The 115,343-nt window shown below is 40.5% G+C and carries 107 protein-coding genes and 1 pseudogene (1 of these 108 only partly in view); 58 read left to right on the forward strand and 50 right to left on the reverse strand.

Annotated features, from left to right (window positions below; genetic code table 11):
- Window positions 1-112 precede the first annotated feature (112 nt).
- Together ACOFKR_RS02790 and ACOFKR_RS02795 are read right to left on the reverse strand one after the other, a co-directional pair.
- On the reverse strand, window positions 113-469 hold the full coding sequence (locus ACOFKR_RS02790) for a hypothetical protein (RefSeq protein ID WP_419802512.1): 357 nt from the start codon (window positions 467-469) through the stop codon (window positions 113-115).
- A gap of 3 nt (window positions 470-472) precedes the next feature.
- Window positions 473-1,180, reverse strand: a complete 708-nt coding sequence (locus tag ACOFKR_RS02795) for a hypothetical protein (RefSeq protein ID WP_419802513.1) — start codon at window positions 1,178-1,180, stop codon at window positions 473-475.
- Window positions 1,181-1,288: 108 nt separating this feature from the next.
- On the opposite strand from ACOFKR_RS02795, the gene ACOFKR_RS02800 reads away from it, so the two are divergent.
- The gene (locus tag ACOFKR_RS02800) at window positions 1,289-1,621 is read left to right on the forward strand and encodes a hypothetical protein (RefSeq protein ID WP_419802514.1); all 333 of its coding nucleotides are present in this window, start codon (window positions 1,289-1,291) and stop codon (window positions 1,619-1,621) included.
- A 208-nt stretch (window positions 1,622-1,829) separates the two neighbouring features.
- Here the strand turns inward: ACOFKR_RS02800 and ACOFKR_RS02805 are convergent, their stop codons facing one another.
- Both ACOFKR_RS02805 and ACOFKR_RS02810 read right to left on the reverse strand, forming a co-directional pair.
- Window positions 1,830-2,993: a hypothetical protein gene (locus ACOFKR_RS02805; protein WP_419802515.1), complete on the reverse strand. Its 1,164-nt coding sequence runs from the start codon at window positions 2,991-2,993 to the stop codon at window positions 1,830-1,832.
- A gap of 339 nt (window positions 2,994-3,332) precedes the next feature.
- Window positions 3,333-3,617, reverse strand: coding sequence for a hypothetical protein (locus tag ACOFKR_RS02810; protein ID WP_419802516.1), 285 nt, complete (start codon window positions 3,615-3,617; stop codon window positions 3,333-3,335).
- Window positions 3,618-3,811: 194 nt separating this feature from the next.
- Between ACOFKR_RS02810 and ACOFKR_RS02815 the strand changes: the two genes are divergently transcribed.
- From ACOFKR_RS02815 to ACOFKR_RS02835, 5 genes are all read left to right on the forward strand, one after another.
- Complete coding sequence (locus ACOFKR_RS02815; RefSeq protein ID WP_419802517.1) at window positions 3,812-5,704, forward strand: glycosyltransferase; 1,893 nt, start codon at window positions 3,812-3,814, stop codon at window positions 5,702-5,704.
- A 21-nt stretch (window positions 5,705-5,725) separates the two neighbouring features.
- Entirely contained in the window at window positions 5,726-6,181 is a 456-nt protein-coding gene (locus tag ACOFKR_RS02820) for a YbhB/YbcL family Raf kinase inhibitor-like protein (RefSeq protein WP_419802518.1), read from the forward strand.
- Window positions 6,182-6,202: 21 nt separating this feature from the next.
- Window positions 6,203-7,330 (forward strand): glycosyltransferase family 9 protein, encoded by a 1,128-nt coding sequence (locus ACOFKR_RS02825; protein ID WP_419802519.1) that lies wholly within the window; start codon window positions 6,203-6,205, stop codon window positions 7,328-7,330.
- Between the two features lie 214 nt (window positions 7,331-7,544).
- On the forward strand, window positions 7,545-8,300 hold the full coding sequence (locus ACOFKR_RS02830; protein ID WP_419802520.1) for a helix-turn-helix domain-containing protein: 756 nt from the start codon (window positions 7,545-7,547) through the stop codon (window positions 8,298-8,300).
- A 29-nt stretch (window positions 8,301-8,329) separates the two neighbouring features.
- Window positions 8,330-9,490 (forward strand): FAD-dependent oxidoreductase, encoded by a 1,161-nt coding sequence (locus ACOFKR_RS02835; protein ID WP_419802521.1) that lies wholly within the window; start codon window positions 8,330-8,332, stop codon window positions 9,488-9,490.
- Window positions 9,491-9,514: 24 nt separating this feature from the next.
- Here ACOFKR_RS02835 and rfaE2 read toward each other — a convergent pair whose 3' ends face one another.
- The 4 genes from rfaE2 to ACOFKR_RS02855 all read right to left on the reverse strand — a co-directional run bounded on the left by rfaE2 (window position 9,515) and on the right by ACOFKR_RS02855 (window position 13,472).
- A complete protein-coding gene (rfaE2, locus tag ACOFKR_RS02840; protein ID WP_419802522.1) occupies window positions 9,515-11,011 on the reverse strand; it encodes a D-glycero-beta-D-manno-heptose 1-phosphate adenylyltransferase in 1,497 nt (498 codons plus the stop codon).
- Window positions 11,012-11,062: 51 nt separating this feature from the next.
- Window positions 11,063-11,788, reverse strand: coding sequence for an SDR family oxidoreductase (locus ACOFKR_RS02845; RefSeq protein WP_419802523.1), 726 nt, complete (start codon window positions 11,786-11,788; stop codon window positions 11,063-11,065).
- A 55-nt stretch (window positions 11,789-11,843) separates the two neighbouring features.
- Window positions 11,844-12,833: a glycosyltransferase gene (locus ACOFKR_RS02850; RefSeq protein ID WP_419802524.1), complete on the reverse strand. Its 990-nt coding sequence runs from the start codon at window positions 12,831-12,833 to the stop codon at window positions 11,844-11,846.
- A gap of 183 nt (window positions 12,834-13,016) precedes the next feature.
- Window positions 13,017-13,472 carry a ferritin-like domain-containing protein gene (locus ACOFKR_RS02855; RefSeq protein ID WP_419802525.1) on the reverse strand — a complete coding sequence of 152 codons (456 nt, stop codon included), beginning with the start codon at window positions 13,470-13,472 and terminating at the stop codon, window positions 13,017-13,019.
- A 262-nt stretch (window positions 13,473-13,734) separates the two neighbouring features.
- Between ACOFKR_RS02855 and ACOFKR_RS02860 the strand changes: the two genes are divergently transcribed.
- Complete coding sequence (locus ACOFKR_RS02860; protein WP_419802526.1) at window positions 13,735-14,775, forward strand: SDR family oxidoreductase; 1,041 nt, start codon at window positions 13,735-13,737, stop codon at window positions 14,773-14,775.
- 41 nt (window positions 14,776-14,816) lie between these two features.
- Here the strand turns inward: ACOFKR_RS02860 and ACOFKR_RS02865 are convergent, their stop codons facing one another.
- Both ACOFKR_RS02865 and pgi read right to left on the reverse strand, forming a co-directional pair.
- Window positions 14,817-14,996, reverse strand: a complete 180-nt coding sequence (locus tag ACOFKR_RS02865; RefSeq protein WP_419802527.1) for a hypothetical protein — start codon at window positions 14,994-14,996, stop codon at window positions 14,817-14,819.
- A gap of 226 nt (window positions 14,997-15,222) precedes the next feature.
- Window positions 15,223-16,869 carry a glucose-6-phosphate isomerase gene (pgi, locus tag ACOFKR_RS02870; RefSeq protein ID WP_419802528.1) on the reverse strand — a complete coding sequence of 549 codons (1,647 nt, stop codon included), beginning with the start codon at window positions 16,867-16,869 and terminating at the stop codon, window positions 15,223-15,225.
- Between the two features lie 233 nt (window positions 16,870-17,102).
- On the opposite strand from pgi, the gene prfB reads away from it, so the two are divergent.
- Window positions 17,103-18,192, forward strand: a protein-coding gene (gene prfB / locus ACOFKR_RS02875) for a peptide chain release factor 2 (protein WP_419802529.1) whose coding sequence is annotated in 2 segments (ribosomal slippage) — window positions 17,103-17,162 and window positions 17,164-18,192 — 1,089 coding nt in all. Because the reading frame shifts where the segments join, the coding sequence is not laid out codon by codon here.
- A gap of 64 nt (window positions 18,193-18,256) precedes the next feature.
- Here the strand turns inward: prfB and ACOFKR_RS02880 are convergent.
- On the reverse strand, window positions 18,257-19,132 hold the full coding sequence (locus ACOFKR_RS02880) for a transglutaminase-like domain-containing protein (protein WP_419802530.1): 876 nt from the start codon (window positions 19,130-19,132) through the stop codon (window positions 18,257-18,259).
- A 53-nt stretch (window positions 19,133-19,185) separates the two neighbouring features.
- Here ACOFKR_RS02880 and ACOFKR_RS02885 point away from each other — a divergent pair, with 53 nt between their 5' ends.
- Entirely contained in the window at window positions 19,186-19,971 is a 786-nt protein-coding gene (locus ACOFKR_RS02885) for an O-methyltransferase (RefSeq protein ID WP_419802531.1), read from the forward strand.
- 58 nt (window positions 19,972-20,029) lie between these two features.
- Here ACOFKR_RS02885 and ACOFKR_RS02890 read toward each other — a convergent pair whose 3' ends face one another.
- Entirely contained in the window at window positions 20,030-21,148 is a 1,119-nt protein-coding gene (locus ACOFKR_RS02890) for a polymerase (protein WP_419802532.1), read from the reverse strand.
- A 118-nt stretch (window positions 21,149-21,266) separates the two neighbouring features.
- On the opposite strand from ACOFKR_RS02890, the gene ACOFKR_RS02895 reads away from it, so the two are divergent.
- From ACOFKR_RS02895 to ACOFKR_RS02980, 18 genes are all read left to right on the forward strand, one after another.
- Complete coding sequence (locus ACOFKR_RS02895; protein ID WP_419802533.1) at window positions 21,267-22,244, forward strand: deoxyhypusine synthase family protein; 978 nt, start codon at window positions 21,267-21,269, stop codon at window positions 22,242-22,244.
- Between the two features lie 249 nt (window positions 22,245-22,493).
- Window positions 22,494-23,774 (forward strand): cytochrome c3 family protein, encoded by a 1,281-nt coding sequence (locus ACOFKR_RS02900; RefSeq protein ID WP_419802534.1) that lies wholly within the window; start codon window positions 22,494-22,496, stop codon window positions 23,772-23,774.
- 44 nt (window positions 23,775-23,818) lie between these two features.
- Window positions 23,819-26,863: a TAT-variant-translocated molybdopterin oxidoreductase gene (locus ACOFKR_RS02905; RefSeq protein WP_419802535.1), complete on the forward strand. Its 3,045-nt coding sequence runs from the start codon at window positions 23,819-23,821 to the stop codon at window positions 26,861-26,863.
- A gap of 22 nt (window positions 26,864-26,885) precedes the next feature.
- On the forward strand, window positions 26,886-28,352 hold the full coding sequence (nrfD, locus tag ACOFKR_RS02910) for an NrfD/PsrC family molybdoenzyme membrane anchor subunit (protein ID WP_419802536.1): 1,467 nt from the start codon (window positions 26,886-26,888) through the stop codon (window positions 28,350-28,352).
- 2 nt (window positions 28,353-28,354) lie between these two features.
- Window positions 28,355-28,891, forward strand: a complete 537-nt coding sequence (locus tag ACOFKR_RS02915; RefSeq protein ID WP_419802537.1) for a DUF3341 domain-containing protein — start codon at window positions 28,355-28,357, stop codon at window positions 28,889-28,891.
- The gene (locus tag ACOFKR_RS02920) at window positions 28,884-29,462 is read left to right on the forward strand and encodes a c-type cytochrome (protein WP_419802538.1); all 579 of its coding nucleotides are present in this window, start codon (window positions 28,884-28,886) and stop codon (window positions 29,460-29,462) included. The genes ACOFKR_RS02915 and ACOFKR_RS02920 overlap by 8 nt, the downstream gene beginning before the upstream one ends.
- A gap of 14 nt (window positions 29,463-29,476) precedes the next feature.
- Window positions 29,477-30,727, forward strand: coding sequence for a quinol:cytochrome C oxidoreductase (locus ACOFKR_RS02925; protein ID WP_419802539.1), 1,251 nt, complete (start codon window positions 29,477-29,479; stop codon window positions 30,725-30,727).
- Between the two features lie 24 nt (window positions 30,728-30,751).
- Entirely contained in the window at window positions 30,752-31,957 is a 1,206-nt protein-coding gene (locus tag ACOFKR_RS02930; RefSeq protein WP_419802540.1) for a cytochrome c oxidase subunit II, read from the forward strand.
- 7 nt (window positions 31,958-31,964) lie between these two features.
- Window positions 31,965-33,854 (forward strand): cytochrome c oxidase subunit I, encoded by a 1,890-nt coding sequence (locus ACOFKR_RS02935; protein ID WP_419802541.1) that lies wholly within the window; start codon window positions 31,965-31,967, stop codon window positions 33,852-33,854.
- 85 nt (window positions 33,855-33,939) lie between these two features.
- Window positions 33,940-35,019, forward strand: a complete 1,080-nt coding sequence (locus ACOFKR_RS02940) for a COX15/CtaA family protein (RefSeq protein WP_419802542.1) — start codon at window positions 33,940-33,942, stop codon at window positions 35,017-35,019.
- On the forward strand, window positions 35,009-35,863 hold the full coding sequence (gene cyoE / locus ACOFKR_RS02945) for a heme o synthase (protein WP_419802543.1): 855 nt from the start codon (window positions 35,009-35,011) through the stop codon (window positions 35,861-35,863). The genes ACOFKR_RS02940 and cyoE overlap by 11 nt, the downstream gene beginning before the upstream one ends.
- A 60-nt stretch (window positions 35,864-35,923) precedes the next feature.
- Entirely contained in the window at window positions 35,924-36,448 is a 525-nt protein-coding gene (locus tag ACOFKR_RS02950) for a cytochrome c oxidase subunit 3 (protein ID WP_419802544.1), read from the forward strand.
- 16 nt (window positions 36,449-36,464) lie between these two features.
- The gene (locus ACOFKR_RS02955) at window positions 36,465-37,151 is read left to right on the forward strand and encodes a cytochrome c oxidase subunit 3 (protein WP_419802545.1); all 687 of its coding nucleotides are present in this window, start codon (window positions 36,465-36,467) and stop codon (window positions 37,149-37,151) included.
- Window positions 37,152-37,167: 16 nt separating this feature from the next.
- Window positions 37,168-37,512 (forward strand): cytochrome C oxidase subunit IV family protein, encoded by a 345-nt coding sequence (locus ACOFKR_RS02960; protein WP_419802546.1) that lies wholly within the window; start codon window positions 37,168-37,170, stop codon window positions 37,510-37,512.
- Window positions 37,512-38,219 (forward strand): SCO family protein, encoded by a 708-nt coding sequence (locus tag ACOFKR_RS02965; RefSeq protein WP_419802547.1) that lies wholly within the window; start codon window positions 37,512-37,514, stop codon window positions 38,217-38,219. Before ACOFKR_RS02960 ends, ACOFKR_RS02965 begins: the two co-directional genes overlap by 1 nt.
- A gap of 154 nt (window positions 38,220-38,373) precedes the next feature.
- Window positions 38,374-38,817, forward strand: coding sequence for a DUF420 domain-containing protein (locus ACOFKR_RS02970; RefSeq protein ID WP_419803608.1), 444 nt, complete (start codon window positions 38,374-38,376; stop codon window positions 38,815-38,817).
- A 68-nt stretch (window positions 38,818-38,885) separates the two neighbouring features.
- The gene (locus tag ACOFKR_RS02975) at window positions 38,886-39,161 is read left to right on the forward strand and encodes a hypothetical protein (RefSeq protein WP_419802548.1); all 276 of its coding nucleotides are present in this window, start codon (window positions 38,886-38,888) and stop codon (window positions 39,159-39,161) included.
- A gap of 70 nt (window positions 39,162-39,231) precedes the next feature.
- Window positions 39,232-39,891 (forward strand): DUF2461 domain-containing protein, encoded by a 660-nt coding sequence (locus tag ACOFKR_RS02980; protein WP_419802549.1) that lies wholly within the window; start codon window positions 39,232-39,234, stop codon window positions 39,889-39,891.
- A gap of 97 nt (window positions 39,892-39,988) precedes the next feature.
- On the opposite strand, the gene rfbC is transcribed toward ACOFKR_RS02980, so the two are convergent.
- The 3 genes from rfbC to ACOFKR_RS02995 are packed head-to-tail and all read right to left on the reverse strand — an operon-like array spanning window position 39,989 to window position 42,646.
- Window positions 39,989-40,537 carry a dTDP-4-dehydrorhamnose 3,5-epimerase gene (gene rfbC, locus ACOFKR_RS02985; protein WP_419802550.1) on the reverse strand — a complete coding sequence of 183 codons (549 nt, stop codon included), beginning with the start codon at window positions 40,535-40,537 and terminating at the stop codon, window positions 39,989-39,991.
- Complete coding sequence (locus ACOFKR_RS02990; RefSeq protein WP_419802551.1) at window positions 40,534-40,842, reverse strand: DUF4286 family protein; 309 nt, start codon at window positions 40,840-40,842, stop codon at window positions 40,534-40,536. Before ACOFKR_RS02990 ends, rfbC begins: the two co-directional genes overlap by 4 nt.
- A gap of 37 nt (window positions 40,843-40,879) precedes the next feature.
- On the reverse strand, window positions 40,880-42,646 hold the full coding sequence (locus ACOFKR_RS02995) for a tetratricopeptide repeat protein (protein WP_419802552.1): 1,767 nt from the start codon (window positions 42,644-42,646) through the stop codon (window positions 40,880-40,882).
- A 176-nt stretch (window positions 42,647-42,822) separates the two neighbouring features.
- On the opposite strand from ACOFKR_RS02995, the gene ACOFKR_RS03000 reads away from it, so the two are divergent.
- From ACOFKR_RS03000 to ACOFKR_RS03010, 3 genes are read left to right on the forward strand one after another with little or no spacing between them, the layout of a single operon-like run.
- On the forward strand, window positions 42,823-44,715 hold the full coding sequence (locus ACOFKR_RS03000; RefSeq protein WP_419802553.1) for a prolyl oligopeptidase family serine peptidase: 1,893 nt from the start codon (window positions 42,823-42,825) through the stop codon (window positions 44,713-44,715).
- A 6-nt stretch (window positions 44,716-44,721) separates the two neighbouring features.
- Window positions 44,722-46,374 carry a sensor histidine kinase gene (locus ACOFKR_RS03005; RefSeq protein ID WP_419802554.1) on the forward strand — a complete coding sequence of 551 codons (1,653 nt, stop codon included), beginning with the start codon at window positions 44,722-44,724 and terminating at the stop codon, window positions 46,372-46,374.
- Window positions 46,374-47,063 (forward strand): response regulator transcription factor, encoded by a 690-nt coding sequence (locus tag ACOFKR_RS03010; RefSeq protein WP_419802555.1) that lies wholly within the window; start codon window positions 46,374-46,376, stop codon window positions 47,061-47,063. Before ACOFKR_RS03005 ends, ACOFKR_RS03010 begins: the two co-directional genes overlap by 1 nt.
- Here the strand turns inward: ACOFKR_RS03010 and ACOFKR_RS03015 are convergent.
- From ACOFKR_RS03015 to ACOFKR_RS03050, 8 genes are all read right to left on the reverse strand, one after another.
- Complete coding sequence (locus tag ACOFKR_RS03015; RefSeq protein ID WP_419802556.1) at window positions 47,042-47,380, reverse strand: nucleotidyltransferase domain-containing protein; 339 nt, start codon at window positions 47,378-47,380, stop codon at window positions 47,042-47,044. The genes ACOFKR_RS03010 and ACOFKR_RS03015 overlap by 22 nt on opposite strands.
- Window positions 47,377-47,835 (reverse strand): nucleotidyltransferase substrate binding protein, encoded by a 459-nt coding sequence (locus tag ACOFKR_RS03020; RefSeq protein ID WP_419802557.1) that lies wholly within the window; start codon window positions 47,833-47,835, stop codon window positions 47,377-47,379. Before ACOFKR_RS03020 ends, ACOFKR_RS03015 begins: the two co-directional genes overlap by 4 nt.
- Window positions 47,836-48,714 (reverse strand): UbiA family prenyltransferase, encoded by an 879-nt coding sequence (locus ACOFKR_RS03025; RefSeq protein ID WP_419802558.1) that lies wholly within the window; start codon window positions 48,712-48,714, stop codon window positions 47,836-47,838.
- A 33-nt stretch (window positions 48,715-48,747) separates the two neighbouring features.
- Window positions 48,748-50,028, reverse strand: a complete 1,281-nt coding sequence (locus ACOFKR_RS03030) for a metallophosphoesterase (RefSeq protein ID WP_419802559.1) — start codon at window positions 50,026-50,028, stop codon at window positions 48,748-48,750.
- A gap of 25 nt (window positions 50,029-50,053) precedes the next feature.
- On the reverse strand, window positions 50,054-51,544 hold the full coding sequence (locus ACOFKR_RS03035; RefSeq protein WP_419802560.1) for a sigma 54-interacting transcriptional regulator: 1,491 nt from the start codon (window positions 51,542-51,544) through the stop codon (window positions 50,054-50,056).
- Between the two features lie 107 nt (window positions 51,545-51,651).
- A complete protein-coding gene (locus ACOFKR_RS03040) occupies window positions 51,652-52,749 on the reverse strand; it encodes a vWA domain-containing protein (RefSeq protein WP_419802561.1) in 1,098 nt (365 codons plus the stop codon).
- Window positions 52,750-53,001: 252 nt separating this feature from the next.
- Window positions 53,002-53,889, reverse strand: a complete 888-nt coding sequence (locus ACOFKR_RS03045; protein ID WP_419802562.1) for a WG repeat-containing protein — start codon at window positions 53,887-53,889, stop codon at window positions 53,002-53,004.
- A gap of 82 nt (window positions 53,890-53,971) precedes the next feature.
- Entirely contained in the window at window positions 53,972-54,859 is an 888-nt protein-coding gene (locus ACOFKR_RS03050) for a carbohydrate kinase family protein (protein ID WP_419802563.1), read from the reverse strand.
- A gap of 59 nt (window positions 54,860-54,918) precedes the next feature.
- Between ACOFKR_RS03050 and ACOFKR_RS03055 the strand changes: the two genes are divergently transcribed.
- Both ACOFKR_RS03055 and ACOFKR_RS03060 read left to right on the forward strand, forming a co-directional pair.
- Window positions 54,919-55,338, forward strand: a complete 420-nt coding sequence (locus ACOFKR_RS03055) for a YybH family protein (RefSeq protein ID WP_419802564.1) — start codon at window positions 54,919-54,921, stop codon at window positions 55,336-55,338.
- 37 nt (window positions 55,339-55,375) lie between these two features.
- Window positions 55,376-56,038: an endonuclease III domain-containing protein gene (locus ACOFKR_RS03060; protein WP_419802565.1), complete on the forward strand. Its 663-nt coding sequence runs from the start codon at window positions 55,376-55,378 to the stop codon at window positions 56,036-56,038.
- A 145-nt stretch (window positions 56,039-56,183) separates the two neighbouring features.
- Here the strand turns inward: ACOFKR_RS03060 and ACOFKR_RS03065 are convergent, their stop codons facing one another.
- The 4 genes from ACOFKR_RS03065 to hemW all read right to left on the reverse strand — a co-directional run bounded on the left by ACOFKR_RS03065 (window position 56,184) and on the right by hemW (window position 60,121).
- A complete protein-coding gene (locus ACOFKR_RS03065) occupies window positions 56,184-57,065 on the reverse strand; it encodes a cupin-like domain-containing protein (RefSeq protein WP_419802566.1) in 882 nt (293 codons plus the stop codon).
- Window positions 57,066-57,320: 255 nt separating this feature from the next.
- Window positions 57,321-58,202 carry a cupin-like domain-containing protein gene (locus tag ACOFKR_RS03070; RefSeq protein ID WP_419802567.1) on the reverse strand — a complete coding sequence of 294 codons (882 nt, stop codon included), beginning with the start codon at window positions 58,200-58,202 and terminating at the stop codon, window positions 57,321-57,323.
- Between the two features lie 145 nt (window positions 58,203-58,347).
- Window positions 58,348-58,899, reverse strand: coding sequence for a fasciclin domain-containing protein (locus ACOFKR_RS03075; protein ID WP_419802568.1), 552 nt, complete (start codon window positions 58,897-58,899; stop codon window positions 58,348-58,350).
- 97 nt (window positions 58,900-58,996) lie between these two features.
- Window positions 58,997-60,121 (reverse strand): radical SAM family heme chaperone HemW, encoded by a 1,125-nt coding sequence (hemW, locus tag ACOFKR_RS03080; RefSeq protein ID WP_419802569.1) that lies wholly within the window; start codon window positions 60,119-60,121, stop codon window positions 58,997-58,999.
- A gap of 86 nt (window positions 60,122-60,207) precedes the next feature.
- Here hemW and ACOFKR_RS03085 point away from each other — a divergent pair, with 86 nt between their 5' ends.
- From ACOFKR_RS03085 to gldN, 11 genes and pseudogenes are all read left to right on the forward strand, one after another.
- Window positions 60,208-60,537: an ArsR/SmtB family transcription factor gene (locus tag ACOFKR_RS03085; RefSeq protein WP_419802570.1), complete on the forward strand. Its 330-nt coding sequence runs from the start codon at window positions 60,208-60,210 to the stop codon at window positions 60,535-60,537.
- A gap of 109 nt (window positions 60,538-60,646) precedes the next feature.
- Window positions 60,647-61,144: pseudogene (locus tag ACOFKR_RS03090) on the forward strand (DUF6428 family protein).
- A gap of 24 nt (window positions 61,145-61,168) precedes the next feature.
- The gene (locus tag ACOFKR_RS03095; RefSeq protein WP_419802571.1) at window positions 61,169-61,588 is read left to right on the forward strand and encodes an arsenate reductase ArsC; all 420 of its coding nucleotides are present in this window, start codon (window positions 61,169-61,171) and stop codon (window positions 61,586-61,588) included.
- A 1-nt stretch (window position 61,589) separates the two neighbouring features.
- Window positions 61,590-62,672 carry an ACR3 family arsenite efflux transporter gene (gene arsB, locus ACOFKR_RS03100; RefSeq protein WP_419802572.1) on the forward strand — a complete coding sequence of 361 codons (1,083 nt, stop codon included), beginning with the start codon at window positions 61,590-61,592 and terminating at the stop codon, window positions 62,670-62,672.
- Between the two features lie 88 nt (window positions 62,673-62,760).
- Window positions 62,761-64,263, forward strand: coding sequence for a gluconokinase (locus ACOFKR_RS03105; RefSeq protein ID WP_419802573.1), 1,503 nt, complete (start codon window positions 62,761-62,763; stop codon window positions 64,261-64,263).
- A 60-nt stretch (window positions 64,264-64,323) separates the two neighbouring features.
- Entirely contained in the window at window positions 64,324-65,259 is a 936-nt protein-coding gene (locus ACOFKR_RS03110; RefSeq protein ID WP_419802574.1) for a DUF4271 domain-containing protein, read from the forward strand.
- Window positions 65,260-65,274: 15 nt separating this feature from the next.
- Window positions 65,275-66,042, forward strand: coding sequence for a uroporphyrinogen-III synthase (locus ACOFKR_RS03115; protein ID WP_419802575.1), 768 nt, complete (start codon window positions 65,275-65,277; stop codon window positions 66,040-66,042).
- A gap of 423 nt (window positions 66,043-66,465) precedes the next feature.
- Complete coding sequence (locus ACOFKR_RS03120) at window positions 66,466-67,782, forward strand: SUMF1/EgtB/PvdO family nonheme iron enzyme (protein WP_419802576.1); 1,317 nt, start codon at window positions 66,466-66,468, stop codon at window positions 67,780-67,782.
- A gap of 49 nt (window positions 67,783-67,831) precedes the next feature.
- Window positions 67,832-68,650: a gliding motility protein GldL gene (gene gldL / locus ACOFKR_RS03125; protein WP_419802577.1), complete on the forward strand. Its 819-nt coding sequence runs from the start codon at window positions 67,832-67,834 to the stop codon at window positions 68,648-68,650.
- Window positions 68,651-68,687: 37 nt separating this feature from the next.
- Window positions 68,688-70,223, forward strand: a complete 1,536-nt coding sequence (gldM, locus tag ACOFKR_RS03130; protein ID WP_419802578.1) for a gliding motility protein GldM — start codon at window positions 68,688-68,690, stop codon at window positions 70,221-70,223.
- 6 nt (window positions 70,224-70,229) lie between these two features.
- Window positions 70,230-71,186, forward strand: a complete 957-nt coding sequence (gene gldN / locus ACOFKR_RS03135; RefSeq protein WP_419802579.1) for a gliding motility protein GldN — start codon at window positions 70,230-70,232, stop codon at window positions 71,184-71,186.
- A 35-nt stretch (window positions 71,187-71,221) separates the two neighbouring features.
- Here the strand turns inward: gldN and uvrC are convergent, their stop codons facing one another.
- The 3 genes from uvrC to ACOFKR_RS03150 form a co-directional block, all read right to left on the reverse strand.
- Window positions 71,222-73,042, reverse strand: a complete 1,821-nt coding sequence (uvrC, locus tag ACOFKR_RS03140) for an excinuclease ABC subunit UvrC (protein WP_419802580.1) — start codon at window positions 73,040-73,042, stop codon at window positions 71,222-71,224.
- A gap of 61 nt (window positions 73,043-73,103) precedes the next feature.
- Complete coding sequence (locus ACOFKR_RS03145) at window positions 73,104-75,380, reverse strand: transglycosylase domain-containing protein (protein WP_419802581.1); 2,277 nt, start codon at window positions 75,378-75,380, stop codon at window positions 73,104-73,106.
- Window positions 75,380-78,160: a hypothetical protein gene (locus ACOFKR_RS03150; protein ID WP_419802582.1), complete on the reverse strand. Its 2,781-nt coding sequence runs from the start codon at window positions 78,158-78,160 to the stop codon at window positions 75,380-75,382. Before ACOFKR_RS03150 ends, ACOFKR_RS03145 begins: the two co-directional genes overlap by 1 nt.
- 126 nt (window positions 78,161-78,286) lie before the next feature.
- Between ACOFKR_RS03150 and ACOFKR_RS03155 the strand changes: the two genes are divergently transcribed.
- The 8 genes from ACOFKR_RS03155 to ACOFKR_RS03190 all read left to right on the forward strand — a co-directional run bounded on the left by ACOFKR_RS03155 (window position 78,287) and on the right by ACOFKR_RS03190 (window position 84,523).
- On the forward strand, window positions 78,287-78,472 hold the full coding sequence (locus tag ACOFKR_RS03155; RefSeq protein WP_419802583.1) for an AtpZ/AtpI family protein: 186 nt from the start codon (window positions 78,287-78,289) through the stop codon (window positions 78,470-78,472).
- 394 nt (window positions 78,473-78,866) lie between these two features.
- The gene (atpB, locus tag ACOFKR_RS03160) at window positions 78,867-79,943 is read left to right on the forward strand and encodes a F0F1 ATP synthase subunit A (RefSeq protein ID WP_419803609.1); all 1,077 of its coding nucleotides are present in this window, start codon (window positions 78,867-78,869) and stop codon (window positions 79,941-79,943) included.
- A gap of 48 nt (window positions 79,944-79,991) precedes the next feature.
- The gene (atpE, locus tag ACOFKR_RS03165; RefSeq protein WP_299291421.1) at window positions 79,992-80,207 is read left to right on the forward strand and encodes an ATP synthase F0 subunit C; all 216 of its coding nucleotides are present in this window, start codon (window positions 79,992-79,994) and stop codon (window positions 80,205-80,207) included.
- A gap of 75 nt (window positions 80,208-80,282) precedes the next feature.
- Window positions 80,283-80,777 carry a F0F1 ATP synthase subunit B gene (locus ACOFKR_RS03170; protein WP_419802584.1) on the forward strand — a complete coding sequence of 165 codons (495 nt, stop codon included), beginning with the start codon at window positions 80,283-80,285 and terminating at the stop codon, window positions 80,775-80,777.
- A gap of 25 nt (window positions 80,778-80,802) precedes the next feature.
- Entirely contained in the window at window positions 80,803-81,360 is a 558-nt protein-coding gene (gene atpH, locus ACOFKR_RS03175) for an ATP synthase F1 subunit delta (protein ID WP_419802585.1), read from the forward strand.
- A gap of 106 nt (window positions 81,361-81,466) precedes the next feature.
- Window positions 81,467-83,041, forward strand: coding sequence for a F0F1 ATP synthase subunit alpha (gene atpA, locus ACOFKR_RS03180; protein WP_419802586.1), 1,575 nt, complete (start codon window positions 81,467-81,469; stop codon window positions 83,039-83,041).
- A gap of 73 nt (window positions 83,042-83,114) precedes the next feature.
- On the forward strand, window positions 83,115-83,996 hold the full coding sequence (gene atpG / locus ACOFKR_RS03185) for an ATP synthase F1 subunit gamma (RefSeq protein ID WP_419802587.1): 882 nt from the start codon (window positions 83,115-83,117) through the stop codon (window positions 83,994-83,996).
- A 338-nt stretch (window positions 83,997-84,334) separates the two neighbouring features.
- Window positions 84,335-84,523 carry a hypothetical protein gene (locus tag ACOFKR_RS03190; RefSeq protein WP_419802588.1) on the forward strand — a complete coding sequence of 63 codons (189 nt, stop codon included), beginning with the start codon at window positions 84,335-84,337 and terminating at the stop codon, window positions 84,521-84,523.
- Between the two features lie 27 nt (window positions 84,524-84,550).
- Here ACOFKR_RS03190 and gldB read toward each other — a convergent pair whose 3' ends face one another.
- On the reverse strand, window positions 84,551-85,597 hold the full coding sequence (gene gldB / locus ACOFKR_RS03195; protein ID WP_419802589.1) for a gliding motility lipoprotein GldB: 1,047 nt from the start codon (window positions 85,595-85,597) through the stop codon (window positions 84,551-84,553).
- 69 nt (window positions 85,598-85,666) lie between these two features.
- On the opposite strand from gldB, the gene ACOFKR_RS03200 reads away from it, so the two are divergent.
- Complete coding sequence (locus ACOFKR_RS03200; RefSeq protein WP_419802590.1) at window positions 85,667-87,328, forward strand: NAD+ synthase; 1,662 nt, start codon at window positions 85,667-85,669, stop codon at window positions 87,326-87,328.
- A 195-nt stretch (window positions 87,329-87,523) separates the two neighbouring features.
- Here the strand turns inward: ACOFKR_RS03200 and ACOFKR_RS03205 are convergent, their stop codons facing one another.
- A complete protein-coding gene (locus ACOFKR_RS03205) occupies window positions 87,524-87,979 on the reverse strand; it encodes a DinB family protein (RefSeq protein WP_419802591.1) in 456 nt (151 codons plus the stop codon).
- A 40-nt stretch (window positions 87,980-88,019) separates the two neighbouring features.
- Entirely contained in the window at window positions 88,020-88,460 is a 441-nt protein-coding gene (locus tag ACOFKR_RS03210) for a hypothetical protein (protein WP_419802592.1), read from the reverse strand.
- Between the two features lie 76 nt (window positions 88,461-88,536).
- Here ACOFKR_RS03210 and ACOFKR_RS03215 point away from each other — a divergent pair, with 76 nt between their 5' ends.
- The gene (locus ACOFKR_RS03215) at window positions 88,537-92,268 is read left to right on the forward strand and encodes a S8 family serine peptidase (RefSeq protein WP_419802593.1); all 3,732 of its coding nucleotides are present in this window, start codon (window positions 88,537-88,539) and stop codon (window positions 92,266-92,268) included.
- 120 nt (window positions 92,269-92,388) lie between these two features.
- On the opposite strand, the gene ACOFKR_RS03220 is transcribed toward ACOFKR_RS03215, so the two are convergent.
- A complete protein-coding gene (locus tag ACOFKR_RS03220) occupies window positions 92,389-93,249 on the reverse strand; it encodes a glycoside hydrolase family 16 protein (RefSeq protein WP_419802594.1) in 861 nt (286 codons plus the stop codon).
- Between the two features lie 136 nt (window positions 93,250-93,385).
- Entirely contained in the window at window positions 93,386-93,880 is a 495-nt protein-coding gene (locus ACOFKR_RS03225) for a hypothetical protein (protein WP_419802595.1), read from the reverse strand.
- A 163-nt stretch (window positions 93,881-94,043) separates the two neighbouring features.
- On the opposite strand from ACOFKR_RS03225, the gene ggt reads away from it, so the two are divergent.
- From ggt to ACOFKR_RS03240, 3 genes are all read left to right on the forward strand, one after another.
- Window positions 94,044-95,759, forward strand: coding sequence for a gamma-glutamyltransferase (ggt, locus tag ACOFKR_RS03230; RefSeq protein WP_419802596.1), 1,716 nt, complete (start codon window positions 94,044-94,046; stop codon window positions 95,757-95,759).
- Between the two features lie 107 nt (window positions 95,760-95,866).
- Entirely contained in the window at window positions 95,867-96,358 is a 492-nt protein-coding gene (locus tag ACOFKR_RS03235; protein WP_419802597.1) for an FKBP-type peptidyl-prolyl cis-trans isomerase, read from the forward strand.
- Between the two features lie 10 nt (window positions 96,359-96,368).
- On the forward strand, window positions 96,369-97,274 hold the full coding sequence (locus tag ACOFKR_RS03240; protein WP_419802598.1) for an FKBP-type peptidyl-prolyl cis-trans isomerase: 906 nt from the start codon (window positions 96,369-96,371) through the stop codon (window positions 97,272-97,274).
- Window positions 97,275-97,302: 28 nt separating this feature from the next.
- On the opposite strand, the gene ACOFKR_RS03245 is transcribed toward ACOFKR_RS03240, so the two are convergent.
- The 4 genes from ACOFKR_RS03245 to ACOFKR_RS03260 all read right to left on the reverse strand — a co-directional run bounded on the left by ACOFKR_RS03245 (window position 97,303) and on the right by ACOFKR_RS03260 (window position 100,461).
- Window positions 97,303-98,613 (reverse strand): cryptochrome/photolyase family protein, encoded by a 1,311-nt coding sequence (locus ACOFKR_RS03245; RefSeq protein WP_419802599.1) that lies wholly within the window; start codon window positions 98,611-98,613, stop codon window positions 97,303-97,305.
- A complete protein-coding gene (locus tag ACOFKR_RS03250) occupies window positions 98,606-99,508 on the reverse strand; it encodes a TIGR01777 family oxidoreductase (protein WP_419802600.1) in 903 nt (300 codons plus the stop codon). Before ACOFKR_RS03250 ends, ACOFKR_RS03245 begins: the two co-directional genes overlap by 8 nt.
- Window positions 99,509-99,691: 183 nt before the next feature.
- Window positions 99,692-100,120, reverse strand: a complete 429-nt coding sequence (locus ACOFKR_RS03255) for a CBS domain-containing protein (RefSeq protein WP_419802601.1) — start codon at window positions 100,118-100,120, stop codon at window positions 99,692-99,694.
- Window positions 100,121-100,272: 152 nt separating this feature from the next.
- Entirely contained in the window at window positions 100,273-100,461 is a 189-nt protein-coding gene (locus tag ACOFKR_RS03260) for a hypothetical protein (protein WP_419802602.1), read from the reverse strand.
- Between the two features lie 133 nt (window positions 100,462-100,594).
- Here ACOFKR_RS03260 and ACOFKR_RS03265 point away from each other — a divergent pair, with 133 nt between their 5' ends.
- Window positions 100,595-101,032 carry a nucleoside deaminase gene (locus ACOFKR_RS03265; protein ID WP_419802603.1) on the forward strand — a complete coding sequence of 146 codons (438 nt, stop codon included), beginning with the start codon at window positions 100,595-100,597 and terminating at the stop codon, window positions 101,030-101,032.
- Between the two features lie 96 nt (window positions 101,033-101,128).
- Here ACOFKR_RS03265 and ACOFKR_RS03270 read toward each other — a convergent pair whose 3' ends face one another.
- Entirely contained in the window at window positions 101,129-101,596 is a 468-nt protein-coding gene (locus ACOFKR_RS03270; protein WP_419802604.1) for a PA2169 family four-helix-bundle protein, read from the reverse strand.
- A 218-nt stretch (window positions 101,597-101,814) separates the two neighbouring features.
- Here ACOFKR_RS03270 and ACOFKR_RS03275 point away from each other — a divergent pair, with 218 nt between their 5' ends.
- Window positions 101,815-103,992: a catalase gene (locus ACOFKR_RS03275; protein ID WP_419802605.1), complete on the forward strand. Its 2,178-nt coding sequence runs from the start codon at window positions 101,815-101,817 to the stop codon at window positions 103,990-103,992.
- Between the two features lie 186 nt (window positions 103,993-104,178).
- Here ACOFKR_RS03275 and ACOFKR_RS03280 read toward each other — a convergent pair whose 3' ends face one another.
- From ACOFKR_RS03280 to ACOFKR_RS03325, 10 genes are all read right to left on the reverse strand, one after another.
- The gene (locus tag ACOFKR_RS03280; protein WP_419802606.1) at window positions 104,179-107,607 is read right to left on the reverse strand and encodes an efflux RND transporter permease subunit; all 3,429 of its coding nucleotides are present in this window, start codon (window positions 107,605-107,607) and stop codon (window positions 104,179-104,181) included.
- A 25-nt stretch (window positions 107,608-107,632) separates the two neighbouring features.
- A complete protein-coding gene (locus ACOFKR_RS03285) occupies window positions 107,633-108,736 on the reverse strand; it encodes an efflux RND transporter periplasmic adaptor subunit (protein ID WP_419802607.1) in 1,104 nt (367 codons plus the stop codon).
- Between the two features lie 25 nt (window positions 108,737-108,761).
- The gene (locus ACOFKR_RS03290; protein ID WP_419802608.1) at window positions 108,762-110,108 is read right to left on the reverse strand and encodes a TolC family protein; all 1,347 of its coding nucleotides are present in this window, start codon (window positions 110,106-110,108) and stop codon (window positions 108,762-108,764) included.
- Between the two features lie 42 nt (window positions 110,109-110,150).
- A complete protein-coding gene (locus tag ACOFKR_RS03295) occupies window positions 110,151-110,777 on the reverse strand; it encodes a TetR/AcrR family transcriptional regulator (protein ID WP_419802609.1) in 627 nt (208 codons plus the stop codon).
- Between the two features lie 433 nt (window positions 110,778-111,210).
- Window positions 111,211-112,533: an ABC1 kinase family protein gene (locus ACOFKR_RS03300; protein WP_419802610.1), complete on the reverse strand. Its 1,323-nt coding sequence runs from the start codon at window positions 112,531-112,533 to the stop codon at window positions 111,211-111,213.
- Window positions 112,534-112,796: 263 nt separating this feature from the next.
- Window positions 112,797-112,982: a hypothetical protein gene (locus ACOFKR_RS03305; RefSeq protein ID WP_419802611.1), complete on the reverse strand. Its 186-nt coding sequence runs from the start codon at window positions 112,980-112,982 to the stop codon at window positions 112,797-112,799.
- Window positions 112,972-113,430 carry a PIN domain protein gene (locus ACOFKR_RS03310; protein ID WP_419802612.1) on the reverse strand — a complete coding sequence of 153 codons (459 nt, stop codon included), beginning with the start codon at window positions 113,428-113,430 and terminating at the stop codon, window positions 112,972-112,974. Before ACOFKR_RS03310 ends, ACOFKR_RS03305 begins: the two co-directional genes overlap by 11 nt.
- Window positions 113,430-114,083: a TetR family transcriptional regulator C-terminal domain-containing protein gene (locus ACOFKR_RS03315; RefSeq protein WP_419802613.1), complete on the reverse strand. Its 654-nt coding sequence runs from the start codon at window positions 114,081-114,083 to the stop codon at window positions 113,430-113,432. The genes ACOFKR_RS03310 and ACOFKR_RS03315 overlap by 1 nt, the downstream gene beginning before the upstream one ends.
- A gap of 149 nt (window positions 114,084-114,232) precedes the next feature.
- A complete protein-coding gene (locus ACOFKR_RS03320; RefSeq protein ID WP_419802614.1) occupies window positions 114,233-114,871 on the reverse strand; it encodes a flavin reductase family protein in 639 nt (212 codons plus the stop codon).
- A gap of 2 nt (window positions 114,872-114,873) precedes the next feature.
- On the reverse strand, window positions 114,874-115,343 hold the 3' portion of the coding sequence (locus tag ACOFKR_RS03325; protein ID WP_419802615.1) for an SDR family NAD(P)-dependent oxidoreductase. 247 nt of this gene lie beyond the right edge of the window; 470 of the gene's 717 nt are visible here — the last part of the coding sequence; its start codon lies off the right edge, out of view; its stop codon occupies window positions 114,874-114,876.

Genomic DNA, 115,343 nt, shown 5'->3' on the forward strand with positions numbered 1-115,343 from the left:
TTTACTCCAGTTACGTCCGGTTGTATGATTCCTGTTTTCAGGCTATTTAAAAAAAAGTTTAGCTTGATAAATTTGTTTTGATAGGATTATCGGTACAAAATTTACCAGTAACTTAACTTTTGGGGAAAGGCATGTCAGATGATTTCATTTTTTCCAGCCGTTTGTAGTTATAAACGCCCAAATAGGCAAAACCGATGCCCAGCAATGATAAAATGGCTGCCACGCCCCACTTTCCGCCAACTTTGTACAGTGCCCACTCGATGGTTGTAACGGATATATAACTTCCCATTATCTCGGCCATATTGAGTTCATGCCAGCGATACCAGGCCAGGTAACACAGGCCGGCACCAAAAATCAAACAAAAAACCAGTGAAGGCCAGGTACGCCTGGAGTGTTTGCCATAATATTCGTAATCAGCGTAAGGGTTGCCAAACTGCGGTTTCGCCTTATTGTATCCTTCAAATGCCATAATTTAATATTTTTTGTAAAGATGCCCGTTTCGGTATAAACTCCATACCATCCCGTATTGTACTGGCTGGCTAACGTAAGTGAACATATCTGCCGCTTGTGCCTGGCTGATGGAAAACCCGATTTGCCCCTGCTCATAAGCATCATTGTTTAAAGGCACCTCGTCCCATTCTTTCATTTTTTTTATATCGGTGATATGTACTTTGGATGGGTTGAAATAAATACTGTCGCCACGGCTGCCCGCTACCCTGAAATAAGTATAATAAGTATGTGTGCCATCGGTGTGCGTAATTTGAAATATGTCTCCTTTGCGAGGGTTTGAGATGGCCTCTTTGATCAAAACCTGGTTGTTTTCCTGCTTTTGCTGACCGGTTTTTATAAAAAGAAAGGCAATGCCAACAATTAAAGCTATCAAAAGCGGGAATACCAGCAGCCCGCGATACAAGCGGCCGGGTGTTTTAAGGTCTTGCTTTAAAGTGCGGAAACTGCTGTCCATTTCATCCGTCCATTTTACTTTCGGTACGTATTGGTTACAGTGCCCGCAAAAAGCCACTGCGTATTTAGACGAAGGCGCAACCGGCCCCAGCGTCCACATATATTTTTGCATAATACTTATTTGCAAGTGGCCTCCTGTGTTACAAACTGGGCAAATAATTTGAGGAACAGCTTCGGTTTTATAATGATGCGTACGTACCTGATAGTAAAGAAACATGTATCGGAATTTTAAAAAACTTCTGCCGATTTAACTGTTATGCTTATTTTTTGTTTAGGGTTGAAGTAAGAAATAAGTTATTTTAATATTTACCATAAAACAATTGATATGTTTATTATTTGGAGAGGTTACGGTTTTTTAGTCCCCATCATTACTATTGTAGTGGGTGGCTTGGTTAGCGGTGTTACCAGTGTCATCTTTAATCGTGTGCCGCTGTTAGGGATGTGTTTAGGCACTTTAGCTTCGGCCGCTGTTATTTGGTTTGTTGGCAACAAGTTAAATAATCCTGCAAAAGCAAGGGTCATGATTGATAAGCAAACCGGCCAGGAGTTCTTACTCAAGCAAAACCACTCCCTGTTTTTTATCAAAATGCAATACTGGGCATATCCGATTGCTTTGATCGGCATTATTTTGCTTGTTACGATGGTGATATCCAGGTAATAAACAACTGCGGCATAAAAACAAAAATGTAATAGGCGTTAATCTGGTTCAACCTCTTTTAAAACAACAGTGCAGATACTTCTTTTACCACCTAAAATTTGGTGGTTTTCAGCAGGTTTTCATCGGCCATAAAAGCTAAATATAAAAGCAAAATTTACCGGTATAAAAGAAGCATTGTAAACTTGTCAACCGTAATTTAAACAAGCCCTTATTTACCATGCTTAAAACTTGCGGCAATTTCTGCAAGGGTTTTATTTCTTACGGTATATTTCTTATCTATTACTATTTTCCCCTGCTGAAGTACATCCATACTGTAAGTTCCCGGCAGGGTTCCCTTTTTGTAAATCGGGCCATAAGCTTTGCCTTCATAATAAACATATTGTCCAAAATAGTCTGGCATCCCACCGGGTTTATCGGTTAGCAAACTCATAAAAAAACGCTTGTCAAGTGGTCGTTTGGTGTAAAGGTTACCGGCAATCTTGTTCATGTAAGCACTGCTTTCGTTATCCTGGGCCCGGCTGTCTTCCCGAACGAGTTGCCGGTTATCTTTTACCTGTTCAATATACAACTGATCGTCCTTTTTTATATAAATAAACGACCGCTTATGATCGGCCTGGGCTATATCCTCCAAATTGTAAAGCTGATAGTTTATAACATCTTCTACTTTACCGTTTGTATTGATGATTTCGGCTTTCCTTCCGTTTTTGTTGTAACTGAGCCGAACCTGATAACGGCTTTGCGAGCTTTGGACCAGATAACCTTGTTCAGTAGGCGTTACCTTAATAAATTCTCCATAATTTACTGCAAACAAACCAAGCGTAAAGTAAACCGTCTGGCCGCCTTTAATGGCATGGACAAGTTCTGCACTGCCGCCTTCGCCCTTCATCTCAATTGGGCTGACGGTTATGCCGCTTGTTAAAATGCCGTTGGTAAACGTGTTTTTTGAATCTAAAGTAGTCCAGGCCTCCTGGGTATCTTCCCGGCTTGCAACCGTATTGTACTGATCGTTATAAATTTGCCCTAACCGCACGCCAGCCTGATAAAAGCTATAGATCATCCAATCCAGCTGCGCACCGTCCTCCTTAAAAAAACCGCTGTACCGCTTTCCATCTTTGTAATCGCCGATCAGGTAATCACCATTTTTTGGGTCATGGAAAATAAAGCTTTTATCAGCCTCTGTTTTTAAAGAATCCGGAACATGCAAGTTAAGGTTGAGTTCTTTTACCAGCTTGTTTTGCGCGTTGAAGCAATTGTAGCATAGCGCATAACCTTTAGACAGTCCATAATCTTTACGGCACCGGTAATTGCTTTTTTGACCGGAGATAATATTATGATCGTTTAAATAAAGTTCTTCATTTTGCGCGTACATCATGGCAGGAATAAATAATAACAGTACAGTAAATTTTAGCATAACTGATTAAATGATCCTCTATTACAAGCTAACGCTGCTTATGTTTAACCAAACCCAAAACCCAAATTCAACCTAAAACCAGCGTTTGCTTTTTTGAAGGTGCGTTGTTTTTTGCGTCAGAAAGATAAACTTTTTACAATAACAACATTGGTAAAACAACTGCCGGCAATGCTGCTTCAAGCGCAATTAGCAACCGTGTAGGCACGAAGGGAAGCGGAAACAAGCGGCCATAATTTGATTTACACTAAAATTTACCTGCTAAAAATAGCATTCAGCTACAATGCGGGCGGTGCTTTTTGTTCAGGCAATTTTATAGCGGTCCAAAATGCGGTCGCCCAGGCTGGTTTCCATAAATTGCAGCGTAATGTTCATGGCGTCCAGTTTTTCGGTAATCTGGCCGATCAAATCTTCCAACTGGTTGTTCAAACCGTAATTCACCATCAAAGCGGTGTAAATTATGCCGCGGTTTGGGTCAAAACAAGTGTTCATCGAAACCACTTTATAGCCGTCAACCGCTTTTTCGTCCAGCTGTAGCTCCAGGTCACCGGCCGAACTACAATCTAAAATGATGTAATCAATTTCCATACTTGCTAAAATAATTGTGCGGTTTGTTACGGTAATGGCTTGGTTTTGTTATCGTTTTGAAAAGAATTTTTAAGCCGGACGTGATGCTTCTTTTAGCAGGTAAAATTTAGGCCGATAAAAGAAGCATCCTGCAGCCTGAAACATAAGCCTAGTTTTGCCCAAACAATTAAACAGAAAGCCGGGTTTAGCAAGTCATGACTGAAAATGACCTTAAACCGTACATTTCTATTTTGATGCCGGTTTATAACCAGGCCGGATTTATCAACCGCGCCATTCAAAGTTTGCTCATTCAAAGTTATCAAAACTGGGAACTGATCATCATCAACGATGGTTCTGCGGATGACTTGGAAAGCGTGATTTCCGATTATGTTGATCATCCGCAGATCAGTTACTTCGCGAACAAAAAAAACAAAGGTTTGGGTGCCGCGCTTAATCAGGGTTTGCAAAAAGCGCAGCATCATTTAATTGCTTATTTGCCTGCGGATGATGTTTTTTACAACGATCACTTGCAATCTTTGGTTGATAAACTAAATGAAACCCCGGAAAACATATTGGCTTTTTCCAGCATCCGCCATCATTATAACCGTTATACCGATGGAAAACTGGAAGGTTTTTGGCTGCAATTGGTGCAATGCATCCACAAAAAAACCAACGATCTTTGGGTGGAACGTGCAGAACTGGTCACCGATGATCTCGACCGCATGTTCTGGGATAAAATAGCCCTAAAAGGAGCATTTGCCGCAACCGGAAAAATCAGTTGCGAATGGGTCGATCATCCGCAGCAGCGATACAAAATTATCCGGGAACCGCTTGGCGGCATCAATCCGTACAAATTATATTATGGTGTAAACCAGCCGCTACATTACCACACCACGATGGGGAATTTGATCGATGAAATTGGTTTTTACCAGCCTTTCCGGCATCAGCATAAACCAGATCCGCAAGGGTTGAAAATTGTAATTGTAGGCGAATTGGCTTACAATGCCGAGCGGATTGTGGCTTTTGAGGAAGCTGGCCATCAGCTTTACGGCTTGTGGATGCGCGACCCGTACTGGTACAACACGGTTGGCCCGCTGCCTTTCGGAAACGTAGAAGATATTCCTTACGGAAACTGGCAGCAGCGTATTGCGGAGATCAAACCCGACATTATTTATGCTTTGCTGAATTGGCAGGCCGTGCCTTTTGCGCGCGAAATTATGCTGGCCGATACCGGAATCCCGTTTGTATGGCATTTTAAAGAAGGCCCGCTGATTTGCATGGAACACGGTTTATGGTCGGAATTGATTGATTTGCACACACTTTCTGATGCGCAAATTTATTCGAGCCTGGAAATGCGCGATTGGTTCCGGCAATTTTTACCTGATAAAAACAGCATGACCATGATTTTGGATGGCGATTTGCCGAAGAAAGAATGGTTTACGTCGGAACGAACGCCGCTTTTGTCGGAAAAAGACGGCGAATGGCATACGGTAGTTCCTGGTCGCCCAATTGGTTTGCATCCGCAGAACGTGGTTGATTTGGCAGAACAAAAAATCCATTTGCATTTTTATGGTGATTTTACGCACGGCCAATGGAAGGAATGGATCGTCAAAACGCAAAAAATGGCACCCGGATTTTTGCATATCCACCCAAATGTAACGCAGGAAAACTGGGTGAAAGAATTTTCACAATATGATGCAGGCTGGCTGCATTTTTTTGAAAGCAAAAACCACGGCGAATTGATGCGCGCCAATTGGGACGACCTAAACTATCCGGCGCGCATTGCCACGCTGGCGATGGCCGGTTTGCCGATGTTGCAGCGCGATAACGCCGGACAAATTGTGGCCATGCAATCGCTGGTGAAAGAGTTTGGTTTGGGTTTGTTTTTTGCAGATACTAAAGAGCTTGGCGTTCAACTCGGCAATAAAGAAAAAATGCAGCAAATCCGCCAAAATGTTTGGGAAAAACGGCTGTTGTTCTGTTTTGATGAACACGTGCCGGAACTGATTTCTTTTTTCAGAAAAGTGATGGCCGCCAAAAACCCATCCGTAAAAATCACCCAAAAAACTGCCGTAAAAACAGCATTGAATAAAATAACCAAGTTTTAAATTCAACCTAAAACAATTATTATGATCTTAAAAAGCCTGTTCGGGCAAAACCAGGAAATCCCGACTTTATTTACCTGCATGAGCGAAAATATCAATCCGCCGTTGTTTTTTGAAGACGTTCCGGAAGGCACAAAAAGCCTTATTTTATCTTTGGAAGACACTGATGCCACGCCAACGCCCTGGATACATTGGCTGCTGTTCAACATTCCGCCAACGGTAAAAACGGTTAACCAAAATCAAATTCCGGAAGGCGCAACGGAAGGTTTGGCCAACAACAAAAGCTTTGGGTACGAAGGCCCTTGTCCGAAATATTTTTCCGGTACACATCATTATTTGTTCACGCTTGTGGCATTGAACATCGTTTTGGATATCCCGAAGGAAAGCGATAAAACGGTTGTGTTTGAGAAAATGCAAGGTCATATTTTAGAAACCGCGCAACTGGTCGGTTTATGCAATGCGGATAAATTTAGCCTGTAAAAACAGTATCAGCCATCAGCAATGATTAAAAAAATAGCCATTCTGCGGGCCAATGCGCTGGGCGATTTTATCTTTATATTGCCTGCACTGCAAGCTTTGAAAGATAGTTTTTCTGGTGTGGAAATTGTGCTGCTGGGGAAACCATGGCATGAAGAATACCTGACTAATCGCCCTTGCAATGTTGATCGCGTAGTAGTCGTGCCGCCATATCCCGGCGTTGGCGCGGCTTATGATCATCAGGTTGACGAAGCTGAACTGAACCGTTTTTTTGCAGCAATGCAGGGCGAAAATTTCGATCTGGCCTTTCAGTTTCATGGCGGAGGCAAAAATTCCAACCCGTTTATGCTTCGTTTAGGGGCGAAAAAAGTGATCGGTTTAAAATCGCCCGTTGCGCCGGAAGTCGATATTTCCGTGCCCTATGTTTTGTACCACAGCGAACCGATGCGCTATCTGGAAATGGTAGCTCTGGCCGGTGCAAAAACGCTGGATATTGAACCTTGTTGGGAAACGGTTCCTGAAGATCTGGAAGAATTAAACAAAGTTTTGCCGGATCATAAAAACCAGAAAATCATCGTTTTGCATCCTGGTGCCACGGATATGCGCCGCCGCTGGCCAGCCAAAAAGTTTGCCGCAATTGCTAATGACCTGATCAAAATTGGTTTTACCATTGCCATCACCGGAACAGATTTTGAAAAAGAGGTGGTAAAAGAAGTGTGGGAAAACATCAACGCAAAATACAGTGCCCTTAATTTATGCGGCAAACTTTCGCTGGCCGGGATGACGGGTTTGCTGGCCGTTTCCAAACTGGTAATTGCCAACGATACCGGGCCAATCCATCTTGCACGTGCATTAAAAACACCTACCGTTGGTATCTTTTGGTGCAGCAATGCCATTACCGGTGCCACTTTTAGCGTAATGCAGCACCGAACGCTGATTTCGTTTATGGTTGATTGCCCTTTATGCGGACAACGGGTAATTTCGCCAACGCAAATTTTTCCGCCAAAAGGAAATTGCCGGCACCAAACCTGTTTTGTAGATGAAATTACGGAAAAACAAGTGCTGGATTCGGCACAAAACCTATTGGTTCAAACTGGAAACTGGCCGGAAAACAAATCGTTGAAGCCACTTGATTTTGTAAATTTTTATTGAGGTCCGGGCTTTAACATATTGACCGAAAAGGAATATTTTCTTTCAAACACCCTAAATTTATACCCGTAAAAACAGTATTGATTTTTGGTGAAATCTTTTGATCAGCTCAAAATAACAAATACCTCTTTTTAGACTTCAACTTTAAAAATCAACACGCACAAAAACAAAAGGTCAACGCTATTTGAAGTAAAGCATTAGTGATGAACCGGCAGCAATGGACGATAATTATTATTACAAATTCATCGAACCAGATCGATCGCTTGCCGGTTTTGTAGAGAGCTTAGGCATGTTTCATAATCAATCTGATCAGGCAAAAGAAGTTGTTGTATTGCCTGACGGAAGGATTGATTTGTTTTTTGTACAAACTGCATCAGAGGCTTTTCAGGTTATATTGATTGGATTGGAAACTGCGCCTGAACAAAGAAGCATTCCGCCAAAAACACGTGCTTTTACAATTGGGTTTAAACCGCTTGCCGCTGAGTGTATTTTACATACTTCTATCGCTGATTTGCTGAACAGTGCAAAATATCTTTCGGATGGTTTTTGGGATTTCAATCCTGATGATTTGAATGATTTTGATGCGTTTTATCAGAAAGCCTCACAAAAAATCACCTCACTTTTACCTGCAGTAATTGATGAAAGAAAACGCAAACTTTTTGAGTTGATTTATTCATCAAACGGCGAAATGAGCGTAGAAGAGCTTTCGGAAAAGGTGTTTTGGAGCAGTCGGCAAATCAATCGATATTTTAACAAGCAATTCGGGCTTTCTTTAAAAGTATTCTGTAGTATTTTACGTTTTAGGGCTTCGCTGGGGCACATTGCACAAGGTAAATTTTTTCCTGAATTAGATTTTGCCGATCAAACTCATTTTATCAAAGAAATCAAAAAGTTTTCAGGCGTTGTGCCGAAAGAATTATCCAAAAATAAAAACGACCGATTTGTACTATTATCGATTTTAAAACAACAATAATTTTGTGCGGCTAAATAAAATTTTGCTTTATGAAATTAGAAAACAAACAAATTGCTATTGTTGGCGGCGGCCCCGGCGGATTAATACTGGCAAGACTTTTACAGCTTAAAGGTGCCCATGTAAAAGTTTACGAAAGGGATTTTAATAAAAATGCCCGTTTAATTGGTTCGCCGCTGGATATGCACGAAGGATCCGGGTTGGCCGCTTTACGTAAAGCAAATTTAATAGAGGCGTTTAAAAAGAGTTTTCGTCCCGGGGCGGATAAAACGGTTATCGTAAATGAACATGCAGAAATATTTTTTAGCGACCACGAATCCAACCAAAACGAAGATTTCGGCCGTGAGAAATTTCGACCTGAAATAGATCGCGGCCCATTAAGAAACCTGTTGCTGGAATCTTTAAAACCGGAAACCGTTGTATGGAACAGCCATTTTATTTCGATGGAAGCACAAGGCGAAGGCTGGTTGTTAGCTTTTAAAAACGGGTCAGCTGCTTACGCCGATCTGGTGATTGCTGCTGATGGGGCCAATTCTAAAATCCGTCCATACATTACCAACATTAAAGCTTTTTATTCAGGCGTTACCATGCTTGATGTGAATATTCATGATGCAAAAAAAGCAGCACCACATTTTTATACATTGCTGGATGGCGGAAAAATCATGGCTTTTGGAAATTCAAAGTGTTTATTAGGCGGCCAGAAAGGTAACGGCGATCTGGGGTTTTATGCAAGCTTTAAAACAGATGAAAACTGGGCAGTGAATAATGGCTTAAACTATGCTGATAGAATACAATTGCTGGCATGGTTTAAAAAAGAATATTCCGATTGGAGCCCGGTTTGGTATGAACTGTTTGAAAATGCGGCAACGCCTGCTATTCCGCGTCCCATTTATTGTGTTCCTTTAGATCAAACCTGGGAAACTTTGCCCAACGTAACCATGATTGGCGATGCGGCTCATGTAATGCCGCCTTTTGCAGGCGAAGGTGCCAATATGGCTATGCTGGATGCTTTGGAATTAAGCGAATGTTTAACGTCTGATCAGTACAACACTTTGCAGGAAGCCATTTCTTATTACGAAATTCACATGCGGAAAAGAGCAGCAACAGCAGCACAAGATTCGCTTGAAAATGGCGAGCGGATGCACTCAGAAAATGCTTTAAAGGAAATGCTGGACTTTTTTGGCGGGAAGTAAAAACGAACTGAAGCAAACGTTGAATCAGATCACTTTAGCCAGTTGCGCATCTTCATTAATGCGCTTAATCATATTTGTGGTAGAATGATCGGGCACCAAAGGTATAAAAGCCACTTTTCCGCCTACTTCCTCTACAACTTTGGCTTCCGGCAGGTTTTGCAGGTTGTAATCGCCGCCTTTGATATAATACTGCGGTTTTGCTGCACGGATCAGGGCTGAAGGCGTATCATCATTTACCGAACCAAAAGGTACAATATGATCAATAGAAGTTAAACCCGAAAGCACATAAATACGGTCAGCCAGTTCATTGATCGGCCGGGTAGAACCTTTCAAACGGCGGATACTTTCGTCATTATTTAAACCAACAATCAGCACATCGCCGTAATTTTTGGATTGGTTAAGATAACTGACATGGCCGGAATGTAAAATATCAAAACAGCCATTGGTAAACACCACATTTTTGCCCTGCTGATGGTAAAACCGGCACAATTCTTCCAGTTCTTTTGCACCCGGAACATATTTGTCCTGCGTAGAGAAAAACGCTTTCAGTTCATTTAAAAAACACGGAGCCGTGGTTGTTTTACGGATGGCGACTGTTGCTGCGGCCGTGGCCAGTTCTGCTGCTTCTGCACTGCTGGCACCGCTGCATTGCGCCAAAGTAAATGTGCTTATAAAAGTATCACCGGCACCTACAACATGCGGATTTTCAACAACATGCGCCGGTGTATGATGGATGTATTCGCCCTGTTCAAAAATCAGGCAGCCATCTTCATCCAAGGTTAAAGTAATGTGTTCCGCACCGGTCAAACGATATAAAACCGGGCCATAATTTTTCAATTGCTCCAAACGGTTTTTGCTGAGGCTTTGCAGGTTTAACAAACCAATGGCCTCCACATAATTCGGTTTTACAACAGAAGGCCGCAAAGGCGTAAACAACGGCAGGTTTTTAGAGTCCAACGCCAGATAAGCAGGCGATTGCTGCTGCATTTGCTGCAAAAAATCAATCAAAGCCGGTGTAAACAAACCGGCTTTGTAATCGCCTAAAACAACCGCATCAAAAAGACTGTAATTTGCTTTTAAAAATTCAAATATTTTTTGTTCTGATTCGGCTGATGGCGGGTTTTGCGAACCGCAATCAAAACGGCTGATTAACTGTCCGTTAGAAATCAGCCGGGTTTTGGTAACCGTGGTGCGCAAGGGTTCGCGCACAATTGCATTACAATCAATACCGGCATTTTCCATGAAGGTACAAGCTTTGTCGCCATCTTTATCTTCACCGGCAATTGCCAAAAAACTTACCTGCGCGCCCAACGCTTTTAGGTTAATGGCCGCATTGGCTGCACCTCCGGGGATTTCTTCCCGATCAGCAATGGTAACTACAGGGACAGGCCCTTCCGGAGAAAGGCGGAAACTATTGCCTTTCAGGTAAATATCCATTACCAAATCACCAATTACCAGCACTTTTAGCTGGCAAAACTGATTCATAATTTCCTCATGCCTGTTTTTCCCTGTGTTGTTCATGCTGTTTTTATCGGTGTTTTTTCTGCGGATACTGTTTTTACCTGGTTAATTTTATGGCCAGCTGGTTTCCATCAAAGGTAAAATTAAAATTTCCGGCACCACGGTATCGGTATCATCTTCAATAATATAGCGGATTTTGGTGGCCACGTTTTTCGGGTCTTGTAAGTTTTGTGGCGGGATATCCGGGAAACGGTCAAGTAAAAACGGCGTGCTCATGCCGCCGGCAATAATGGCTGTAACTTTAACATTTACCTTGCGTGCTTCGGTAAAAAGTGCATGGCTGAATCCGCGCAAACCCCATTTGCTGGCGTGGTAAACGGAAGCTTCCGTCCATGCGCGCAACGATGCCGTACTTACAATGTTGATGATGTTGCCGGATTTCTGTTCAGACATTACTGTCATCCCGTATTTCGACATTAAAAATGGCCCGCGTAAATTTACGGAAAATGCCGCATCCCACTCAGCCACAGAAAGTTCCATGATAGATTTGGTAAAATCAATACCAGCATTGTTCACTAAAATATCCAGGCTGCCGTATTCGCTTTTAATTTTTTCAATGGTTGTTTTAACTGATTCTTCACTGCTCACATCCAAACGCATGGCAACGGCTTTGCCACCTTTTTCGGTGATGGTTTTAACGGTTCCGGCTGCCTTTTCTTCCTGAATATCGCCTGCAACAACAGTTGCGCCAGCTTCGGCCAGTTGGTAGCAAATTTGCTGGCCAAGCCCTTGTGCGCCGCCGCTTACCAAAGCAACTTTACCTTGTAGTTTTTCCATTTTTTGTTTTTTTTGATATAATTTATATTAGTTTGATGCTTTGCGAATGCTTCTTTTACAGCATAATTTTTGCAATCTGGCGTTTACTGATGGCCGCTTTAAAAAGCCGTAACCAATCTGCATTAAAGCGTTGAATATCGAAACGTTTTTTGGCCATCGCCTGCCCGGCTGCACCAATTTGTCTGGCTTTTTCCGGGTTCGATAATAAATCTTTCATCGCCGAAATCAAATAGTCAATATCCGTATGGATAATACCGGTTTCTTGGTTTTTTATCACCGAAGCCAGTTCTGTAGTGGCCAAACCAACCACCGGAATGCCCATCGTCATGGCTTCGCAAACGGCCAGACCCAAACTTGTAAACCGGATTGGGTTGAAGAAAAAACGATAACGGCTCAAAAATCCTGGTAATTCCGGATGCAAAACTTCACCTAAACCCAATCGCCCGGCACCCATCCCAACTAAATCTATGGGAACATGTTTTTGCACTTCCAGAAAAACGTCTAAACCCAATCTCCGGCCTCTGCGTTCAATGTTGTTGATCACTACAATCCCTCTTTCCAGCTCGCCGGAATATGGCACATCACGCACTTGCACGCCATGTTCAATCACGGTAAAAGGCAAATTATTATTGTCCCAAAGCAAACTGTTGAAATGCGTAACATGCACCAAATTAACGTTGCTGTCGGTAATAACATGTTTGGTATAAGGCGTGGTTTCCTGCGGAGGATCATGCTCCAGATAAATTTTTGGCAGTTCGCGCTGTTCGGCAGAAAGCGTTTCGTACTGATCTTCCAGATAATTTTTTTTGGTTTGAAACAGGATGCAGTCCAACTCCAGTTCCTTCACTTTTTCTTCATCAACTTCATGCACATTTTCCCCGAAAGGAAACGTGGTCCCGCGGCCAACATAACCTGGTTTTGCTTCTTTACTTACCGGAATATAAATTTCATAACTACCTAAAGATAAATAGTATAAATAAGTGCCATGAATGTGCCAGGTAAATATTTTAAGGGTTTTTTGGCCGGTTACAGAAGGCAATTGCATACAGCAGAACAGGTTTTTGTGTGATGCGTTAACCAGCAATCAACAAAAAGTGTTTTGTCTGTAACTTGTTTTTTGGGTCGATGCTTCTTTTATAACCTAAAATTTGCTGACTCAAACCCTGAAAAAACAGGCATAAAAAAAGCACCGCTTTATGGACGGTGCTTTTTTATCAGCTTAAATTAATTAAGCGTTCTGTGCTTTTAAAGATTGAAGTTGTTGCAAATCTTTTTGGATGCCGTCGCGTTGTTTTTTCAGCAAAGCCAAATGGTCAGCATGGTCGGTATAATCGGCAATATAACCATCATATTTTTCAATGGCAGATTTTTCGCCTGTTTCAATTGCTTCCAGCAACGAAGCATCGCTGTTGCCGGTCACGGCATGTTTTACATCTAACCAGCCACGGTGTATAGCACCCAAAACGCCACCGCTCTCGTTGTCGTCTTCGTTGCCGCCATGTTGTTTAATATGCGCTTTTAATTCTGTTGCGTAAGCGGCGCGTTCTAAAGCATATTTACCAAATACGGCTTTCAACTCTAAGGAATTGGTGGTTTCGGCAGCAGATTCGTATCCTTGTTTTCCATCATTTAAAATAGTTACCAAACTATTCAAATCGCTGATGATTTCTTTGTTACTTTCCATGATCGTGTTGTGTTTTTTTTCTTACTAAAAGACAAGTTGCAGTGATTTTGTTTTGAAAAATACAACGTAAAACTGATTTTAAAATTTAGGTTGATAAAAGAAGCATCAAATTCTTTACAGAGAAAAGCAACTTCCGCAACAAAGTTTCAAAGTGCTTGTTATCAATCCAAATAAGTAAAAACGATGAACGCCTATCAGGAAAAATGGATCGGAATGTTTCAAGTCGTGTACATCCAACCGACGCTGATCTTAATAAAGCCTGATGCTTCTTTTACCGCCTGAAATTCAGCATAAAACCAAAATAATGAGCAGCCTGATCAAAACAAAAAACGCATTACCTTTAAATAAACAAGTTGTGGTAATTACCGGTGCATCGAGCGGCGTTGGCCGCGCTACGGCTTTAGAGTTTGCACGATACCGCTGCACGGTTATTTTGGCAGCTCGGCAGCAAAACGAACTGGAAGAAGTGGCGGCCATTTGCCAAAAACTTGGTGCAAAAGCCCTGGCCGTACCAACCGATGTTACGGATGAATCTGCCGTAAATGCTTTAGCCAAAGCAGCTTATGATTTTGGCGGACAAATAAATGTTTGGGTAAATATTGCCGGCGTTGCGATTATGGGCGAATTTAACGCCGTGCCGATGGCAGAACATGAAAAGGTGATCCGCACTAATTTGCTGGGCGCAGTTTATGGCGCGTATGCGGTTTTGCCTTATTTTAAAAAGCAGGAATTGGGTACAATCATCAACATGAATTCTGTTGGCGGATGGGTGGCCACGCCTTACAGTTTGGCTTACAGCGTGAGCAAATTTGGTTTGCGCGGATATAGCGAAGCGTTGCACGCCGAGTTGTACCGTTTCCCGCAAATACATGTGTGCGATGTCTTTCCGTCGTTTTTGGACACGCCCGGGACCCGCCACGCCGGAAACTATATCGGGAAAGTTTTAAAACCAGTTCCGCCCGTAACAGCAACCACGAAAATTGCCAGTGTGATTGTTGATTTGGCCACCAATCCGAGAAATTCGGTTACGGTTGGTGCAGTTGCTTATTTGGTTAGGTTGAGCAATGCGCTGCTGCCAGGTGTGGCCGAATTCTTTATGGCGAAAGGTTTGGAAACGTATATGAAAACAGGGGAGGATGCGCCGGTAACTTCAGGGAATGTTTTAAACCCGACCGGAACTTACAACCAGGTTTCGGGTGGTTATACATCCAAAACCATTACAGAAAAACGGGTAAATGCCGTAGCCGGAATTGCAGCTGCTGCAGTTGGTGCTTTGTTTTTGATCCGCAGGATCAGAAAATGAAATTTATGCCGGTAAAAGAAGCATCTATATTAAGAGCCTGTTCAGCTAAAACTCCGCAGAAAACTTTTAATTAAGTTAATCTCCGTTAAATCAAATAGTTCCGGGTATTTAAAACGGGTAATCCAAGCATAAAACTTGTTGATTCCCGGCAAATCAAAAGCGGCCCACTTCTGATCACGCTCAATTTTTGCATTCAGGTTATCAATCAGTTCATCCTTCATTATTGTATTTCCAAATAACTTAACTTCTGATACGATAAAAACGTTAAGAAGTTATTTTTTTATCAAAGATACAACAAATGCTTTAAAACGATATGAGATTGCTAACGTTTGCTTTGTTTTAATGTAAACTTAGAAACCGGTTTTGGTTTAAAAATCGACTAAAAAATGGTTGATAAAAGAAGCATTGGCATTATCGCTGATACTTCTTTTAGCAACCTAAATTTGCTTATCGCCAGGTTTTATACTGATTGATCAAACCGTTAGTTGAGGAATCATGTGCGGAAACCGGTTCATTTCCCTTTAATTCTTTTTGGATTTTTACGGCCAATTGTTTGCCCAATTCCACGCCCCATTGATCGAAACTAAAAATATTCCAGATAATGCCTTGTACAAAAATTTTGTGTTCGTAAAAAGCGATCAGGCTACCTAAAGATCGTGGTGTAACTTCTTTTAGCAGGATAGAATTGGTAGGCCGGTTGCCTTCAAAAACCTTAAACGGAACCAATTTTTCGATTTCTTCTGCGGATTTGCCGGAAGATTGCAGTTCCGATTTCACTTCTTCTTCTGTTTTGCCGTTCATTAAAGCTTCGGTTTGTGCGAAGAAGTTAGACAACAAAATCGGATGATGTTCTCCGGTTGGGTTATGGCTGACGGCAGGCGCAATAAAATCGCATGGAATTAATTTAGTCCCCTGATGAACTAGTTGGTAAAAAGCGTGCTGACCGTTTGTTCCGGGTTCGCCCCAAATGATCGGGCCGGTAGAATAATCCACGATGTTTCCATTTCTATCAACATGTTTACCGTTACTTTCCATGTCGCCCTGCTGAAAGTATGCCGCAAAACGGTGCATGTATTGGTCGTAAGGCAAAATGGCTTCGGTTTGTGCACCGAAAAAATTGTTGTATAAAATACCGATCATTCCAAGCATTACCGGGATATTCTGTTCAAATTCTGTGGTTTGAAAGTGTTCGTCGGCAGCATTTGCGCCCGTTAACAATTCCTGAAAATTATCAAAGCCGATGCTCAAAGCAATAGATAAACCAATGGCACTCCAAAGCGAATATCTGCCGCCTACCCAATCCCAAAAAACAAACATATTTTTGGTATCGATGCCAAAAGCTTCCACGGCTTTTTCGTTGGTAGAAAGTGCGGCAAAATGTTTGGCCACGTCCTCATCTTTTCCGCCGCCGCTGATAAACCAATCGCGCGCGGTGTGTGCGTTCGTCATGGTTTCCTGCGTGGTAAATGTTTTTGAGGCGACTAAAAACAGCGTCGTCGCCGGGTTTAAACCTTTCAAAATTTCCGTGATCTGCGTACCGTCTACGTTGGAGACGAAGTGCATATTCAAATGGTTTTTATAAGATTTCAGCGCTTCGGTAACCATCACCGGGCCGAGATCTGAACCACCGATGCCGATATTGACCACATCGGTAATCGCATCGCCTTTAAAACCTTTCCAATTACCGGAAATAACGGAATCAGAAAAGGTTTTCATCTGCTCCAAAACCTGGTTTACTTCTTCCGTAACGTTCTCTCCATCAACGGTTAAAGGTTTATTTGTAACATTCCGCAAAGCGGTGTGCAATACAGATCTGCCTTCGGTTTCGTTAATTTTTTCGCCCGAAAACATGGCGTGGATTGCTTCTTTTAGCTGGCATTCTTTGGCCAATTGGATTAAAAGTGCCATCGCCTTGTCGTCCACGCGGTTTTTAGAAAAATCGAACAAAATATCTTCAAAAGTGATGGACATTTTTTTAAAACGGTCCGGATCGTTTTTGAACAAATCCTTCATTTCTAATTGGGAAACTTTGGGGAAATAGTCAGATAAATAGCGGTAAGCTTCGGTTTCGGTGAAATTGATTTTTGGTAACATGATCTGGGTTTTATGTTCAAAACTATGATTATAAAATTAAACAGTTGCCTATTTGTTCTGAATAGTTTGCACACTGATTTTTAGGTGATAAAAAAAGCATGGCGTTATGGCTTCATCATAAACCCCTCTCCGGAAAAGAGGTCGGTGGTGCGGCTTTTTGCTACTGTTTTTATCAACCTGAATTTTACGCTTGTCTATCTTTTCCGCCTAAATCTAATTTCTATCTTTGCCGAATGACAAAAGAACAAGTTCAAGACTTGAGGGATCGCGTAACTTCCCTGAGGAGGCATCTTTGACGTCGAGACCAAACTTTATCGCCTGAAAGAGGAAGAAGACCTCACGATGGCACCGGATTTTTGGGACGATTCGAAAAAAGCTGAAAAAGTGCTGGCTTCCATGAAAGGCAAAAAAACCTGGACTGATGCTTTTGCCGCCGTAGAAACTTCTGTAGAAGATACAGAGGTGATGCAGGAAATGAACCAATCCGGCGATTTTACAGACGAGGAAGCGGCCGAACAATACCAAACAACTTTAAGATTACTGGAAGAGCTGGAGTTTAAAAACATGCTTTCGGCGGATGAAGATCAGCTGAACGCAGTTTTACAAATTACGGCCGGCGCAGGTGGAACTGAAAGTTGCGATTGGGCCAGTATGCTGATGCGCATGTATGTGATGTGGGCGCAAAAACATGGTTATAAAGTAAGCGAGCAGGATTTCCAGGAAGGCGAAGTAGCTGGCGTAAAAACCGTTACGCTACAAATTGAAGGCGATTTTGCTTATGGTTATCTAAAAGGCGAAAATGGCGTGCATCGTTTGGTGCGCATTTCCCCGTTTGACAGCAATGCGAAAAGGCATACTTCTTTTGCATCGGTTTATGTGTATCCGCTGGTAGATGATACGATTGAAATCGAGGTAAACCCGGCCGATATTGAGTTTGAAACTTTCCGTTCGGGAGGTGCTGGCGGCCAGAATGTAAATAAGGTGGAAACTGCCGTTCGTTTATATCATAAACCTTCGGGCATTATTATTAAAAATCAGGAATCGCGCTCGCAATTGCAGAACAAGGAAAACGCAATTCGTTTACTAAAATCGCAATTGTACGAAGCGGAACTGCGCAAACGGATGGAAATTAGCAACGCAATTGAAGGCGCAAAAATGAAGATTGAATGGGGTTCGCAAATCCGGAATTACGTTTTGCATCCGTATAAATTAGTAAAAGATGTGCGTACCAACCACGAAACTTCTAATGCACAAGCAGTTTTAGATGGCGATTTGGATGAGTTTTTGAAAGCGTTTTTAATGGAGTTTGGCGGGAATAATTAGGTTAAATTTGATCATGCTGTTTTTATCGGCCTAAATTTTAGGTGATAAAAACAGCATGATCCTTTTAAGAATGCAAATATTCTTCACTCGCAATCATCAATAATTCCGTTACTTCTTCTACTTTTTCTGTTAAACCAACGTTTTCATACGAACTAATTAAATTCCGCAAAATCCGTTTGATGATTTCCAGATTACTGCAAGGTTCGTAATACTGTTTTTCGGGTTTTAGGTTGAGTTGTTTTAAAAACATATCTACGTCGCGTTTCCCAAAAACGAAACCTTTGTTAAACGTGTTGATGTAGAATAAAATGCCGCTTTCTGCTTCCGGCTGGGCACTTTCATCCACATAAGCCAAAATAAAATGCTGCGGTAAATTTACGCCGTAAACCGGAATATCCAGCTTTTGGGCGATCACAGAATAAATGACGGCCAGCGAAATTTGGTTGCCTTTTTTGATGTCCATTACTTGGCTCAGATATGAATTTTGCGGGTCCTGATGATTGGCCGTATTGCCGCTGAAACCGTAAATGTTGTAAAACACATGGTTCATCAGCCTGATTTTTTCCACTGCACTACTTTCATACATCATTTGCAACCACACATCGCGCTTGATGGCTTCAATCTCGTTAATGATTTTCTGCTCATCCAAATCCGGATATTGATATTTATTGAGGATCAGGGCACCGCGCAACAAATCAAAAGCACCGCCCTGGCACCACAATTTTAAATCGTTTTTGAGGTTTGAGAACTGGATTTCGTGCACTAAACCGGCAATACGCTCCTGTAAAAGTGGGTCGAAGGCACTTTCAAAAGCATTTTCCAGATGGCTGATCACTTCGGCACCGTAAGAAAACAGCTTGCCGTGCACATGTTTAAAGATTTCCTGGTCCGGATCGTCCAATAATCTGACTAATGAATTTATTTCTGTTGGGTTGAGCATAAAACCTCCGCGATAAAAAACTGATTATTTCAAATATAAATTATCTTTGGCTCATGTTCAACTGGAGGTTTGCACGCGATTACGTTCGGCATTATTTTACCGCAAAAAACCGTCATGGTGTGCATTCGCCTTTTGTTTATGAACTTATTGACAACGTAATATACGATTTTGATGCCAAAGCGGAATATCTGCCAATAGAACAGATCAGGCAACAACTGCTGCAAAGCAAAACCAAAGTTACCGTGGTTGATCTGGGCGCCGGTTCGCAGATCAATAAAAGGCAGGTAAAAGAAGTACGCCAAATTGCCGGAAATGCGCTAAAATCCCCGCGGCTGGCACAGTTGCTTTTCCGTTTGGCAGAACATTTAAAACCGAAAACACTGATCGAACTGGGCACTTGTTTGGGCGTAACTTCCCTGTATCTGCACCGGGCAAACCCATCGGCACAACTAACCACGATTGAAGGCTGCAGGGAAATTGCGGATGTGGCCGTTAAAAATTTCCGGATCTCGGAAGCTAAAAACATTGATTTGCAGGTTGGGAACTTTGATGTGGTTTTACCTGGATTATTGGAAAAAGTTGGCCAGGTGGATTTTGTTTTTATTGATGGCAACCACACCGAAGAAGCAACGTTGCGTTATTTTGATTGGATTTTGCCCAAAACTTACGATAAAACGGTGATTATTTTTGATGATATTTACTGGAGCGAAGGCATGAAATCAGCCTGGAAAAAAATTATACAACATCCGCAGGTTTCGGTTACGATGGACCTATTTTGGATAGGCTTGGTTTTTTTCAAAAAAGATCAGGTGAAGGAAGATTTTAAGGTGCGGTTTTAAGGATTTAACAATTCTTAAATCCCCGCTCTCCGCTCTTCCGTAATGCTTCTTTTATCGCCTAAAAAGCTTCGCCCAAACTTAAATAAAAACCGGATTGCCGTTTTTCGCCGGGTAGTTTTTGCCCAACGCCGTAATCTGCACGGATGCTGATGCCTTTTTCCACGTCGAAAAAGTAGCGCAAACCGCCGCCGTAATTGGGTTTTAAATCGCCTAAATCAAAATTTTTGTTATAAACCGTTCCTGTTCCGCCAAAGCCAACCAAAGCAAAACGGTCGCTTAAACGGTAACGCAGTTCTGATTGCAGCGCGATAATATCCCTGTCCCGAAAGCGGCCGCCGTAATAACCGCGCATCAACTGATCGTTTCCAAAGGTTTGCAGCAAATAAAACGGCGTTCTGTTGCCCAAAGTAAACTCGTAACTGCCGTTGAAAGCCAACACAAACCGTTTAGACAGGGAAGTAAACTGCCGGAAATCAAAGTTAAGGTAACCGCCGTTGTAATTGGTTTTGTACAGATTATTAACGATACCGCCATTCAGGTTGATGTACCAGCCTTTCAGCGTGTAAGTATTAGTGTTGCGGTTGTCAAAAATCAAACTCGGGCCGTAAAACAAGGTTCCGCCACCCTGATTATCACGAAAAGTTTGATTGGAAAAAATACCGCCCGTCTGATTGTCACGGAAAGCGTAATTTTCAAAATCGACATTAAACCCTAAAAAAACATGGCTAAAAACAGCTTTTTCTGCACCGGCAATCACATGAAAACGTTTCTGGGTAAGTAAATCTTTGTCGGCGGCTTTGGTATCGTTTCCAACACCGTAAAAATTATACGGGAAATTGGAAAAACCAACATCGCCGGTTAGATGATAAGTGTTTCCGGGCAGCCAGTAATCCGTTTTCAGGCTGATGCGGCTTTGGTTTTTAAACGTATAAGAAACCGGGAAATAAATATTGGAAACTTTGGTTTGATGATCGGAAGTATCCGCATAAAAAGAATATAAAACGGCAAAACCAAGCTCCGGCCCGGTTTCCTGCGCGTAAGCAATCAGCGGGAGCGGGAGCAGGCTGCTTCTTTTACTGCTGTCTTTTTCAAAGAATATTTTTTTAATAAACCTTGGCTGGGCGATTGTGTATTGGGTACAGCAAAAAAACAGGGCTAAAAGAAGTATGCGTTTCATGTAAGATTTGGGCGCGAAGATAGCGGTTCCGGGCAGGTTCTTATACGCAGCAAATGATTAAACTATCTGAACATGGTTTAAACAAATTATATATTTTTGCAAAAATTAAATTTGAACGATGAGTACACGCGGACCTATTTCTCAGTTTATAGAAAAAAATTATCTGCATTTTAACGCTGCTGCGCTGATGGATGCGGCAAAAGGCTATGAAACACACTTGCTGGAAGGCGGCAAAATGATGGTAACTTTGGCCGGTGCAATGAGTACGGCAGAACTGGGCATTTCGCTGGCAGAGATGATCCGGGAAGATAAAATTGACATTATTTCCTGCACTGGTGCCAATCTGGAAGAAGATATTATGAATTTGGTGGCACATTCTCATTACAAACGTGTGCCCAATTACCGTGATCTGAGCCCGCAGGACGAATGGAATTTGCTGGAAAACCATTACAACCGCGTTACCGATACCTGCATCCCCGAAGAAGAAGCTTTCCGTCGGTTGCAAAAACATATCCATAAAATCTGGAAAGATGCAGATGATGCCGGTGAACGCTATTTTCCGCATGAATATATGTACAAAATGCTTTTGAGCGGCGATTTGGAACAATATTATGAGATCGACCCAAAAAATTCGTGGATGCTGGCTGCTGCAGAGAAAAACCTGCCGATTGTAGTGCCGGGCTGGGAAGATTCTACCATGGGGAATATTTTTGCTTCTTATGTGATTAAGAATCAGATTAAAGCTTCGACCATGAAAAGCGGAATTGAATATATGGCTTGGCTTGCAGATTGGTACCCTAAAAATTCTGGTGGAAAAGGGATTGGTTTTTTCCAGATCGGTGGCGGCATTGCAGGTGATTTCCCGATATGTGTAGTGCCGATGTTGTATCAGGACATGGAGATGGAAAATATTCCTTTCTGGAGCTATTTTTGCCAGATTTCTGACTCTACCACTTCCTACGGCTCATACTCCGGCGCCGTTCCGAACGAGAAAATTACCTGGGGCAAATTAGACATTCATACACCTAAATTCATTGTAGAATCGGACGCGACCATTGTAGTCCCGTTGATTTTTGCCTGGATTTTAAAACAATAAATCACATACACAAATTTTTAGGTGATAAAAGAAGCATCAATTCCTACGCAGATATTTTAAAATGCTTCTTTTATCGTATAAAAAATGGAAAAACCGAGTTTATTTAGAATGTTTATAAATTGGTTTTACCAGTCATCACATTGTCAGTCGTATTTTTATAAATGATACTTTTGTGAACTGCAATTGTGAAAAAATTTAGCTGTTTCAACAATTTCGATTCTTCAATTAATTAAAAGCACAATATATCCTATGAGAAATTTCTCATTGATTTTAAAGCAAATTTCAAAGGTACTGGTCATCATTGTAGGTTTTGCAGCGTTAAGCAATTCTGTTTATGCGCAAGACCCGGCGAAAGGCGAGGCTTTGTTCAAGAGCAGTAATTGCGGTTCTTGCCATAAAATTGATGTCCGGATGACCGGCCCGGCTTTGGGCCCAACCATTACTTCCGAGCCTGATGAAGCTTATTTGATCAAATGGATCCAGAATAACCAGGCTTTGATCGCGGCAAAAAACCCGAAAGCTTTAACCATTTACAACGAGTACAATCAATCTCAAATGAGTGTGTTTACCAACCTGAGCGATCAGGATGTGAAAGACATTTTAGGTTACGTTAAAGCAGAGTGGAAAAAAGTAGAAGATGCCAAAAAAGCTGCTCCGGCTGGTGCAGCAGGCGCAGCCGTTGCTGATTCTGGCCCGAGCAATGTAATGGTTTTTGGTTTGATCGGTGTGATCGTCATTGCTTTCCTGATCATTCTGGTACTGAACAGGGTTATTGGTACTTTAGAAAGATTGTTGCTGCAAAAACAAGGTATTTTACCTGAAGACCTGGAAGAAGACGAGACAAGCAAACCAAAAGTAGATCGTTTAGCTACGGTTAAAATCCTGGCCAAAAATAAAAAGTTTGTGTTTTTTGTGGTATTGTGCGGCGTAATCGGTTTAGGCAGCTGGACATGGGTTACGCTTTGGAACACCAATGTGCATCAGGGGTATCAGCCGGTACAACCCATCAAATACTCTCATCAGCTTCATGCAGGAGCCATGAAAATTGATTGTCAGTATTGTCACTCCGGTGCTTACAAAGGTAAAAACGCTTCTATTCCTTCTCTGAATGTTTGTATGAACTGCCATAAAGTTGTTAAAACCGAGTCTCCTGAAATCCAAAAAATATATAATGCTTTAGGTTACGATCCGCAAACCCAGAAATATGATAGTACAAAAGCAAAACCGATCCAATGGGTCCGTATCCATAACCTGCCGGATTTTGCATATTTTAATCACTCGCAGCACGTAAAAGTTGCTGGCATCAGATGCCAGACATGCCATGGCCAGATCCAGGAGATGCAGGAGGTTTATCAATATTCGCCTCTAACTATGAAATGGTGTATACAATGCCACAAAAGAACTGAAGTTAACTATAAAGGCAATGCTTATTACGACCGCATGACAGATGTTCATGATCGTATTAAACGCGGCGAAAAAGTTACAGCAGCATCATTGGGTGGTATTGAGTGCGGAAAGTGTCATTATTGATTTTTTAACAGATAGCATTTACAATTACAGTTTACAGAGCTTAAATGGAAAGCAATAAAAAATACTGGAAAGGTTTAGAAGAACTACATAATTCGACTGAGTTTATTGAACTGAACAAAGGAGAATTTGCCGAGCCGCTTCCAATAGAAGAAGTTTTAAGCGGAGCTGGATTATCAGCAAAAACACCGCGGCGTGATTTCCTGAAAACACTAGGATTTGGTGTTGGGGCAGTAACGTTAGCTGCCTGCCAAAAAGTTCCTGTACATAAGTCAATACCATATTTAATTAAACCAGAGGAAGTTACGCCAAGTGTGGCCAATTATTATACTTCAAGTTATAACGGCCAGGCGATTTTAGTCAAAACCAGGGAAGGCCGTCCTATCAAGATAGAAGGTAACCCGGATGATTTAATTGGAAAAGGCAGTTTAAGTGCTCAGGCTCAAGCTTCAGTTTTAGATTTATATGATGTAACCCGTTTACAAAATCCGGTTTTAAATGGTGAAGAATCTTCATGGGAAGCTGTAGATAATTTTGTGATTAGGGAATTGCTCACAATTGGTGCAGGGGGCAAAAAAATCAGGATTGTAGCTTCAACTGTTCACAGTCCATCCACTAAAGATGCAATTGCTTCTTTTGCTGCTAAATATCCAACTACAAAATTAATTAATTATGATGCCATCTCTTACACGGGTATCATCCAGGCAAATCAAAATAGTTTTGGTAAAGCCGTACTTCCGCATTACCATTTTGAAAAGGCAGATGTAATTGTAAGTTTTAGTGCTGATTTTCTTGGTACTTGGATTTCTCCTGTAGAATTTATGGGGCAATGGGTTTCTAACCGAAACAATCAATCGCTTCAAAATAAAAAAATGTCTCGTCATATACAGTTTGAAGCTGGTATGAGCATGACAGGCACTAATGCAGATACACGTGTTCCGCTTAAACCTTCAGAAGAGGGTTTGGCAATTATTAATTTATACAATGCTTTGTCTGGCACTACACTTCCAGGTTCAAAACCATTAAGTAATAAGTCAGCAGATACTGCTGTGGTTTTAGTAGCAAAAGAACTTTTAAGTGCTAAAGGCAAATCACTGGTTGTTTGTGGTTGTAATGATGTTGCCATACAAGTTTTAGTCAATGCAATTAATTCTTTGCTTGGTAATTACGGCACCACGATAGATTTGGATAATCCATCTTACCAGTATGCTGGCAATGATGCAGAATTTGTTGAATTTATCAATGAAATGAAACGTAGCGAGGTTGATGCTGTGTTTTTTATGGACACCAATCCGGTATATGATTATTTTAACAGCAAAGATGTTAAAGAAGCTTTAGCTAAAGTCCGTCTAAAAGTTTCTTTTAGCGATCGTGTGGATGAAACCGCATCTGTTTGTCAGGTTGTTGCACCGGCTCATCATTATTTAGAAAGCTGGGGTGATGACAATATTTTCGCGGGATATTATACAATTGTTCAACCTACGATCAACCCAGTTTATAACACCCGCCAGTTTGAAGAAAATCTATTGATTTGGGGTGAAAGCCCGGTTAAAGATTATTACACATTTGTAAAAAACAATTGGGAAACTAAACTTTTGCCATCAGCTGGCCTTTCCGGTCAGCCAGGCTGGGAAACACTGTTGCAAAAAGGATTGATAAAAACAGCCGATGTTGCTGCAACAAGCTACAATTTTAGCAGAGACTTAAATGGTGTAGCTCAGAACGTTATTAATCGTAGTACCCAATTAATGGCTAAAGGTGAAAACAATGTAGAGTTGCAAATTTATCAGACTATTAATTTAGGCAATGGTAAAAAAGCAAATAACCCCTGGCTGCAAGAGCTCCCAGATTCAGTATCTAAGGTTACCTGGGATAATTTTGCTGCTGTTTCTAATAAGTATGCTGAAAAATTAGGTATTAAAGAAGGCGATGTATTAAAAGTAACTTCTGGCGATTATAGCATTGAATTACCTGTATTATTGCAACCCGGCCAAGCACATCAAACCATCTCAATAGCATTAGGATATGGCCGTACCGCCAGTGGTAAAGTAGGCACTGGTGTTGGTAAAAATGCTTTTCCGTTCCATGTATTTCAAAACGGTACTTTCCAGTCTACAGTATCAGCAAATATTTCCACTACGGGTAGCACTTATGTGCTTGCTCAAACACAAACACACCATTCTTACGAAGGCCGTAATATTATCCGTGAAACATCTTTTGGTAAATACCTGAAAGATCCTTCTTCTGCTAATGGCCGCCATGAAACTGGACACAAAATTTATAGTTTGTGGAACGAGTATGATCGTCCGCAGTACAACTGGGTTATGGCGATTGATCTGAACGCATGTACTGGTTGTGGTGCTTGTGTGGCAGCTTGTAATGCCGAAAATAATGTTCCTGTTGTAGGTAGGGACGAAGTTCGACGGCGGCGGGAAATGCACTGGATCAGAATTGACCGTTATTATAGTTTCAAGGAAGGAAACGAAGTAGTTACCGAAGAAAGGGAAATTAATAAATTGGAAGACCTGGATAATGTGTCTGTAGTTTATCAACCGATGCTTTGTCAACATTGCGATCATGCCCCTTGTGAAACAGTTTGTCCGGTTTTGGCAACCGTTCATTCTTCCGAAGGCTTAAACTATATGGCTTATAACAGGTGTGTAGGAACTAGATATTGTGCCAATAATTGTCCTTATAAAGTAAGACGCTTTAATTGGTTTAATTACTGGAATGATTCCAGATTTGATAATTATCTGAACAATGAACATGTTCAACTGGTTTTGAATCCTGATGTTACTACCCGTTTCCGCGGTGTAATGGAAAAATGCAGTATGTGTGTTCAACGTATTCAAGCAGGAAAGTTAAAAGCAAAAATTGATCAGCGTATTGTTAAAGATGGTGATATAAAAGTAGCTTGTCAGCAAACATGTCCTACAAATGCAATTGTTTTTGGTAATGTTAACGATCCTGATTCTGAAGTTGCCAAAGCTTTAAAAAGCGAGCGTACTTATTATGTATTAGAGGAACTTAACGTGCAGCCAGGAATTGGTTATCAAGTTAAAGTGAGAAATGTTAATGAAAATGTGGCTTAATTATAATTAAAAAAACGTAAGTATGTCATCACACGAATCTATAATCAGGGAACCTTTAATAACAGGGGACAATATTACATACGCTAAAATCACAGAAGATATCTTGGTCCCTGTAGAAAATGCCCCTAATAAAGCATGGTGGATAGGGTTTTCGCTTGCCTCGGTTGGAGCAATGCTTTGGTTAGTAGCAGTTAGTTATACTTTTTGGTACGGTATTGGGTCTTGGGGTTTAAATAAAACTGTTGGCTGGGCTTGGGATATCACAGGTTTCGTTTGGTGGGTAGGTATTGGCCATGCGGGCACATTAATTTCTGCAGTACTTCTTTTATTTCGTCAAAACTGGAGAAACTCTATTAACCGTTCTGCAGAAGCAATGACCATATTTGCGGTAATTTGTGCTGCAACTTACGTAGTTTCTCACATGGGCCGTCCTTGGATGGCATTATATACTTTACCATTACCTAACCAATATGTTTTATGGGTAAACTTTAACTCACCGTTAGTTTGGGACGTGTTTGCAATTTCCACTTACTTTTCTGTTTCATTGGTATTCTGGTACACAGGTTTATTACCAGATATTGCAACTATACGTGACAGGGCAACTGGTTTACGACGCAAAATTTATTCTATTCTATCTTTTGGATGGAATGGATCAGTTAAAACCTGGCAAAGGTTTGAAGCTGTATCATTAGTACTTGCAGGTGTTGCAACTCCATTGGTGCTCTCAGTGCATACTATTGTATCTATGGACTTTGCTACTTCGCTTGAGCCCGGTTGGCATACTACTATATTCCCACCATATTTTGTTGCTGGAGCTATATTTTCGGGTTTTGCCATGGTACAAACGCTTATGTTAGTTACGCGTAAAGTATTAGGGTTTGAAAATTATATCACAATGTTCCACATCGAATCTATGAACAAAATTATTTTATTAACGGGATCTATTGTAGGTGTGGCTTATCTGACCGAATTTTTTATTGCTTATTATTCTGGTGGAGAATATGAACAATATACCTTTTTAAATAGATTCATTGGACCTTACTGGTGGGCAGGATGTATGATGTATGGTTGTAACGTATTGATGACACAATTGATGTGGTTTAAGGCGGTACGTACCAATATTGCACTTTCTTGGGGCCTGTCTATCATAGTTAACATTGGAATGTGGTTTGAAAGATTTGTTATTATTGTTGTTTCGCTTCATCGTGATTTTCTTCCGTCCAGTTGGGCAATGTTTTACCCTACTTGGGTTGATGTTAGTGTTTTTATAGGTTCAATCGGCGTTTTTTTCACTTTATTTTTATTATTTTTAAGAGTACTCCCAGCAGTAGCAATGGCAGAAGTAAAATTACTGTTAAAGAGCTCAAGTGAACAAGCAAAGAAAAAGCTATTAGAAAATGGGCATATTAACAAGGAACAAGCTGAATTTTACAAAGATAGTCTGGTAAAGTTTGACAGCGTTGAACAATCAGAATACTCAAATATTTAATCATGAATAATACAAAATATATACTTGGCATTTTTGATGATCCTGACGATATGCTGAAGGGAATTGATAACTTGAAAGAAAAAGGTATTTCTATTTATGACGTATTTACTCCAATGCCTATTCATGGTATCGAAAATAAATTAGGTATAAAAGAATCACGCTTACCAGTTGCTGCTTTTATATTTGGATGTATTGGTTGTACAGTAGCTTTTTGTATGTTATATTATATGTTAGTACATGACTGGCCAATGAACATTGGTGGAAAACCGCATTTTGCAGTGCCTGATTTTGTACCTATTTGTTTTGAATGGACTGTGTTGTTTAGCTCTTTTGGAATGGTATTCACTTATTTCTACTCCAATCATCTTTTCCCTGGACGTACACCTCGGGTGATGGATTTAAGAGCTACTAATGATCGTTTTATAATTGCCATTAATGCAAAAAATAATTTGGCACATGATGAGATAGATTCATATTTAAAGGAGGCTGGTGCTGTAGAAATTAAACATAACGACAGAAAATATGTTAGCTATGAATAAATTTAACACACTAAAAATTACATCAGTCATTACTGTTGTCTCAATTTTACTTTCTGCTTGTGGAAAAGATAAGCGTAGTACAGGTTGGGAATATGCTCCGAATATGTACGAACATATTGCATATGATCCAGATCAAGCAAATACTAATTTTAAAGATGGAAAAACTGCACAAGTTCCGCCGGTTGGTACAACGCCCATTGGGTTTGTGAGATTTGATTATCCGAACACTAAAGATGGCTACGAGAAAGCAAGTCTGGAAGTTGTAAACAAATACATTGCAGATAAAAAGAACCTGGCTGATGGTAAAATCCTTTTTGAACATTTTTGTTCTCCTTGCCACGGTATACAAGGTCAGGGTGATGGATTGGTTGTTCAACATGGATATCCGGCACCCCCTTCTTATTCTAAAGGTACTTCATCAAGAGGCGGAGCTATGAAAGACCTTACAGACGGCAAAATTTACCATACCATAACTTATGGGTTGAATGCTATGGGATCATACGCTTCGCAATTAGCACCTGATGAGCGTTGGAAAGTTGTACTATATATTCACCAATTACAAAAAATATAATTTCTAAAAAATTGATGAAAGCTTCAAATTACGACCAACAGTTCGAGTTTTCGGGCAAAGCTAAAACCTATAGCATTATTGCAATTGCAATCGGTTTGATCGCGATTGCATTAGGGATATTAACAAATCATACCGAACGTACTTTTGCGAACTTGTTATTAATGAGTTATTATTTTGCATGTGTATGTATGCAAGGTGTCTTTTTTTGTGCAATACAGTATGTATCACAGGCTGGTTGGTCTTCATCGCTCATTAGGATACCTCAAGCATATGCAAAGGTTTTGCCATATGCTTCAATTGTTTTAATTGCAGTTATAAGTTTAGGCTTATTAACAAATCATAAAATTATTGATGAAGGAAAACAAATAGTAGAACCATATCTTTATGGGCATTGGGCAACAAAAGGATTAACAGTTAAAGGGAGCGCAAATTACGACGCCTTAATTGCGGCCAAATCTGGTTATTTAAATGTGCCTTTCTTTTTTATTCGTTTAGTTTTATTTCTTGGATTGTATAGCATTTTTGGGGCATTGCTAAATAAATACTCAAAAAACGAAGATATAATAGGAGGAATGAGTAATTATAACAAAAGCTTCAAAACTTCTGCTATATTTTTGGTAATATTCGGCTTCACAACTCCTTTGTTTGCTTTTGATGTCATCATGTCATTAGAGGCACACTTTTTTTCGACCATGTTTGGGTGGTACAATTTTGCTGCAATGTGGGTAAGTGGTCTTGCTGCCTTAGGTTTAATTACAGTAGTTTTAAGACAGAATGGATATATGACATGGATTACCGAAAATCATTTGCATGATTTAGGTAAACTAATATTTGCATTTTCAATATTTTGGACTTATGTATGGTTTGCACAGTTTTTACTTACCTACTATGCCAATATACCTGAAGAAAGTGTTTATTTCTATAAACGCTGGGAACCGGAATTTAAACCATGGTTCTGGTTAAATATTGTAATTAATTTTTGTGCACCAGTACTGCTTTTAATGTCTCGTGATGCTAAAAGAGCTGCTACAGTATTAAAATATGTTTGCATAGTTGTTTTATGCGGTCACTGGCTGGATTATTACATAATGATTATGCCAGGCACAGTAGGGGCACAAGGAAGAGGTTTTGGATTTGAGGAAGTTGGTATCGCTTTAGGTTTCGTAGGGTTATTTACTTTTTTAATGCTAAATGCCTTAAGTAAAACATCTTTAATTCCTAAAAATCATCCTTTCTTGGAAGAAAGTTTAAATCATCACATTTAATTAAGCAGTTTAATATAGTTGATAATGAAACTGAAAAAATACATTGTAAAAACAGCATCAGCTTTAATAGGCTTAATTATAATGTTTATTACAAATTTAGCGTTGGCACAAACCAGTACACCGGCAAGTGTTAACTCACCAACTATTGAAGAGGGTGGAACAGCAAGCACCATGTGGGAAGGGATTTTTTATAATATGTTACTATTTTTGCTAATTTGTATTACGATAGCAATTATTGGAAGGATACTGAAGATATATGATTTAACCTTGCAAATGCAAAGTAAAAAAGCCCTTGATTGGAACAGAATAATGGCTGTTTGTTTTGGCGTATTCCTACCTATTGGATTGTATGGCATCTATTGGGAATATACTGTACATGGAAGTATGATCTTACCTGATGCAGCATCTTTGCATGGTCAAAAAATTGATGAAATGTTCAATATTACATTAATTATAACGACAATAGTGCTTATTGGAACGCAAATTATGTTGTTTACGTTCGCTTATATTTATAGAGGTACGCAGTCACGTATAGCATATTTTTTACCACACAATAATACAATTGAAAAACTATGGACGATTGTTCCAGCAATTGTACTTACTCTATTAGTTGTGTTCGGTTCAATCACTTGGAAAAATATACAAGATGTACCTCTTAAAGAACAAAAATTAGCGTTAAATGTCGATGTTACAGCCCACCAGTTTGCATGGGAAGTAAGATATCCTGGCAAAGACGGAAAATTAGGATTGAAAAGTTCAAAGCTGGTTTCTTCAAGTAACAAAATTGGAGTAGATTTTAAGGATAAAAACAGCTTGGATGATCTAACCGCAGATGAGATAGTTGTTCCTGTGAATAAACCTTTGCGTATAAACTTAATTGCACAAGATGTGATTCATAGTTTTTATTTGCCTTGGTTTAGAGTACAGATAAATGCTGTACCCGGGTTACCTACGTTTTTCCAATTTACTCCTACTATTACCACAGCAGAAATGCGTGACAAATTAGATAACCAAAACTTTGAATATAAGTTATATTGTAATAAAATATGCGGCGGAAACCACTTTAACATGCAAAAAGTTTTTCGTGTTGTAAAACAAGCAGAGTATCAAGAGTGGTTGTCAAAGCAAAAACCTTATTTAAATGATCAATTAAAAAAGGATTTGAAAATGACAGTTACCATACCAGCAAATTCTGTTATCAAAAATAAATTAGCTTTTAATAAAATATAAAGAGATTATGGCAACAGCATTAATAGTTAATAATCACGAAGCTGTTCATTCACATGATGACCATCATGACGAACATCATCACAAGGGGACTTTTTTGAATACATATGTATTTAGTCAGGATCATAAAATGATTGCTAAACAATTTTTGATAACCGGAATTATCATGGGTGTTATAGCAATGATTTTATCAGTATTATTTAGGATTCAATTAGCATATCCAAATACAGCTTTTCCGTTTTTGCAAACGTTGTTAGGTCGTTTTGCACCAGAAGGACGTTTAGACCCTAACTTTTACCTGTCATTGGTTACCATACATGGTACAATCATGGTTTTTTTCGTATTGACTGCCGGATTGAGTGGTACTTTTAGTAACTTATTGATACCTCTTCAGTTGGGTGCTCGAGATATGGCATCACCATTTCTGAATATGTTATCTTATTGGTTCTTTTTCACCGCGTGTATAATAATGTTAAGTTCATTTTTTGTCCAAAAGGGACCTGCAGGAGGTGGCTGGACAATTTATCCACCATTATCAGCTTTACCAAAAGCGATGCCTGGATCAGAAATGGGTATGACTTTGTGGCTAGCAAGTATGGTATTATTTGTGGCTTCACAATTAATGGGTGGCATCAATTACATTAGTACAATTTTAAATATGCGTACTAAGGGAATGGATTTATGGAGGATGCCACTAACTATTTGGGCGTTCTTTTTAACAGCCATTTTAGGTGTACTTTCTTTTCCTGTGCTAATTGCAGGGGTTATTTTGTTGATTTTTGACAGAAGCATGGGGACAAGCTTTTATTTGTCCGATATCGTTTTAAATGGAAATGTGTTACCAAATGAAGGCGGAAGCCCTATATTATTTGAACACTTATTTTGGTTCCTTGGCCATCCAGAAGTTTATATTGTAGTTATGCCGGCAATGGGCATTGCTTCTGAAGTGATGGCAGTTAACTCCCGAAAGCCAATTTTTGGTTATCATGCAATGGTATATTCATTAATAGGAATCACAGTATTATCTTTTATTGTTTGGGGCCATCACATGTTTGTAACAGGTATGAACCCTTTTATAGGAGGTGTATTTATGATTACAACCTTAATTATTGCGGTGCCATCAGCTGTAAAAACATTTAACTGGTTAGCTACCTTGTGGCGGGGTAATATAAGATTTACACCGGCTATGATGTTTGCAATTGGATTGGTATCCTTTTTCATTTCTGGTGGTTTGACCGGAATCTTTTTAGGAAATGCTGCATTAGATATCAACCTGCATGATACATATTTTGTGGTTGCTCACTTTCACTTGGTAATGGGTTCTGCAGCAATATTTGGTATGTTAGCCGGTGTGTATCATTGGTTTCCTAAAATGTTTGGTCGTTTAATGGATGAAAGGTTAGGATATTTGCATTTTTGGCTGACTTTTGTTGGAGCTTATTTAGTCTTTTTTCCAATGCACTTCATGGGTTTAGACGGCGTACCAAGAAGGTACTATGCTTTTACAGAATTTGAATCAATGAAGCAATGGCTGTCTGTAAATACTTTTATTACTTGGGCTGCTATTATGTCTGCGTTGGCACAAGTTGCATTTTTGTTCAACTTCTTTTACTCTATATTTTACGGTAAAAAAACGAGTCAAAACCCCTGGAACGCAAATACTTTGGAGTGGACTACACCAATAGAACGTATTCACGGAAATTGGCCGGGAGAGATTCCATTCGTGTATCGTTGGTCGTATGATTATAGTAAACCAGGCCATGATCAGGATTTTATTCCTCAAACGGTGCCTTTTTCTCAAACTATGACTTCTAACTTACCGCATGATTTTGAAGATGATCCAGATGTAGAACGTTTGCAAACAGAATGGTTAGAACAGAATTCTCAAGAGGTAAAATAGTTTCTGAGGATAATAAATTAAATAATCAGGGGTATTTTTGTTGGACATTGATCCTCATAAATACCCCTAATTTTTTGTAAAAAACTTGAATTATTCAAAGTCAGAATCAAAGTTTCAATTCTTTAATCTATTTTCAATTTTTGCACTGTTTTTAGTCATATTGGCAGGCGGGATTGTTCGTAGTACAGGTTCGGGAATGGGTTGTCCTGATTGGCCTAAATGCTTTGGAAAATATATTCCACCTACAAAAAAATCTCAATTACCAGATAATTATCGTATCCGATATATAGAGAAACAGTTAAAAAAAAATCAACGTTTTGCTAAAGTTTTAGAAGCTTTCGGCTATAAGTCTTTAGCTTCAAAAGTTAAGTCAGACATTTCTGTTACCAACAGACAACAAGAAGAATTTAATCCTGCAAAAACCTGGACAGAATATATTAACCGGTTAATCGGAGTAGTAACAGGAATGCTTCTTTTAGCCACAACTTTTTATTCATTTTCTTATTTGAAAAAAAACAAGAAAATTGTTTTTCTAAGCTTATTTAACTTGATTTTAATTGTTTTTCAGGCTTGGTTAGGTTCGGTTGTGGTTTCTTCAAACTTAGTTCCTTGGATTGTTACAGTGCATATGCTGATTGCGTTGGCAATTTTGGCCATTAGCATTTACACATGGCATAAATCTAAGTATTTACAACTCCATTCAAAAGTTACTGCTAAGCCATTATTAATTGTAATAACTGTTTTGGCTCTGATGATCGACATTATTCAAATAACGATCGGTACAGAAGTACGTGAAAAAATAGATGAATATGCTGCAAAATTGAACGGCGGTAGTAGGCAAAGTTGGGTAAATGGTGCCAATGATATATTGTTTAATCATAAAAATTTAGCATTAGGGGTTATTGTGATAAACATAATTCTCTATATGCTTCTAAAAAAGTACTATAAAAGAAGCTCTGTTCAACGTCAGTTAATGAGTACAACGTTCATTTTAATTATGCTACAAATATTTGCAGGTGTGTTGTTATCTTATATGGGTTTGCCACCAATTGCACAAATTGCACATATTTTTTTAGCCAGCTTGTTATTTGGTGCACAATTTTATTTGTTGTTAAACTTGTTTAATTCAGCAGGAAATCAGGGGGAAAGTTATCATGTGGGCTGATTTTTCTAAACTAATTAAATTTCGATTGACATTTTTGGTTGTATTTTCCGCTTCTATCTCTTTTTTGATCGGAAGTAAAGTGAATGGAGTGATTAACTGGACAAACTGGGGATTGTTGATCTTGGGTGGTTTTTTGGTAACTTCAGCAGCCAACGGTTTTAACGAGATTATTGAAAAAGATTTGGACAAGCTGATGAAAAGAACATCTGATAGACCACTTCCATCAGGCAAAATGACAAACGGACAAGCTTTGGTAATCAGTTTGTTTATGGGCATCGGAGGAACTTACGTATTGGGAAGCCTGAACCTTACAACAGGTTATTTATCAGTGTTTTCTATTTTTTTATATGCTTTTGTTTATACACCTGCAAAGCGTAAATCACCAATTGCTGTTTTTATCGGTGCAATTCCTGGTGCATTGCCGCCTTTAATTGGTTATGTTGCCGCACACGAGAAAATTGATTATATCGCTTTAATCCTGTTCGGAATACAATTTGTATGGCAATTTCCACATTTTTGGGCCATTGCCTGGGTTTTAGATGATGATTATAAACTAGCTGGTTTTAGGTTATTGCCAACCGGAAAACGTGATGCAACAAGTGCTATTATAGTGTTTTTATCTACATTGATATTAATTCCGGTAAGCTTATTACCAACATATTACGGTTTTGGCGGTTTGTATATCGGTGGTATTTCATTATTTTGCAGTTTTGGATTTTTTTATTACGCGTTTAATTTATTAATTAAGCAAGACATAAAATCTGCGCAAAAACTAATGTATGCTTCTTTTTTGTATTTACCGGTTGTACAATTAGGGCTATTATTTGATTTTGTTGGAAAATAAAAGATGAATCAATCCATTACAGATAAAGAAAGGTTGGACTTGCAACCAAAAAAGTTCAGCATGTGGTTGTTTATCATTACCTCATTCATGCTGTTTGCTGCTTTTACCAGTGGTTTTATTGTTTATACACAAGGATCAGCAAATAAAGGAATTAAAATAGTTTTACCACATGCTTTTATATTTAGCACAATCGTTATTTTATTAAGCAGTGTTACCATGTATCTGGCTTTTAAAGCCGCAAAAGAGCTAAAATTTGGCTTGCAAAAACAGTATTTGTGGCTAACTCTAATCTTGGGGATCAGTTTTTTCGGGCTTCAGTTTTACGCATGGAGTTTACTTGTAAAAATGGGTGTATATCTCATCAACCCAAATGCTTCGCAGTCTTTCATTTACATTTTTACCGGCGTACATTTAGTACATATCTTGGCAGGATTGATTTTGGTGATAAACTGTTTGATTTTTAGTTATAAAAACGTTCCGCCTGTCAAAAATCTTTTTCGTTTGGAAATGACGTCCATATTCTGGCATTTTGTAGATATTTTATGGATATATCTCTATGTTTTTTTACTTTTGAATCAACAATAATTCTATTATAAATTAGATGAGTACAACTGTAGCACCAATCGATCGAATTAAAACCACTCCATGGTCAGGTGGCCGGTCACCTTTTTCTATTGAATACGGAAAAATGATGATGTGGTTTTTTCTACTATCTGACGCATTTACATTTTCTGCATTGCTGATGGCTTATGGCGCACTTCGTTTTAGTGCAAAAGCGTGGCCAATGCCAGACGAAGTATTTCAATCTATTCCGTTAATAAAAGATCATGGTGCACCGTTGGTTTTTGTTGGTTTGATGACTTTTATTTTAATTATGAGTTCTGTTACAATGGTTCTGGCTGTAGAAGCAGGCCATCGCGGAGCAAAAAAAGAAGTGGCCAACTGGATGGTTTTAACAGTTATTGGCGGAATTATATTTTTAAGTTGCCAGGCTTTAGAGTGGTCTCATTTACACGGAGAAGGTGCCTGGTGGGGAAGTAACCCGTTCAAAAGCGCGACTGGTTTAGATACCGGAACCAATTTTACTAATCTGTTTTTTACCATTACCGGCTTTCATGGCTTTCACGTTTTTAGCGGCGTAATTATCAATATAATTATTCTGATCAATGTTTTGAAAGGTACATACGAAAAACGCGGCAGTTATCTAATGGTAGAAAAAGTTGGCCTGTACTGGCACTTTGTTGATTTGGTATGGGTTTTTGTATTTACATTTTTTTACCTGGTATAAATTATAAACAAATATTATGAGCACAGAATCCCCTAATGTTCATCAAGAAGGTGATGATCACGAATCATTATCAAAACATAAAATATGGCAGGTGTTTTTTGTTTTATTAGGTATAACTGCAATTGAGTTTATCATTGCTTTGTACTTAGTTCCACATAAAATCATACCGCAAGGAGTAGCAAACCCGATTTATATATTGCTTACTCTGGCCAAAGCATTTTATATTGTTGCCTATTTTATGCACTTACGTTTTGAAAAAATTGGCCTAATGTATTCAATTTTAGTTCCAACATTATTTATCATCGGCTTAATACTCGTTTTAACCAATGAAAGTAATTATTGGCTGTTTGCCAGGCCTTAATGGTAAATAATAAAACTTTTAAAAATATTGTAATCCTGGTACTTATTCTTGTTGTACCAGGATTTTTGTATTATTTACTTCAGGCAAAAGGGAAAAACAGGTACAAACCTTTGGCAATTTATGGGCCTAAACAAGTAGCCAAAACTTTTAAAACATTTCACGGAAAAAAAATTTATGATACGGTTTATCACCAGATCCCTGATTTTAAACTGTACGATCAGGATAATAAACTGATAACAATGAAAAGTTTTAAAGGCAATATTGTACTGGTTAATTTCTTTTTTACCAAATGCCCGGTTTTGTGTAATGAGATTAATAAAAATATTGATTCGTTGGCCAGTAATTTTAAAAACAACACCATAGTCCGGTTTGCTTCTATCACTGTGGATCCGGCCACTGACAACACCGAAGTATTAAAAAAATATGCCAACTCCTTAAAAGCAAATGAAAAACAATGGAAGTTTTTGACCGGTGATACTTCCGTCATTTATCCGCTTAGCCGAAATGGATTTTTAGTAACTGCTGCCAGCGGGGGCAATCAGCCTGAAAACTTTATTTATAGTGAAAAACTGATACTGATCGATCAGGATAGAAGAATAAGAGGTTATTACAACGGAACTTCTATAAACGAAATGAATAAGCTGAACGACGAAATTAAAGTGCTGATTGCAGAAGAATTAAGAAAAGTTAAAAGCAATCTGTATTGATCAAATGGAAAAAACTAACCTTTTAAAGCAGGATAAATTGATATTTCGTTTTATTATCGGTGTATCTGTTTTTGTTTTTTTGGTTGTTATCATCTTAAATAAAAAAATCCTTCCGGTTCCGGCAGTGTTGCCATCTTTTACTCATTATTTGCCAATGCTCAATGCCGTTTTAAACGGAACCTGTAGCATCTTATTAGTGCTTTCTCTATATTTTATAAAGAAAAAAAATATTATAATGCACAAAAGGATCAACATAACGGCGTTTGTGCTTTCGTCGCTGTTTCTGGTGTCCTACATTATATTCCATTATTTGGCTCCCGAGACTAAATTTGGCGATTTGAATGGCGATCATGTGGTTTCTGAAACCGAAAAACTGGCTGCCGGGAGTTTGCGATACGTTTATTATATTATTTTAATCAGCCACATTGTATTGGCTGCCTTAGTTTTACCGCTGATTTTGTTCAGCTTTAACTTTGCCCTGCAAAACCAGATTTCAAGGCACAAAAAAATTGTGAGATGGACCTGGCCCATTTGGTTTTACGTTACCGTTACAGGCGTAATTGTTTACCTCATGATTTCGCCTTATTACCAATTTTAAGCCCTATTTTTGTATGATAAAAACAGTATAAATAGCCGCATACTGTTTTTATCGCCATAAATTTCATCATGAAAAAATTAAAAATATTTCTTTCCGTTATTGCTTTATTCCTAGCATTTTTAAGTACACAACCTGTTGCCGCACAATGCGCTATGTGTGCAGCCAATGTAGAAAGTTCGCATAACGCCGGCGGAACTAAAGCCGACGGGTTAAACAAAGGGATTTTAGTTTTGCTCGCCGCTCCGTATTTAGCCGCAGCATTAGTTGGTTACATCTGGTTTAAAAGGTTTAAGCGGAAAAACACCGAAATCAACATGCGTAAAGAAAAGCTGAACCTGAATTAATTTCTGCCGAAGCACGTGTTTAATTCCTGATACTTCTTTTACCACTGTTTTTTTAGTCCGATTGATAAAGATGATAGAAGCGCAGACTTTTGATTTCCTGAACAAGTTAGTGCAAAACAATGATCGGGATTGGTTTTTGGAACATAAAACGGAATACGAACAAGCCCAAAAAAATGTGATCAGCTTTGCGGGGGAAATCTTAAAATTACTTGCACAGATTGACCCTTCGGTCAATGCTGATCTCGATCCGAAAAAATGTGTGCTCCGTATTTACCGCGATATCCGTTTCAGCAAAGACAAAACACCTTATAAAAACAACTTTGGCATTAATTTCAAAACCGGTTATGCTGATGCGGATTTAGGTTATTATGTGCATGTACAGCCAGATCACAGTTTTGTTGGCGGAGGATATTGGATGCCGCCGGGCGATCAATTGAAAAAAATCAGGCAGGAAATCGATTATAACGGCGCAAATTTAAAGTCGATTATTACAGATGCTTCTTTTATCAATGATTTTTCCAAATTCGATCAGCAGGATCAGTTAAAAAACAATCCAAAAGGCTACGAACCGGATCACGAATTTATCAATCTGCTCAAACTAAAAAGTTTTGCCGCAACCCATCCGCTTTCCAATCAGGATTTAATGCACAAAAATTCGGCACAAAAAATTGTTGGGTATCTCCGTAAAATCTTGCCTTTGAACAATTTCCTGAACCAAGCACTTCACTAAAATCTAATGGCTAAAAGAAGCATTGCCGATTTCAATATCAAGCCAAAAAAAAGCACACAACCAATTTTGTGTGCTTTTTGCTTTGGGTTGAAATGAATTAAAACGGACTTTTAAAATCTGCAAAAGAGGGCAAAACTTCGTCTTTAGGTGATAGTAATACGTTTGACAAATCCGTCTGCCAATCAATATTTATTGTTTGGTCGTTCCATAAAACACCAATTTCCGAAGCTTTATCGTAGTAGTTATCTACTTTGTAAGTAAAAATCGTATCGTCTTCCAGCGTTAAAAAACCGTGTAAAAAACCCGGCGGAATCCAAAATTGTTTATGGTTTTCTCCGCTCAACTCGATGGTAACATACTCGCCAAATGTTGAAGAATTTTTACGGATATCCACCGCTACATCCAAAACCCGGCCTTGTAAAACCCGCACCAACTTGCCCTGGGCAAAAGGATTGGCCTGACCATGCAAGCCGCGTAAAGCACCTTTTTGGGAAAACGACTGATTGTCCTGCACAAAAACAGCATTGATACCAGCTTCGCGATACTTTTTTTCGCTATAACTTTCGTAAAAATAACCGCGGTCATCCGGAAAAATCCGGGGTTCGATAATAATCAAACCTTCAATTTTTGTGGTACTGATATTCATTGTTCGTCAATAATTTTCATGGTTGAAGTAAATGTAACCAATTGGTTTACAAATATTTGCTGATGATTGCTTTCGATTTGTGGCGCATATAAGCTTTGATAGGATTGCAGGGAAGATATTTCATTTGTACGAAATTGCAGGCAGTAAGTTGAACCTTCGTTCGGAGAATCCAATACCTGAAGCAGTTGATAAGATTGAAAAAAACCGGTTTCTAAAACAGTGGGGATGTAGTTGTTTTTCAGTTCATCCAGCCATTGCTTTTCTGCCGGTTCATCAACTAAAAATGTAATATTGTATAAGAACATGCTGTAAAATTAAAGCTTTTTATCAGGAACCGGGCAGTTAGTCGCCTCGCAAAACCCTGTATTTTTTACGCGCTTCGGTAATCCACAAGCTGGAAGGATAATCTGTAATTATTTTTTGATACAAAACCTGGGCTTTTGCTTTATTGTCCAAACGGTTTTCGTACAAATCTGCCATCATAAAAACAGCATCATCGGCCCAAAGATCGGTTGGGTGTTCATCCACAATTTTCTGTAAAAACGGAATGGCCAGCGGATACTGTTTTTGCTGGATAAAAATCTTTGCCTTGGCCATCAAAACATCATCGGCCAAAGTATTGCCCGGATAAACCTGATTGATGCTGTCCAGTGTTTTCATTGCCCGGTCAGTTTGTTCTTTATAAATCAAAAAATCTGCGCGGGCATACATTTTCAATGCATTTCCGGTAGTATCAAATGTGGTATTGTCCGTAATCAGCAAAGAAAGATTGAGTGCATCATTGGCAATTAACTGCGAAGTTGCCGCTTTTAAAACATCTACCTGCGCTTTGGCCCAAGCAAAATCACCGGTAAAATAAGCAAGCCTTGCGTTTCTGTATTTTGCTTCCTGCGCAATGTTAGTGTTTGGGAAAGCTTTTTCTACCTGACTGTACAGCAAAGTGGCTTCCCAGGGTTTGTTGGTGAGCAGGTAAACATCGCCTAAATCCATTTTACAATCTGCCAATATTTTAGGCTGAATGCCCGGAACAAGAACCGCTTGTTCCAGCAGCTTTTCTGCTTCAAGCGTTTTATGCAGTTTAAAAGCCTGTAAGCGTGCTAATTTTTGCATGGCAAAAGCAGTATTACTGTTTCGGCCAAACTCGGAAAGTAAATCCTGATAATCCTTTTCTAAACTTATTAAATCCTGCGACTGGTATTTTCCGGAAGTTATTTTCAGGTTTTTAGTGTTGAGCAACTCAATCCGCGCCGGGATATAATAATCCTGTTTGCCTTTGCTGATGATAAATTCGTAACCACGTATGGCTGCATCGAAAGCATCGTTGCTTACAAAAGTTTGGCAAAGCTGATAAACCTGTTCGCCGTTATCTTTTTGCCTTTTTGATAAAGCGATCATCTGATTCAAGGCCAAATCATACTCTTTTCGCTGTAAATATTGCCAGGTAAGTAATTGTGTAAATACAGTTGCCTGTGGGTTTTTCTGGATTTTTTCGAGTAACAATCCTTTAAGGATATCGTAATCCGCCGAACCTTCAAACAAGCTGGACAAATTGTTTTGCGCCTGGTACAGATAATCCGGATTGGTGGTCAGGATATTCAAATACTCGGCCGCCAATGGTATTTTTTCGCGCCGGAAACGATACATGCTGATCAGCGGAATGGCAAATAATTGCTCGTTGTGCAAAAGTGCACGACCCTGCAAAAACACTTTAATGGTATAATCCGTGTTGCCGGCCTGGTAAAACTGGTTGGCAATATTGCTGATCTGGGCTTCATCAGCAGGCAGGTTTTTCAGGATTTCTTTATAGGCAGATTCTGCTTTTGGCAATTCGCCTTTTTCCGTATAAATGCTTCCCAAAGTGATGGCATACTCTACATTGACCGGATGTTTTTTCAACATTTTTTTGGATAAAAGTTCTGCTTCATCCAGTTTTTTCAGGCTGATCAAACTGTAACAATACGCTTTAAAATAAGCTTCGTTATCCTGTTTGTATAGTTTTTGATAAACCTGACTGGCTTTTTCTTTTTCGCCCGAAGCCATATATTGCCTCGCCAGCAGCAAATCATCAGACTGTGCGGCAGCCGAAAAAAAGCATGATAAAAGAAGCATTGAAAAAAGCAGTTTCATCTACATCAAAAATAAATTAATTACGTAAGATAAGAACTTAAACCGAGATGTGTGTATAGCGTTTCAGGGGTAAAATTATGGTGACAGTTGTTTTTAATCCTTTCATAATCTCTAATTTAACCCGATAATATAATCAGATCCTGATTTCTTAAAACTTGATGAGAAGGCTTCGTTACTTATTGGTTTTGTGTGTAATTGCAGCAATTCTTGATTCCTGCACCGATAGCGGCGTGCGGAAAATCCCGGTCAGCAGCTTCTTTAAAACGCCGGAAAAAAGCAGTTTCCATATTTCCCCCAACGGAAAGTATATTTCCTATCTCAAAAATTATCAGCATAAACTGAACATTTATGTGCAAACAATTGCCGATGGCAAAGAAAGCCGGATTACTTCATTTACAGATTATCCTGTCAAAGATTATTTCTGGACGCTGAACAACGAGCTTGTTTTTAACAAAGATTTGATCGATCTGAACCAATATCAACTGTTTGCGGTAAATATGGAAAACCGTCAACTGAAGAAGCTATTGTCCTTATCTAAAGTAAAGTTTCGCTTAATCAGCCGCAACCATAACAATAAAGATCTGATCAATATTGTGATGAACAAGCGCGATTCGGCCATATTTGATGTTTACAGGCTAAACACCCAAACCGGAGAATTGAAACTGTATATCAAAAACCCCGGAAATGTGATCGAATGGTATCCGGCTTCCGAAGGAAATATCCGGCTGGCCAAAGCATCAGACGGCGTGAACGAAAAAATTTTATACAGGCAGGATGATGAGCACGAATTTAAAACCATCATCAGCAATAATTTCAGAAATTCGGTTAAGCCAATTGCTTTTACCAAAACAGGCGGCAGCCATTTTTATGCTTTATCAAACTTAAACCGGGATAAAACAGCTTTGGTTGAGATTGATGCGGAAACAGGAAAGGAAGTGAAAATGATTTACGAACGGAAAACCGCAGACATTAACGAAGTAAACTACTCACGCAACAAGCATCGGTTGGAAATGATTGACTGGGAAGATGCCAAACCCGAAAGGTTTTTTATGAACGACGACATGAAGCTGATTTATACGGATTTAGAAAAGCTTTTGCCCAAAAATGAAATCAGGATTGTTGACCGGGACACTTCTGAAAACCAGTTATTGATCAGCACTTATACCGATCGGAGCCCTGGTTCAATGTATCTGTATCGGGTCAAATCCAACACCTTGAATAAACTAACCGATTTTAATCCCGATATCAAAGCGGAAGAATTATGTGCGATGAAACCGGTAGCTTACAAAGCCCGCGATGGCTTGCTGATCAACGGTTATTTAACTTTGCCCCAAATAGAAAGACAAACCAACTTACCGGTTATTATGCTGCCGCACAACGGGCCGTGGAGCCGCAACAGTTGGGGCTATAATGCCGAAGTACAGTTTCTGGCCAATCGTGGTTATGCGGTTTTCCAAGTAAATTATCGGGGTTCTACAGGCTATGGTAAAGCTTTTCTGAGTGCCGGTTTTAAAGAAGTTGGCGGCAAAATACAGCAGGATATTACAGATGGCGTAAAGTGGCTGATTGCTCAAAAAATAGCCAACCCTAAAAAAATTGCTATATATGGTGCCGGTTTTGGAGGCTTTTGTGCCTTGCACGGTATTTCTTTTAATTCAGGATTATACCAGTGCGCAGTGGTACAATATGGTTTGATCAACTTTTTTACCTATATAAAAGATGTACCGCCATTTTTGAAACCTTATTTAAGTATGACTTACGAAATGGTTGGCAACCCGGAAAAAGATGCTGATATGCTGCGTTCCATTTCGCCGGTTTTTCATACTGATAAAATCAAAGTACCGTTGTTGATTTTTCAGGGCGCAAAAGACCCGCGGGCAAATATCAGTGAAGTTAATCAATTTGTGCGTGATCTGCGTAACCGCGATGTTAACGTAAAATACGTTTTAAAGGAAAATGAGCGTACCTATTTCAAAAATGAGCAAAACCGTTTGGATATGTATGCCGAAATCGAGAACTTCCTGCAAACCAATTTGGATAATAAAAAGTAGGCTGGGATGAAGGAGAAAGCGGTTTACCGGAAAAACTTTTTACTGGTTGCTACTTTTACCATCCTGATTTCTGCACTGGTGGTGGTCATACTTCTTTTAGCCTATAAATTTACGGTAAAGAATATCAACGATGAATTTGATTCCAAAAAAGCAGCAGTGCTGGAAGAAACCATCCGGCCGTACAACGATTTCTTTCAAAATAAGCTGCCTGAAATTACTTTATACAATGGCTTTCTCAACGTTAATTCTGCCTCAAAATACCTGAATACCGTTTTCGGCAAATATCCATTTGTAAAAAAAGCTATTTTTTATGATCTTGAAATCAGCAATAATATAAGGCGTTACACTTTCCGCACTAATCATTTAAGTGTTTTTATCAAATCGGCATATAGTTTTTCATCTTATAAAACCAACGTACTTCAGGTTAAAGCTTTAAAAAATAAAGATCAGGACCCGGATTTTGGCCAGATTGCTTTACAGTTGGCCAATTATGTAGAAAACGTTGATACAGCCAAAATCAGTAGTCCGGATATTGATTTCCGAAAGGTATTTTACGATGTCAACCCGCAAAAAATCAGTTACTTAAATATTCCTGGCAGGCAAGAACTAAAAGTTTATAAGGATTTGTTAAAGGTTGCAAAACCGGTTTCTACCTATCAGAAAGATATGTTTACGTTTTACCTCAATCCGTACGCACTAAAAATCAGGAATACCAGCCCGGGTTTGTACCAATCCATCAGCATCCGGCCGCTGGTTTATGATCCGCTTGATAATGAGCAGGGGCAGGTATCTACTGAAATCGCTTTTCCCGGTGCTTTTGCCGATTATAAACTATACTTCCGCACCAACAAAATTTTTTTAAAAAACGAAGTTATCAAGCAGTTTTTGCCCATTGCATTTGGGGTGATGCTGATTTACTTTTTTTTGCTGGCGATTGCTTTACTGATTTACCGGAATCTGAACGTGAATTTGAAGCTTTTCAGGCTGCAATATGATTTTATCAACAACTTTACGCATGAGTTTAAAACACCTGTCAGCGTGATTAAAATTGCCGGGTCAAACCTTCAGACAAAAAATGAATTAAGCGAACGGCAGCGGATGCACTACGGGAAAATTTTAAACGAAGAAGCCGATAAATTAAACGATTTGATGACTAAGCTGCTGTCTTTTACACAGTTGGAAAACAAAGCTATCCGTGTTAAAAGTGAGCAGATTGATTTAAACACGTTTACAAAAAGTCAGATCGATTCCTTCAAAATAAAATATCCGGCTTTTAACATCAGCTTTTCAAACACAGAAATCAATGCTTTTTTTACCGACCCAATTTTGCTGGGTAGTTTATACCAGAACCTGATTGAAAACGCTTACAAGTATTCGCCGGCAGACAGAAAGGAATTATTAATTAAAATTGAAAAACATAAAAAAGAAGTTACCTTTAAATTTAAAGATCAAGGCATTGGTATTGCCCCGGCCGAACTAAATCATATTTTTAAAAAATTTTATCGGATCCAAAATCAATATAACCAAAATGGCAGTGTTGGCTTAGGGTTGGCTTTTTGTAAAGAACTGGTTAATTTTATGCACGGAGAAATCAGTGTTAAAAGCAGCATCGGCAAAGGATCGGAGTTTGTAGTCACACTTCCTTATGAACATCAATAATGAGTAAAGAAACAAAAATTGCGCTGGTTGAAGATGATGAAAACCTGCGTTTCCTGGTTGCCGAACGCTTAGAAGCAGAAGGATATACAGTTTTAGAAGCTGCAGATGGCTTAACTGCCGAGAAGATGATTTTGGAAGAGCAACCGGATATTGTTTTGCTGGATTGGATGCTGCCCGGCAAGCAAGGCGCAGATGTTTGCCAGGAAATCCGAAGCAAAGGTTATGATAATGTAGTGATCATGATTACCGCTAAAGAGCAGGATGTGGATAAAATTGAAGCTTACAACGTTGGTGTTTCTGATTATGTAACCAAACCTTTCAACATGGATGTGCTCACGGCTTTGATTGAAAACAAGGTAAAGTACAAGTTGAGCAATGATAAATCGGAAGCGTATAAGTTTTCCAACATGGAACATCAGCCCAATACACATACGCTGATTAAAGCCGGCCGGAAAGTTGAATTGACGATTTTAGAAAACCGGATATTGCTCTATTTTTTGAAAAACCGCAACAAAGTAATCCATCGCGAAGAGTTGATGATGGAAGTTTGGGGTTACAATGCCGATGTAAATACCCGCACGTTGGACATGCACATTGTACGCTTACGCAAGAAAATTGAAGAAAACCCGGATTCTCCGCAATTTTTACAAACCGTTAGAGGGATCGGTTATAAGTTTGTGCTGGAATGATTTTCTTGTAAAATCTTTTTACTGTAAAAAATCTTTCCAACCCGATTGATATGTTCTTCTAAATCAGAAGATTTTAACTGGTTGAATATAGAAATATCGAATAAATAAGGCATATTCAAATCATCAATATCCCAATATATCTTAGATCGAATCTGATCAGTTAACTTTTTTCCTATTAATGTTATATCAATGTCTGATCCATTTCGATAGTTTCCTTTCGCACGTGAACCATAAATAATTACTTCTTCTACTTCTGAATGTTTTATAAATACAGAATTGATTTTTGTTATTGTTTCTGGTTTTAATCCAAATTTCATAGTAGCGGTTTCATTTTATTATAAAATTCTTCAAACAAGGGGAAATAGAGTTTTACAATTTTTTTATATTCTACTTCCAGAATATTTTCGTGATAGGTATGTACTGTTTTGTTACGGCTTTCTATCATGTCCATCCAAATTTGGCCGTCGCTGATAAGTGCTTTATTAAAAGCTTCCTTAGTGACACTTCTTGGTCCTAAAACGTTTTGAAACCCTTCATATTCTAAAAAGTCTTTCATCACTTTCCAAGCCAGCTCATGTGTAAATTCAAATCGTTGGGTTATGCCTTCTTTAATAATATCAATCGGGTTTTCGCCATTGTTTTCTATGGCTTCTGTAAGTTGCCCTAATGCTTTTTCATAGTTTGCAAAACGTTGTTGCCACCTTATGTCCTTTGATTTTTCCATATATATTTTTGAAGCTGTTTTCTTTCTGATAAATGCTTCTTTTATCACCTAAAAAACTTTGTTGAACATGAGCATCAGCAGATATTGCAAAATCAAAACGCCATCTACATAAAAAAAATAAAAATATTCGTTTTTTTCAAACTTGGATCGAAAAATCAGCCAGCCCGCCAATAAAATTGTAATGGTCAAGGCGTAGAAGTTGGGGTTAAAATCCTGATCCCGGAACAAAAACATTAAAATCAGGTAGCCAACCAGCAAAAACTGACATAACAGGTAAGCGTTTTTTTCCCCAAAAACCACCGGAATTGTTTTTAAACCAAGTTTATGGTCTTGAAACAGGTCGCGGATGTCAAATGGAATGGCCATCGCGGTAATAAATAAAAATCTTTTGGCCGATAAAAGAAGTATGTCCGCATCCGTAATTTTAATATGATAAAGATGTTCGGCTTCAAAAACAGGCAAAAGTACTACGCTTAACGCCCATGTTGCACCGATCAGCAATAATTTCAAACCCGGAATGTTGCGCAAACCAAACTTTTGGTTTCCGATAGAAAACACAGGCAAGCCATAGCCGAACGATAAAACCGCCAAGCAAACCAGCAGTAATTTGGATTGATTTGATACCCAAAAAAACAGTGGTAAAAGAAGTATGGCCGAAGCTATGGTAATGCCGACCATCCATCGGTAACAGTCAAAAAACCAGCGTACCCTTTTAAATGGTGATTGTGCCGGAAATTTAGGCTTGCTTAATAAGATACTGAAATTATAAATGCAAAGTGTTGATAAAAACAGGATGGCCAATACCGGAAAAACAGGTTTTACATCAAGCAGCAGGAAAGTGACCAAAGCTTGCGCTACGGCGCACAAGGCCATGAAAGCGTTACTGAACAGCAAAGCATCAACAACAGAATAGGTTAGTTTCCTCACGTAAAATTGAAAACCAAATATGCTGTTAATTGATTAAGCATTTTTTGCCGGATGAGGATTTTTGCCTGATCTAAACTCAAAAATGGTAATTTCCGGCAAAATACCAACGCGGCCGGGATAGCCCAGAAAACCATATCCTACATTTACATACAATTGCTGGTTGTTTTGCTGATAATGGCCTGCCCATTCTTTGTAAATGTATTGTACAGGGCTCCACTGGAAATTTGGCAGGCGGACACCAAATTGCATGCCGTGCGTGTGGCCGGAAAACATCATGTCAACCTGCGGATATTGCGGCAAAACCTGCGCCTGCCAATGCGAAGGATCATGTGATAAAAGAAGCTTTACCGGCAAATCATCCGTGTTTTTTGTTGCCAGATCCATGCGGCCGTATTTTGGGAACCGGCTTAACGCGCCCCAGTTTTGAATGCCTAAAATCCCGATTTCTTCGCCGTCAACTTTCAAGCGGCGGTTTTCGTCCATTAACAAATCATAACCCATGTTCTTGTGCACGGTAAGCATGTCCTTTAGGTTTTGCTGTTTTTCCTGGATAGAATTCCAAGTGTGATAATCGCCGTAATCATGGTTCCCCAAGGTAGAAAACACGCCGAGTGGTGCTTTCACTTTGGAAAAAATATCGGTATAATTTTTAACCTCGCTGGTTTGGCTATTTACCAAATCCCCGGTAAAGAAAATGAAATCCGGGTTCTCTTTAAGCAACATCTCAACACCGCCTGAAACCGCTTTTTTGTTGTAAAAACTACCGGAATGGATGTCGGAAATCTGTCCCATCCTGATCCCGTCAAAAGCTTTGGGCAGTTTAGGCAGATAAATGGTTTGCCTGCGCACCCGATAATCATAAGCACCGGAAATGATGCCGTAAGAAAGTGAAGCTAAAGGCAGTGAAGCCGTGATCAAACCGGCTTTCATCAAAAACTCCGATCTTGGGATATACGCTGGTTTGGGCTGGCTTGCCGGAAATTCCGGTTCCGGCTTTTTGTATTTCCGGGCAATCCATAAAATAATCCTGCGCACATCGTCCACCAAAATAAAAGGCAACAGGAAAATTTTAACAATAAGCAAAATAAAAAACACCAGCAAAATGGCAGCTCTCACGCCAACGCCTATGTTGAAATAAACAGATACAAAAACGCCGGTAATCAGCAGTATCGAAACAACCCAGAAAATAGCCGTAAAGCGTTTTATAAAGCGAAAACTATACTTTTTCAGTGCGCCGCGGATACCGTTTATAATATAAAAATCGGCGAGCAAAAGTAAAATGCAAACGCCGATTAAAACCAATGGATTAGTCATCTAAAAAATGCCTGTAAAAGAAGTATTAATAACGATCGTCCAAATCCATATCATCGTCTTTTGGCATGTTGAACAAGCTGTCGAACATATCCGAAAACGCATAACCGTTATCCAGATAACCTTTATTTACCTGGGAAAATTCTGCCAAACCATGCAGCACAAATTCCATCAGCAACAACTGATTATTTTCTGATACGCCCGGCTGATTTTTCTTTACTAAATCTTTTAACCCGGGAACAGACAACAGTAATTTTTTGTATTCCTGGGCCGGAAGATCGTCGATGATAGAAATGTTATTGCCAGCACTAAACCAGTTGATAATTTCGGCGTAAGGATTTGGTTTCTTGCTTTTTTTGGCTTTTTCCGGTTCCGGGAAGTAGCTTAACAACAACGTTTTAATCGCTTTGCCAACCAGGATATTGGCCACTTTTGCCGGTCCTTCCAGTTCACCCTCGTAAACCAGTTCAATTTTTCCGGTGATGGCCGGGATCACACCCAGAAAATCAGAAATCCTTACAAATGTGTTTTTTTCATGGTTGATGAGCATTCGGCGTTCGGCATTGCTGATCAAATTTTGGTAAGCAGAAATAGTTAAACGCGCAGAAACACCGGATTTTTTATCGATGTATTCTGAGTTTCGCGCTTCAAAAGCAATCTGCTCTACCAAATCTTTTACCAGATCATCGGCTTCTACATTCGTTTTTTGCTCTCTGGTGAGGGAAGCTTCCTGCTGCGTAATCTGGCGTGAAATCTCCACAGTTCGCGGATAATGCGTTAAAATCTGGCTTTCAATACGATCTTTTAACGGCGTAACGATGGAGCCACGATTGGTATAATCTTCCGGGTTGGCAGTAAAAACAAACTGAATATCTAAAGGCAACCTCAACTTAAAACCACGGATCTGAATATCTTTTTCCTGCAAAATATTAAACAGCGCAACCTGAATACGCGCCTGCAAATCCGGCAATTCATTGATTACAAAAATACCGCGGTGTGCCCGCGGGATCAATCCGAAATGGATTACGCGCTCATCAGAATAAGTCAGTTTCATGGTTGCTGCTTTGATCGGGTCAACATCGCCAATCAAATCGGCAACTGTAACATCCGGTGTGGCCAGCTTTTCCGTGTAACGTTCGGAGCGGTGCAACCAGGCAATTTGCGTGTTGTCGCCTTTGGTTTCAATTTCGTTCCGGGCAAACCAGGAAATTGGTTCTAACGGATCATCAAAAAGCTCTGAACCAGCAACATAAGGCACAAATTCGTCCAGCAAATTTACCATCAAACGGGCAATTCGTGTTTTGGCCTGTCCGCGTAAACCCAATAACAAAATATTATGGCGTGATAAAATAGCGGTTTGCAAATCCGGCATTACGGTGTCTTCAAAACCGATAATGCCTTCAAAACCGTTTTCTTTTTGCTGTAATTGTTTGATCAGGTTTTCCCGAAGTTCTTCTTTTACTGATCTGGATTTATATCCGCTTTGTTTTAATTCTCTAAGCGTGGTAGCGTTGTTCATAGTTTTTTAGAAACCGGGAAAACCGGAATTTATGTTTTTTAATTTTTTAGTTTGAAGCCCAAACTATTTCAATGATTTTATGCCGATAAAAGAAGCATTGTAAATTTTTACCTTACCGTTTTTCTGCGGTTGCGGATGTAATCTTCAAAAATGTATTCGCCCAAACCATTCAGCGAACTGTAAAAAGCTTTGCCGCCGTTGGTTTCTGTAAATTTCCTTACAAATTGCTGTAAATAAGGATCTTTAGCAATCATAAACGTGGTGATCGGGATTTTCAAGCGTTTGCACTGCGCTGCCATGTTCAGCGTTTTGTTCACTACTTTCCGGTCCAAGCCAACACTGTTTTTATAATACTTTAAACCTTCTTTCAGGCAGGTAGGCTTACCATCAGTGATCATAAAAATCTGTTTATTCTGGGTTTTCCTACGGCGGAGCAGATCAGTGGCCAATTCTAAACCGGCGTAAGTATTGGTATGATAAGGGCCAACCTGCAAATAAGGCAAATCTTTTAAAGAAATTGGCCAGGCATCGTTCCCGAAAACCACAATGTCCAAAGTGTCTTTCGGATATTTTGTCCTGATTAATTCTGCCAAAGCCATCGCTACTTTTTTGGCCGGCGTAATCCGATCTTCACCATACAAAATCATGGAATGCGAAATATCGATCATTAAAACGGTAGAAGTGAGCACTTTAAAGTCCATTTCTTCTACTTCCAGGTCTTTTTCCGTCATGTGGAAATCTCCGATGCCGTGATTAACCTGCGCATTATGGATGGATTGCGTCATATCGATCTGATCCAAACTATCGCCAAATTCATATTCGCGGCGTTCAGAATTTTTTTCATCGCCCTGACCGGAAAGCGGCGAACGGTGGTTGCCTTTTCCGGCTTTTTTCAGCTTGCCGAAAATTTCTTCCAAGGCAGATTGACGGATACTTTGTTCTGTTTTTCCGGTGATCTTAAATTCACCGTTTTGTTTGTCTTCATCCAGATAACCTTTTTGTTTCAGGTCATCAATAAAGTTGCCCATGCCATACTCATCGTTGGTCATGTTGTATTGTTTGTCCAGCTCATTCATCCAGGCCAAAGCCTCACCGGCATCACCGGCCGTGTAGTTGAGCAATTCGAGAAACAATTTCATTAAATCATCAAAACCGCCTTTGGGTATTTGATTGGGGACATATTTTGAGAAAGCGAAACCGCGCATTTTTTACCTTTCGATTTAGTTAACGGACAAAATGATGGATTAGTTTGAGATGAATTGAAAGCCGTAAAAAACTGTCAGCCAAATGACAAGATACCAGCTTCAAAATACCACAACGTTAAGTTACGCTTTTATCTTCAGTTTTAGGCCGATGCTTCTTTTATCGCCTTAATTTTGTGCTGATGTATAAAAACCAACAAAAGTCAAATTACTTTAGTAGGCTAACTTTCACCAAATCCGAATATGAGACGTTTTTTAGTCTTGATAAGAATAGTATTCATCTTTTTTGCCTTTTCTTTTTAGTACTATATATTCTTTTCTCAATTCAAAATTATCGTAAACAGCTTTTCTGATTATGTTCCCATTAATATTTATTAAGCCTATCTTGTTATTTTGTTTAATAATAAAATATTTCCAGTTTTCTGAAGATCTTATTTCATCATAAATTATTGGAATTACTGTTTCATTTTGTGAATTTATCACACCATATTTATGTTGCTTTTTTACAATTTGAAAAAGTTGTTCTCCCCACGAATAATGCCTTACTGTTTCAATAAAAGTTATGTCCTTCTCTAAATATTTAGTATTGTTGAATTTTTTTAAGTCAAAAATCATAGGCTGATTGTTTTTTTCAGCAAATATTTTATTGTTGTCAACTGTATAAAATTTATATTCTTCTGGAATTACATTTCTTCCTTTAAAATCATAAACCCCGTTTAATTTTTTATCATTTTCTATTATATAAAAATTATCATTTTCTACTGAAGAAATATATTTGTATTTTACAGGTAGGATTAGATTTCCATCTGAATCAGATAATCCATTTAATGAGGCTTTCTTAAAAAGGATAAATCTGTCATGATCTCTTGGTAATAGAAATTCATATTGTACAGGAATCAGTTCTTTGTTATCGAGAGAAAATAGACCATTAAGGTTTTTGTGGCGTACAATTAGTCTATTATTTTTGAACTCTATAAAGTCATATTTAAATGGGGTAATGATGTTGTTTAAACTATCGACCATTCCATATTTATTATTTTTTCGTTCTAAAAACCTATTCTTATCAATTTTCTCTTTAGAATTTTGAGAATAAATCGAACTTGCAATCAAAAAGAAAAATAGAGTTAATACTGAATTTTTCATAAAATATTTTCCATATTTATCAATTCGATATATCTACGTAGAAGTAAAGGGTAGCTTCAATTTATCAATTTTACTTAGACTTTTATATTAATGCTTCTTTTATGGCATTAATTTTATGCTGATCATAAACCGGGTTTGCGCCATTGCTTCCTGCCACAAACGCACCGATTGCCGAAGCATTGACCAAAATGTCTTCCATCGGCAAACCATTTAAAAAACCGGCAATAAACGTGGCCAGAAATGAATCGCCCGCACCAACCGTGTCCGCAACTTCAACCTTAAAACCCGGATGACGGTAAAATTTATTCAGGTGCAACACCGCACAACCCTTTTCGCCCAAAGTTACGCACACGGTTTTGGTGTGATAACGGTTGCTAAATTCCTTCATTTTATCTTCTATCGACAGGTTTTTTGCGTTTTCTGCAGATAGAAATTCCAGCTCTTCCTCGTTCATTTTTACCATATCTGCTTTTTGCGCCAGGGTCGAAATCATGTTTGGCGTAAAATGCGGCGGCCGCAAATTCACGTCAAAAATTTTGTAGGAAGGTTTTTCCAGCAAACCCAGCAATGTATTAAAACTGGTTTCGCTACGGCAGGCCAGGCTTCCGTACACCAGCATTTGAAACGGAAATGCTTCTTTTAGCAGGGTTTTTTCAGGCTGGATATTGTCCCAGGAAACCGGCTGCGGAATGGTATATCTGGCCTGATGGTTTTCATCCAAAGCAACCGTAACCAGGCAGGTTGACAATTCTACATCACGCTGAACCAAATCCGTCGGGAAATTTTGTTTTTGCAGATAAGCAAATAATTCATCGCCCAAAGCATCATCGCCAATCCGCGTAAGCATTTGTGCCGAAATTTGCTGCTGTAAAAGATGCATCGCCACGTTCATCGGTGCGCCGCCGGCTGTTTTCCCGGCACCAAAACCGTCCCACAAAACTTCGCCGAAGCATAAAACCTGTTTATCCATTTATAAACGTAAAACTTATAATTTAAAGCGTAAAACAAATTTTATACTATTTTTAGGCGATGAAAAAGATACTTTTATTTTCTGTGATGCTGTTTTTGGCCACCTTTTCTTTCGGGCAGGATAAACTTGCGATCACCAATCTGCTCGAAAAACAACGTTTGGCCTGGAACCGCGGCGATTTGATTGGTTATATGGATGCCTACTGGAAATCAGATTCCTTGGTTTTTATCGGAAAATCCGGGCCGAAATATGGCTGGAAAACTACTTTAGATAATTATAAAAAGAGTTATCCTGATGAGTATGCAATGGGGATTTTAACTTTTAACATCATGGAAATCAACGTAATCGACCTGAAAAATGCGTTGGTTTTAGGCGGATGGAAACTGAAACGCGAAGACGAACAGCCGCAAGGTTTTTTTACGCTTTGGCTGCGCAGGATTAAGGGTGAATGGAAAATTGTGCTCGATCATTCATCGTAACAGAAACAATTAGCCCGTTTTTGCTTTTTTGTTGCTGATGAAAATCCCTTTTGATCTGGAAACCGTTTTAGCAAGAATTGAAAAAGCCATTGCCGCGTACCCAAAAGCCGCCATGTTTGATTTGTACGAACGCGGTTTTACTACTTTGTTTGAGCAGTTGATTTCTTGTATCATTTCAATTCGTACTTTGGATGAAACCACCATTCCGGTTTCGTTAAAGCTTTTTGCGCAAGCCAGAACGCCGGAAGCGATGCTTCTTTTATCGCATGAAAATTTGGTTCAGCTTTTATATGGAAGCACTTTCCCGGGGCAAAAAGCGGATACCATTTTAGGGATTTCAAAAACTGCAGCAGAAAAATACAACGGACAATTACCTGCCGATTTTGAAGGTTTGACCGCGCTAAAAGGAGTGGGGCCGAAGTGTGCAAACTTAGCTCTGGGCGTTGCGGCAAATGTGCCCGGCATTAGTGTGGACATTCATGTGCACCGCGTGGTGAACCGCTGGGGAATTGCCAAAACTTCGCAACCAGAACAAACCATGGTTTTTCTGCAAAAAAATATCCCGCAGAAAAATTGGATTAATATAAACCGGTTGCTGATGCCGTTTGGCAAAAATATTTGTACGGGCAGTTTGCCGCATTGTTCAACTTGTCCGGTTTTAAACTATTGTGCGCAGGTTGGGGTAACCAAACACCGATGAGCTGTTTGGTTTAATGTTTTGCAACGATACAAGTTATGCAGTTTGTTATGCTGTTTTTATTAAACCAACAAATTTATACCGATAAAAGAAGCATGTTGTTTTGATGAACCTTTCTCTTTAAGGCTGAAATGACATAATAAAAAACCTATCCCGGACTTCCTGCTGCCAGCGCTTTTTCGGCCCATTTTACAGCTAATTCTTCCCGAAATTTGGCATAAGGTGCTTTTAAAGCCATTTTCAAAACGCTGTCCACACCGCCTTTTATGGCCAAATTGCATAAACTGGCCACTTTCCGGCTGATGGATGCGTCCCAGGCACGCAAACTCAAAGAGTAAGAACCGTCCAGGTATTTCATCCAGTGCCAGTAACCGGTTGGCATAAACAAAGTATCACCGTGTTCCAGAAAAACTTCCTGACCTTCTACACCTTTTAAAGCCGGAAATTTATTAAAATCCGGGTTGGCCACATCATAATCCTCCAAAGCATAAGTAGCGTTCGGGATGCAGTATAAACGGCGTTTCCACTTGTTCTCAAACAAAATCACGTGTTTGCGGCCGCCAAAATGGGTATGGAAAATGTGCGGCAAATCAATATCGTAATGCAAAAAAGTAACTGAATTTGATCCGCCAAAAAACATGGCCGGCATACTTTCTAGAAAGCCGCCCATCAAATCTTTCGGCAAAACAATATCATTTAAAAGCTGCGGTGCCTGCTTAAATATATTGAAAAAGAAAATCCGTAATTCGGTAGGTTGTGTTTTGATCAGATCGATATAATCTGCAAACTTCATTTCCGCAGCAGCAGCGTTGATGGGTTTGGAAGGGTCAGCTTTAGAATTATCGTAAAGCGGGACAATTTTATCGCCCACGGCCGCTTTCATATATTCCGGCGTCCATTTTTCGCGGGCAGGCCAGTTTTTGGTCAACCCTTTTATTACTAATGGTTTGCGTTTGGCAAGGTATTCTTTTTGAAAAGTTATCGGATCAATGGTATCAACCGTATCAACCGGTTTCAGGATAAAACTCATTTATTATCAGGTTAAGGTACTGCTAAATTTGTGTAAACTTAGCTAATAAATTAACCTGATAAAAGAAGTATGTATCAGGGCCAGCTTAAATTTTTTCAAGATACTTCTTTTATCACCTAAAGAATGGTGGTTTTTTGTTTAAAATTGATACGGACACTAAATTTTATAGGGTAAAAGAAGCACTGTAGTTTTGCTGATACAAATTTTAAACAGGCTCTTGATTATTGCCGGAAGCAAATTTTTACAAAACAAGGATTATTGCGGCTGATGTTCGGACAAGGCTTTTTCAGCACGTTTAATGGCCGTTTGCTCTTTCCAATCCATGTATTTGGTTTTGAATTTGGCTTTCATCACATTGTCAAACTTCCGCTGAATAGTTAAATTATACAAGCTTTTGGCTTTGATCGCCCAGGATTTGTCCCAGGCACGCAGCGAAATCGAAAACGATCCGTCCAGATATTTCATCCAATGCCAGTAGCCGGTTGGCATAAATAAAGTTTCGCCGTGTTGTAAAATAGTTTCCTGTCCTTCAATGCCATCCAAAGCCGGAAATTTTTCAAAATCCGGGCGTTCTACATCGTAATCTTCCAAAGCATAAGTAGCAAACGGAAGTGCATACAAGCGTTCTTTCCATTTGTAATCAAACAAAATCACATGCTTTTTGCCGTTAAAATGCGTATGAAAGATGTGCGCCAAATCAATATCGTAATGCAAAAACGTAACCGAACCTTTTCCGCCAAAAAACATGTTCGGATATTTGTCCAGAAAACCGCCCATCAAATCAGTTGGCGAACGGTAATCTTCCAGCAATTTCGGTGCTTCTTTTATCGGGTCAAATAAAAATATGCGTAAATCTGTTGGTTTGTTTTGGATGAGATCGATGTAATCGCCAAACTTCATCTCCGCAGCCGAAGCATTGATCGGCTTTGTCGGATCAGCTTTTGCACTATCATAAAGTGGCACAATTTTATCGCCCACCACTTCTTTTAAATACTCAAAAGTCCATTTTTGCAAAGCCGGCCAGGTTTCGGTCGCTTTTGTGATCACCAATGGTTTACGCGGAACGAGGTAATTATATATAAAATCTTTTTTAGTGATCTGATCAACACGGTCTATTTGAGAAAGCTTAAAGCCCATAATCTTAACTTTAATTCAACAGCGCAAAAATTATACAATTGCCTGTTTTTTTAAAGCCGAATGCCGATTTTTGAAAATGTGCTGACAAAAGAAAACCCGGTGCTCAAGGCTGCCGGGTTTAAAAAATTTAATAAAAGCTTAAAGCTTATTTGGGCATTAAAACAGTATCTACCACATGGATAACACCGTTGCTTTGAAAAACATCAGCAATTGTAACTGTTGACATACCGCCTTTTTCGTCGGTCAAAACCAATTTATTACCTTTCATCATTGCTGTCAAAGTTCCGCCTTCTACCGTTTTAAAAGTTGCTTTGCCACCGCCAGCTTTAATTTTGGCAGCAATATCTTTAGAAGATAATTTACCTGCAACAACGTGGTAAGTTAAAATTTTGGTTAAAGTTGCTTTGTTTTCTGGTTTTACCAAAGTTTCAACTGTTCCGGCAGGCAGTTTGTTAAACGCTTCGTTTGTTGGTGCAAAAACAGTAAAAGGGCCTTTGCTTTTTAAAGTTTCTACCAAACCGGCAGCTTTAACAGCCGCAACCAAAGTGGTATGATCTTTAGAGTTCAGGGCATTATCAACAATATCTTTGTTGGCATACATTTTTGCACCACCTACCATTGGGTCTTTTTGTGCGTAAACATTCGGGGCAGATGCTAAAGCTACTAAAGCAAGGGCTGCAAAAAATAATTTTTTCATTGGGCTGATTATAAGTATGACAGCAGTTACGGCAGATGTATGTCTGCGGTTTTTGAAATGGCCAATAAAAGAGAACGGCACAGATTTTAACTGGTAATCAGCCGATGAAAAGCTGCGCCGCAATATGGTCCGCATATAGTTTTCCTTCCCGGCTCAAACTCAGGTTTTCCTGGTTTTGGCTGATCCATTTTTGGTTGATAAAAACAGCAGCTTCTTTCATAATTACTGCGGAAAAACCGGCTTGCAGGTTTTCCAACTGATTCAAATCCAAGCCTTTGCTGGTTCGTAAAGCTGTCATGATATATTCGTTCACCCGGTCTTTTTCTGATAAAACTTCTGCCGTAAAAGGAATGCTGTTTTTACCGATAGAATTTAAGTATTGCTGGTTGTTGGCCACATTCCATTGCCTGGTTTTGCCGTTAAAAGAATGTGCCGAAGGGCCAATGCCGAGATATTTAACACCTTCCCAATAGTTGGAATTATGGCGCGAATGGCGGCCGGGCAAACTGAAGTTGGAAATTTCGTAATGCCCGAAACCATGTTCTTCGGCCTGATCCATCAAAAATTCAAACTGTGCGGCACTTTGTTCCTCGTTCATGGCCGGTTGTTTTTTTTTGCTGATAAAAGAAGCAAGTGCCGTTTGCGGTTCCACCGTCATGGAATAAGCCGAAAGGTGCGGGATTTTCAACCCAAAAAACTGCTCCAGGTTGTATTGCCATTTTTCGTGTATAAGCATCGGATACCCATAAATCAGATCGATGGTAATGTTTTCAAAGCCGTAGTCCTGTGCTGTTTTTATCGAGGTAAAAGCTTCGGCGGCATTGTGCGCGCGGTTCATCCACAGCAAATCCTCCTCAAAAAAAGATTGCACGCCAATGCTGAAACGGTTAACGGGCGTTTGTTTCAGAGCGATGATTTTCTGCAAGTTTAAATCATCCGGATTAGCTTCTAAAGTAATCTCTGCATCAGCCTTAACTGTAAAATTTATGAAAACGGTTTCCAGCAAAGCATTGATTTCATCGGCAGATAAAACCGATGGCGTGCCGCCGCCCAAATAAATGGTTTCGATTTCTTCGTTTTGCAGATACTGTTTTTGCAGCATGATTTCTTGTTTCAATGCGGTCAGCAACTCTTTTTTATACTTAAAAGAAGTGCTGAAATGGAAATCGCAATAATGGCAGGCTTGCCTGCAAAACGGGATGTGGATATAGATGCCGGCCATTTTTTATCTGATAACTGTTAATGAACAAAAGAAATATAAATAAAATATTTTATCCGGTCTAAAATTAATTGTAATATTGCAATATAATGGGATTGACTAAAACAGAAATATTTACAGAAAAACAAAACAGGTTGGCCGTATTGCTTAAAGCGATTGCACATCCGGCACGCATTGCTATTTTAGAACATATTATCAGCACTAAAGCTTGTATTTGCGGCGATTTGGCCGGTGAGTTAGGGTTGGCACAACCAACCATTTCCCAGCACTTAAAAGAGTTAAAAAATGCAGGTTTGATACAGGGGACAATTGATGGCGTAAGTGTTTGTTATTGTATTAACACTAAAGTTTGGGAAGAATTGCAACAGCAACTTAATGGTTTGTTTATTACGCACAGCCCGAAACCCGTTTGCTGCTAAGTTTTTTTACCAGATAGCATCGTAATATTGCAATAATGTAAAATATAAATATATGGAAAATTTAAAATGGTCAACCTTTAAACAGCAGTTACAAGAGAATCTCGGATTGATGCTACAATTCCAATATGCTGAAAACAAACTTGTGGATGCTTCATATCATATTACCGAAATTAAACAGGCAGCTATAACTTCGGTAGATTGTGGCGGCGTAATAAATGCCTGAACGGAAGTTATTGTACAACTTTGGGAACCTTTAAACGAGCCACAGGAAAGAGTAATGAAAGTTGATAAAGCATTGTCTATCATACAGTTGGTGGAGAAAATATTACCGCTTCATCCAAACGGAACCGTAAAAATTGAGTTTGGTAATTCTCAGTTTGATACCCGCCAAATGCTGCCTAAAAGTATAACAGTTTCCGGCGAAAACCTGGTTGTTGATCTATGCGCTGATAAGGTACAATGCAAAGCGATTGAACGCGGCGGCAACTGCGGTACAAACCATCAAGGCGAAGAATGCTGCACGCCCATATCCGTTGAAAAACCGAACGTTTTATTAAAAAATTTGACAACCGTTGCTGCTTGCACACCGGGTTCCGACTGCTGTTAAGGATAATCCAATCCACAAAAAAAGATGAAAAATATTTTAGTGTTATGTACCGGCAACAGCTGCCGGAGCCAGCTGGCCGAAGGTTATCTGCGGCATTTTGCAGGTGATAAAGCCGTTATTTACAGTGCCGGCATAGAAACGCATGGCGTAAACCCGAAAGCCATTCAGGTGATGGCCGAAGATGATATTGATATCTCGAAACATACTTCCAACAATGTTGATGAATATTTAAACATTAGTTTTGATGCTGTAATTACGGTGTGCGACAATGCCAACGAAGCTTGTCCGTTTTTTTCGGGCAAGGTAGAACGCTTCCATCAAAACTTTCCTGATCCGGCAAAAGCAAGCGGCACATCAGAAGAAGTGATGAACGAGTTTAGGAAAGTGCGCGATGTAATTAAAGTATTTGCAGCAAATTTTGTAAACGAACATATCAGCCAATAATATGCCGGCCACAAACTGCACCCCCGCGGCAGAACGCAAAAAATTGGGTTTTTTAGACCGTTACCTTACGTTATGGATATTTTTAGCAATGGCTGCCGGTATTGCTATCGGATACTTGATTCCTTCATCTGCTTCTTTTATCAATAGTTTTTCAAGCGGAACCACCAATATTCCTTTGGCCATCGGACTCATTTTGATGATGTACCCCCCGCTGGCTAAAGTAAAATTTGAAAAAATAGGACAGGTTTTTAAAGATACCAAAGTTTTAGCTGCATCGCTGTTTTTAAATTGGATTGTTGGCCCCGTTTTGATGTTTGGCCTGGCGATTATTTTTCTGCACAATTATCCGGCTTATATGGTTGGGTTAATTTTGATCGGGCTGGCACGCTGCATTGCCATGGTAGTGGTTTGGAACGAACTGGCAGAAGGCAACCGCGAATACGCCGCTGGTTTAATTGCGCTGAACAGCATTTTCCAGGTATTACTTTACAGCGTTTATGCCTATTTTTTCATCACGGTTTTGCCGCCGTTATTTGGTTTTAAAGGGCTGGCTGTAAATATTACCATTCTGCAGATTGCCAAAAGCGTTGGTATCTACCTGGGAATTCCTTTTGCAGCAGGCATCATCAGCCGTTTTGTATTGCTTAAATTAAAAGGCGAAAACTGGTTTCAAACAAAATTCATCCCTTTTATTTCTCCGGTTACCTTAATTGCGCTGCTTTTTACCATTGTGGTAATGTTTAGCTTAAAAGGTAATCTGATTGTTCAAATCCCGCTGGACGTAATTCGTATTGCAATACCGTTAATGGTTTATTTTACTATGATGTTTGTGCTGAGCTTTTTCTTGGGCAAATTTTTTGGCGCAGATTACGCTAAAAGTACGTCCATCGCATTTACCGCAACCGGCAATAATTTTGAACTGGCCATTGCAGTTGCCATCGGTGTTTTCGGCATCAATTCGGGTGAAGCTTTTGCAGGTGTAATCGGGCCGCTGGTAGAAGTTCCGGCTTTGATCGGGCTGGTAAACCTGGCATTTTATTTCCGCAGAAAATATTATACATCCAAACATTTAAAAACGGCCTGAAAAGAATATTGTATTTTTTAATGTTTAGCCCGAAACATGATTTATTCGTTTCCAATTCCGTTATTTTTACCCGATAAAAATAGCATTGGTGGCAACGAAATATATTTTAGGCGTAGATATCGGGACCGGAAGCGTAAAAGCCGTTGCCGTAAATGCAGTTGGAAAAGCAATTGGTTCGGTGCAAAAGCATTATCCATTGTTGCAGCCGCAGCCCGGCTTTGTAGAACAGGACATCGAAACGATCTGGCAAAATTTCACGGCTTCCATTGGTGAAGCAGCAGCGCAGTTCGGGCAGCCGGAAGCCATTAGTTTGAGTTGCGCCATGCACAGTTTGATTTTGGTGGATGCGCAAGGAAAGCCATTGACCAATATCATCAATTGGGCGGATACGCGAAGTGCCGAAATTGCCGAACGTTTGCGCGCCTCGCCGGAAGGGGAAGCACTTTACAAAGAAACCGGCACGCCAATTTTTTCGATGTCGCCTTTGAGCAAAATTATCTGGTTTCGGGAAAATCAACCTGAGTTGTTTAAACAAGCCGCAAAATTTATCTCTATAAAAGAACTGTTTTGGTTTAGGTTATTTGGCGAATTTCAGGTTGATCATTCTATTGCATCTGCCACCGGTTTGTTTGATATTTTAAATTTTTGCTGGAGCGAAAAAGCTTTAAAACTGGCCGGGATTGATCAAAACAAACTTTCTAAACCAGTCAGCACAACTTATTTCCGCAATAACGCTGATGCAAAAACCACCAAAAAAACAGGCATAAAAGAAGCATCATGCTGGGTAATTGGCGGTAATGATGGTTGCCTGGCCAACCTCGGCAGTGGCGCAAATAAAATAGGCACAGTAGCTTTAACTGTTGGCACCAGCGGTGCCGTGCGCATAGCCAGCAGCAAGTCGCTGTACAACTTTAAAGCCATGACTTTCAATTACATACTGGATGAAAAAACGTATATCTGCGGCGGCGCGATCAACAACGGCGGCTTGGTTTTAAACTGGCTGCTGGAGAATTTTATGTCGGTAAAAACAGCATCCGCAGAAAATTATGAGCAAATTTTTACCTCGATAAAAACAGTACCGGCCGGCAGCAACGGCCTGCTTTTTTTGCCTTATCTTACCGGCGAGCGCACACCTTTATGGAACAGCAATAGTTGCGGCGTTTTCTTCGGCATAAAAAGCAATCATCAGCAGGCGCATTTTTTGCGGGCTGCGCTGGAAGGTGTTTGTTATGCCATCCGAAGTGTGTTGAATGCCGTTTTAATAACCGCAGAAATCGTACATGAAATAAGGGTAAGCGGCGGTTTTACGGCTTCCGAAGTTTGGCTGCAAATGATGGCTGACATCCTTGGGAAAAAATTAGTGGTTGTGCAGGCAGAAGATGCTTCGGCCATTGGTGCGGCTTACCTGGCCATCCAAACCGGCAAGTTTGCAGGTTTTGGTTTGAAGGCTTCTGCTGCCGAAAAAACAATTGTTCCGGATCCGAAAAAGCACTTTTTATACAGCAAATATTACCAACTATTTGGTCCGCTTTACCAAAACCTGGAAAAAAGTATGAGCCAGCTGGCCGCAATAAATGCACAGACAGAATAATTTATACCAATAATTGAGGTAAATTTGTGCCGGAAACATTGCTGCCAGCTGCCAAAATACATGCGTTCGATCCTGCTTTTTTTTCTTGTTTTTTTATCGGTAAAAACAGTATGCGCGCAAACTTCTGCAGCTGATAGCTTAACGGCATTGTACGCCGTTCCGGATTCTGCCGAGCTGGCCAGGATGCGGTTTAAATCAGATTCGGTGGCGCATTTTTTTATCACACCGCCAAATCCTGCCCGAAAAAACCTGTTTACAGATAGCGTAATCAAAGCAAACCTGTACACCGGTTATGCTTTTTTGGATATGCACTATCAACCGGCAAAAACCAAAGTGCAACAGGGCAAAATACGAAACTTCAGGAGCATTTGGATGCTGGCCGTTATCCTGGTTTTGCTGTTGTACCTAGCTGTTCTTAAGCGTTTTATGGGCAAATCCATTGCTGATATTGTAGAGTCCTTTTACAGTCAGCGTGTGCTTGCCCAGTTTTCTAAAGAGGAAAACCTGCTTAATTCCTGGGCGTTTGTTTTACTGTTTTTGTTGTTTGGCGCAACCATCGGGCTGCTGGTTTATCAAATCACATCCTATCATAACCACAGTTTTACAGATGATGGCTGGCAGCTTTATCTCGGTTTTACGCTTGCTGTTATCATTTTTTTTATCCTCAAAATCATTGTGCTTCGTTTATTGGGGTTAATATTTAATATCCGCAATCTGGTAAAAGAATATATATCTATATTATATCTTACTTATTTTAATGTTACGTTTATAAGTTTGCCGCTGGTGGTTTGTTTTGGGTTGATTTCCGATAGTCTTAAACCCTTGCTTTTGCTGATAAGCGGTTTCCTAATTTTGGTGGTTTTGTTTTGGCAGTACGTCCGCAGCAGTATAAACATACTTTCAGTATATAGATTTAGTAAAGTTTATTTATTTATTTATCTTTGTGCCCTTGAATTTTGTCCAGTTATAATATTAATAAAGACTTTAAAACTATAAGAAAGACAGCTACTTATGCAGGTTTCCGCTGAAAGATTGAAAAAAGTAAAAAGCATCTTAGTAACGCTACCAAAACCCGAATCCGATAAAAACCCGTACACAGAACTGGCCAAAAAATACAACTTAAAGATTGATTTCCGCTCATTTATTCATGTAGAAGGTGTGTCGGCAAGGGATTTCCGAAAAGAAAAAGTTGCTTTGGGCGATTTTTCTGCCGTAATTTTTGCCAGCCGTAACGCCGCGGATCACTTCTTCCGGATTTGCGATGAAATGCGTTTTGAAGTGCCTGCGGAGATGAAATATTTTTGCCTGTCGGAAACGATTGCTTTATATCTGCAAAAATATATTCAGTACCGGAAACGAAAAATATTTTTTGGCAAACAAACCGCAAGTGACCTTGCCGAAGTATTGAAAAAACACACCGGCGAAAAGTTTTTGTACCCGTGTTCTGATGTTGCCGCAGAAGAAACACAAAAGTTTTTGGCAGAAAACGGTTACAACTTTACACCCGCGGTTTTGTTCCGTACCGTAGTAAGTGACCTGTCTGACCTGGCAGAAGTTTTTTATGATATCATTGCGTTTTTCAGTCCTTCCAGCATTCAGTCACTTTATAAAAACTTTCCTGATTTTCAGCAAAACAACACGCGTATTGCAGCTTACGGTACAACTACGCATAAAGCAGCTTTAGAAAAAGGCCTGATTTTGGATATTCCGGCACCGGTTCCGGAAGCACCATCAATGACGATGGCCATCGAACAATACATTAAACAAGTCAATAAATAAGCCGATATTTTTTGCGGATGCTTCTTTTATCACCATTTTTTTGGAACATTTAAACTTACAGCCCTAATTTAGGCAGGTAAAAGAAGCATTGTTGTAAATAAACCTTTAAAAGCTGAAGCTCAGTGCTTCAATCTCCATTTTTCCGAAACATTAGGTTCCTGCTTGCCGTAAAGAAATCTGCAACAGAAATCACTTATATGCTGTAAAACAGGCGTTCAACGATCAATGCAAATATTTAATCGATTGTTTTGCATTGGTATCAATAGTTTAACTATTTTTATAACGATAAAATCTTTTCCTACGATCAATAAAATCGCATCTGCGGAAAATATATTATGCAAATAAGAGTTATTGCATTAATTTAACAGAGTGGACTATACTTTGGATTTGAATATGAAAAACATATACTTTGGCATATTATTCATGGCAGTTGTTGCTGTAAGCAGTTGCAAAACAAGCAGTAGCGACAGGGGAGAGGTGAGAGGTGTTTCGGGCAAAGTTTTTAAGCAGGAGCAGCCGTACGGGATGGTTTATATACCTGGCGGAAGCTTTTTGATGGGGCAAACAGATCAGGACGTTACTTTTGCGCAAACCGCTCAAAATAAACAGGTTACGATTGCACCGTTTTTTATGGACGAAACGGAAACCACCAATGCAAAGTACAAGCAATTTGTAAATACCGTACGCGATTCTATCGCTATAACGCAGTATTTGAATGATGATAAATACTACTTTAAACCGGGAGGCAAGAATGCAAAACCAGACCCAAGCGGTAAAAAATATATTAACTGGGATTATGTAAAAAGAAACCCTGTTTTTAGTGCAGGCGGGAAAGGTAAAGCAGGGGCTGCCGCAAGTGCCAACCAAGCCAAGTTGCAAGGCATGTATTATCAGGGCGATGACCGTATTTTTGATAAGAATGAGATTGATGTCCGCTTGTTAAAGTACAATTACGCCATTATTCCGTTACGCGAAGCTTCCAACAATCGTTTTGATAAAACCAAAAAACGCTCGGATATTATTTTCCGTGATACCGTTCCGGTATATCCGGATACTTTATGCTGGCTGAACGATTTTTCGTATGCCGCTAACGAACCAATGGTGGAAGGTTATTTTTCACACCCGTCTTATGCACAATATCCGGTTGTTGGGGTTACCTGGCGCCAAGTTCGTGCTTATACCATTTGGCGTTCCCGTTACAATGATGCTTACAAAGATTCAAGAGGAATGCCGCACCGCCAATTATACAGTTTACCTACAGAAGCAGAGTTTGAATACGCTGCCCGTGGTGGCCGGATAGGAAACGATTATCCCTGGGGCGGCCCTTATATCAAAAACTCTAAAGGTTGTTTGCTGGCAAACTTTAAACCAGGCCGTGGTGATTATGCCAGTGATGGCGGTGCTTACACTGTAAGTGTCCATTCTTATTTCCCGAATGATTACGGCTTATACAACATGGCCGGAAATGTTGCCGAGTGGACCGCTTCTGCATATGATGAATCTGCATCTACATTTGTGCATGATATGAGTCCGACTTTTACTTATGAAGCCAAAGCCAGCGATCCGGAAGTGCTGAAACGCAAGGTTGTGCGTGGCGGTTCCTGGAAAGATATTGGCTATTTTCTACAAAACTCTACACGCGGTTATGAATATCAGGACACGGCAAAATCTTATATTGGTTTCCGTTGCGTAACACATTTTTTAGGTAGAGATATTAAAGATAAACGCTCTAACTACTAATTGAACTATTATAATTAATTCTAAAAAAAAACAAACTACAAAAATTTTTATGGCTGTTAAGAAAAAATCAAAGTATGGCTTGGGAAGCATCATTTCTATTGGTGCAACGGTGGTTATTATAGGCTTGTTATTTAAAATACAGCACTGGCCTTATGCATCTTTATTTATTACATTAGGACTTGGGACTGAAGCAGTTTTGTTCTTTTTGATAGGTATTTTCCCTGAAGAAAACAACGATGTGGACTGGACGCGCGCTTATCCGGAATTGGCAGATGATTATAGCGGTGAAAGGCCAAAAGTTGCTGCTTCCAGGGCACCGCAACCGGTGGCAAACAGTTTTTCTAATACCGCTGCGTTAGATAAAATGCTGACGGATGCTAAAATTGGCCCGGAACTAATCAGTAGTTTGGGTGATGGATTAAGGACTTTTGGCGATAAGGTAAGTTCGATTGCTAAAGCTGGAGATGCCGGTGAAGCTACATTAGAACTGACAAATAAAGTTAAAGTTGCTTCTGCAAGTTATGATAAACTGAGCACTTCTTTTGAAAAGGCTTCTGCCAACTTATCTGAAATGGCGAATTCAAACATTGATTCTAAAGCATACCACGACCAGGTAAATAATTTGGCCAAGAATTTATCTGCCCTAAACGCAGTATATGAACTGGAATTGCAGGATTCAAGCGCACACCTGAAATCAATGAACAAGTTTTACCAGAATGTTTCTTTAACAATGCAAAACTTTAATGAATCTATGGATGATTCAAAAGCATTTAAAGATGAAGTTGGCCGCTTGGCCAAAAACCTGGCATCGTTAAATAACATTTATGGCAATATGTTGTCAGCCATGAATCAGCCCAAAGCAAACTAAGTCCGATTAATTTAAAATCAGCATAAAATAATAACAAATGGCTGGAGGTAAAGAAACCCCAAGACAGCGGATGATCGGTATTTTGTACCTGGTACTTTTAGGTTTAATTGCCCTGAACGTGCCGGACAGTTTACTCAACGCTTTCAAAAATATCAGTGATAGTTTAAATGCTTCTAAAAGTAATGTTCAGGCTGGCATCAACAATACTTACGAAGCATTTCAGCAAAAAATAAAAGAACAGCCGGAACGGGCTAGGCCAATTGAGGCTAAAGCTAAACAAGCCAGTTCCGTGGTCAGAGAATTGGATGAATATGTAGAAAGCCTGAAAAAGCAGTTAGTTGAAAAAACAGGTGGTTTTGATGAAACCCTTCAGGATTATAAAGGTAGGGATAACCTGGATGTGTCTTCTGACTTTATGATCAACAATAAAAATGCTTCTGTTTTGCGCAAAAAAATTGATGAAACACGTGATAAATTATTGAGTTTATTAGATGAAAAAGACAGGGCAAGCACTAAATTGGCTTTAGAGACCATTGATCCTCCGCAGAAAAAAGGTTATGCCAAAGAAACGTGGCAGGAAGCTTATTTTGGTGATGGTATCCCGATGGGCGCAGCAATGACATCTTTAAACAAAGTTCAGGCCGATGCAAAAAATGCTGAAAGTGAAGTTGTAAAAAAGATTTTAGGTAAAGTGGATCAGGCCGTTGTTAATCTGGATAAATTTGCAGCAGTTGCCGTAGCACCAAGTAGTTATGTAATTGCCGGTCAGCCTTATACTGCACAAGTATTTTTAACTGCTTCAGATTCTAAATCAAACCCAAATATTACGGTTGGTGGTTCAAAATTGCCAACTACTGATGGTAAAGGAACTTACTCTGTTGCTACAAGCGGAGAAGGTATGCATACCTGGATCGGAACCATTACCGTAAAACAAAATGACGGAACAACAAAAACTTACAGCACGCCGCCACAAACTTATCAGGTCGCACGGCCTTCAGCGGTAGTTTCGCCGGATAAAATGAATGTATTGTATGTGGGTGTCCCAAATCCGGTTTCCGTTTCTGCTCCCGGAATGGCTAAAGAAAAACTGCGTTTAAGCATCAGTGGCGGATCTATCAGCGGTTCTGCCGGAAAATATACAGCTACCGTTTCTTCACCCGGAACAATAGCAAGGGTTACCGTATCAGGAGAAACTTCACCCGGAAAAACTTCTGTTCTGGGTGTGCAGGAATTCAGGGTGAAAAGAATCCCTGATCCTAAAGCACAGTTTGCCGGAAAAACCAGCGGAACAACATCCGCAGGAAATATTAAAGCACAAGACAGGGTTTTTGCCAAACTGGAAAATTTTGATTTTGATGCTAAATTTAATGTTACCCGGTTTACGTTAACTGTTCTTAAACCTCGTCAGGATGCGATTGTATTATCCACTACAGGCAGTGATCTTTCCGGTGCAATGCGTTCTGCGTTAGCTTCAATTGCGCCGGGCGCACGTGTATTTTTTGATAATATTATTGCTGTTGGCCCGGATGGCACACAGCGCGGTTTGGATCCGATTGTATTGACTGCTAATTAAAATGCGATGAAAAAAAATCTGGTAATTTTAGTTTTATGTTTGATTTGTGCTTCGTCCTTTGCGCAAACACGCAAAAGAACGGCCACCCGCAGAACGGCTACGCGCAAAGCAGCACCAAAAGCCGTTGCTGCAAAATCTCAGGCTTTGGTTGATACTAGCAACATTAAACCGTTTGTACGTCCGCAGGATGGTTACTACAAACCGCAGGATGGTTACTACAAAAAAAGCAGTATCTTAAATGCTAAGGTTACGCCGTATCAATATTTGCGGGAATCTGACGTGGCTTTTGCAAAACGGGTTTGGCGTGAAATCGATGTTCGTGAACGGATGAACCAGTATTTGGCTTCTCCAAAAGCACGTTTAATTGATATTTTAATGGATGCGATCGCAAAAGGCGAGCTGAATGCTTATGATCCTTCCCCAAGCAAAGGCGACCCGAATGGTGATGAGTTTTCTGTTTTACTGAAACCCGGACAAGCAATGGCTAAAATGGCGGACAGTGTGTTGATTGATAGATTTGATAAAAACGGCGATAAAACCGGTTCAACTATGCAAGCCGGAGAGTTTAATCCGGATAGTGTTGTTAAATTCAGGATTAAAGAAGATTGGATTTTTGATAAACAACGTTCTGTTTTTGAACCGCGGATTATCGGTTTGGCACCGATGATTAGAGTAAAAGCTGGTGGTTTGAACTTGGATTATCAGCCTGCGTTTTGGATTTATTTTCCGGAAGCGCGGAATATTCTGGTTACAAAAGAAGCCGTAAACCGCCATAATGATGCAACCGGACTAAGTTTTGACGATATTTTTATGAAGCGGATTTTCTCCAGTTATATTGTAAAAGAATCTAACGATAAAGACGAACGGATTAAAGATTACGCGCAGGGAATTGATAAACTTTACGAATCTGAAAAAATCAAAAAAGCTCTGCTGAACTACGAACAGGATTTGTGGGTTTACTAAATTTTACCCTATAAAAGAAGCATCGCTCTGCAAGCTTAAACTTGCGGGGCTTTTTTTTGCATAAAATATTCTAAAATTGCTTTGGCCTGTTTAGTGTTCACTACTTCCATCAGCATATCTTCGCTGGCTTCACGTACTCTTTTTACCGACTTAAAATAAGTGAGCAGTTTTGCAGAAGTGGTTGTGCCGATGCCCGGAATATTGTCCAGCTCAGTAACTAAGGTGCTTTTATTACGTTTGGCACGATGTGCGGTTATGCCAAAACGGTGTGCCTCGTCCCGCAACTGCTGGATGATTTTTAACGTTTCCGATTTTTTATCGAGGTACATTGGATATTGATCACCGGGATAATACAACTCTTCCAAACGCTTTGCGATACCTATAATTGTTACTTTTTTATCAATATCCAACTTTTTTAACGCTTTTACCGAAGATGATAATTGCCCTTTGCCGCCATCAATAATAATCAGTTGCGGCAATTCCTGCTGCTCGTCCAGCATCCGGCGGTAACGGCGGAAAACGGCTTCTTCCATCGTGGCAAAATCATTCGGCCCTTCTACTGTTTTTACATTAAAAAAACGGTAATCTTTTTTAAAAGGCTTGGCATCCCGGAAAACCACAACCGCCGAAATCGGGAAAGAACCCTGAAAGTTGGAGTTATCAAAACACTCAATGTGGCGCGGCAACTGGTTCAAACGCAAATCCTTCATCATCTGCGTGAGCAAACGCTCAGTGCGCACTTCCGGGTTTAATTTTTCATACTGATCAATTTTTCCACGCTTAAAAAACTGTACATTTTTAATTGATAAATCCAGCAGTTTCTTCTTTTCACCCAGTTTCGGAACGGTAAATTTAATTTTAGAATCTTCGTCCACGTTCATTTCAAACGGAACAATAACTTCTTTGGATTGGCTGTTGTATCGTGTTCTAAACTCCGAAATGGCCAGGCTTAGCAGCTCTTCGTCCGTTTCTTCCAATTGTTTTTTCAGTTCGATGGTTTGCGTTTGCGTAATCACACCGTTCATCACTTTTAAAAAATTAACGAAAGCATATTTTTCTTCGGAAGCAATGCTGAAAACGTCCACATCCGTAATGGAAGAATTGACCACGGTGGATTTGCTTTGGTAATTGTCCAGCAAATCAAATTTTCGTTTTAATTTATGTGCCGCTTCAAAATCCAGGCTGATGGCTGCCTGCTCCATCTGCTCTTTCAACTGACGCACAACCGAACCGGTTTTGCCATTCAAAATATCTTTTATTTCTTCGATGTTTTGCTGATAATCCGGTTCTGACTGAAACTTCTGGCAAGGCCCTTTGCAATTACCCAGCTGATATTCCAAACAAACTTTAAACTTTCCGGCATCAATATTTTGCGGGGTTAAAGCCAAATTGCAAGTGCGCAAGGGATAAGTTTCACGAATCAGATCCAAAATGGTGTGCATCATGCTGATGGAAGCATACGGGCCGAGATATTTGGAGCCATCGCGGATGATTCTCCTCGTCCAGAAAATACGCGGGAAATTTTCATTTTTGATAACCAGCCAGGGATAAGTTTTATCGTCTTTAAGCAGTACATTATAGCGTGGCTGATGTTTTTTTATCAAACTGTTTTCCAGCAGCCAGGCATCAATTTCTGTATCAACGATGGTAAAAGTGATTTTCCTGATCTTGGAAACCAGCACTTTTGTTTTGCCATTTGTGCTTAAAACATCTTTGTTGAAGTAGGAACTGACCCTGTTTTTCAGGTCTTTTGCCTTACCAATATAGATGATTACGTTCTCATCATTCCAATATTGGTACACGCCTGGTTTGTGCGGAATATCTTTTAGTGCTTCTTTATAATCAAAATTACTCATGCCCTGCTATGCGCTTGCTTCTTTTATGCCGGTAAATTTATGCCGATAAAAACAGTACCGCTTAAAAGCCCAATTGTTTATCCACTTCGGTTTTTTGCTGCTGCTGCTGATTGTAGGCACCGCAATCCATTGTAATGCTGACACCATTTTTGGGCGGATCAAAATCAACATTTTTCTTGATGCCTAAACTTTGGTTGGCATAAACCTTCTTCATGTACAAAGCAAAAATCGGCAAAGCGGTATTGGCACCTTCGCCCAAATCTGTTGACCGGAAATGGATTTGCATATCTTCACAGCCCGTCCAAACGCCGGTAGCCAGCTGCGGTGTAATACCGATGAACCAGCCGTCGGAATTATTTTGCGTAGTGCCAGTTTTACCACCAATTGGGTTGGTCAAACCGTATTTGCTTCTTAAACGCCAGCCGGTTCCTTCCTGGATAACGCCTTTCAGCATGTAAGTCATCACGTAAGCCGTTTGTTCGTTCATGGCCACAACCACTCTTGGTTTTCGGTCGAAAAGAACATTGCCATTTTTATCTTCCACACGAAGCAAATACGTAGGTTCTGTCCAAGCTCCGTGATTGGCAAAAACAGAATAAGCGGCCGTCATATCAAAAACCGAAGCATCAAAAGTCCCCAAAACGATGGATGGATAAGGCTGCAGGTTCGGACTGTTCACGCCCATTTTTTTAATGAGGTTAACTACAGCAGTCGGCCCGACCACCTGCATCATGTTTGCAGCAATCCAGTTGTGGGAAATGGCCAAAGCTTTTCGCAGACTTAAAGAACTGTATATGTTATCTTTAGGCGGAGAGTAAGGCGTCCAGGCTTTGCCGTCCGTAACAATTGTGACCGGCTCCACCGGAACTTCCATGCAGGGCGACATGCCATTTTCAATTGCAACCGCATAGGTAAAAGGTTTTGCCGTAGAGCCAACCTGCCGTGTGCCCATTTTTACTTGATCGTATTTAAAGTGCTCAAAATTATCCCCGCCAACCCAGGCTTTGATGTAACCGGTTGTCGGATCCATAGACATGATGGCGTTGCGCAAGATCAGTTTGGTATAAACAATAGAATCAATCGGTTTCATCGTGGTATCGATCGTTCCGCGCCAGGTAAACAAATCCATTTTAGATGGCGTATTAAAATCAGAACGTATCTCTTCATCTGATTTTCCGTCCTGTTTCAGCATCCGGTAACGGTCTGAGCGGCGCATTCCCTGATCTAAAATATCTTTAAAATGATCAATTTCTTTCCACAAACTATGGCCTCTCCAATGGTTGTTAAACTGAACCTGCAGAGCCCGCATATACTCACGCTGTGCCTGCTCGGCATAATCCTGCATTTGGTAATTAATGGTAGTGTAAATTTTCAATCCGTCCCGATCCAGGTCATAAGGTGTACCATCAGCTTTGGTAATTGCCTGGTCGGCAAGCGTTTTTTGTACATCTTTTTTCAGCACCGCCCGGAAATAAGTGGCCAGGCCATCGTTGTTGTCAATTGGTTTAAAATTCAGGCCAAGCGGTTTTGCACCTTCTTCTGTCGCTTGGCCTTCGCTTAAAAAGTTCTCGTCGGCCATTCTTTTCAGCACAAAATTTCTTCGTTTTAATGCGTTTTCGGGATGATTGATGGGCGAGTAAATACCCGGGCCATTCACCATACCAACCAAAAGTGCAGCCTGACTGGGCGTTAATTGCGCCGGGGTAACATTAAAATAAGTTTTTGCTGCGGATTTGATGCCGAAAGTATTGTAAGCACCAAAATCCACGGTGTTCAGATACATCGTCAGGATTTCTTCCTTCGTATAATTTCGTTCGATCTTCACGGCTGTAATCCATTCCTGCATTTTTTGGATAATGCGTTTAAAAGGGTTATGCGCCCGTTCCGAAAACAAATTCAAAGCCAGTTGCTGCGTAATCGTACTTCCGCCTTGTTTTTTACCGATGAGGTTATAAAAAATAATGGAAAAAACCCGTCGGAAATCAATTCCCGAATGATCATAAAAACGGGTGTCTTCTGTGGCAATCAGCGCGTGGACAACATTTGGCGATAACTCGTTGTAGTTTACGTTTGACCGGTTTTGCACATAATAAGTGCCCAATTGCTGTTTATCTTCCGACCAAATTTCACTTGCCAGGTTACTTTTAGGGTTTTCCAGATCACGGAACGAAGGCAGTTTCCCAAAAAACTGGAAAGCAACAGCCGCAAAAAGCAGCACAAAAAAGAAAAAAACTCCGGCAATCAACTTCCAGAAAGTGATATTGTAGCGGCGAAAGTTCGGCTCAGTAGCTTTGTTTTTAGGTGATAAATAGGGTTTGTCAGGTTCTTTATAACGCATCAGAGATAATTAGCTTGATAAAATTCAAAATAGCTGTCCAGCAATTTTGAATCGGCTAATTTATCCAGATTTTTCCGGCTGATAATAAAGAAATTATATTTCTCTGCGGGCACCTTCATAATCTCCGGCAAAAGCGGTACAATGCGGCGCGCATAATTTTTCACTTCGGCAACCGTATAAAAACGGCCGGTGTAAATCAGGCTGTTCTGGCCTACTTCTTTTAGCTGATGTTTTAACGGAACATCCGGATAATTGGCGCGGTTAAACTGCCCGATACCAAAGCGCGAAGGTGCCAGATTGTTAAAGCCTTTTATGTTGATGACAAAGTACAGTTCGGTACTGTCTGCCGTGGTAAAAATGCCCGATGCTGTTTTTATCGTACTTTTTTTGGTGTTCTGCGGAAGCGAAATTGTTGGTTGATTATTTAAGGTTGCCGCTGCCGAAACTGTATTTTTTTGCTGTGCTGATAGGACTGGCGGTGCAACAGGTTGAACCGGGTTTGGTGCCGGATTTGTAGCAACAGCAGCCGGGTGCATAAACCGTTCCTGCGAAAACGGGATGTCATTCGGATCGCTGTCGATCAATGCAAAAGGCCGCGCTGCAATCACTTCACGGTTGGCCGCGATAAAAAGTAAGTGCTGCTTCACCAAAGGCGTAACCAAACGGTCATCCGGATATTGTGCGGTTATTTGCTGCAATTCCTGCTCAAAAGGAGCTAATTTTTGCTGATGGCCCAGCGCAATCGTTTTTAAATAAGCTAATTGCGCGCCTTGCCTGCTTTGCGGATTGGTTTTTAAGGCCGAATCCGTGCGCGTGATTACCTGATCGTATTGCCGCTTGCGGTAAAAATCGTAAACCGAATTATAAAAAGTATTTTGCTGCGCCTCGTCCGAAAGCATTTTCTTGCCATACTCCGGATCCAGGATAATTTTGGCATACTGCGTTTGCGGATAGTTTTTCAGCAACAGATCGCGGTATTTTTCGGTCATCGTCTGGTTGTGCTCATCCGAATACAATCGATATAAACTGTAATAAATTATGGGCAAATTGTTGTTTTCCGGGAAACGTCTCAGCAAATATTCATACGTGTTGATGGATTCAGAGTTATCGGCCAAAATATCTCTGTAAAAACCTGCGATATCCGCGTAAGCATTAAAAATGATCTGGTTGGATTGCTGCAACAGTGCCGGCGTTGTTGGGATGCTGTTGACCAATTGCTGCTTAAAACTTGCTGCCCCTGGCGTAGCCAAAAGCGGGGCTTGGACGGCCTGCACCACATCCGGATCAGAAACGCTGTTGGGGTTATGGTTGACAGTTGCCACCGTACGTGCACTGATGCGCCAGTTATCTTCCAGCCGGCGTTTGCCCCAAACCGATAAAAAACCGGCCAAACCCTGGTTCACGGCTTCGGGGTTATAAAAATAAAACGCATTGGAACTTCTGCTGGACGAGTTGATTACGTTACCATTGTTAAGGGTTGGATCAATCCTGACCGGTGCATTTTCCTGTTGGATCACCTGCTGATCAACCAACAAATTTATCCGCGCAGCCCGTTCGGCTTCAGGCAGTTTAGCCAGCACTTGCAGCGTATCCTGTTGGGCAATAACTTGAAAACGGCTTGCCAGCAATTGCAAATTGTTGGCTTTTTTCAGGATTTGCTGATAACCGGGATAGGATGGAGACAAATTTAGCAGCGTGCTGTCGTAATATTTTTTGGCCTGAATGTAATCGGTTTTATACTTAAAGTTGATGTCGGCCAGGCGCAAGTACGATAAACCTTTCTGCTTTTGATTACGCGTACTGTTTTTAACTGATAATTTATAGTTTGCAATTGCCGGATCAATTTTTTTTGCAGCCAAGGCCGTTTCGCCCAACTGAAAGTAAATCTGATCAATAAAATCAGCGTTTTTATCATCTTTCAGCAACGTGCGTAAACGCGTCATACGATCGGTTGGCTGGCCGTCCTGCTTTTCTTCAATACGTAAACTGTTCAGCGTGGCATTAAAAGCCAGCTCAAAAGAAGCATTGCTATGGATAACTTTGGAGTAAGATTTGTAAGCATCAGCCGGTTTTTTATTGGCTTCCTGCAACTGCGCCAAAATAAAATTCCAGCGGATGCGCCTGAACTTATCGCTTGCCAGATCAACTGCCTGTACGGCCAGCTTTTCGGCCAGCTCATAGTTTCCCTGGTTAATGTTGTATTGCAAGTCAGCACCGGTAATTTCCTCCGCAGAAGCCTTTTTTGCATCAAACAAAAGCCGGGCGGTATCCAAAACAGTTTCAGCTTTTTCGGGCTGGTTCAGTTTCATCAGCGAGCGTGCTTTCCAGGCCAAAGCAGTTCTGCCCAACTCTTTATTTTCGGGGAAGGAATGCACTACGTAATTAAAAAACTCCGCGGCATCAAAATAATTACTGTTGAGATAATTGATCTGGCCAAGCAAAAAATAGGCATCGCCAATGTAATGGCTCTGTTCTTTAAAATTGATAATCGTATTTGCGCGTGTGGTTACCGCTTCCAGATATTTGCTTGGAGCTGCGGTTTTGGCAATCGTATCCTGGTAAACACTTAATATTTCAGAAAAATCATCGGTATAAACCTGCGCCATCAACTCCTGTTTTTGCAGGACAACCTGCCGCGCATTAAATAAAATATTGTAATGTGCCGTCAGGTTTTGCATGCTACGGTTAAAGCGGCTTTCTTTTTCTAAAGAGCAGCCGCTGATGACCGGCAAAAAAAACACCGATAAAAACAGTATGCAGTTAAATTTGGAACGGATCAAGCAGGTTATGTTTTAATTTTTTGGGTTGAAGTATTTTCCGGACAAGTAAGTAAATGCTATACTACTAAAATCATTTTGGTTATTTAATTTTGGAACCGTAAAAACAGTTGACAAAATCAAATTTGAATGAATAATTACGTTAAATACAGTGGTTTGGGCATCCAGATGATCGTAATAATTGGCCTGTTTACATTTACCGGTTACAAAACGGATCAGTATTTACACCACCAGGTGCAATGGGTAACGGCAATTTTATCGCTTGCCGGCGTATTTGTTTCATTGTATATTGTTTTCAAATCATTTAAAAGTTGAAGCTTAAACAGTTTGCTTTTATGTTTATTATTTTTATGCTGATTACGGCATGTGCACCTGCGCTGTTACAACTATTTAACCCCGGCTTTATAATTTCGGGCTTCTGGAAGTTGTTTGTGTTGTTTAGTTTGCTCACGCTGCTTATTTGTGTTTCGTGTATTTTAGGCAATCAGAAAAGTAACATGGCAGGCACCCGGATATTTTTAGTGGCAACAGTTGTAAAACTCCTGATGTGCTTGTTTTTTGTGGTAATTTATACCCGGAACAATCGGGTAAGCCCGGTGCATTTTTTAAGCTGCTTTTTTTATCTTTATATATTAAATACCGTATTTGAAATTAGCATATTATTGCGTAATTTGCGCCTCCAAAACCAAAAGTAAAAAACGTGCATTTGATAGATTTTAACCGCATTTTCAAAATAAAACGTACTACACAAATTGCAATTTTAAGCATCTTTTTCGTTTTAACGGCTTGTAAAACTTTTGCTATATCACTTTCTTCCCCCACAGAAACAGCAAACAAAACAACCGAATCCTACGATCCCAGCATTTCTATTTTAGAGCATATTGCCGATTCTCATTACTGGCATATTTGGGGCGATAAGATGATCCCGCTGCCCATAATATTATATACAGACCACGGTTTTGAAACATTTTCTTCTTCTAAGTTTGGGCATGGCGAAGGCACTTACGCCGGTAAATACCATACTTATAAATTATTTAACGATAAAGTAAAAGTAGTGGATCAATCCGGTGAAATTGATGAAAAATCAAATAAAAAAGTATTTGATTTTTCAATCACCAAAAATGTTATAGCCCTATGGGTAGCCATACTTCTTTTACTGGTTATTTTTATCAGTGTTGCCGGAGCTTACAAAAAACGGGTCAACAAAGCACCAAAAGGTTTACAATCTTTTTTAGAACCGATTATTGTTTTTGTGCGTGATGACATCGCAAAACCCAATATTGGCTACAGGTATCAGCGGTATATGCCGTTTCTGTTAACGGTGTTCTTTTTTATCCTTATTAATAACCTTATCGGATTGATCCCTTTTTTCCCGGGTGGGTCTAACGTAACCGGTAATATTGCGGTTACCTTTGTGCTTGCGGTTATTACCATGATCGTAGTGAATGTAAACGGCAATAAATATTATTGGAAACATATTTTTGCACCTGACGTACCTGTTTGGCTATACCCGATTATGTGGCCGGTAGAACTGGTTGGGATTATATCCAGGCCATTTGCTTTAATGATCCGCTTATTTGCCAATATTACTGCCGGGCATATTATTGTGCTCAGTTTAATATCGCTGATTTTTGTTTTTAAATCAATTGCAATTGCACCTGTTTCTGTTGCATTCGTGGTTTTTATGGATGTGCTGGAACTGTTGGTGGCATTGCTTCAGGCTTTTATTTTTACATTGCTTACTGCATTATTTATAGGTACAGCTACAGAAGAACATCACCATTAAGTACAAACAACTAATATATTATATTTAACTTTTAATTTTTTAACAATGATGACTGGAAGTATTGCTGCAATTGGTGCAGGTTTAGCTGTTATCGGTGCAGGTATTGGCATCGGACAAGTAGGTGGCAAAGCTATGGAAGGTATTGCCCGCCAGCCTGAAGCTTCAGGAAAAATCCAAACTGCCATGATTATTGCAGCTGCCTTGATTGAAGGTGCTGCTTTGTTCGGTGTGGTAGTGGCTTTCTTGGGTAACAATCCTAAGTAAGCAATCCGTTAAAGCTGATTAGTTGCGATTGGCAGCTAATCAGCTTTAAAATTAATTGGTTAATTTTAAATAGATATGGAATTAGTAACCCCCGAAATAGGTTTAGTATTCTGGACCACGTTGTCTTTTTTAATACTGTTTTTGGTACTGGCCAAATTTGCCTGGAAACCAATTATGGGTGCAATTGATGAAAGAGAACGCTCGATAGAAGATTCGCTTTTGAAAGCTGAAGCAGCTAAAGAAGAACTTTCCCGTTTGACTAATGAAAACGAGGAATTGTTGAAAAAAGCGCGTGCAGAACGCGATTTGATATTAAAGGAAGCCAAACAGGTAAAAGATCAGATCATTACCGAAGCAAAAGACAATGCCATTACTGAAGGCAATAAGTTGATTGAGAAAGCCAAAATTGAAATCAATACACAAAAAGCGATTGCTATGGCTGATGTAAAAAATCAGATTGCTACCCTTTCAGTTGATATTGCAGAAAAAATACTGCGCAGGCAGTTTGAAGATAAACAAAAACAAGAAGCATTGGTAACCGATCTATTAAAAGAAGTACAGCTAAACTGATCCAACCCCAAATATATTACAAATAATGTCTGAATATAAAGTAGCTACCCGGTACGCCAAATCTTTGATTGATCTTGCCACAGAGCAAAATCAACTGGAAGCGGTTAAGACAGATATGGTTTTGTTTGTGGAGACCGTACGGTTAAGCGGTACGCTAAATGCTGTTTTGCGCAACCCGATTGTTTCCCCATCAAAAAAAGCAAGTATCCTGACTGCTCTTTTCGGCGATAAAGTGCAGCCTGCTACTTTAGGTTTCTTCAAAATTATGATTGCTAAAATGCGTTCTGAAATTTTATTTGACACTGCAAAAGAATTTATAGAACAGTATAATTTGAAGCAGCATATTGTAAAAGCATCTGTGGTTTCGGCAGTGCCATTATCAGAAAGTAACCGGGCGGAAGTAGTTGCAATTATTAAAAAAGCAACAGATGGCAATGCTATTTTAGAAGAAAAAATTGATCCGAAACTGATAGGCGGTTTTATTTTAACCGTTGGCGACCGTCAGTTTGATACCAGTATTGCCAACACGTTAAACAAGTTGAAAAAGGATTTCGGTCAAAAAACGGCTGCCGAACTGGTTTAAAGCAATTGATTTTGTTAGTATAAATCAAAAATATAGTGTAAAAGAAGCATTTAAAAATCTGCTTCTGTAAAAAGGACTAATTACAAAAAAGTTAAAATAAATTAAAATGGTAGATGTAAGACCAGACGAAATTTCGGCTATCCTGCGCCAGCAGCTGGCTGGTTTTAAGTCAGAATCCGAATTAGAAGAAGTTGGTACCGTATTGCAGATTGGCGACGGTATTGCCCGGGTTTACGGCTTAACCCAAGTACAATCCGGCGAACTGGTTGAATTTGAAAACGGATTACAAGGTATCGTATTAAACTTGGAAGAAGACAATGTGGGCGTGGTTTTACTGGGTGCTTATGATGAAGTAAAAGAAGGTGACACTGTTCGCCGGACGAAAAAAATTGCTTCCATTAAAGTAGGCGAAGGTATGCTGGGCCGCGTGGTAAACACATTGGGTTTTCCGGTTGATGGGAAAGGCCCGATTGCCGGTGCTACGTATGAAATGCCAATTGAGCGCAAAGCACCGGGCGTAATTTATCGTCAGCCGGTGAATGAACCGTTGCAAACAGGTATCAAAGCAATTGATGCAATGATCCCGATTGGCCGTGGCCAGCGCGAATTGGTTATTGGTGACAGGCAAACCGGTAAAACTGCGGTTTGTATTGATACGATCATCAACCAAAAAGAATTTTATGATGCCGGAAAACCGGTTTATTGTATATATGTAGCTTGCGGTCAGAAGAATTCTACCGTGGCCAATATTGTGCGTGTTTTGGAAGAAAACGGTGCAATGCCATACAGTATTGTAGTTGCGGCTTCGGCAGCAGATCCGGCTCCGATGCAGTTTTTTGCGCCATTTGCAGGTGCTGCGATCGGTGAGTTTTTCCGTGATACCGGTCGTCCGGCATTAATTGTTTATGATGATCTGTCAAAGCAGGCTGTGGCTTACCGCGAGGTTTCTTTGTTGTTGCGTCGTCCGCCGGGCCGTGAAGCTTATCCTGGAGATGTATTTTATCTGCACAGCCGTTTATTAGAGCGTGCGGCAAAAATCAATGCAAATGATGCTATTGCACAGGGGATGAATGATTTGCCGGAATCGATCAGAAGTATTGTTAAAGGCGGCGGTTCTTTAACAGCTTTGCCTATCATCGAAACACAGGCCGGAGACGTTTCCGCCTATATCCCAACCAACGTGATTTCTATTACTGATGGGCAGATTTTTCTGGAATCCAATCTGTTTAACGCAGGCGTCCGTCCGGCAATCAACGTTGGTATTTCAGTGTCCCGGGTGGGTGGAAATGCGCAAATTAAATCCATGAAAAAAGTGGCCGGTACTTTAAAGCTGGATCAGGCACAATACCGCGAACTGGAAGCATTTTCCAAGTTCGGCTCCGATCTGGACGCATCTACCAAAAACGTTTTGGATAAAGGCTCACGCAACGTAGAAATATTAAAGCAAGCTCAGTTTTCTCCGGTTCCGGTAGAGAAACAAGTTGCAATTATCTATCTCGGTACAAAAAACCTGATGCGTAACGTGCCGGTAAACAGAGTAAGAGAATTTGAAGCAGAGTTTACCACGCAGTTAGAATTACGCCATCCGGAAACGTTAGCGGCTTTAAAAGCCGGAAAACTGGATGAGGCAACAAGCGTTTTAGAAACTGTGGCCAAAGAATTATCAGCAAACTATAATTAAAAAGTAGCAAGTATCAAGTTATAAATATTTATTGCTTGATACTTTGTGATAAATACTTGATACTCCCTTCAAAATGGCCAATTTAAAAGAAGTAAGAAACAGGATCACGTCAGTATCTTCAACACAGCAGATCACCAAAGCCATGAAAATGGTTTCGGCCGCCAAGTTGAAGCGTGCAACGAATGCTATCGTTCAAATGCGCCCGTATGCAGATAAATTGAACGAAATACTGGCCAACTTGTCTGCAAGCCTGGAAGATGCAGCTTCGCCATATATGCAAATCCGTGAACCTGTCCGGGTGTTGATCATCGCCGTAACTTCCAATCGCGGTTTGGCCGGTGCTTTCAATACAAACGTGATCAAAGCAGCCAATAACCTGATTGCCGAACGCTATACAGCGCAATTACGGGCCAACAACGTTTCTGTTGTGGCTATCGGCAGGAAAGCACAGGAATATTACGAACGCCGGAAGTATAAAGTGATTGGCAACAACAATGAATTGTTCAGCGATTTGAACTTTGAAAACACTTCTGCCATTACCGAAGCGGTAATGCAGGGTTTTGTAAATGGTGATTATGACCGGGTTGAACTGGTTTACAATCATTTTCGGAATGCTGCCGTGCAATATATCAAAACCGAGCAGTTGCTGCCCGTTGCCCAGCCGGACAAAAAACAAGCGGTAAAAATAGTACAGGTGGATTACATTTTAGAACCTTCGCAGGAAGCTATTGTAAATGAACTGATCCCGAAAAACATCAAAGTACAATTGTACAAAGCCGTTCTGGATTCTCACGCTTCCGAACATGGCGCGCGGATGACGGCGATGGACAAAGCCACCGAAAACGCCGGCGATTTGTTAAAAGCCTTAAAACTTTCCTACAATCAGGCACGCCAGGCAGCAATCACAACAGAATTGACCGAAATTGTAAGCGGTGCCGCAGCTTTAAACGGATAAAATCAGCATTTCAAAAATATCAAAACCTGGCAACTGGCCGGGTTTTTTTGTGGATGCTTCTTTTACAAGGTGTTTTTAGGTGAAGATTTTTTGAGACAATTTAAAGGCCTGTTTAAATTTGTATTAAAAAATTTATAATGCTTCTTTTATACTATAAATTTTGGATTTGATTTTTATACCGATAAAAGAAGCATGGTTTTTTTCGGTTTTTTGTATGATAAAAGAAGCATTGAAAAAAAAACGAACAAAATCTAAACAGGCTCTAACGAAAAAAGGAATTTAACTTTTCGCTTTCGGCAAACATTCTTATTTTTGAATGCCAATCAGGCCATATCAACATGAACAAATCAACAACCGCAAACGATTCCAAAAATTATATAATCCTGACCATTGCCATCCTGATCGGTTTGTTTGGCGTATATTTTCGTTTTTTTGGTGATAGTTATTTCTACAGTTTGGTTTCCAACATTTTTTTTATAACTGCGATCGTTATTGCTTTGCGCAGCGTTTTCACCATCTTGAAGTGATACTGTTTTTACAGCATAAATTTTGCTTTATTTAGGGTGATAATGCGATTGGGCCAAAACATTCTGCGCATTATGCCCGGCCATTAATTGTTGTAAAGTAACTTTCGGGTTTTTGTCCATATACTGTTTTACAATCTGCCAGCCCATCCAAACGCCTAACTTCGGTGCCGAATTGTTATGATCGCCCAAACCCGGCGTAAACGGAGCTTCCGTTAAATACTTCTGTATCTTTTGATAATCCGTTTCATAAATCAGGTTGTCCTCCAAAAAATAACCCCAAATATTTGCTTCGTTGTTTTTGCACCATTGCAATTGCGCGCTGGTATAACCGATTTTGGTCGAATCGGCCACATCCGGCTCCGTTTGGTCCATAAAATACATAATCTTTCCGTTATAAATCATCCTGGACAATAAAGATTGATTGTCCTGATCCTGCTCCGGGAACATTTCTTCCCGCGCCAAACCTTCCACTACGCGCGGAATCATGTTGTCAGGCGTAAACCGGCGCGAAATATAATGCGGAAATTCTTCGGTCAAAGCCGGATAAAACCTGGAATGTTCGCCCAAAAACATATCCAGCCCAATGGCAAAATAATGGTTGCCAATAGAAGTTTGCGCCTGAAAACCAGAGAAATAAGCATAAACATGCGGCAAATTTTTCTGCGGATAAAAATATCTGATGTGTTTAAAAGCGTCCGTTAATTCGGCTTCCTGTTTATCAAGGTTTGGGTAGATGGAATCCACTTCATGCTTCAAATCTATGTAAGATTGTGCCGCAAAAACACGGCGTAAATTAGCAAAATAAGCCGTGTCCTTTATCGAACCGGCACTCAAAATGCGTTCTATAAAATCAGCATAAAACGGACCGTAACGCTGCTGCAATTGTGCGGCTTTCTGTAGATAATTGCCCTGCCTGAACCCATCAAAATCATGGTCAAAACGTTCAATTTTTACGCTGAGGTCAATGCCGCTCACATCAATTTTATCTTTTCTTTTACAGGAAGAGAGCAAAACACAAATCAGAAAAAATAGATAGCTTTGTTTTTTCAGGATTTGAAAAATAGTTCGGTTCATAGCCAGCGAAAATAGAATTTTTAGCTGTATAACGGTTTACCCGCCGTTACAGATACACTTTTTTACCTTATGAAAATTGCTTTAGCACAGCTGAATTACCACATCGGTAATTTTGAGGCCAATACCCAAAAAATAATTTCTGCCATAAAAGAAGCACAGCAAAACGGGGCCGACCTGGTGGTTTTTGCAGAATTGTGCATCAGCGGCTATCCGGCACGTGATTTTTTGGAGTTTGAAGAATTTATTGCTTTATGCGAAAACTCGGTCAAACAAATTGCAGCAGCTTGCCGGGATATTGCCTGCATTATTGGTTTGCCAACCGTCAATTCTTCCCCAAAAGGAAAAGATTTGTATAATTCGGCTTACTTTATCGAAAATGGTGTGGTAAAAACAGTAGTCCGCAAAGCGTTGCTGCCTAATTATGATGTGTTTGATGAGTACCGTTATTTTGAACCGGCAGATCAGTTTACCTGTATCGAATACAAAGGCCAGAAAATTGCGCTGACCATTTGCGAGGATTTGTGGAACAATATTGATAATCCGATTTATAAAACGTTCCCGATGGATGTGCTGATCCTGCAAAAACCGGATTTGATGATCAATATCGCCGCGTCGCCTTTTGCCGTTAACCACGATCAGGAACGGATGCAGGTTTTAAGTTACAACGCTAAAAAGTACGCTTTGCCGCTGCTGTACGTTAATCACGTTGGCGCGCAAACCGAACTGATTTTTGACGGAGGATCAATGGTTTATGATGCCAACGGACAATTATTTGATGAACTGGCTTATTTTGAAGAGCAAATTGCCTACTACAACATCGAAAAAACAGGTGTAAAAGAAGCATCCGTCCGGGCAGAAAAACCATTGACGCCAAATGTTTCGCGCATGAGTAAAATCGAACAAATCCATCAGGCTTTGATTTTGGGCATTCGGGATTATTTTAAAAAATCGGGTTTCAACAAAGCTACTTTAGGGCTTTCCGGCGGGATTGATTCGGCTTTGGTTTGCGTGCTGGCTTGCGAATCTTTGGGGCCGGAAAATGTGATGGCGGTTTTATTGCCTTCCGCTTTTTCTTCGGATCACTCTATAAAAGATGCGGAAGATTTAGTGAAAAACCTCGGTTGTATGAGCCAGACTATCGCCATCAAAAACATTACACAAAGTTTTGAAACCGCTTTAGAGCCTCAATTTGCCGGTTTGCCATTTAATATTGCGGAAGAAAATATCCAGTCGCGCAGCCGTGCAGTAATTTTAATGGCGATGTGCAATAAATTCGGTTATATTTTGCTCAATACATCCAATAAAAGCGAAGCCGCGGTTGGTTATGGCACACTTTACGGCGATATGTGCGGCGGCATTTCGGTTTTGGGCGATGTTTACAAAACGCAGGTTTATGAGCTGTCCAATCACATTAACCGGAACGGCGAAATTATCCCGCAAAATTCCATCACCAAACCGCCGTCCGCAGAACTTCGCCCCGGACAAAAAGATTCTGATTCGCTGCCGGATTACGATATTTTAGACCGGATTTTGAAAGAATATATCGAAAACAGAAAATCATCCGCAGCAATTATTGCTGATGGTTTTAAGGAAGACGTGGTGCGCAAAGTGCTTCGTTTGGTCAACATTTCCGAGCATAAACGGTATCAAACGCCACCAATTTTGCGCGTTTCGGCCAAAGCTTTTGGTATGGGCAGAAGAATGCCGATCGTTGGAAAGTATTTATCCTGAACAGATTGTAAGCCTGTCGGTATGATTGAAGTTTTTTAACTTTAGCTGTTTCGCAGTACTTAAATGCTTCTTTTATCGCCTAAAATCTGGTGGATCTTTACAAGTTTTTTATTGGCAATAATCACAAAAGCAAAATTTACTGGCATAAAAGAAGCATCTAAATTTGCCCGGAAAGAATTTTAAATAAAGATTGCCTTACACAAACTTCGTCAACTCCACAATCACGCCGGTGTGATAACCTTCGTGATAAAGCAAAAAGTTAATGGCATCGTCCACATTGGTTAGCGTAATGCCATAACGAACGGTAATTTCCTCATAATCGGTAAAAAAGTTTTTTTTATAATCGGTTTCTAATTCCTCAACGGTAGAAATTAATAAGCTTTTTAATGTCTCAATTTCTGCAGCATCAATAGAGCCTTCGGGTTTGGTGCCGGGGATAAACGGCGTAATATATTGATCCTGCATTACAGGCTGCAAGCCCGAGCGTACATAACAAATACGTTGCTGCGTGGCCGTAAGATGTGCCAGGTTCCAGATAATATTGTTGCTGAAACCATCAGGGATTTTGTTGAGTTGCTCCACGCTGAGATCGGCAATTAGGTTTAACAAATATTTCCGGACGTTTTTGATATTTTCAATTTGCTGGGTCATTTTCTTGATTTTTTTGGTGAATTTAATCTCCAAAACTAAACTAAAAAACAGCTTTATGATTAATGGAAATATTTCTTTTAGTTACGCTGTCTTTCAAAACTTCCACCGGGCTGATGTTTCCTTTACCATCAAAATAATTGGCATACAAACCTTCTTGCTCCTGCACAAAAACAGAATATTTCCCAACCGGTAATTTCAGCTCAAAATAGCCTTTGGCGTTGCTGCGGGTTTTGGCCGCCAATGCTGTTTTTATGCCGGTAAAAACAGTACCGTCAGTTTTAGTTTCATTAATGTTGGTAAGCTGATAAACCAAAACTTCGCGCGCAACCGGCTGCCCGACGGAAAGTTTGCGGCCCGGCGCAGGCATTTGGTTGCCTTGCTGCAGCAAAATAGTTCCGCAAATCCCTTGTTTTAGCTTTTGATCAGGATTTGGGTTGATGGCCGTCATCAGCATAAATATAAACCATAGCAAGATTTTCATCGTATCAAAATATGTATCTTAAACGCTTGAAGTTACGATAAGTCTTTCGGCTTTGAGCAAATAAAACCCGCGCAATATGATTAAAAATTTTACCCGACTTATACTGTTTTTATCGCTTATAAAATCGTCTGCTGTTTTTAGTCAGCAAATTTTGGAAGCCAAACGGCAGGAGCTGATCAGCTTTTCCAATCAGCTTAAAACAGATTTTCAATCTAACCGGACCAAAGCTTTCGCGCTGGCCAAACAATATAACTGGCCGGTTTTCCGGGTTGAAAAAGATGGGAAAATTATCTCTCTGCAAGGCACGGACGCGCTTGGTTTCCCAATTTACCTCCAAACAGAAAACAACATTATTGCGGCGGCAACCACGCAAACCACGGCTTTGTACAACGGCGGTTCTTTAGGGTTGAATTTATCCGGATCGGGCACCACTTTAGCCGGAAAATTAGGTATTTGGGACGGCGGGAAAATCTACCCGAACCATCAGGAATTTGCCGGTAAAAAGGTTATTATGCTGGATGCTGATACGATCATCAGCGATCATGCCACACATGTGGCCGGGACGATGATTGCCAAAGGTGTATATGCACCGGCACGCGGAATGTCTTTCGGAGCCAGCGGTTTGATTGCTTATAATTTTGATAACGATGCTTCAGAAATGGCTGCCAATGCGGCTTCGCTGCTGGTTTCTAACCATTCTTACGGCATTGTTTGCGGCTGGAGTTACAACACCAGCGTTTTGCCCAACCGCTGGGAATGGTATGGTTTGCCGGGTGATACCGAGGATTATAAGTTTGGTTATTACAGTAGTTACGCACAGAATTTTGACCAGATTGCCTACAATGCGCCGTATTATTTGATGGTTGTGGCTGCCGGCAACAATCGCGGCGAAACCGGCCCGGCCGTTGGCGAAACTTATTATGGCTATCAAAGCAGGACCGATCATACGTTTGTAAATAAAGGTGCACGTCCGGCCGCCATCAGCAGTAATGATGGTTATGAAGTGCTGGAAGCACCGGCATTAGCCAAAAATGTGCTGGCAGTTGGCGCGGTAAATCCTTTGCCTTTCGGGCCTGTGGTTGTTTCGGATGTAGCGGTTGCGTATTTCAGCAGTATTGGCCCGACAGATGACGGCCGCATCAAACCTGATATTTGCGGTGATGGTGTAAACGTGATTTCGGCAGGGACAGCTGCTGCGGATGCTTATGTAGCGATGTCGGGCACCAGTATGGCCACACCGAACGTAAGCGGATCGGTTTTTTTATTGCAGGAATATTTCGCCCAAAAAAATGGCGGCACTTTTATGCGGGCCGCCACTTTAAAAGGCTTGGTGTGCCATACTGCTTTTGATGCCGGAAACAGTGGTCCGGATTATGCTTATGGCTGGGGTTTGCTTAATGCGGCCAAAGCGGCACAGGCCATTACGGAAAACGGCACGAAAAGTATGATCAGTGAAAATAGTTTGGCACAGGGGCAAACACAAACTTTAAACGTAGTTGCTTCGGGCAGCGGGCCGTTGGTGGCTACCATTTCCTGGACAGACCCGGCAGGTACACCAGGTACGGTTGGCGTGGTAGATGACCCGACCATCAAATTAGTAAACGATCTGGATGTGCGCGTGAGCCAGGGCAATACTGTTTTTAGGCCCTATATTTTGGATCCGGCCAACCCGGCCGCGGCCGCCACAACCGGCGATAACATCCGCGATAATATAGAGCAGGTTTATATTGCCAACGCCGTGCCGGGCAAAAGTTATACCATCAGCATAAACCACAAAGGAACGCTGAAAAATGGCCCGCAGGCTTATTCGCTGATTGTAACGGGCGTTGGCGGCCAAACTTATTGTTCTTCTGCGGCGGCTTCTGCGGCGGCTTCTAAAATTACGGGTGTGCAACTTTCCAACGTTAATTATACGGCTGCTTCGGGCTGCGCTTCTTATACGGACAACACCAACCTGACTGCCATTTTAGAGCAGGGTGCAACTTATCCCATAACCATCAGTTTAGGTTCCTGCGGAGGGAATTTTAATAAAATGGCCAAGGTTTTTATCGATTACAACAGCGATGGTGATTTTGATGATACCGGGGAACTGGTTGCAACTTCCACCATAATCAACGGCAATGCTTCTTTTAGCACTACTTTTTTGGTGCCGACAACCATCACCCCAAACACTTACAGTTTGATGCGGGTGGTTACCACAGAAACTTCCGACCCTGCAACCGTAACTGCTTGCGGAACTTATGCTAAAGGCGAAACGCAGGATTACCGGGTTAATTTTGTAAAAAGTACGAAAGATGCCGGTATCACCAGGATCATCAACCCGGCAACTACCGGAAATTGCAGTAAAAACAATCAGCAAATTACGGTTCGGCTGCATAATTATGGCAGCGCGGTCATCAGTAATGTGCCGGTTTCGGTAACCATTACCAGCGCATCAGGCACAACCACAACTTTAAATGAGGTTTATGCAGATGCCATTTTGCCCGGCCAGGAACAGGATTTTACGCTGAACACCACTATTAACACATCGGCCGGAAGCCAATATCAGATTACGGCCAGCACTAATTTAACCGGCGATACGCAAAGCAGCAACAACCAGACTTCGGCAACAGTCACCATCAATCCAGCACCGGTTTTGAGTGCTTTGCAAGTGGTAAATTGCATAAATACCAATTCTTATCTGCTCACGGGCACTGGTGACGGAACTGTTTTTTGGTACGCAAATGCTGCAGATGCTTTGCCTTTTGCTGCCGGAACTTCCGTAAACACCACACAATTGTCCACAAACAATAATTTTTACGCAGGATTAAATGATTTGACGGCCAGAGTTGGGCCGATAACCAAAAATGTTTTTTCTGCCGGAGGATACAACCAGTTTACGCCAGGTATGATTGTAAACACAACCGTTCCGGTGATTTTGCAAAGTGCACGTTTGTATATCGGCAATCCGGGCACAATTACTTTTACGGCCACCAACGTTTCCGGGCAAACGGTTTCCAGCGTAACCTTAAAAGTAAAAGCCACCCGAAGCACGCCGCAGGCCGGTGCATCCACTAACGATATTACAGATGCTGGCCAGGTTTACCAGCTCAATATAACCTTGCCCGCCGCCGGAATTTACAATATCAACATCAGTTATGGCGATGATGCTACTATTTACCGCAGTAATGGCGGCGTAAGCGGCTATCCTTTTACGGTCGGCAGCTTTTTCTCGATCACTGGCACCAACGCAGCTACCACGCCGCAAGCCTACTATTATTATTTCTATGATTTGATCGTGAAAAGTGCCGGTTGTGCAGCTGTTGCACGTACTGCTGTGCCGGTTACCAAGCCGCAAATCACTTCTAACGGAACAATTTTAACTTCCAATTTTAGGAATGGCAACCAATGGTATTTAAATAATGTGCCAATTCAAGGCGCAACTTTGCCAACCTATACGCCTAAAGTTTCGGGCACTTACCGCATAGATGTTACCACGGCGGCGGGTTGTATTTCGCCTTCGGCAGATTATAATTTTACGCTGCCAGCGGGCGAAAATCCGCTGACGGACATTAACCTGATTTTGTATCCAGTGCCAACCAATTCTGTTTTAAATATCGGTTTTGAGTTGTATGAAAAAGGCAATTTGCAACTTTCCATCTGGAACAGTGCTGGCCAGCAGGTTTATCAAAATACCAGTGCCATTTCTGTTTTTGGGAAATATGATTCCAGTATCAACACTTCGCGGATGCCATCCGGAAATTATGTGCTTCGGATCAAAATCGGCTCAAAAAACTACAGTAAAAAGTTTATGATTGTAAAAGTTTAACACTGATTTTTAGGTGATAAAAGAAGCATGGTCAATATACTTCTTTTCGCAATAGAACACCCAGGCACTGATTTTAAGTCGATAAAAGAAGCACGGTCAATAATGCTTCTTTTATCAGGTTTATTTGTTTTTCGTTATCGAAACCCAATCGACCAAAATTTTTGCCTGTCCGGATTTAATTTGGTCAACGCTTTGCTGCGACAGGCCAAAATAAGGTTCCGTTATTTTGTTGACGCCGTTTGGATAACCTCCGCCTATGGCAAAATTAAGGATCAGGAATTTGGGGTTATCAAAAGCCCAGCGGCCGTATTTTTCAACCATGGCGCGGGTTACCAGATAGGTTACTTTTTGATCTACCTTAAAAGTAAGCGAATTTGGTGTCCAGTCAACCGAATAAACGTGCCACTGCTTAACATCAACACCTTTTTGAAAAAAAGCACGGTAAGCTATCGGCGTGTTGCCAAAATAACCGGGGCCGTGCAGGGCGTGGCTCACCCAGGATGAATCCCCAACGGTTTCCATAATGTCTATTTCGCCGCAGTCGGGCCAACTGCCTTCCCCTAAAGCCCAAAATGCAGGCCATAAACCAGCGCCGGTGGCCAGTTTCATGCGTGCCGAAGCCGTGCCATAAGTAAATTCAAATTTAGCACGGGTATTGATCCGGGCAGAAATAAAATCATAATGGTGCTGCTCTTTGCTGATGAAACCGGGATGGTAAAGTGCTTTAATTACCAATGCGCCGTTTCTGGCACCTTCGGCGTTTTTGCCCTGCACCAGATAAAGTGTTGAGGCAGAATCTACATAAGCCTGCTGTTCGTTATTATTGGTCTGGCCGGTTATCTCTACGTTCCAGAGTTTTCGGTTGAGGGATTTGCCGTTAAAATCTTCAAAAAGTACAGTTTTTGTTTTACTGTTTTTGCTTTGGGCGGATAGGTTTGCCGTACAAAAACAGGCAGTTATCAAAAGTATAAAATATCTCATCAGTTTAATTTAGCTTGAATAAGTTGGTTATGAATGTTGTTTTGATCAACGTTATAATTTCTGCCGCGACAACAAAAAACAGGTGATAAAAGAAGCATGGTCAAAAATCAGTATGCTTCTTTTATCACCCCAAATTTTACTTAAAAGCATATTTAACCCCAATGCTGGGCGTTAAATTAAAAAACGGGCCGCGTATAAATTCAATCCTCGGGTCTAAATCTGCACTTACGGCAATGGGCGTATTTGGGATAATGTATTCTAAACCGATAGTGGCATCGGCCCCAAACAATAAAGATGAATTACCGTAAATTTTATAATCGCCGTTGTAAACGCGGTAATCACCAGCACCAACGCCGCCAATGTGCGCACCGGCACCATAATAAAACTTTAAACCATCCACATTAAAAGCAGCCTGGTGGATTTCAAACAAACCGGTAAAAACCACGCCTTTTTCACGGAAACCTAAAACGCCTTCTAAAGCGATGTTTGGTGTGGCAAAGTATTTAACCGACGGGCCGCTTTCATAACTGAAACGTAAGCCGGCAGCGGTTTGATAACTTTGTGCCGAAGCGGTTTTGGCACTGAAAGCAATAGCAAATAACAGGAACAGGTTGGAAAATATTTTTTTCATAGTAAAGGATTAATCAGTAGGATATTTGGTGCAAAAATGAAAATTTTCATCAAATAGCAGTTGTTTTCCAGTAAAAAATTAAACCGTTACGACAGGATAAACATTTAAAGGATTAATAGTTATGGTTGAAATATAATATTTTAGCAGAAATTAAATTTCTGTTATGCAAAATTTACCAGCTAAAAGAAGCATCAGGTTATTTCTGACTGTTGGCGCAGCCGTTTATTTATCGGCCGGTTGTGTAAGCGGGCAACTTGGCAAAAGCAAGGGGCAGGAATTTAGGAACGGCATGGTGGTTTGCGCTTATCCTGATGCCGCAAAGGCCGGTTTGGAAGTGCTGCAAAAAGGCGGCAACGCGGTAGATGCTTCTATTGCAGTGCAGTTTGCGCTGGCCGTTGTGCACCCAACAGCGGGCAACATTGGCGGCGGCGGTTTTATGGTTTATCGATCTTGCAAAGGCGAAACCAACACGCTGGATTTCCGGGAAAAAGCACCTGCTGCGGCCAGTACCAACATGTACCTGGATTCGGCCGGGAATGTTATTGCAGATAAAAGTTTGCATACGCACCAGGCTTCTGGCGTGCCCGGCTCGGTGGATGGCATGGTGGAGGCGCACCGGAAATATGGCAAATTAAAATGGGAAGAGTTGGTGCAGCCGGCCATCAATCTGGCTGAAAATGGTTTTAAGCTGACGGATAAATTAGCCGCCAACCTGACATCGGCACAAAGCAATTTTCAAAAACTTAATCCCGGAAAAAATTATTATTTAAAGCCCGGTGGCTGGAAAGCGGGCGATATTTTGGTGCAGGAAGATTTGGGCGCAACTTTAGAACTGATCCGGGATCAGGGCCGAAACGGTTTTTACGATGGAAAAGTAGCGGATGAACTGGTGGCCGAAATGAAAAGCGGCAACGGTTTAATCACCAAAACAGATCTAAAAAATTACCATTCGGTTTGGCGCAAAGCCATTACAGGCAACTATAAAGAATATAAAATCATCACGATGCCGCCGCCTTCCAGTGGCGGGATCGCGCTGCTGCAATTGCTGCGGTCGGTAGAGCCTTTTCCGCTGAAACGCTGGGGGTTTAACCAGGATTCTACTGTGCAGGTAATGGTTGAGGCAGAACGCAGGGTTTATGCAGACCGGTCTAAATACCTGGGCGACCCGGATTTTTTTAAAGTGCCGGTGGATAGTTTGCTTCAACCCAAATACATCGATATGCGGATGAAAACCTTGGATTGGGACAAAGCGACGCCGAGCAGCAGCATCCGGCCGGGATCTTTTGCGGGATATGAAAGTGATCAGACCACGCACCTGGTTGTGGTGGACAAAGAAGGCAATGCGGTTTCTGTTACCACTACCTTAAACGGTTCGTTCGGATCAGGCATTGTGGTAAAAGGCGCAGGTTTTTTGCTGAACAACGAAATGGACGATTTCAGCTCAAAACCGGGCGTGCCGAATATGTTTGGCTTGATAGGAGGGAAGGCCAATTCGATCCAGCCGGGAAAACGGATGTTAAGTTCGATGACGCCTGCCATTTTGGAAAAAGACGGTAAACTGTTTATGGTAGTAGGCACGCCGGGCGGAGCTACCATAATCACTTCGGTTTTTCAAACAATTTTGAACGTGATTGAATTTGACCAGGGTATGCAGCGCGCGGTTACATCCAAACGGTTTCATCACCAATGGCTGCCGGATGATATCCAGGTAGAAAAAGGTGCGCTGGATAGTGCCACTACTCAAAAACTGGAAAAAAAGGGTTACAAAATTTCGCCGCATGGCCCGATTGGCCGCGTGGATGCCATCCTGAAAACCAAATGGGGCTATTACGAAGGTGGTGCCGACCCACGGGGCGATGATACTAAATTAGGCTGGTAAATTTTAACTGATAAAAGAAGCATCAACACAAAACCCGATTTGTTAAAATATGTTAAGCCGCGGTTTTTGAAAATTAAAACGATAAATTTGCGGTTTACCCTGTTGGCATGAATAAGTTGTTTGTTGTTTTTGTACTGGTATTGGCCTGCTCGGCTTGTGCAAAAACAAATTCGGACACAGAAGCTTATCTGGCACAGATCGGGAAAGACAGTGTAACTATCCGTAATTTTCTGGTTGCCAATAATATACCGATAAAAAAAGTATCCGATACTATTGGGGTTTATTATCAGATAATTGATTCCGGGACAGTGGCCAGCTCTTATACCAGTTCAACTTTAATTACGGTTGGTTATACGGCCAAAATTATCCCCAAGCCCGAAATCATCAGCAAAACTGATACCATCCATCCATCCTACACTTTAGGAAATGTGATCAGAGGTTGGCGTGTGGGCATTCCGCTGATAAATAAATACGGCCGGATACGTCTTTTTGTACCTTCACGTTATGCTTACGGTCCTGTTTCGCAAACCAGCAACTTAATGATACCAGGAGGCTCCTGTCTTGATTTTGACATTCGATTATATAACGTTACCAATTAAATAATTTATAATGAAGCAATTTGCTTTTGCCTTTTTGGCCATACTTGTTTTAGCCATGTTTTCCTGCAAAAAGGATTACCAAACTATATCTTCCTACGACGATCAAACTATACAAAGCTATATCTCAGCCAATCATTTAACAATGATGGCAGGCGACAGCGGAATTTATTATCACATAATTAAACCAGGCGATACCGGAAATCCATTAACAGATACCGACAGGATTTTTTATGCTTTTACGGTTAAAACATTGGATGGAAAATATATTTCTACTGATACCGTGTTAAACCGGGTGGCCAACTATGTGGGTTCAAACCTTACAACTTTACCGTTTGGTTTGCAATACGGGCTTAAAAAATATTTGCAAAGGCGTAACGGTATTATTCAATTGCTTATTCCTTCTAAACAAGCTTACGGCGTGAGCGGTTTTCCAAGTGCCAAAATCCCGGGAAATGAATCTTTGGATTACACGGTTTACCTGTACAATGCTGATAGCCAGTTGGCTTATGATACTATCCAAATCAGAAATTACATTAAAAAAAATAACCTCACCGGATTTAAAAAAACCGTTTCCGGGTTGTATTATCAAATTTTAGATGGTGGTTCAGGGAAAGATCAGATATACAGCACATCTTCAGTTACTGTTACTTTAAACAAAGGAGTGTTAAAAAACGGGACAACTACTGTTGTTGAAACCACAAGCCCTGCGGCTCAAAATGTTGGTGCTTTTAATTCTGCAGGAGTACGGGAAGGTTTACAGAAAATCAACTCAGGCGGCAAAATCAGGTTGTTAATTCCTTCTGATTTAGGTTATGGCAAGAATCCTGCATCAGCCACGGCGGGTGATTACAATTACAAAATCCCACCAGCCTCGATATTAGATTATACCATAAACGTAACCGCAGTAACCAACTAATTTAGGTTGATAAAAGAAGCATTTAACTTTATTTGTTCAATGCTTCTTTAAAGGCTTTCAGGCAACGGTCGCGGGCTTCTTTATGATCTACAATGGGTTTTGGGTATTTTAATGGGTCATCAACCTCCGGAACCCATTTTTTGATATATTCCATTTTTGGGTCGAAGCGTTTGGTTTGCGCCTCCGGACTGAATATCCGGAAAAACGGAGCTGCATCAGTACCTGTACCGGCGGCCCATTGCCACCCGCCAACATTGCTGGCCATATCATAATCCAGCAGTTTTCTCGAAAAATAATGTTCGCCCCAGCGCCAGTCAATCAACAAATCTTTACTTAAAAAACTGGCCGTAACCATGCGCAAACGGTTGTGCATCCAGCCAATCGTGTTCAGTTGCCGCATCCCGGCATCCACCAGCGGATAGCCGGTTTCGCCCTTGCACCAGGCTTCAAATTCCTGGTCGTTGTTGCGCCATTCAACTTTTTCAAAATCGGTTTTGTAAGCATGATCTTTTGTTTGCGGAAAATGCCAGAGCACCATCGCATAAAAATCCCGCCATATCAATTCGTTCAGCCAGGTTTTTTCTGCGGATTTGCTGGCTTCCGAGGCCAGTTCGCGAATGCTGACCGTGCCGAAACGCAAATGATGACTGATGCGGGAAGTGCCGTCCATAGCCGGAAAATCACGGGTTTTGGCATAATCGGCAATTATAGATTTATATTCCTGATCCGGAATGGGCAAACTGCTTTCTGTAAAACCAATAGATTGCAAAGTTGGAAACTGTAGTTTGATCTGAAGCAGATTTGCAAAATATTTTTCTGTTGGATAAGCTTTCAGGTAAAAACTGTTCAACTTTTCCAGCCATTTGCGTTTATATGGTGTAAAAACAGTATAAGGTTGGCCGTCCGGTTTGGTAACCTCGTCCCGATCAAAAATTACCTGATCTTTAAAAGTACAAAACATACTGTTTTTACCGGCTAAAATTTGGGCAATGGCCGCATCGCGCTCTTTGGCATACGGCTCATAATCCTGGTTGGTAAAAACAGTGTCCACATCGTATTCTTCCAAAATTTCTTTCCAGGCGTTTTCCGGTGAAGTATTTTTGATAAGGACAGAACTGCCTGAGTTTTTCAACTGCTTGTCCATTTCGGCCAGACAACGATAAATAAACGTAACGCGTGAATCATCCTGATCGTCCAGCTTATCCAATATCACGGTGTCAAAAATAAACACAGGCAAAACCGGTTTCCCACTTTTTAGTGCGCGGTAAAATCCGGCATTATCATACAATCTCAAATCCCGCCGAAACCAGAACACGTTAATGCTTTTTTTATTAGGCATAAATTTGGCGCAATGCTTCTTTTAGGGTAGGAAATTTGAATTGAAATCCGGCCGCTTCTATTTTTTCTGCAGATACTTTGGTGCTATATAAAACCACGGCACTCATTTCGCCCATTGCTAACTTTAAAGCAAAAGCAGGGACTTTTGGCAGCCACAACGGGCGGTTTAGTTGTGTGGCGGCAGCAACAGTCAGCTTAAAATTGGTAACCGGATTGGGTGCCACCATGTTGTAAACGCCGGTCAGGTCATTTTCTACCCCGAACAAATACATATCAATTACATCCTGCAAATGAATCCACGGAACCCATTGCCTGCCAGATCCCAGCACCGTTCCGAAACCAAATTTTATCGGTAAGGCCAGCTGTTTCAAAGCACCGCCTTCGTCTGTTAAAACTACGCCAGTCCTGAATTTCAGGATTTTTAAACCTAAAGCTTCCCCTTTATCTACGGCCTGTTCCCAGGCAACACAGCATCTTCCCAAAAAATCTACCATCGGCGGTGATTTTTCTGTAAGCAGTTCATCGCCCCGATCACAATAATAACCGGTTGCAGAAGCAGAAATGATTTTTTTAACCTGATGCGGATGTTTTCTTAATAAACTATAAATCAGTTCGATAGATTTTGTACGGCTGCTTAGGATTTCCTGTTTCCGTGCATCCGTCCAGCGTTCGTCTGCAATTCCGGCACCGGCCAGATGGATAATTATAGCTACATCATTGATGCAGTTTGGGTCGATTTCCGCTTTCTCCACATCCCATAAAAAAGTTTTAACCGGTGGAATGTTGGCTGCTTTACGGCTTAAATGGCTCACGGTATAACCTTTGTCCAGCAAAAGTTGCGTTAAAGGTTTGCCAACCAAACCGGTGCCACCGGTGATTAAAATATGCTTTCCCATCAGCTTGAAACAACTTTTTACAGTAAATTTAGTTTGGCCGGAAGCATAAATATTTGAACGAGATATTGTTTTTTTGAACAGAAAAATGGGTAAAAACCGATTTATCGGCAACGTTAAACAACCATGTGCAGGCCGTTTGAACCCCTGGCTTTTAAGGGAATGCTGTTTTTATCACCCTAAAATTTAGCTGGCAATATAGCTTTCCAACTGCTGGATGGTTTGTTTCTGGTCTTCGATGATAAACTTTACCACATCGCCGATCGAAATCATGCCAACAACATAATTGTTTTCGAGCACAGGCAAATGGCGGATTTTTTTGTCTGTCATCATTTCCATACATTGATCGATAGTGCTGTTGGTAGAAAGTGTGAGCAAATCCGCGGTCATGATTTCCCTGACTGGGGTTTCTTTGGATGATTTTCCCTGTAAAACCAGTTTTCGCGCATAATCGCGTTCGGTAAAAATGCCCAGTAAATTTTCCTGCTCCATGATCAACAAAGCACTGATGTTTTTTTCGAGCATCATTTGCAAAGCATCAAAAACGCAAGTTTGAGCGGTTACATGATAAACCTGACGGCCTTTTTTTTCGAGGATTAAATTGATTTTCTTCATGATATAACTGGTTAACGGTTAGGAACCTAAAGATAATCAATAAGATAAAAATAGCATCATATTTTTAATAAATGTAATGCTGTTTTTAGCACATAAAAAAAGAGGACTGTACTTAAACAACCCTCTTTTTCAATTTTTAATGAAATCAGATATTACATTTTGCTTGAAGTATCTTTTTTCATTTTTTTCATCTTACCCATTTTGCCCATTTTTTTACCTTTTTTCATGGTATCCTGGCTCATTTGAGTAGCATGTTTTACAGGAGATGCATTAGCTGTTAAACAGGTAGCAACTATCATCGCACCCGCCATCATCATTGCTTTCAAAGCTGACATTTTCATAATTCTTAGTTTTAGTTTGTTGATTATTAATTTAGTTTTATAAAGGTAAACACATACAAGCCAATTTGTTTGTAACAAAACTTGTTTTTTTACTTTATTCTAAATAAAATAACTCGTATTAACTCAATATATAATGAACAATTTTTTAAATGAAGCTTTAAACGAAGCAAAAATCGGTTATCGTGAAGGCGGCATCCCAATCGGTTCTGTTTTGGTGCACCAAGGCAAAATAATCGGCCGCGGCCACAATCGCCGTGTGCAAAAAGGGAGTGCAATTTTACACGGAGAGATGGATGCACTGGAAAATGCCGGCCGTTTGCCTGCTGCCGTTTACCGGGAATGCCAGTTATATACCACACTTTCGCCTTGCCCAATGTGCTCTGGTACTATATTGCTTTACGGTATCCCAAAGGTAATTGTTGGCGAAAATAGAACGTTTTTGGGGGAGGAAGATTTGCTGCGTGCCCGTGGTGTAGAAGTAATTTTGGCTGATGACCAGCAATGCTACCAAATGATGCAGCAATTTATAAACGAAAACCCTGAGTTGTGGAACGAAGATATCGGTGTATAAATTGATACTGTTTTTATCGGCTTAAATTTTGCCAATAATAGTGCATAAAAAAGCTTCACTTAAAAAGTGAAGCTTTTTTTATAAATAAAAACAATACTAACTTTTTGCTGCATCACGCAAAGCTTTCACTTCGTTATGTGCAGATAAAATACCTTGATTTTGACTACTGATGGCAGTGCTGATGTTAGCGTCCCAGCTTATATCAGTATCGCCTAAAGCTTCTTTGTAAGCTTTTTTAGCTACATCCTCGCCAGATTCACATTCTGCTAAAACAGCATGGCGATCATTACTGGTAAAAGCACCTTTTACATCAATCCAGGCATGGTGTAAATCCCCGGCAATACTGGTTGAATCTGCCGGTTTTCCACCCAGGGATTTTACAAAACCTTCCAATTCTGATGAATTTTTTTTGCTTTGTGCAACATAACCCGGAAACAAGGCTTTTAAATCAGCTTCCTGAGTATTTTCCAAAGCTTTTTGGTAGCCCGCAGCGCGGTCATTATTTATTTTAATTAAATCGTTTAATGCAGATACTTGATTTTCTGCGGTTTCTGAATTTGCCATAATTTAAAGTTTTGATACGATGGCAACAGTTATTTACAACGATAGTTTTTTAAAATTGAAAGTAGTCGATAAACGGAAGATTTTTTTAAGAAGACAAAATATATCCGATAAAAAAAGCATTTGTTTTTAGACAAACAAAAAACACCTTTTGCACCTTTTATTTTCGGTTGCTTTTGAGTCTGGACAGATTCAAAAAATCATCTTATAATATCAAACCAATGGAAAACAAAAATCAGCAAAACAGAACTGAAACCAACAAAAAACTGCAGGATCTGGAGCAAGACACTTCTTATGTCGATGGTAAATTTTTAACAACAAACCAGGGCTTAAAAGTAAACGACGATCATAACTCCCTGAAAGCAGGCGAGCGCGGACCAACACTTTTAGAAGATTTTATTTTACGGGAAAAAATCTTTCATTTTGATCATGAACGCATACCGGAACGTGTGGTGCATGCGCGTGGGGCAGGCGCGCATGGTTATTTTCAGGTGTATGACGATTCGTTGAAAAAATATACCAAAGCCGGTTTTTTAACAGATCCGTCACGCAAAACGCCCATATTTGCGCGTTTTTCTACTGTTGGCGGATCAAGAGGATCAACAGATCTGGCGCGTGATGTACGTGGTTTTGCCGTTAAATTTTACACCGAAGAAGGTATTTACGATTTTGTCGGAAACAATATCCCGGTGTTTTTTATACAAGATGCGATCAATTTTCCTGATCTGATACATGCTGTAAAACCAGAACCGCATAATGAAATCCCGCAGGCCGCGTCTGCGCATGATACTTTTTACGATTTTATCTCCCTGATGCCCGAAAGCCTGCACATGCTGATGTGGATTATGAGCGATCGTGCCATCCCGCGCAGTTTGCGGATGATGGAAGGGTTCAATGTTCATACCTGGCGTTTGATCAATGAAGAAGGTAAATCAGTTTTTGTGAAATTTCATTGGAAACCGCTTTTGGGCGTACACTCTGTAGCTTGGGACGAAGCTCAAAAAATATCCGGTAAAAACAGTGATTTCCACCGTTTGGATTTATGGGAAGCAATTGAAAACGGCGATTTCCCGGAATGGGAACTGGGCTTTCAAATTATACCGGAAGAAGATGAACATAAGTTTGGCTTCGATTTGTTGGATGCCACGAAATTAGTGCCTGAAGAGCTGGTGCCGGTACAACGTTTTGGTAAAATGGTATTAAACCGTAATCCGGACAGTTATTTTGCTGAAACAGAACAGGTTGCCTTTCATCCCGGCCACATTGTTCCCGGTTTGGATTTTACAAACGACCCTTTATTGCAAGGCCGATTGTTCTCTTACACAGATACGCAGTTGTCCCGTTTAGGTAGTCCGAATTTTCACGAAATCCCCATCAACCGTTCTATTGCCCCAATTATCAATAACCAGCGCGATGGCCATATGCGCCAAACTATCAACAGCGGCCGTACAGCTTACGAACCGAATAAGATTGCAAACGGCAGCCCGAATCAGGCAAAAGTATCAGAAGGTGGTTTTACATCTTACCAGGAGCGGATTGAAGCCGCAAAAATCCGTGCCCGCAGTGCAAGTTTCCGGGATCATTTTAGTCAGGCCACATTATTTTTCAATTCGCAATCCGAGCCGGAACAAAACCATATTATCGATGCCTTGAGTTTTGAACTGGGCAAGGTAGAACTGGACGAAATAGTGACCAGAATGCTGGGTTTGTTAAACCAGATCAGCAATAAGCTGGCATCTAAAGTTGCAGACAAACTGGGCATGGACGTACCGGCAGAACCATTAAAACCGATCAATTTTAGTCATGGTGCGGATGCAGATATGACTGAAAGTGAATCTGTTGTGGGAAAATCTTCTGTACAGAAATCAGAGGCTTTAAGCATGGCCAAAATCATTAACCCAACGATCAAAACACGTCAGATTGCATTTTTAGTTGCCAATGGTTTTGATGGTGAAGCGTTAAGCGCGATGAAAACTGCTTTAACGGCAGAAGGTGCAATGGTGAAAATTGTGTCACCAAAAGGCGGCAAAATCAAATGCAGCAAAGGCAACGAGTTAAAAGTAGATCAAAGTTTTTTGCAGGCCGCTTCGGTTTTGTTTGATGCCGTTTATGTCCCCGGCGGGAAAAACAGTGTCGATATGCTGATTATGGAAGGTGATGCATTGCATTTTGTGGATGAAGCCTATCGCCACTGCAAGGCAATTGCTGCCGATAAAGAAGCGGTTGAATTGTTGAAAGCTTCGTATTTAGGAAAAAAGGTATTTGCGGCAAACCCGGATGAAGCTGGTTTGGTAAACAAAGGTTTGATTTTAAACCAGGCACCGGCCGCCTTTGTAACCGCAATCGGCAAACACCGTTTCTGGGAGCGTGAAAAACCGGAAGAAAAGTTTCCAGCTTAATTACTGATACTGTTTTTATCGGTATAAAATCCGTGCAGTTGGTATAATTGCACGGATTTTATGTATCCAGATATTGAGTACATTTCTCAAATAAAAATTTTCTCAAATACAAAAACCCACGCCAACTAAAATCAGCATGGGTTATTTTGTTTATAAAAGAAGCGTACTTCTTTTATCGGTATAAATTTAGGATTGAGCTTCTACCGCTTCCAACTCATGATTTACAACTATTTTTTCCTTTTTACCAAATAAACGCTTTTTAAGGTTTACGCGGATGAGGTACATACAAGGTACTAAAATCAGCGTGATCACGGTCGCAAAACCTAAACCAAAGATCATCGTCCATGCCAAAGGCCCCCAGAAAGCTACGTTATCTCCACCAAAGTGAATATGTGGTTTAAACTCTGTAAACAAGCCAATAAAATCAATATTAAAACCAACTGCCAGCGGAATTAAACCCATAATGGCGGCCGTTGCAGTGAGCAAAACCGGCGTCATCCGCGTATGGCCTGCTTCCACCACGGCATCGTGTACGCTTACGCCTTGTTCAACCAGCATATCGGTAAATTCTACCAGAAGGATTCCATTTCGGACGACAACGCCTGCCAGCGCAATAATTCCGATGCCGGTCATTACAATGGCCATCGTCATCCCAAAAATCGTTACACCAAGCAACACCCCGATAATGCTGAAGAAGATTTCACTAATAATGATGAGCGTTTTGCCAATGGAATTGAACTGGATCATCAATATAATCAAAATCAAACCAAAAGACGTAGCCAAAGCACCACCCAAAAAGGTTACGGCTTCGAGCTGGTCTTCCTGTCCGCCACCTTGTCGGATGATGATATCGTCCGGCTTCTTAAAGTTTTTGATGGCTTTCAAAATTTCAGCGTTTACCTCGTTGGCGTTGTAAGGCTTAATCACGCTGGAACCTAAAGTCAGCACACGCCTTTGTTGTTTGTGTTTGATGTTGCTGTACGTTTTTGTGTAGCGGACATCGGTGAAGGCCGACAACGGAACCTGCCGGATCACACCGCCCAAACCCATGTCCCGATACGTGATTTTCATATTTTTAAGCTCGTCGATGTTACTCCGCTGGCTTTCCAAAGCGCGTACTTTAATCTGGTAATCATCTTCTTTCGTATTCCTAAAATCGCCAGCTTTCGCGCCAAAAACAGCGGTGCCCAATGCCTGGCTGATTTGTGCGGTATTTACACCTTCACGATTTGCCCTTTCGCGGTCAATATCAAAAACGATCTCCGGTTTATCGTTCTGTACATCAGCGGTCAGATTTTCTATCCCGGCAATATTTTGTTTTTCAATATAACTTTTCAATCGGTCACCGGTCTTTACCAATGAATCTAAGTTATCGCCAATAATTTCAATACTTATATCTTTTTGTACCGGCGGACCGCTATTTTCCTGTGCTACAGATATCTTTACACCAGGGATAATGCCTTGCACTGATTTACGGATATTGGCCAAAACCTTTTTGGTATCTGCACCTTCACGCTTGCCAAATTCTACAAAAGCAACCGTAATTTTGCCTTTGTTTTCATAATCGCCCTGATCTTCGTCCGTTGGGTCAGTTACACCTTTGGTTACATTGGAAATAATTGACGAAACAATATTTTTATCCGGCGCAACGACTTGAGAGACATTTTTTTCCAGTTTTTTAACAACTTCGTTTGTAGTTGCCTGGTCTGTCCCGATCGGCATTGTAACATAAACGTATGCAAAGTTTGGATCTCCGGAAGGGAAAAATTCCGGTGTTTTGCCAAACAACGATGTTAAAACAATAGCTAAAACAAACAGCCCAAACGTACCGGATAGAATAGTTACAGGCCGTTTTACTGCCCGTTCCAACCATTTGGCATACCAGGCTTGAAACCGCGGCCAGGTATTTTCCTGAAAATTGTCAATCACGCCCAATAGAAAGAAATGATTGATCAGGAACAACACAATCATCAAAGCCATGAAATTGCCAAAACCAACATTGATAAAATAGGCAACAGTAGTAGCAATGGCCAGATATATCAGGGTGCGTTGCAGCTTTTTATCAAATTTAGGATGCTGATGTTCTCCTTTTACGTGAGGCTTCATAAAATCAACCGCAAAAACCGGGTTCATAATATATGCCACAACCAGTGAGGCCAATAACGTGATAATCAATGTGATCGGTAGAAAGAACATAAAGTGCCCGATTAAACTGTTCCAAAAAGCTAAAGGAACGAATGGTGCAAGCGTCGTCATCGTACCGGAAAACACTGGTAAAAACACTTCGCCGGCGGCTTGTTTTGCTGCTTCTTTTATCGGTACTTTTCCGTTGTCAAAAATGCGGTGCGTGTTTTCGATCACTACAATGGCATCGTCCACAACAATCCCTAGGGCAAGCAGGAAAGAGAAAAGCACGATCATGTTTAGCGTAAACCCTATGGCGGGCATTACTAAAAACGCTATAAAGCAAGATAACGGAACCGAAAGTGCCACAAAAATAGCGTTAGTGGTTCCCATAAAAAACATCAGGATCACGGTCACCAATATAAAACCGATTACAATGGTGTTGATCAAATCGTTCAGCGTTGTACGGGTTTTGTCAGACTGATCGCCGGTTACCGTAATGTTCAAACCCTTCGGGAAAACGGTTTTTTCTTTTTGTTTGATTAGTGCGTTGATCTTGTCCGATGCTTGGATCAGGTTTTCTCCCGCGCGTTTACTAACGTTTAAGGTAATCACATTTTTAAAATCAGGACTGTTCGACGTTTTCAACCGAGCATAACTTTCCTGTTCTAAAAACGAATCTTTGATATTTGCGATATCACGCAGGTAAACACTTTGCCCTTTCGGGTTTCGGATCGCCATTTCCGCAACTTCAGCAGCGTTTTTAAAATCCTGCTTGATATCGATGCTGCGCCTGACACCATCGGTTTTGATCGTTCCGGCAGTTGTCAATATGTTTTCAGAACCGATAGCCTGGATAATATCGTTAAAACTGATTTGCGCGGCGGCCATTTTATTCAAATCAACGTTGACCTGAATTTCGGGCGTGAGCGCACCAACTTCATCAACTTTAGAGATTTCCTTGTAACTTTCGATATCATCTTTCAAAAGATCGGCATATTCTTTCAAACGTTTTAAATCATAATCACCGGAAATATTGATGTATAAAATAGGCAAATCGGCCACGTTGATATCTGAAATAACGGACTCTTTCAAGTTATCGTCATTCTGCGGAAGATCTTGCTTTGCTTTGTCAACTGCATCTTTTACGTCAATTTTTGCATCTTTAATGTTAATGTTGGCATTAAACTCTGCCGTAATGATAGAAACATTCTGAACCGAGTTTGAGGTAACTTTTTTCAGTCCTTTCAAGGATTTCAGCTGTTTTTCAATCTGCTTGGTCACTAAGTTTTCAATATTTTGGGGCGATTGGCCTGCATAAGCGGTCGTCACAAAAACTTTGGATTGCGCAATGTCCGGAAAGTTTTCTTTCGGCAAACTGTTGTAACTAATCAAACCCAGCACTGTGATCAAAAATATGAGCACATAAATGGCGGTTTTGTTGTCAATGGCCCAGCTTGAGGGCGCAAATTCTTTTTTTAGATCTTTCATACTGTTTTGAGATCAATAAGTTAAATTAACTTGCTTGCTGAAGCACTTTTACTTTGTCGCCATCTTCCAGGTCTTCGGCACCAGCCGTAATCAATCGGTCTCCGGCTTTTAAGCCTGATAAAATTTCAGACTCGCCATTATAGGTTTTTCCAACCTTGATGTTTTTTCTTTTTGCCGAACCATTATCATCCACAAAAACGTAATCGCCATCTTCGGATTTCTGGATGGCTTTTACCGGGATCACGATGGCATCTTTATTGCCGTAATTGGCAATTTTCAAAATCGCCGTCATGTTCGGTCGGAGGTTTTTGCGTGTTGGCAGTTTAATCTCTACGGCAAAACTCCTGGACGTTGGATCGATGGCTTTAGCAGCAAAAGTAACTTTAGTTGTAAGTGAATCATTAGCGTCCGGTATCAAAATCTTCACATTGTTTCCGGTGTTTACACTTCCGGAATAAGATTCGGGCACATCGGCTTTAACCTTTAAATTATCAGCATTTACAATCCGGATGCCAGTTGCGCCGGGCTGTGCAACTTGCCCGAGTTTCAGGTCCATTTGGTCAATAGTTCCGTTGATTGGCGAAACTATCCGGTACATACTTGCCTGTTCGCGCAAAGCGGCAACTTGTTTCTGTGCGCTTTCAAGATTGGTTTGCGCTTGTAAATATTGCACTTCCGTCCCGATTTTTTGGTCCCAAAGGTTTTTCTGACGCTGATATAAAGTTTTCACCAAGGCAACCTGTGCTTCTGCCTGGGCAATGTTCTGCTTCAGAACACTATTGTCCAACTGAGCCAAAACTTGTCCTTTTGATACATGCTGGCCAGGTTTTGCATTGATGGCAAGGATTGTTCCCGGTGCTTGCGGATATGCTGTTACGTTATCCTGAGCATCAATTTTACCTTGTATCTGCACATAATTGGTAAAATTGCCAGGCTTGATTTCGGTGATGGCCACATCTGTTGATTGTGTAGAATCTGAAGAACCGGTTGCTGCCTTGAGCTTATCAATCTTGGCATTGATATTTGCCTGCTGTTTTTGCAGATCGGCCAGTTCGGTTTTTTTATCTTTCGGTTTCTGGGAACATGCCGCTAAAAACAGCATGGGTGCTATGTATAATATTTTTTTCATTGTTTGTAAATATGATATTGGTCGGTTATTTAATTCTGCCGTATGCTCTTTCCAAATCTACTTTACTTACTAAAGCGTCGTAAAGTCCCTGGATGTATTGATTATCTGCATTTTCCAGTTCAGTTTGAGCTTGAGTAACTTCAATACTTGAACCTACGCCCTGCTGATATTTTATTTTGGAAACCCGCAGAACTTCACGTGCCAGTTCCTGGCTTTTCTTTTGGTTGTTGAGCGTTTGCAAACCGTTGGTATAAGCAACGCTGGCCTGGCTTGCCTGTAAATTTAAAGAGTTTTTCAAATTGATCAGATCGTTCTGGGATTTTAAATAAGTAATTTTCGCCTGCTTAATCTGGTTCAAACGCTGAAAGCCATTAAATATAGGCACATTTAAAGTAAGGCCAACATAACTTGACGGAAAAGAAGAATTATATAACTGTCCGAAAGAGTTGTTCTGAAACGCAGCGGCAACACTTCCATTTGCTGTTAAAGACGGATAATATTGCGAAATCCTGTTTTTTATATCCAAAGCATTCAAATCCTTTTGGCTTTCCTGTAAGCCATACTCTATACGGTTACGGTAAAAGGTGGTATCTGTAGTGTAGGCAACCACATTGTTGTCCAGGCCAACATCGGCCAATTTATCTACCAACGTTAAATTATATTCAATCGGCATTCCCATCTGAAATTTCAACAACTCATAATTTAATGCCAGCAAACGAAGCGTGTTCTCTCTGTTGGTTACCAAATTATTGTATTGAACGGTAATTCTGTCAACATCTATTTTCTCAACAAACCCCTGTTTGTTTTGCGCCGTTGTTTGTTCAACCTGTTGTTTCAGCTGATTGATATTGGCATCCAGCAAACGGATTTGCTCATTGCTGACCAATACCTGGTAATAAGCTTTGGTTACGTTAACATCAACATCAATTTTAGAACGGGTATAGTTTCTGTTGGATAATTCTTTATACGTTTTTGCCGCTTTTAACCCAACCAAATAACTTCCGCTAAAAATAATCTGACTGGCGTTTAACGCTAAGTTGGAGTTGTAATTAACACCAAACTTTACGGGTATAAAAGTACCCGGCTGATTAAAAAATTCGCCTGGCAAAAGTGTTGTGGGCAGTTTTAAATAATCGGTGAAAGTAGCCTGTCCGCTAATTTGTGGCAAGCCAATTCCAATAGTTTCTTTCACCCTGTATTCTGCGCTTTTTATGTCGAGGTTGGCGTTAACAACAGTGCTTTGGTGGTCATCGGCATATTTAACACAATCTGCAACACTAAAATTATAAGTTTGACCGCCAGTGGGTTGCAACTGACAAAAGGCTTTAAAACCTTCTAAAATTAAGATCAGTATCGTTACTGTTTTTTTCATTGAAAATCGGATAGGGTATAGTAGATAGTTTAAGGCAGGTTTTTAATTACTGATTGAAGTAACAGCGTTTTTATACTGGTCAAGCAACTCATGGCCGCTCAAGGTGCAAATGCCATAGTTAAAATGTTCCAGCAACTGGTATTGTACTTTCCACGGACTAAATTCTGTTACCGGAAAAATGCTCGTGTTAAAACCCATTTCTACCTGGTTTAAGCGCATTTTGGCCAAAATTTTCACATCCAGATCCGGACGGATAAAGCCCTGTTCAATGCCTTTTTTTAAAAGTTGTTCCAAAGTATTGATCAAAACATCGGCTTTAAAATTTTGAAATTCTTTCCAAGCGTCCGGGTGATATTTCTGAATATCGTGAATTACAATCGGGTTGATACGTGAATATATTTCTTCGGAACATTTCATCATGTTGATCATTTCCTCAATTACATTGCCGGAAGTTTCTATAATTTGATGAATCTGACATTCATCTTTGTTCAAGTTTTTTTTGATCAGCGCAATCACCAATTCGTTTTTATCACTAAAAAACTGGTAAAGTGTTTTTTTGGACATGCCCAAATGCCGGGCAATATCGTCCATCGTAACACTTTTTATACCTGCTTGCATAAAAAGCTCTTCACCGCCGGCAATTATTCTGTCTTTCTGATCTGTTGACATAACCCCGCAAAACTAAGGAAACAATTTTAGTTTTAAAAGTTTCCTTACTTTTTTACTTTTTGAAGATAAACTTTAATTTACTATCAAAAGAATGACAAACTGCTTTTTTGACGGGAAAATCTGATTTTTGTTACAACTAAAAGCAGGTTTCTATTTTATGCTGAATTTGTATGCTTCTTTTACCACCTAAAATTTAGCGGTTTTTTATGATGTGTATATCAACATGGATAATTAAATCAAAATTTAGGTGGTAAAAGAAGCATGGCAAACCTATCACCGAAGTTTAAACCAGCCCTTAAATACGGCAGGCTAAAAAAGCATCAGGCATAATTAAACTTTAAACCATGACTTATGCAAACAAAAAAAGGGACAAGATCACGCTTGTTCCTTCTTTAATAATCAAATTACGGATGCTTCTTTTACCACCTAAAATTTAGTATTCCAGCAGCACATGCGGCCTGAAAGTGTCTGTTTTAACATTAGCTTTCAATTCGTGCAAAATGTTGTACAAACCAAAATTTGTACGGTTAACGTAGATGAAATGCTTGACGCCGCGCGCCTGTTTAAACTCCGGCATTTTGGCGATTTTTTCACCAAAAGCGTATAATCGGTCAAAAAAATCCGACTGGCTGAAATCAAAACTGTCCGTCATGTAAGGTTTGGCAAACAGCCCGATCATTTCTTTATAAGCTTCATAATAAAACTCCACTTGCTGTGGGTTATCTTTTGGCAAAATCATTTCCAACTGCCGGAAAGCTTTGATCGTTTCTTCTTTATTTTGAAGCAAATCCGAAGAAGTAGTGGAGAAAAATGGATAATAAAACTCATCAGGCATTTCTTTGATACAGCCAAAATCGATCACGCCAAGTTTACCTTCCGGCGTGATCATAAAATTTCCGGGATGCGGATCGGCATGAACGGCACGTAACTCGTGCTGCTGGAAATTGTAAAAATCCCACAACGCCTGGCCGATGATGTTTCGTTCTTCCTGTGAAGGGTTGGTTTGCAGATATTCCTTCAAATGTTTGCCTTCCAGCCAGCTCATCGTAATGATGCGTTTTTTAGAAAGCTCCGGATAATAGGTTGGGAACACTACGTTTTTTAAATCCTTACAAGCTTCTGTAAACTCGATCGAACGGCGCACTTCAAGCTCGTAATCGGTTTCTTCCAGCAAGCGTTCTTCTACTTCGCGCATGTAAATGTCCAGTTCCTTTTCGCTCATGCCCAAAAGGCGGAAAGCAAAAGGTTTTACTAATTTTAAATCCGAGGAAATAGAATCGCCAACGCCGGGATATTGAATTTTCACGGCCAGTTTCTGTCCGTTCAGTTCTGCTTGATGAACCTGGCCGATGGAAGCCGCATTGGTAGATTTTAAGTTGAATTTGTCAAAAATCTGCTCCGGCGGTTTCCCAAAGTACTTTCGGAAAGTCTGTACGATCAGCGGGCCGGAAAGCGGCGGCGCGTTGTATTGCGACTGCGAAAACTTGTCCACGTAAGCCGTTGGCAAAATATTTTTGTCCATGCTCAGCATCTGCGCCACTTTCAAGGCCGAACCTTTAAGTTCGCTCAATGATTCGTAAATGTCCGCCGCATTGTCTTCGTTCAGCTCGTCCTTGTTCAAATCCGGGTTAAAAAGTTTTTTCGAGTAATGCTTTACATAATTTCCGCCGATCTTAAAACCCGTTTTTACAAACTTGGCCGATCGCTGTACTTTGGATGTTGGTATGCTGTTTTGTTCTTTGTTTTCTTCGCTCATGCTGTTTTTATCGGCATAAAATTGGTGTTGTTTAATTTGAGCGGAGAGTGGGGAAAGAGGAGCGGAAAATCAAAAAGAACGTGTCATTCTCAATTTTCAATCTTGTTTTTCAACGCTCTTTTCTCCGCTCACCGCTCTTCTCTCATTTGGGCGTGCCCCTGCGGGTCGGGCTATCCGCTGCAAGTCCTCGCTGTGGGCTTTCCGCTGTTATCCCTCACACGCCTGCAAAGCACTGTATTATCCATTGTGTTATCGTAATTTAATTATTGCGGCTCTGTTTTGTTTTCTTCCTTTTTTTGCCAAACTTCTTGCGGAAGTAAACCTTTCTTATCCTTAAAATATGCCAGTATTTGTTCTGAATTCATATCTTGAATTTCTAAACTTATTTGATCGCGAATTTTTCGTAATTGGGCAACCATAGATTCAGTTTGCTGTGTTTCAGTCTTCATATTCTAAAATTTCTCTGGGTGATCTTATTTCCAAAACTTTATGTCCAAACTTGATATTAACAGAATTATATCCGCGGATACGATTTACATTTACAATGTGCTTAAAATTCCAACTAACTAAAATATCCGCATTATTAAGCGTAGCCAAGGCGATATGATTACAATCAAAAATGCTGGTTTTGCCTACTACTTTTTCTTCAATATAAGCAATAGCTAAATCGGTGGCATTAATAGAATTTTCTATAATTTCAATACACTCTGAAGGAAATTTAGCAACAAGTTTTTTTACTCTTTCAGGAGCATTTTGCAATTCTATACTGGTCAACTCAGAATAAATAACCTTATATTTTCCTTCAATTATTTGATCAAAAAGTATCTTTGTCCAAAGTTCAAATTCTGCATCAAAATAGCCACCGAAAACAGAAGTATCAAGATAAAGCCGCTCCATCAAAACTTCATCTTCTCTTTAAAACCGCCGTTCTTCACCAAAAACTTGCCGTAATCCAGCAAATTATCAACAGGCGAACGCTGGAAAAGATCAAATGTAACGTTTACACCTTTTTCAATCGCTTCGTCTGTTTTTTCAAAACCTTTGGATTCATCGTTCACCCAAAAATTCAAAATAAAACCAAATTGAACCCAAAGCGCATCTTTATAACGGTTGGCCAAAAACTTACGGTCGGCCAGTTCGCCGGTTTCAATACCTTCCTGCAAAATCTGTACGCTGAAGTTTTCAAATTCTTCTTTTAAGCCGATGTAGATTTTTGGTGTGCCCATGCCTTTTGCCGCGCGTTTGCTGCTGAAAACCGCAAAACTTCTTTTACCCTTTAATAATTCAAAAAAGCTGTAAAAAAACGACAGACCTTTTTCGCGGGCAGAATATTGCGGCCAAACTTCCTGGGTTTTGATTTCGGCGATGGTTTTTAAGGCCAAATCCGTCCAGATGCTTTGTTCCACACCTTCAAACGAACCAAAATGCTGGTAAAATTCATCTTCGGAAAACTCATTTTTTTTGGCGAAAATATAAACGGATTTCGGTTGTTCGCCTTCGGTTAAAACATAATCAATATAATCGTTCTGGATTTTTTCTGTTGAGATCATGATTTTTATGGGATAAAAGAAGTATGTAAAATGAAAGTATTAAGTTACGGACAATTTTGCTGCTCAAGCCTGTTGACGAAAGGTTTGATGTTGGGCTGACAAATGCTGTTTCACCCAAAAACATCCGGTAAAAGAAGCATTGCTTTTCATTATTTAACGTTTAATTCCTGCGGAAATTTCTCCGGTTTGGCATAACTTAAACGCGCCAGTTTTTTGGTTGTATGATAAGAATCCAAGCCCGAAGCTGTAACAGAACCTGCTTTTTCAAGGTCAACAAAACCATCTTCGGCAACAAAGCCTTCATCAACTTTCACCCATTTGATTTCGCCGATGATAATGCTGGTTTCGTTTAAAGTTACCGGCATAATTTCTTTCAGTTCCAAACCGATTGACAGTGAAGATTCGGCTACATACGGGGCTTTAAAACCATCAACATAGGCTTCTGTCAAACTACATTTTCCAAATTCAGATTCACCGGAAGGATAACGTGCGCTGGCCTGATGTGCTTCTTTATACCAATCGGCCAGTACATTATTTAGCGTATAAAAACCGGTTGTTTTGATGTTTTTCAGCGTATCGTGTTGCGGGCCGGGCGGCCGCGCAACCATGCCAACCAGCGGCGGATTGGCGCCCAGGTGGAAAATCGAACTGAAAACAGACAGGTTGGTTTTGCCATCTTCACTGATTGTTCCGATCAATTGCAAGCTTTTAAATCCGCCCAAACTATTGATAAACATGGCGCGAAACTGCTTTTCCATCTGCATCAGGGCATCGTGATCATAAATCATTTTTAGAGTGGTTTTAAGGTGGATAAGCCGCCGTCAATGTTCAGGATTTGCCCCGTGATCCAGGAACTTTCATCTGATAATAAAAACTTTGCTGCCGAAGCAATATCGTCCGGCTGCCCGAATTTGCCCAGCGGATGGCGTTTGGCCGATGCTTCCTGTTTTTCCGGTGTGCTCAATAAATTTTGTGCCAGCGGTGTATTGGTCAACGATGGCGCAATCACATTTACACGGATTTTGCCCGATGCAAATTCTGCCGCCAGGGAAACGGCCAGGCTTTCAACGGCACCTTTGGATACGGCAACACTGGCGTGATAGCTCATTCCGGTGCGCGCGGCAACCGTGCTGAACAAAACCACAGAAGCATTTCCGCTTGCTTTTAAAGCTTTTAATGAAGCCTGGATCAATGAAACCGCACCTAAAACATTCAGCTTAAAATCGTTTAAATAATCTTCACGCTGCAAACGCTGAAAAG

Origin of the sequence: Mucilaginibacter sp. (genome assembly GCF_965201005.1) — a bacterium.
Classification (GTDB): domain Bacteria; phylum Bacteroidota; class Bacteroidia; order Sphingobacteriales; family Sphingobacteriaceae; genus Mucilaginibacter_A.

What these genes read in the sequence shown, in the direction of transcription:
- ACOFKR_RS02790 (WP_419802512.1), bottom strand. Translation starts at nt 469, where the DNA reads ATGGCATTTGAAGGATACAATAAGGCGAAACCGCAGTTTGGCAACCCT.
- ACOFKR_RS02795 (WP_419802513.1), bottom strand. Translation starts at nt 1,180, where the DNA reads ATGTTTCTTTACTATCAGGTACGTACGCATCATTATAAAACCGAAGCT.
- ACOFKR_RS02800 (WP_419802514.1), top strand. Translation starts at nt 1,289, where the DNA reads ATGTTTATTATTTGGAGAGGTTACGGTTTTTTAGTCCCCATCATTACT.
- ACOFKR_RS02805 (WP_419802515.1), bottom strand. Translation starts at nt 2,993, where the DNA reads ATGATGTACGCGCAAAATGAAGAACTTTATTTAAACGATCATAATATT.
- ACOFKR_RS02810 (WP_419802516.1), bottom strand. Translation starts at nt 3,617, where the DNA reads ATGGAAATTGATTACATCATTTTAGATTGTAGTTCGGCCGGTGACCTG.
- ACOFKR_RS02815 (WP_419802517.1), top strand. Translation starts at nt 3,812, where the DNA reads ATGACTGAAAATGACCTTAAACCGTACATTTCTATTTTGATGCCGGTT.
- ACOFKR_RS02820 (WP_419802518.1), top strand. Translation starts at nt 5,726, where the DNA reads ATGATCTTAAAAAGCCTGTTCGGGCAAAACCAGGAAATCCCGACTTTA.
- ACOFKR_RS02825 (WP_419802519.1), top strand. Translation starts at nt 6,203, where the DNA reads ATGATTAAAAAAATAGCCATTCTGCGGGCCAATGCGCTGGGCGATTTT.
- ACOFKR_RS02830 (WP_419802520.1), top strand. Translation starts at nt 7,545, where the DNA reads ATGGACGATAATTATTATTACAAATTCATCGAACCAGATCGATCGCTT.
- ACOFKR_RS02835 (WP_419802521.1), top strand. Translation starts at nt 8,330, where the DNA reads ATGAAATTAGAAAACAAACAAATTGCTATTGTTGGCGGCGGCCCCGGC.
- rfaE2 (WP_419802522.1), bottom strand. Translation starts at nt 11,011, where the DNA reads ATGAACAACACAGGGAAAAACAGGCATGAGGAAATTATGAATCAGTTT.
- ACOFKR_RS02845 (WP_419802523.1), bottom strand. Translation starts at nt 11,788, where the DNA reads ATGGAAAAACTACAAGGTAAAGTTGCTTTGGTAAGCGGCGGCGCACAA.
- ACOFKR_RS02850 (WP_419802524.1), bottom strand. Translation starts at nt 12,833, where the DNA reads ATGCAATTGCCTTCTGTAACCGGCCAAAAAACCCTTAAAATATTTACC.
- ACOFKR_RS02855 (WP_419802525.1), bottom strand. Translation starts at nt 13,472, where the DNA reads ATGGAAAGTAACAAAGAAATCATCAGCGATTTGAATAGTTTGGTAACT.
- ACOFKR_RS02860 (WP_419802526.1), top strand. Translation starts at nt 13,735, where the DNA reads ATGCTTCTTTTACCGCCTGAAATTCAGCATAAAACCAAAATAATGAGC.
- ACOFKR_RS02865 (WP_419802527.1), bottom strand. Translation starts at nt 14,996, where the DNA reads ATGAAGGATGAACTGATTGATAACCTGAATGCAAAAATTGAGCGTGAT.
- pgi (WP_419802528.1), bottom strand. Translation starts at nt 16,869, where the DNA reads ATGTTACCAAAAATCAATTTCACCGAAACCGAAGCTTACCGCTATTTA.
- ACOFKR_RS02880 (WP_419802530.1), bottom strand. Translation starts at nt 19,132, where the DNA reads ATGCTCAACCCAACAGAAATAAATTCATTAGTCAGATTATTGGACGAT.
- ACOFKR_RS02885 (WP_419802531.1), top strand. Translation starts at nt 19,186, where the DNA reads ATGTTCAACTGGAGGTTTGCACGCGATTACGTTCGGCATTATTTTACC.
- ACOFKR_RS02890 (WP_419802532.1), bottom strand. Translation starts at nt 21,148, where the DNA reads ATGAAACGCATACTTCTTTTAGCCCTGTTTTTTTGCTGTACCCAATAC.
- ACOFKR_RS02895 (WP_419802533.1), top strand. Translation starts at nt 21,267, where the DNA reads ATGAGTACACGCGGACCTATTTCTCAGTTTATAGAAAAAAATTATCTG.
- ACOFKR_RS02900 (WP_419802534.1), top strand. Translation starts at nt 22,494, where the DNA reads ATGAGAAATTTCTCATTGATTTTAAAGCAAATTTCAAAGGTACTGGTC.
- ACOFKR_RS02905 (WP_419802535.1), top strand. Translation starts at nt 23,819, where the DNA reads ATGGAAAGCAATAAAAAATACTGGAAAGGTTTAGAAGAACTACATAAT.
- nrfD (WP_419802536.1), top strand. Translation starts at nt 26,886, where the DNA reads ATGTCATCACACGAATCTATAATCAGGGAACCTTTAATAACAGGGGAC.
- ACOFKR_RS02915 (WP_419802537.1), top strand. Translation starts at nt 28,355, where the DNA reads ATGAATAATACAAAATATATACTTGGCATTTTTGATGATCCTGACGAT.
- ACOFKR_RS02920 (WP_419802538.1), top strand. Translation starts at nt 28,884, where the DNA reads ATGAATAAATTTAACACACTAAAAATTACATCAGTCATTACTGTTGTC.
- ACOFKR_RS02925 (WP_419802539.1), top strand. Translation starts at nt 29,477, where the DNA reads ATGAAAGCTTCAAATTACGACCAACAGTTCGAGTTTTCGGGCAAAGCT.
- ACOFKR_RS02930 (WP_419802540.1), top strand. Translation starts at nt 30,752, where the DNA reads ATGAAACTGAAAAAATACATTGTAAAAACAGCATCAGCTTTAATAGGC.
- ACOFKR_RS02935 (WP_419802541.1), top strand. Translation starts at nt 31,965, where the DNA reads ATGGCAACAGCATTAATAGTTAATAATCACGAAGCTGTTCATTCACAT.
- cyoE (WP_419802543.1), top strand. Translation starts at nt 35,009, where the DNA reads ATGTGGGCTGATTTTTCTAAACTAATTAAATTTCGATTGACATTTTTG.
- ACOFKR_RS02950 (WP_419802544.1), top strand. Translation starts at nt 35,924, where the DNA reads ATGTGGTTGTTTATCATTACCTCATTCATGCTGTTTGCTGCTTTTACC.
- ACOFKR_RS02955 (WP_419802545.1), top strand. Translation starts at nt 36,465, where the DNA reads ATGAGTACAACTGTAGCACCAATCGATCGAATTAAAACCACTCCATGG.
- ACOFKR_RS02960 (WP_419802546.1), top strand. Translation starts at nt 37,168, where the DNA reads ATGAGCACAGAATCCCCTAATGTTCATCAAGAAGGTGATGATCACGAA.
- ACOFKR_RS02965 (WP_419802547.1), top strand. Translation starts at nt 37,512, where the DNA reads ATGGTAAATAATAAAACTTTTAAAAATATTGTAATCCTGGTACTTATT.
- ACOFKR_RS02970 (WP_419803608.1), top strand. Translation starts at nt 38,374, where the DNA reads ATGCTCAATGCCGTTTTAAACGGAACCTGTAGCATCTTATTAGTGCTT.
- ACOFKR_RS02975 (WP_419802548.1), top strand. Translation starts at nt 38,886, where the DNA reads ATGAAAAAATTAAAAATATTTCTTTCCGTTATTGCTTTATTCCTAGCA.
- ACOFKR_RS02980 (WP_419802549.1), top strand. Translation starts at nt 39,232, where the DNA reads ATGATAGAAGCGCAGACTTTTGATTTCCTGAACAAGTTAGTGCAAAAC.
- rfbC (WP_419802550.1), bottom strand. Translation starts at nt 40,537, where the DNA reads ATGAATATCAGTACCACAAAAATTGAAGGTTTGATTATTATCGAACCC.
- ACOFKR_RS02990 (WP_419802551.1), bottom strand. Translation starts at nt 40,842, where the DNA reads ATGTTCTTATACAATATTACATTTTTAGTTGATGAACCGGCAGAAAAG.
- ACOFKR_RS02995 (WP_419802552.1), bottom strand. Translation starts at nt 42,646, where the DNA reads ATGCTTCTTTTATCATGCTTTTTTTCGGCTGCCGCACAGTCTGATGAT.
- ACOFKR_RS03000 (WP_419802553.1), top strand. Translation starts at nt 42,823, where the DNA reads ATGAGAAGGCTTCGTTACTTATTGGTTTTGTGTGTAATTGCAGCAATT.
- ACOFKR_RS03005 (WP_419802554.1), top strand. Translation starts at nt 44,722, where the DNA reads ATGAAGGAGAAAGCGGTTTACCGGAAAAACTTTTTACTGGTTGCTACT.
- ACOFKR_RS03010 (WP_419802555.1), top strand. Translation starts at nt 46,374, where the DNA reads ATGAGTAAAGAAACAAAAATTGCGCTGGTTGAAGATGATGAAAACCTG.
- ACOFKR_RS03015 (WP_419802556.1), bottom strand. Translation starts at nt 47,380, where the DNA reads ATGAAATTTGGATTAAAACCAGAAACAATAACAAAAATCAATTCTGTA.
- ACOFKR_RS03030 (WP_419802559.1), bottom strand. Translation starts at nt 50,028, where the DNA reads ATGACTAATCCATTGGTTTTAATCGGCGTTTGCATTTTACTTTTGCTC.
- ACOFKR_RS03035 (WP_419802560.1), bottom strand. Translation starts at nt 51,544, where the DNA reads ATGAACAACGCTACCACGCTTAGAGAATTAAAACAAAGCGGATATAAA.
- ACOFKR_RS03040 (WP_419802561.1), bottom strand. Translation starts at nt 52,749, where the DNA reads ATGCGCGGTTTCGCTTTCTCAAAATATGTCCCCAATCAAATACCCAAA.
- ACOFKR_RS03045 (WP_419802562.1), bottom strand. Translation starts at nt 53,889, where the DNA reads ATGAAAAATTCAGTATTAACTCTATTTTTCTTTTTGATTGCAAGTTCG.
- ACOFKR_RS03050 (WP_419802563.1), bottom strand. Translation starts at nt 54,859, where the DNA reads ATGGATAAACAGGTTTTATGCTTCGGCGAAGTTTTGTGGGACGGTTTT.
- ACOFKR_RS03055 (WP_419802564.1), top strand. Translation starts at nt 54,919, where the DNA reads ATGAAAAAGATACTTTTATTTTCTGTGATGCTGTTTTTGGCCACCTTT.
- ACOFKR_RS03060 (WP_419802565.1), top strand. Translation starts at nt 55,376, where the DNA reads ATGAAAATCCCTTTTGATCTGGAAACCGTTTTAGCAAGAATTGAAAAA.
- ACOFKR_RS03065 (WP_419802566.1), bottom strand. Translation starts at nt 57,065, where the DNA reads ATGAGTTTTATCCTGAAACCGGTTGATACGGTTGATACCATTGATCCG.
- ACOFKR_RS03070 (WP_419802567.1), bottom strand. Translation starts at nt 58,202, where the DNA reads ATGGGCTTTAAGCTTTCTCAAATAGACCGTGTTGATCAGATCACTAAA.
- ACOFKR_RS03075 (WP_419802568.1), bottom strand. Translation starts at nt 58,899, where the DNA reads ATGAAAAAATTATTTTTTGCAGCCCTTGCTTTAGTAGCTTTAGCATCT.
- hemW (WP_419802569.1), bottom strand. Translation starts at nt 60,121, where the DNA reads ATGGCCGGCATCTATATCCACATCCCGTTTTGCAGGCAAGCCTGCCAT.
- ACOFKR_RS03085 (WP_419802570.1), top strand. Translation starts at nt 60,208, where the DNA reads ATGGGATTGACTAAAACAGAAATATTTACAGAAAAACAAAACAGGTTG.
- ACOFKR_RS03095 (WP_419802571.1), top strand. Translation starts at nt 61,169, where the DNA reads ATGAAAAATATTTTAGTGTTATGTACCGGCAACAGCTGCCGGAGCCAG.
- arsB (WP_419802572.1), top strand. Translation starts at nt 61,590, where the DNA reads ATGCCGGCCACAAACTGCACCCCCGCGGCAGAACGCAAAAAATTGGGT.
- ACOFKR_RS03110 (WP_419802574.1), top strand. Translation starts at nt 64,324, where the DNA reads ATGCGTTCGATCCTGCTTTTTTTTCTTGTTTTTTTATCGGTAAAAACA.
- ACOFKR_RS03115 (WP_419802575.1), top strand. Translation starts at nt 65,275, where the DNA reads ATGCAGGTTTCCGCTGAAAGATTGAAAAAAGTAAAAAGCATCTTAGTA.
- ACOFKR_RS03120 (WP_419802576.1), top strand. Translation starts at nt 66,466, where the DNA reads ATGGCAGTTGTTGCTGTAAGCAGTTGCAAAACAAGCAGTAGCGACAGG.
- gldL (WP_419802577.1), top strand. Translation starts at nt 67,832, where the DNA reads ATGGCTGTTAAGAAAAAATCAAAGTATGGCTTGGGAAGCATCATTTCT.
- gldM (WP_419802578.1), top strand. Translation starts at nt 68,688, where the DNA reads ATGGCTGGAGGTAAAGAAACCCCAAGACAGCGGATGATCGGTATTTTG.
- gldN (WP_419802579.1), top strand. Translation starts at nt 70,230, where the DNA reads ATGAAAAAAAATCTGGTAATTTTAGTTTTATGTTTGATTTGTGCTTCG.
- uvrC (WP_419802580.1), bottom strand. Translation starts at nt 73,042, where the DNA reads ATGAGTAATTTTGATTATAAAGAAGCACTAAAAGATATTCCGCACAAA.
- ACOFKR_RS03145 (WP_419802581.1), bottom strand. Translation starts at nt 75,380, where the DNA reads ATGCGTTATAAAGAACCTGACAAACCCTATTTATCACCTAAAAACAAA.
- ACOFKR_RS03155 (WP_419802583.1), top strand. Translation starts at nt 78,287, where the DNA reads ATGAATAATTACGTTAAATACAGTGGTTTGGGCATCCAGATGATCGTA.
- atpE (WP_299291421.1), top strand. Translation starts at nt 79,992, where the DNA reads ATGACTGGAAGTATTGCTGCAATTGGTGCAGGTTTAGCTGTTATCGGT.
- ACOFKR_RS03170 (WP_419802584.1), top strand. Translation starts at nt 80,283, where the DNA reads ATGGAATTAGTAACCCCCGAAATAGGTTTAGTATTCTGGACCACGTTG.
- atpH (WP_419802585.1), top strand. Translation starts at nt 80,803, where the DNA reads ATGTCTGAATATAAAGTAGCTACCCGGTACGCCAAATCTTTGATTGAT.
- atpA (WP_419802586.1), top strand. Translation starts at nt 81,467, where the DNA reads ATGGTAGATGTAAGACCAGACGAAATTTCGGCTATCCTGCGCCAGCAG.
- atpG (WP_419802587.1), top strand. Translation starts at nt 83,115, where the DNA reads ATGGCCAATTTAAAAGAAGTAAGAAACAGGATCACGTCAGTATCTTCA.
- ACOFKR_RS03190 (WP_419802588.1), top strand. Translation starts at nt 84,335, where the DNA reads ATGAACAAATCAACAACCGCAAACGATTCCAAAAATTATATAATCCTG.
- gldB (WP_419802589.1), bottom strand. Translation starts at nt 85,597, where the DNA reads ATGAACCGAACTATTTTTCAAATCCTGAAAAAACAAAGCTATCTATTT.
- ACOFKR_RS03200 (WP_419802590.1), top strand. Translation starts at nt 85,667, where the DNA reads ATGAAAATTGCTTTAGCACAGCTGAATTACCACATCGGTAATTTTGAG.
- ACOFKR_RS03205 (WP_419802591.1), bottom strand. Translation starts at nt 87,979, where the DNA reads ATGACCCAGCAAATTGAAAATATCAAAAACGTCCGGAAATATTTGTTA.
- ACOFKR_RS03210 (WP_419802592.1), bottom strand. Translation starts at nt 88,460, where the DNA reads ATGAAAATCTTGCTATGGTTTATATTTATGCTGATGACGGCCATCAAC.
- ACOFKR_RS03215 (WP_419802593.1), top strand. Translation starts at nt 88,537, where the DNA reads ATGATTAAAAATTTTACCCGACTTATACTGTTTTTATCGCTTATAAAA.
- ACOFKR_RS03220 (WP_419802594.1), bottom strand. Translation starts at nt 93,249, where the DNA reads ATGAGATATTTTATACTTTTGATAACTGCCTGTTTTTGTACGGCAAAC.
- ACOFKR_RS03225 (WP_419802595.1), bottom strand. Translation starts at nt 93,880, where the DNA reads ATGAAAAAAATATTTTCCAACCTGTTCCTGTTATTTGCTATTGCTTTC.
- ggt (WP_419802596.1), top strand. Translation starts at nt 94,044, where the DNA reads ATGCAAAATTTACCAGCTAAAAGAAGCATCAGGTTATTTCTGACTGTT.
- ACOFKR_RS03235 (WP_419802597.1), top strand. Translation starts at nt 95,867, where the DNA reads ATGAATAAGTTGTTTGTTGTTTTTGTACTGGTATTGGCCTGCTCGGCT.
- ACOFKR_RS03240 (WP_419802598.1), top strand. Translation starts at nt 96,369, where the DNA reads ATGAAGCAATTTGCTTTTGCCTTTTTGGCCATACTTGTTTTAGCCATG.
- ACOFKR_RS03245 (WP_419802599.1), bottom strand. Translation starts at nt 98,613, where the DNA reads ATGCCTAATAAAAAAAGCATTAACGTGTTCTGGTTTCGGCGGGATTTG.
- ACOFKR_RS03250 (WP_419802600.1), bottom strand. Translation starts at nt 99,508, where the DNA reads ATGGGAAAGCATATTTTAATCACCGGTGGCACCGGTTTGGTTGGCAAA.
- ACOFKR_RS03255 (WP_419802601.1), bottom strand. Translation starts at nt 100,120, where the DNA reads ATGAAGAAAATCAATTTAATCCTCGAAAAAAAAGGCCGTCAGGTTTAT.
- ACOFKR_RS03260 (WP_419802602.1), bottom strand. Translation starts at nt 100,461, where the DNA reads ATGAAAATGTCAGCTTTGAAAGCAATGATGATGGCGGGTGCGATGATA.
- ACOFKR_RS03265 (WP_419802603.1), top strand. Translation starts at nt 100,595, where the DNA reads ATGAACAATTTTTTAAATGAAGCTTTAAACGAAGCAAAAATCGGTTAT.
- ACOFKR_RS03270 (WP_419802604.1), bottom strand. Translation starts at nt 101,596, where the DNA reads ATGGCAAATTCAGAAACCGCAGAAAATCAAGTATCTGCATTAAACGAT.
- ACOFKR_RS03275 (WP_419802605.1), top strand. Translation starts at nt 101,815, where the DNA reads ATGGAAAACAAAAATCAGCAAAACAGAACTGAAACCAACAAAAAACTG.
- ACOFKR_RS03280 (WP_419802606.1), bottom strand. Translation starts at nt 107,607, where the DNA reads ATGAAAGATCTAAAAAAAGAATTTGCGCCCTCAAGCTGGGCCATTGAC.
- ACOFKR_RS03285 (WP_419802607.1), bottom strand. Translation starts at nt 108,736, where the DNA reads ATGAAAAAAATATTATACATAGCACCCATGCTGTTTTTAGCGGCATGT.
- ACOFKR_RS03290 (WP_419802608.1), bottom strand. Translation starts at nt 110,108, where the DNA reads ATGAAAAAAACAGTAACGATACTGATCTTAATTTTAGAAGGTTTTAAA.
- ACOFKR_RS03295 (WP_419802609.1), bottom strand. Translation starts at nt 110,777, where the DNA reads ATGTCAACAGATCAGAAAGACAGAATAATTGCCGGCGGTGAAGAGCTT.
- ACOFKR_RS03300 (WP_419802610.1), bottom strand. Translation starts at nt 112,533, where the DNA reads ATGAGCGAAGAAAACAAAGAACAAAACAGCATACCAACATCCAAAGTA.
- ACOFKR_RS03305 (WP_419802611.1), bottom strand. Translation starts at nt 112,982, where the DNA reads ATGAAGACTGAAACACAGCAAACTGAATCTATGGTTGCCCAATTACGA.
- ACOFKR_RS03310 (WP_419802612.1), bottom strand. Translation starts at nt 113,430, where the DNA reads ATGGAGCGGCTTTATCTTGATACTTCTGTTTTCGGTGGCTATTTTGAT.
- ACOFKR_RS03315 (WP_419802613.1), bottom strand. Translation starts at nt 114,083, where the DNA reads ATGATCTCAACAGAAAAAATCCAGAACGATTATATTGATTATGTTTTA.
- ACOFKR_RS03320 (WP_419802614.1), bottom strand. Translation starts at nt 114,871, where the DNA reads ATGATTTATGATCACGATGCCCTGATGCAGATGGAAAAGCAGTTTCGC.